Source organism: Pseudonocardia yuanmonensis (assembly GCF_039542425.1).
GTDB lineage: Bacteria > Actinomycetota > Actinomycetes > Mycobacteriales > Pseudonocardiaceae > Pseudonocardia > Pseudonocardia yuanmonensis.
The window spans coordinates 1-112,804 of the sequence record NZ_BAABIC010000016.1 but is presented as its reverse complement, the minus strand read 5'-3'; the positions used below and the strand labels follow the sequence as shown (position 1 = coordinate 112,804).

The 112,804-nt window shown below is 71.0% G+C and carries 113 protein-coding genes and 1 pseudogene (1 of these 114 cut by a window edge); 73 read left to right on the top strand and 41 right to left on the bottom strand.

The genetic code is table 11. From position 1 onward, the window contains the following. From istB to ABD990_RS22735, 4 genes are all read left to right on the top strand, one after another. A protein-coding gene (gene istB / locus ABD990_RS22750) for an IS21-like element helper ATPase IstB (protein ID WP_345382756.1) crosses the window boundary here: on the top strand, window positions 1-93 show its 3' portion. 420 nt of this gene lie to the left of the window's left edge; only the last 93 of its 513 coding nucleotides appear in the window; the start codon falls outside the window, past its left edge; the stop codon is at window positions 91-93. 600 nt (window positions 94-693) lie between these two features. Further along, window positions 694-2,151, top strand: a complete 1,458-nt coding sequence (locus tag ABD990_RS22745; protein WP_345382755.1) for an MFS transporter — start codon at window positions 694-696, stop codon at window positions 2,149-2,151. A 161-nt stretch (window positions 2,152-2,312) separates the two neighbouring features. Further along, the gene (locus ABD990_RS22740; RefSeq protein ID WP_345382754.1) at window positions 2,313-3,149 is read left to right on the top strand and encodes an oxidoreductase; all 837 of its coding nucleotides are present in this window, start codon (window positions 2,313-2,315) and stop codon (window positions 3,147-3,149) included. 84 nt (window positions 3,150-3,233) lie between these two features. Continuing rightward, window positions 3,234-4,112, top strand: a complete 879-nt coding sequence (locus ABD990_RS22735; RefSeq protein WP_345382753.1) for a helix-turn-helix domain-containing protein — start codon at window positions 3,234-3,236, stop codon at window positions 4,110-4,112. A gap of 70 nt (window positions 4,113-4,182) precedes the next feature. Here ABD990_RS22735 and ABD990_RS22730 read toward each other — a convergent pair whose 3' ends face one another. Together ABD990_RS22730 and ABD990_RS22725 are read right to left on the bottom strand one after the other, a co-directional pair. Then, the gene (locus tag ABD990_RS22730; protein WP_345382810.1) at window positions 4,183-4,707 is read right to left on the bottom strand and encodes an MFS transporter; all 525 of its coding nucleotides are present in this window, start codon (window positions 4,705-4,707) and stop codon (window positions 4,183-4,185) included. Next, window positions 4,704-5,000, bottom strand: a complete 297-nt coding sequence (locus tag ABD990_RS22725) for a TetR-type transcription factor C-terminal domain-containing protein (protein ID WP_345382752.1) — start codon at window positions 4,998-5,000, stop codon at window positions 4,704-4,706. Before ABD990_RS22725 ends, ABD990_RS22730 begins: the two co-directional genes overlap by 4 nt. Window positions 5,001-5,050: 50 nt before the next feature. Between ABD990_RS22725 and ABD990_RS22720 the strand changes: the two genes are divergently transcribed. Continuing rightward, the gene (locus ABD990_RS22720) at window positions 5,051-5,218 is read left to right on the top strand and encodes a hypothetical protein (RefSeq protein ID WP_345382751.1); all 168 of its coding nucleotides are present in this window, start codon (window positions 5,051-5,053) and stop codon (window positions 5,216-5,218) included. A 92-nt stretch (window positions 5,219-5,310) separates the two neighbouring features. Here ABD990_RS22720 and ABD990_RS22715 read toward each other — a convergent pair whose 3' ends face one another. The 3 genes from ABD990_RS22715 to ABD990_RS22705 all read right to left on the bottom strand — a co-directional run bounded on the left by ABD990_RS22715 (window position 5,311) and on the right by ABD990_RS22705 (window position 7,697). Next, entirely contained in the window at window positions 5,311-6,360 is a 1,050-nt protein-coding gene (locus tag ABD990_RS22715; RefSeq protein WP_345382750.1) for a ketopantoate reductase family protein, read from the bottom strand. A 100-nt stretch (window positions 6,361-6,460) separates the two neighbouring features. Beyond that, a complete protein-coding gene (locus tag ABD990_RS22710; RefSeq protein WP_345382749.1) occupies window positions 6,461-6,967 on the bottom strand; it encodes a DoxX family protein in 507 nt (168 codons plus the stop codon). A gap of 46 nt (window positions 6,968-7,013) precedes the next feature. Continuing rightward, window positions 7,014-7,697, bottom strand: coding sequence for a GntR family transcriptional regulator (locus ABD990_RS22705; RefSeq protein WP_345382809.1), 684 nt, complete (start codon window positions 7,695-7,697; stop codon window positions 7,014-7,016). Window positions 7,698-7,899: 202 nt separating this feature from the next. On the opposite strand from ABD990_RS22705, the gene ABD990_RS22700 reads away from it, so the two are divergent. The 9 genes from ABD990_RS22700 (at window position 7,900) to ABD990_RS22660 (ending at window position 16,757) form a co-directional block, all read left to right on the top strand. Further along, entirely contained in the window at window positions 7,900-8,745 is an 846-nt protein-coding gene (locus ABD990_RS22700; RefSeq protein WP_345382748.1) for a fumarylacetoacetate hydrolase family protein, read from the top strand. Between the two features lie 32 nt (window positions 8,746-8,777). Continuing rightward, on the top strand, window positions 8,778-9,701 hold the full coding sequence (locus ABD990_RS22695) for a VOC family protein (protein ID WP_345382747.1): 924 nt from the start codon (window positions 8,778-8,780) through the stop codon (window positions 9,699-9,701). Between the two features lie 93 nt (window positions 9,702-9,794). Then, window positions 9,795-10,976 carry a sugar ABC transporter substrate-binding protein gene (locus tag ABD990_RS22690; RefSeq protein ID WP_345382746.1) on the top strand — a complete coding sequence of 394 codons (1,182 nt, stop codon included), beginning with the start codon at window positions 9,795-9,797 and terminating at the stop codon, window positions 10,974-10,976. After that, window positions 10,973-12,487 carry a sugar ABC transporter ATP-binding protein gene (locus tag ABD990_RS22685; RefSeq protein WP_345382745.1) on the top strand — a complete coding sequence of 505 codons (1,515 nt, stop codon included), beginning with the start codon at window positions 10,973-10,975 and terminating at the stop codon, window positions 12,485-12,487. The genes ABD990_RS22690 and ABD990_RS22685 overlap by 4 nt, the downstream gene beginning before the upstream one ends. Beyond that, window positions 12,484-13,542: an ABC transporter permease gene (locus ABD990_RS22680; RefSeq protein WP_345382744.1), complete on the top strand. Its 1,059-nt coding sequence runs from the start codon at window positions 12,484-12,486 to the stop codon at window positions 13,540-13,542. The genes ABD990_RS22685 and ABD990_RS22680 overlap by 4 nt, the downstream gene beginning before the upstream one ends. A 22-nt stretch (window positions 13,543-13,564) precedes the next feature. Continuing rightward, window positions 13,565-15,007 (top strand): amidohydrolase family protein, encoded by a 1,443-nt coding sequence (locus ABD990_RS22675; RefSeq protein ID WP_345382743.1) that lies wholly within the window; start codon window positions 13,565-13,567, stop codon window positions 15,005-15,007. Continuing rightward, complete coding sequence (locus tag ABD990_RS22670) at window positions 15,004-15,465, top strand: cupin domain-containing protein (protein WP_345382742.1); 462 nt, start codon at window positions 15,004-15,006, stop codon at window positions 15,463-15,465. The genes ABD990_RS22675 and ABD990_RS22670 overlap by 4 nt, the downstream gene beginning before the upstream one ends. Window positions 15,466-15,478: 13 nt before the next feature. Next, complete coding sequence (locus tag ABD990_RS22665) at window positions 15,479-15,877, top strand: cupin domain-containing protein (protein WP_345382741.1); 399 nt, start codon at window positions 15,479-15,481, stop codon at window positions 15,875-15,877. Further along, a complete protein-coding gene (locus tag ABD990_RS22660; RefSeq protein WP_345382740.1) occupies window positions 15,861-16,757 on the top strand; it encodes an alpha/beta fold hydrolase in 897 nt (298 codons plus the stop codon). The genes ABD990_RS22665 and ABD990_RS22660 overlap by 17 nt, the downstream gene beginning before the upstream one ends. Before the next feature lie 115 nt (window positions 16,758-16,872). Here ABD990_RS22660 and ABD990_RS22655 read toward each other — a convergent pair whose 3' ends face one another. The 3 genes and pseudogenes from ABD990_RS22655 to ABD990_RS34485 form a co-directional block, all read right to left on the bottom strand. Continuing rightward, complete coding sequence (locus ABD990_RS22655; protein WP_345382739.1) at window positions 16,873-17,274, bottom strand: SDR family NAD(P)-dependent oxidoreductase; 402 nt, start codon at window positions 17,272-17,274, stop codon at window positions 16,873-16,875. A gap of 294 nt (window positions 17,275-17,568) precedes the next feature. Further along, on the bottom strand, window positions 17,569-18,318 hold the full coding sequence (locus ABD990_RS22650; protein WP_425569641.1) for a hypothetical protein: 750 nt from the start codon (window positions 18,316-18,318) through the stop codon (window positions 17,569-17,571). Further along, window positions 18,296-18,367: pseudogene (locus ABD990_RS34485) on the bottom strand (hypothetical protein); the annotation flags it as partial. The pseudogene ABD990_RS34485 and the gene ABD990_RS22650, both read right to left, overlap by 23 nt. Window positions 18,368-18,927: 560 nt before the next feature. On the opposite strand from ABD990_RS34485, the gene ABD990_RS22640 reads away from it, so the two are divergent. The 13 genes from ABD990_RS22640 to ABD990_RS22580 all read left to right on the top strand — a co-directional run bounded on the left by ABD990_RS22640 (window position 18,928) and on the right by ABD990_RS22580 (window position 34,663). Further along, on the top strand, window positions 18,928-19,566 hold the full coding sequence (locus tag ABD990_RS22640) for a TetR/AcrR family transcriptional regulator (RefSeq protein WP_345382738.1): 639 nt from the start codon (window positions 18,928-18,930) through the stop codon (window positions 19,564-19,566). Window positions 19,567-19,695: 129 nt separating this feature from the next. Further along, window positions 19,696-20,493 (top strand): CoA transferase subunit A, encoded by a 798-nt coding sequence (locus ABD990_RS22635; protein ID WP_345382737.1) that lies wholly within the window; start codon window positions 19,696-19,698, stop codon window positions 20,491-20,493. After that, window positions 20,490-21,317: a CoA-transferase gene (locus ABD990_RS22630; protein ID WP_345382736.1), complete on the top strand. Its 828-nt coding sequence runs from the start codon at window positions 20,490-20,492 to the stop codon at window positions 21,315-21,317. Before ABD990_RS22635 ends, ABD990_RS22630 begins: the two co-directional genes overlap by 4 nt. After that, window positions 21,314-22,624, top strand: coding sequence for an acyl-CoA dehydrogenase family protein (locus tag ABD990_RS22625; protein ID WP_345382735.1), 1,311 nt, complete (start codon window positions 21,314-21,316; stop codon window positions 22,622-22,624). The genes ABD990_RS22630 and ABD990_RS22625 overlap by 4 nt, the downstream gene beginning before the upstream one ends. After that, window positions 22,621-23,520, top strand: a complete 900-nt coding sequence (locus ABD990_RS22620) for an enoyl-CoA hydratase (RefSeq protein ID WP_345382734.1) — start codon at window positions 22,621-22,623, stop codon at window positions 23,518-23,520. The genes ABD990_RS22625 and ABD990_RS22620 overlap by 4 nt, the downstream gene beginning before the upstream one ends. A 43-nt stretch (window positions 23,521-23,563) precedes the next feature. Then, on the top strand, window positions 23,564-25,678 hold the full coding sequence (locus tag ABD990_RS22615) for a hydantoinase/oxoprolinase family protein (protein ID WP_345382733.1): 2,115 nt from the start codon (window positions 23,564-23,566) through the stop codon (window positions 25,676-25,678). Next, window positions 25,678-27,981 (top strand): hydantoinase B/oxoprolinase family protein, encoded by a 2,304-nt coding sequence (locus ABD990_RS22610; protein WP_345382732.1) that lies wholly within the window; start codon window positions 25,678-25,680, stop codon window positions 27,979-27,981. The genes ABD990_RS22615 and ABD990_RS22610 overlap by 1 nt, the downstream gene beginning before the upstream one ends. Continuing rightward, window positions 27,965-29,602, top strand: a complete 1,638-nt coding sequence (locus ABD990_RS22605; RefSeq protein ID WP_345382731.1) for a (2,3-dihydroxybenzoyl)adenylate synthase — start codon at window positions 27,965-27,967, stop codon at window positions 29,600-29,602. Before ABD990_RS22610 ends, ABD990_RS22605 begins: the two co-directional genes overlap by 17 nt. Further along, on the top strand, window positions 29,599-30,591 hold the full coding sequence (locus tag ABD990_RS22600; RefSeq protein WP_345382730.1) for a phosphotransferase family protein: 993 nt from the start codon (window positions 29,599-29,601) through the stop codon (window positions 30,589-30,591). Before ABD990_RS22605 ends, ABD990_RS22600 begins: the two co-directional genes overlap by 4 nt. Before the next feature lie 34 nt (window positions 30,592-30,625). After that, window positions 30,626-31,831, top strand: coding sequence for an acetyl-CoA C-acetyltransferase (locus tag ABD990_RS22595; RefSeq protein ID WP_345382729.1), 1,206 nt, complete (start codon window positions 30,626-30,628; stop codon window positions 31,829-31,831). Further along, window positions 31,828-32,958, top strand: coding sequence for an NADH:flavin oxidoreductase/NADH oxidase (locus ABD990_RS22590; protein WP_345382728.1), 1,131 nt, complete (start codon window positions 31,828-31,830; stop codon window positions 32,956-32,958). Before ABD990_RS22595 ends, ABD990_RS22590 begins: the two co-directional genes overlap by 4 nt. After that, window positions 32,955-33,539: a flavodoxin family protein gene (locus ABD990_RS22585; protein ID WP_345382727.1), complete on the top strand. Its 585-nt coding sequence runs from the start codon at window positions 32,955-32,957 to the stop codon at window positions 33,537-33,539. Before ABD990_RS22590 ends, ABD990_RS22585 begins: the two co-directional genes overlap by 4 nt. Beyond that, the gene (locus ABD990_RS22580) at window positions 33,536-34,663 is read left to right on the top strand and encodes an FAD-dependent monooxygenase (RefSeq protein WP_345382726.1); all 1,128 of its coding nucleotides are present in this window, start codon (window positions 33,536-33,538) and stop codon (window positions 34,661-34,663) included. The genes ABD990_RS22585 and ABD990_RS22580 overlap by 4 nt, the downstream gene beginning before the upstream one ends. A 9-nt stretch (window positions 34,664-34,672) precedes the next feature. On the opposite strand, the gene ABD990_RS22575 is transcribed toward ABD990_RS22580, so the two are convergent. Continuing rightward, window positions 34,673-35,272 (bottom strand): TetR/AcrR family transcriptional regulator, encoded by a 600-nt coding sequence (locus ABD990_RS22575; protein WP_345382725.1) that lies wholly within the window; start codon window positions 35,270-35,272, stop codon window positions 34,673-34,675. Window positions 35,273-35,383: 111 nt separating this feature from the next. On the opposite strand from ABD990_RS22575, the gene ABD990_RS22570 reads away from it, so the two are divergent. The 3 genes from ABD990_RS22570 to ABD990_RS22560 all read left to right on the top strand — a co-directional run bounded on the left by ABD990_RS22570 (window position 35,384) and on the right by ABD990_RS22560 (window position 37,818). Further along, complete coding sequence (locus tag ABD990_RS22570) at window positions 35,384-35,959, top strand: hypothetical protein (protein WP_345382724.1); 576 nt, start codon at window positions 35,384-35,386, stop codon at window positions 35,957-35,959. Window positions 35,960-35,972: 13 nt separating this feature from the next. Further along, a complete protein-coding gene (locus ABD990_RS22565) occupies window positions 35,973-37,457 on the top strand; it encodes a dihydrolipoyl dehydrogenase family protein (RefSeq protein ID WP_345382723.1) in 1,485 nt (494 codons plus the stop codon). 61 nt (window positions 37,458-37,518) lie between these two features. After that, window positions 37,519-37,818 carry an EthD domain-containing protein gene (locus ABD990_RS22560; protein ID WP_345382722.1) on the top strand — a complete coding sequence of 100 codons (300 nt, stop codon included), beginning with the start codon at window positions 37,519-37,521 and terminating at the stop codon, window positions 37,816-37,818. 1,465 nt (window positions 37,819-39,283) lie between these two features. On the opposite strand, the gene ABD990_RS22555 is transcribed toward ABD990_RS22560, so the two are convergent. Further along, entirely contained in the window at window positions 39,284-40,078 is a 795-nt protein-coding gene (locus tag ABD990_RS22555; protein ID WP_345382721.1) for a MerR family transcriptional regulator, read from the bottom strand. Between the two features lie 78 nt (window positions 40,079-40,156). Between ABD990_RS22555 and ABD990_RS22550 the strand changes: the two genes are divergently transcribed. Both ABD990_RS22550 and ABD990_RS22545 read left to right on the top strand, forming a co-directional pair. Continuing rightward, window positions 40,157-40,516: a nuclear transport factor 2 family protein gene (locus ABD990_RS22550; protein ID WP_345382720.1), complete on the top strand. Its 360-nt coding sequence runs from the start codon at window positions 40,157-40,159 to the stop codon at window positions 40,514-40,516. A 42-nt stretch (window positions 40,517-40,558) separates the two neighbouring features. After that, window positions 40,559-41,347: an SDR family oxidoreductase gene (locus tag ABD990_RS22545; protein ID WP_345382719.1), complete on the top strand. Its 789-nt coding sequence runs from the start codon at window positions 40,559-40,561 to the stop codon at window positions 41,345-41,347. A gap of 926 nt (window positions 41,348-42,273) precedes the next feature. Here ABD990_RS22545 and ABD990_RS22540 read toward each other — a convergent pair. Then, window positions 42,274-42,942, bottom strand: a complete 669-nt coding sequence (locus tag ABD990_RS22540; RefSeq protein ID WP_345382718.1) for a GntR family transcriptional regulator — start codon at window positions 42,940-42,942, stop codon at window positions 42,274-42,276. 373 nt (window positions 42,943-43,315) lie between these two features. Between ABD990_RS22540 and ABD990_RS22535 the strand changes: the two genes are divergently transcribed. The 14 genes from ABD990_RS22535 (at window position 43,316) to ABD990_RS22470 (ending at window position 55,789) form a co-directional block, all read left to right on the top strand. Beyond that, entirely contained in the window at window positions 43,316-44,671 is a 1,356-nt protein-coding gene (locus tag ABD990_RS22535) for an MFS transporter (protein WP_345382717.1), read from the top strand. Window positions 44,672-44,700: 29 nt separating this feature from the next. After that, window positions 44,701-45,780, top strand: coding sequence for a Rieske 2Fe-2S domain-containing protein (locus ABD990_RS22530; protein ID WP_345382716.1), 1,080 nt, complete (start codon window positions 44,701-44,703; stop codon window positions 45,778-45,780). A 23-nt stretch (window positions 45,781-45,803) separates the two neighbouring features. Then, the gene (locus ABD990_RS22525) at window positions 45,804-46,850 is read left to right on the top strand and encodes a Rieske 2Fe-2S domain-containing protein (RefSeq protein WP_345382715.1); all 1,047 of its coding nucleotides are present in this window, start codon (window positions 45,804-45,806) and stop codon (window positions 46,848-46,850) included. Beyond that, window positions 46,847-47,050 carry a hypothetical protein gene (locus ABD990_RS22520; RefSeq protein WP_345382714.1) on the top strand — a complete coding sequence of 68 codons (204 nt, stop codon included), beginning with the start codon at window positions 46,847-46,849 and terminating at the stop codon, window positions 47,048-47,050. The genes ABD990_RS22525 and ABD990_RS22520 overlap by 4 nt, the downstream gene beginning before the upstream one ends. Beyond that, the gene (locus ABD990_RS22515; protein WP_345382713.1) at window positions 47,047-47,997 is read left to right on the top strand and encodes a PDR/VanB family oxidoreductase; all 951 of its coding nucleotides are present in this window, start codon (window positions 47,047-47,049) and stop codon (window positions 47,995-47,997) included. The genes ABD990_RS22520 and ABD990_RS22515 overlap by 4 nt, the downstream gene beginning before the upstream one ends. Window positions 47,998-48,012: 15 nt before the next feature. Further along, window positions 48,013-49,224, top strand: coding sequence for a cytochrome P450 (locus tag ABD990_RS22510; RefSeq protein WP_345382712.1), 1,212 nt, complete (start codon window positions 48,013-48,015; stop codon window positions 49,222-49,224). A gap of 91 nt (window positions 49,225-49,315) precedes the next feature. Next, complete coding sequence (locus ABD990_RS22505) at window positions 49,316-51,193, top strand: FAD-dependent monooxygenase (RefSeq protein WP_345382711.1); 1,878 nt, start codon at window positions 49,316-49,318, stop codon at window positions 51,191-51,193. 41 nt (window positions 51,194-51,234) lie between these two features. Further along, window positions 51,235-52,215 (top strand): DODA-type extradiol aromatic ring-opening family dioxygenase, encoded by a 981-nt coding sequence (locus ABD990_RS22500; RefSeq protein WP_345382710.1) that lies wholly within the window; start codon window positions 51,235-51,237, stop codon window positions 52,213-52,215. A gap of 14 nt (window positions 52,216-52,229) precedes the next feature. After that, a complete protein-coding gene (locus tag ABD990_RS22495) occupies window positions 52,230-52,619 on the top strand; it encodes a RidA family protein (protein ID WP_345382709.1) in 390 nt (129 codons plus the stop codon). A 5-nt stretch (window positions 52,620-52,624) separates the two neighbouring features. Beyond that, window positions 52,625-53,626 (top strand): amidohydrolase family protein, encoded by a 1,002-nt coding sequence (locus ABD990_RS22490; protein WP_345382708.1) that lies wholly within the window; start codon window positions 52,625-52,627, stop codon window positions 53,624-53,626. After that, window positions 53,623-54,282 carry an RraA family protein gene (locus tag ABD990_RS22485; RefSeq protein ID WP_345382707.1) on the top strand — a complete coding sequence of 220 codons (660 nt, stop codon included), beginning with the start codon at window positions 53,623-53,625 and terminating at the stop codon, window positions 54,280-54,282. Before ABD990_RS22490 ends, ABD990_RS22485 begins: the two co-directional genes overlap by 4 nt. Further along, a complete protein-coding gene (locus ABD990_RS22480) occupies window positions 54,269-54,934 on the top strand; it encodes an RraA family protein (RefSeq protein WP_345382706.1) in 666 nt (221 codons plus the stop codon). The genes ABD990_RS22485 and ABD990_RS22480 overlap by 14 nt, the downstream gene beginning before the upstream one ends. Further along, entirely contained in the window at window positions 54,931-55,533 is a 603-nt protein-coding gene (locus ABD990_RS22475) for an RraA family protein (protein WP_345382705.1), read from the top strand. Before ABD990_RS22480 ends, ABD990_RS22475 begins: the two co-directional genes overlap by 4 nt. Window positions 55,534-55,555: 22 nt before the next feature. Then, window positions 55,556-55,789 carry a hypothetical protein gene (locus ABD990_RS22470; protein ID WP_345382704.1) on the top strand — a complete coding sequence of 78 codons (234 nt, stop codon included), beginning with the start codon at window positions 55,556-55,558 and terminating at the stop codon, window positions 55,787-55,789. An 849-nt stretch (window positions 55,790-56,638) separates the two neighbouring features. Here the strand turns inward: ABD990_RS22470 and ABD990_RS22465 are convergent. The 3 genes from ABD990_RS22465 to ABD990_RS22455 all read right to left on the bottom strand — a co-directional run bounded on the left by ABD990_RS22465 (window position 56,639) and on the right by ABD990_RS22455 (window position 58,834). Beyond that, the gene (locus tag ABD990_RS22465; RefSeq protein ID WP_345382703.1) at window positions 56,639-56,992 is read right to left on the bottom strand and encodes a hypothetical protein; all 354 of its coding nucleotides are present in this window, start codon (window positions 56,990-56,992) and stop codon (window positions 56,639-56,641) included. Between the two features lie 438 nt (window positions 56,993-57,430). Continuing rightward, window positions 57,431-58,609, bottom strand: coding sequence for a cytochrome P450 (locus ABD990_RS22460; RefSeq protein ID WP_345382702.1), 1,179 nt, complete (start codon window positions 58,607-58,609; stop codon window positions 57,431-57,433). Between the two features lie 36 nt (window positions 58,610-58,645). Beyond that, on the bottom strand, window positions 58,646-58,834 hold the full coding sequence (locus ABD990_RS22455) for a ferredoxin (protein WP_345382701.1): 189 nt from the start codon (window positions 58,832-58,834) through the stop codon (window positions 58,646-58,648). An 82-nt stretch (window positions 58,835-58,916) separates the two neighbouring features. On the opposite strand from ABD990_RS22455, the gene ABD990_RS22450 reads away from it, so the two are divergent. The 3 genes from ABD990_RS22450 to ABD990_RS22440 are packed head-to-tail and all read left to right on the top strand — an operon-like array spanning window position 58,917 to window position 61,770. Further along, window positions 58,917-60,218, top strand: a complete 1,302-nt coding sequence (locus ABD990_RS22450) for a cytochrome P450 (RefSeq protein WP_345382700.1) — start codon at window positions 58,917-58,919, stop codon at window positions 60,216-60,218. 5 nt (window positions 60,219-60,223) lie between these two features. Further along, the gene (locus ABD990_RS22445; protein ID WP_345382699.1) at window positions 60,224-60,541 is read left to right on the top strand and encodes a 2Fe-2S iron-sulfur cluster-binding protein; all 318 of its coding nucleotides are present in this window, start codon (window positions 60,224-60,226) and stop codon (window positions 60,539-60,541) included. Further along, window positions 60,538-61,770, top strand: coding sequence for an NAD(P)/FAD-dependent oxidoreductase (locus ABD990_RS22440; RefSeq protein ID WP_345382698.1), 1,233 nt, complete (start codon window positions 60,538-60,540; stop codon window positions 61,768-61,770). The genes ABD990_RS22445 and ABD990_RS22440 overlap by 4 nt, the downstream gene beginning before the upstream one ends. Window positions 61,771-61,779: 9 nt before the next feature. Here ABD990_RS22440 and ABD990_RS22435 read toward each other — a convergent pair whose 3' ends face one another. Beyond that, a complete protein-coding gene (locus ABD990_RS22435; protein ID WP_345382697.1) occupies window positions 61,780-62,484 on the bottom strand; it encodes a FadR/GntR family transcriptional regulator in 705 nt (234 codons plus the stop codon). A 121-nt stretch (window positions 62,485-62,605) separates the two neighbouring features. Here ABD990_RS22435 and ABD990_RS22430 point away from each other — a divergent pair, with 121 nt between their 5' ends. The 8 genes from ABD990_RS22430 to ABD990_RS22395 all read left to right on the top strand — a co-directional run bounded on the left by ABD990_RS22430 (window position 62,606) and on the right by ABD990_RS22395 (window position 70,323). Beyond that, window positions 62,606-64,150, top strand: coding sequence for an FAD-dependent monooxygenase (locus ABD990_RS22430; protein WP_345382696.1), 1,545 nt, complete (start codon window positions 62,606-62,608; stop codon window positions 64,148-64,150). Continuing rightward, a complete protein-coding gene (locus ABD990_RS22425; RefSeq protein WP_345382695.1) occupies window positions 64,147-64,935 on the top strand; it encodes an alpha/beta hydrolase fold domain-containing protein in 789 nt (262 codons plus the stop codon). The genes ABD990_RS22430 and ABD990_RS22425 overlap by 4 nt, the downstream gene beginning before the upstream one ends. Beyond that, on the top strand, window positions 64,932-65,372 hold the full coding sequence (locus tag ABD990_RS22420; RefSeq protein WP_345382694.1) for a nuclear transport factor 2 family protein: 441 nt from the start codon (window positions 64,932-64,934) through the stop codon (window positions 65,370-65,372). Before ABD990_RS22425 ends, ABD990_RS22420 begins: the two co-directional genes overlap by 4 nt. Window positions 65,373-65,374: 2 nt before the next feature. Continuing rightward, window positions 65,375-66,205, top strand: a complete 831-nt coding sequence (locus ABD990_RS22415; protein WP_345382693.1) for a fumarylacetoacetate hydrolase family protein — start codon at window positions 65,375-65,377, stop codon at window positions 66,203-66,205. A gap of 11 nt (window positions 66,206-66,216) precedes the next feature. After that, window positions 66,217-66,552 carry a cupin domain-containing protein gene (locus tag ABD990_RS22410; RefSeq protein WP_345382692.1) on the top strand — a complete coding sequence of 112 codons (336 nt, stop codon included), beginning with the start codon at window positions 66,217-66,219 and terminating at the stop codon, window positions 66,550-66,552. After that, entirely contained in the window at window positions 66,549-67,700 is a 1,152-nt protein-coding gene (locus tag ABD990_RS22405) for a DUF3500 domain-containing protein (RefSeq protein WP_345382691.1), read from the top strand. Before ABD990_RS22410 ends, ABD990_RS22405 begins: the two co-directional genes overlap by 4 nt. Continuing rightward, entirely contained in the window at window positions 67,693-68,913 is a 1,221-nt protein-coding gene (locus ABD990_RS22400) for a CaiB/BaiF CoA transferase family protein (protein WP_345382690.1), read from the top strand. Before ABD990_RS22405 ends, ABD990_RS22400 begins: the two co-directional genes overlap by 8 nt. Window positions 68,914-70,131: 1,218 nt before the next feature. Further along, window positions 70,132-70,323 carry a hypothetical protein gene (locus ABD990_RS22395; RefSeq protein ID WP_345382689.1) on the top strand — a complete coding sequence of 64 codons (192 nt, stop codon included), beginning with the start codon at window positions 70,132-70,134 and terminating at the stop codon, window positions 70,321-70,323. A gap of 530 nt (window positions 70,324-70,853) precedes the next feature. On the opposite strand, the gene ABD990_RS22390 is transcribed toward ABD990_RS22395, so the two are convergent. The 7 genes from ABD990_RS22390 to ABD990_RS22360 form a co-directional block, all read right to left on the bottom strand. Beyond that, the gene (locus tag ABD990_RS22390; protein WP_345382688.1) at window positions 70,854-72,407 is read right to left on the bottom strand and encodes a class I adenylate-forming enzyme family protein; all 1,554 of its coding nucleotides are present in this window, start codon (window positions 72,405-72,407) and stop codon (window positions 70,854-70,856) included. Between the two features lie 2 nt (window positions 72,408-72,409). Then, window positions 72,410-73,738 carry an MFS transporter gene (locus tag ABD990_RS22385; RefSeq protein WP_345382687.1) on the bottom strand — a complete coding sequence of 443 codons (1,329 nt, stop codon included), beginning with the start codon at window positions 73,736-73,738 and terminating at the stop codon, window positions 72,410-72,412. A gap of 212 nt (window positions 73,739-73,950) precedes the next feature. Further along, window positions 73,951-75,054: an LLM class flavin-dependent oxidoreductase gene (locus ABD990_RS22380; RefSeq protein ID WP_345382686.1), complete on the bottom strand. Its 1,104-nt coding sequence runs from the start codon at window positions 75,052-75,054 to the stop codon at window positions 73,951-73,953. 57 nt (window positions 75,055-75,111) lie between these two features. Continuing rightward, complete coding sequence (locus tag ABD990_RS22375) at window positions 75,112-75,516, bottom strand: nuclear transport factor 2 family protein (protein ID WP_345382685.1); 405 nt, start codon at window positions 75,514-75,516, stop codon at window positions 75,112-75,114. 28 nt (window positions 75,517-75,544) lie between these two features. Continuing rightward, complete coding sequence (locus tag ABD990_RS22370; protein ID WP_345382684.1) at window positions 75,545-76,699, bottom strand: LLM class flavin-dependent oxidoreductase; 1,155 nt, start codon at window positions 76,697-76,699, stop codon at window positions 75,545-75,547. 38 nt (window positions 76,700-76,737) lie between these two features. Beyond that, window positions 76,738-77,850, bottom strand: a complete 1,113-nt coding sequence (gene ribB / locus ABD990_RS22365) for a 3,4-dihydroxy-2-butanone-4-phosphate synthase (protein ID WP_345382683.1) — start codon at window positions 77,848-77,850, stop codon at window positions 76,738-76,740. Between the two features lies 1 nt (window position 77,851). Further along, entirely contained in the window at window positions 77,852-78,349 is a 498-nt protein-coding gene (locus ABD990_RS22360; protein WP_345382682.1) for a flavin reductase family protein, read from the bottom strand. Window positions 78,350-78,610: 261 nt separating this feature from the next. On the opposite strand from ABD990_RS22360, the gene ABD990_RS22355 reads away from it, so the two are divergent. The 3 genes from ABD990_RS22355 to ABD990_RS22345 are packed head-to-tail and all read left to right on the top strand — an operon-like array spanning window position 78,611 to window position 80,699. Then, a complete protein-coding gene (locus ABD990_RS22355) occupies window positions 78,611-79,087 on the top strand; it encodes a nuclear transport factor 2 family protein (RefSeq protein ID WP_345382681.1) in 477 nt (158 codons plus the stop codon). Further along, window positions 79,084-79,935 carry an enoyl-CoA hydratase-related protein gene (locus tag ABD990_RS22350; protein ID WP_233303424.1) on the top strand — a complete coding sequence of 284 codons (852 nt, stop codon included), beginning with the start codon at window positions 79,084-79,086 and terminating at the stop codon, window positions 79,933-79,935. The genes ABD990_RS22355 and ABD990_RS22350 overlap by 4 nt, the downstream gene beginning before the upstream one ends. Next, window positions 79,932-80,699: an enoyl-CoA hydratase-related protein gene (locus ABD990_RS22345; protein WP_233303423.1), complete on the top strand. Its 768-nt coding sequence runs from the start codon at window positions 79,932-79,934 to the stop codon at window positions 80,697-80,699. Before ABD990_RS22350 ends, ABD990_RS22345 begins: the two co-directional genes overlap by 4 nt. A gap of 31 nt (window positions 80,700-80,730) precedes the next feature. On the opposite strand, the gene ABD990_RS22340 is transcribed toward ABD990_RS22345, so the two are convergent. Beyond that, a complete protein-coding gene (locus ABD990_RS22340) occupies window positions 80,731-81,426 on the bottom strand; it encodes a TetR/AcrR family transcriptional regulator (protein ID WP_233303422.1) in 696 nt (231 codons plus the stop codon). Window positions 81,427-81,541: 115 nt separating this feature from the next. On the opposite strand from ABD990_RS22340, the gene ABD990_RS22335 reads away from it, so the two are divergent. Next, entirely contained in the window at window positions 81,542-83,224 is a 1,683-nt protein-coding gene (locus tag ABD990_RS22335; protein ID WP_345382680.1) for a class I adenylate-forming enzyme family protein, read from the top strand. Further along, a complete protein-coding gene (locus ABD990_RS22330) occupies window positions 83,221-83,901 on the top strand; it encodes a carboxymuconolactone decarboxylase family protein (RefSeq protein WP_345382679.1) in 681 nt (226 codons plus the stop codon). The genes ABD990_RS22335 and ABD990_RS22330 overlap by 4 nt, the downstream gene beginning before the upstream one ends. A gap of 40 nt (window positions 83,902-83,941) precedes the next feature. Here ABD990_RS22330 and ABD990_RS22325 read toward each other — a convergent pair whose 3' ends face one another. The 12 genes from ABD990_RS22325 to ABD990_RS22270 form a co-directional block, all read right to left on the bottom strand. Beyond that, window positions 83,942-84,832 (bottom strand): mycofactocin-coupled SDR family oxidoreductase, encoded by an 891-nt coding sequence (locus ABD990_RS22325; protein ID WP_345382678.1) that lies wholly within the window; start codon window positions 84,830-84,832, stop codon window positions 83,942-83,944. Window positions 84,833-85,068: 236 nt separating this feature from the next. Next, the gene (locus ABD990_RS22320) at window positions 85,069-86,013 is read right to left on the bottom strand and encodes a PDR/VanB family oxidoreductase (protein ID WP_345382677.1); all 945 of its coding nucleotides are present in this window, start codon (window positions 86,011-86,013) and stop codon (window positions 85,069-85,071) included. Further along, window positions 86,010-87,038 (bottom strand): phosphotriesterase family protein, encoded by a 1,029-nt coding sequence (locus tag ABD990_RS22315; protein WP_345382676.1) that lies wholly within the window; start codon window positions 87,036-87,038, stop codon window positions 86,010-86,012. The genes ABD990_RS22320 and ABD990_RS22315 overlap by 4 nt, the downstream gene beginning before the upstream one ends. Next, a complete protein-coding gene (locus tag ABD990_RS22310; protein ID WP_345382675.1) occupies window positions 87,035-87,844 on the bottom strand; it encodes an HpcH/HpaI aldolase family protein in 810 nt (269 codons plus the stop codon). Before ABD990_RS22310 ends, ABD990_RS22315 begins: the two co-directional genes overlap by 4 nt. Continuing rightward, window positions 87,841-88,944 carry an amidohydrolase family protein gene (locus tag ABD990_RS22305; RefSeq protein WP_345382674.1) on the bottom strand — a complete coding sequence of 368 codons (1,104 nt, stop codon included), beginning with the start codon at window positions 88,942-88,944 and terminating at the stop codon, window positions 87,841-87,843. The genes ABD990_RS22310 and ABD990_RS22305 overlap by 4 nt, the downstream gene beginning before the upstream one ends. Beyond that, window positions 88,941-89,435: a Rieske (2Fe-2S) protein gene (locus ABD990_RS22300; protein WP_345382673.1), complete on the bottom strand. Its 495-nt coding sequence runs from the start codon at window positions 89,433-89,435 to the stop codon at window positions 88,941-88,943. The genes ABD990_RS22305 and ABD990_RS22300 overlap by 4 nt, the downstream gene beginning before the upstream one ends. Continuing rightward, complete coding sequence (locus ABD990_RS22295) at window positions 89,432-90,619, bottom strand: alpha-hydroxy acid oxidase (RefSeq protein ID WP_345382672.1); 1,188 nt, start codon at window positions 90,617-90,619, stop codon at window positions 89,432-89,434. The genes ABD990_RS22300 and ABD990_RS22295 overlap by 4 nt, the downstream gene beginning before the upstream one ends. Continuing rightward, on the bottom strand, window positions 90,616-91,764 hold the full coding sequence (locus ABD990_RS22290) for an amidohydrolase family protein (RefSeq protein WP_345382671.1): 1,149 nt from the start codon (window positions 91,762-91,764) through the stop codon (window positions 90,616-90,618). Before ABD990_RS22290 ends, ABD990_RS22295 begins: the two co-directional genes overlap by 4 nt. A gap of 10 nt (window positions 91,765-91,774) precedes the next feature. Then, a complete protein-coding gene (locus tag ABD990_RS22285) occupies window positions 91,775-93,028 on the bottom strand; it encodes an MFS transporter (protein WP_345382670.1) in 1,254 nt (417 codons plus the stop codon). A 457-nt stretch (window positions 93,029-93,485) separates the two neighbouring features. Beyond that, on the bottom strand, window positions 93,486-94,199 hold the full coding sequence (locus ABD990_RS22280) for a GntR family transcriptional regulator (RefSeq protein ID WP_345382669.1): 714 nt from the start codon (window positions 94,197-94,199) through the stop codon (window positions 93,486-93,488). 192 nt (window positions 94,200-94,391) lie between these two features. Next, window positions 94,392-94,853 carry an aldehyde dehydrogenase family protein gene (locus ABD990_RS22275; RefSeq protein WP_345382668.1) on the bottom strand — a complete coding sequence of 154 codons (462 nt, stop codon included), beginning with the start codon at window positions 94,851-94,853 and terminating at the stop codon, window positions 94,392-94,394. Between the two features lie 755 nt (window positions 94,854-95,608). Beyond that, entirely contained in the window at window positions 95,609-97,465 is a 1,857-nt protein-coding gene (locus tag ABD990_RS22270; protein ID WP_345382667.1) for an FAD-dependent oxidoreductase, read from the bottom strand. A gap of 337 nt (window positions 97,466-97,802) precedes the next feature. Here ABD990_RS22270 and ABD990_RS22265 point away from each other — a divergent pair, with 337 nt between their 5' ends. From ABD990_RS22265 to ABD990_RS22255, 3 genes are all read left to right on the top strand, one after another. Next, window positions 97,803-98,282, top strand: a complete 480-nt coding sequence (locus tag ABD990_RS22265) for a MarR family winged helix-turn-helix transcriptional regulator (protein ID WP_345382666.1) — start codon at window positions 97,803-97,805, stop codon at window positions 98,280-98,282. A gap of 344 nt (window positions 98,283-98,626) precedes the next feature. Next, on the top strand, window positions 98,627-98,854 hold the full coding sequence (locus ABD990_RS22260; protein ID WP_345382665.1) for a hypothetical protein: 228 nt from the start codon (window positions 98,627-98,629) through the stop codon (window positions 98,852-98,854). A 5-nt stretch (window positions 98,855-98,859) separates the two neighbouring features. Continuing rightward, window positions 98,860-99,447: an IS110 family transposase gene (locus tag ABD990_RS22255; protein WP_345382664.1), complete on the top strand. Its 588-nt coding sequence runs from the start codon at window positions 98,860-98,862 to the stop codon at window positions 99,445-99,447. Here ABD990_RS22255 and ABD990_RS22250 read toward each other — a convergent pair. Further along, on the bottom strand, window positions 99,371-99,901 hold the full coding sequence (locus tag ABD990_RS22250) for a MarR family winged helix-turn-helix transcriptional regulator (protein ID WP_345382663.1): 531 nt from the start codon (window positions 99,899-99,901) through the stop codon (window positions 99,371-99,373). The genes ABD990_RS22255 and ABD990_RS22250 overlap by 77 nt on opposite strands. A gap of 95 nt (window positions 99,902-99,996) precedes the next feature. Here ABD990_RS22250 and ABD990_RS22245 point away from each other — a divergent pair, with 95 nt between their 5' ends. From ABD990_RS22245 to ABD990_RS22235, 3 genes are all read left to right on the top strand, one after another. Beyond that, on the top strand, window positions 99,997-100,476 hold the full coding sequence (locus ABD990_RS22245) for a general stress protein (protein WP_345382662.1): 480 nt from the start codon (window positions 99,997-99,999) through the stop codon (window positions 100,474-100,476). Window positions 100,477-100,692: 216 nt separating this feature from the next. Continuing rightward, the gene (locus tag ABD990_RS22240) at window positions 100,693-101,871 is read left to right on the top strand and encodes a TerC family protein (protein ID WP_345382661.1); all 1,179 of its coding nucleotides are present in this window, start codon (window positions 100,693-100,695) and stop codon (window positions 101,869-101,871) included. 153 nt (window positions 101,872-102,024) lie between these two features. Next, window positions 102,025-102,477: a hypothetical protein gene (locus ABD990_RS22235; protein ID WP_345382660.1), complete on the top strand. Its 453-nt coding sequence runs from the start codon at window positions 102,025-102,027 to the stop codon at window positions 102,475-102,477. Between the two features lie 224 nt (window positions 102,478-102,701). Here the strand turns inward: ABD990_RS22235 and ABD990_RS22230 are convergent, their stop codons facing one another. After that, on the bottom strand, window positions 102,702-103,379 hold the full coding sequence (locus tag ABD990_RS22230) for a TetR/AcrR family transcriptional regulator (protein WP_345382659.1): 678 nt from the start codon (window positions 103,377-103,379) through the stop codon (window positions 102,702-102,704). Window positions 103,380-103,513: 134 nt separating this feature from the next. Between ABD990_RS22230 and ctaD the strand changes: the two genes are divergently transcribed. Both ctaD and ABD990_RS22220 read left to right on the top strand, forming a co-directional pair. Further along, on the top strand, window positions 103,514-105,268 hold the full coding sequence (ctaD, locus tag ABD990_RS22225) for an aa3-type cytochrome oxidase subunit I (protein ID WP_345382658.1): 1,755 nt from the start codon (window positions 103,514-103,516) through the stop codon (window positions 105,266-105,268). A 1,019-nt stretch (window positions 105,269-106,287) separates the two neighbouring features. Continuing rightward, on the top strand, window positions 106,288-107,541 hold the full coding sequence (locus tag ABD990_RS22220; RefSeq protein WP_345382657.1) for an amidohydrolase: 1,254 nt from the start codon (window positions 106,288-106,290) through the stop codon (window positions 107,539-107,541). A 1-nt stretch (window position 107,542) separates the two neighbouring features. On the opposite strand, the gene ABD990_RS22215 is transcribed toward ABD990_RS22220, so the two are convergent. Next, window positions 107,543-108,223, bottom strand: a complete 681-nt coding sequence (locus ABD990_RS22215) for a trimeric intracellular cation channel family protein (protein WP_345382656.1) — start codon at window positions 108,221-108,223, stop codon at window positions 107,543-107,545. A 312-nt stretch (window positions 108,224-108,535) separates the two neighbouring features. Here ABD990_RS22215 and ABD990_RS22210 point away from each other — a divergent pair, with 312 nt between their 5' ends. Then, a complete protein-coding gene (locus ABD990_RS22210; RefSeq protein WP_345382655.1) occupies window positions 108,536-108,769 on the top strand; it encodes a hypothetical protein in 234 nt (77 codons plus the stop codon). Between the two features lie 242 nt (window positions 108,770-109,011). Here the strand turns inward: ABD990_RS22210 and ABD990_RS22205 are convergent, their stop codons facing one another. Both ABD990_RS22205 and ABD990_RS22200 read right to left on the bottom strand, forming a co-directional pair. Then, window positions 109,012-109,836 carry a slipin family protein gene (locus ABD990_RS22205; protein ID WP_345382654.1) on the bottom strand — a complete coding sequence of 275 codons (825 nt, stop codon included), beginning with the start codon at window positions 109,834-109,836 and terminating at the stop codon, window positions 109,012-109,014. Beyond that, window positions 109,833-110,108, bottom strand: coding sequence for a DUF3040 domain-containing protein (locus ABD990_RS22200; protein WP_345382653.1), 276 nt, complete (start codon window positions 110,106-110,108; stop codon window positions 109,833-109,835). The genes ABD990_RS22205 and ABD990_RS22200 overlap by 4 nt, the downstream gene beginning before the upstream one ends. Before the next feature lie 83 nt (window positions 110,109-110,191). Here ABD990_RS22200 and ABD990_RS22195 point away from each other — a divergent pair, with 83 nt between their 5' ends. Further along, window positions 110,192-110,662, top strand: a complete 471-nt coding sequence (locus ABD990_RS22195) for a MarR family winged helix-turn-helix transcriptional regulator (RefSeq protein WP_345382652.1) — start codon at window positions 110,192-110,194, stop codon at window positions 110,660-110,662. A 117-nt stretch (window positions 110,663-110,779) separates the two neighbouring features. After that, window positions 110,780-112,117, top strand: a complete 1,338-nt coding sequence (gdhA, locus tag ABD990_RS22190) for an NADP-specific glutamate dehydrogenase (protein WP_345382651.1) — start codon at window positions 110,780-110,782, stop codon at window positions 112,115-112,117. A gap of 16 nt (window positions 112,118-112,133) precedes the next feature. Here the strand turns inward: gdhA and ABD990_RS22185 are convergent. After that, a partial coding sequence (locus ABD990_RS22185) for a hydroxymethylbilane synthase (protein WP_425569638.1) occupies window positions 112,134-112,804 on the bottom strand: 671 nt, incomplete at its 5' end.

Genomic DNA, 112,804 nt, shown 5'->3' with positions numbered 1-112,804 from the left:
CACGCCGAGGTCATCTCCCTCAAAGGTGACAGCTACCGACTCAAGGACAGAGACCTCGGCCGCGTCCCCGCAGCCACCAAGACCAACGACTGACCACAACCAAAGGGATCCGTTTTCGCCCGCCGCCAGGGGGTCCAGATTCAGCCGCCGTTGGCAGGCCGGTGGTTTCTCGACGGAGCCACCGACCTTCGTCGTTTCCACCTGCGGAACACGCTGTGCAAACCGTGTGATTCGGCGACGACCTCGTCCCAGTGGGTCGCGTCCGCAGAATGGCCGTGGTGACACGACCTCCCCGTGGATCGACGAACAAGCGACCATCCGGACGGTCCGTGGCCAAGGCGAGACGTCGCACCAGCATCGGTCGGATCTCCTCGATCAAGGGCTGCCTCGCAGACAGTTCGTCACCGAGCGTAGGAGCGATCTTCGCGGAGGGGGTGGGTGCAGCGCACCCTCCCGACCCGGCTGACACCCTGCGAATCTTGGTCGTCAAGCCCAGCCACGGGCCGCCGGCATGACGGTGGTCAACGAGCACGACCCGACACCTGATGGCCGAGAACGACCGGCTCGCAGCCGAACTGGCGTGCGAATGCCCCACGACGGAAGCATCACGATGACCATGAGATCGGCCGCGACCATGCCCCACAGTGCGCCGGACGCGACCGCGTCCTCGCTCCGGACGGCGGGGGCGGCGAAGTGAGCGGAAACGAGTCCGGCTCGGCAGGGCGCACCTGGCTCGGGGTCGCCACTCTGCTGGTGGGCACGCTGCTGCCCCCGCTGGACTTCTTCATCGTCAACCTCGCCATCCCGTCCATCCAGGACGAGCTCGGCGGTGGGGACCTGCTGGGCCAGCAGGTCGTGGCCGCCTACGCGGCCACCTATGCCGTCACCCTGATCCTGGGCGGCCGGGTCGGCGACCTCTACGGTCGCCAGCGCGTGTTCCTCGTCGGCCTGATCGGGTTCGCGCTGGCATCTCTCCTGTGCGGCATCGCGCCCGCACCCGCCGTGCTCGTCGTGGGGCGCATCCTGCAGGGCATCACCGCGGCGTTGATGGCGCCGCAGTCGCTGGCGCTGATCCGGGCCAGTCTCACCGGACGGCAGCAGAGCATCGCCCTCGGCTTCCACGGCGCCGTGTTCGGCCTCGCCGCCGTGCTGGGTCAGTCCCTGGGCGGGCTGCTGGTCGCCGCCGACGTGTTCGGCCTCGGCTGGCGCACCATCTTCCTGATCAACCTGCCCTTCGCGGCGATCGCGGTCGCGGGGAGCCTGGTGCTCCGTGCGCCGCGGCCGGAACGCACCGAGTTGCTCGACGTCATCGGCGCGGTCCTGCTGTTCGTCGGCCTCGCCGGGATCGTGGTTCCGCTGGTGGAGGCGGAGTCCCTGGGCTGGCCGTGGTGGTGCTGGGTCGTCCTCGTCGCCGGTGCGGTGACGCTGGTCGGGTTCTGGCGCCGCCAGCACCGCCTCGCGCACGACACCGTCGACGGCCCCGCCCTGCGGGTGAGGCCGCTGGTTCCCCCGGCCTCGATCACCGCTCCGGGGGTTCGCGGCGGGCTCGTGGCGCTGCTGCTGTTCTACTCGATCGCGGCGTTCTTCCTCGCCTTCTCGACCTACCAGCAGGCGGCAGGTCGGAGTCCCTTCCAGGCCGGTCTGGACATCCTCCCGCTGGGCGTCGGCTTCCTCATCGGCCCACTGACCGTCCACCGCCTGACCGGCCTGCTCCCCCGAGGCGTCGCTCCGCTCGGCCTGGGCCTGGAAGCCGCGGGTTTCGTGACCTTCGCCGCCCTGACCGTCGCCCTCGGGCAGACGGCATGGACCGCGGTGCCGCTGGCGGTCATCGGCTTCGGGCAGGGGCTGGCCCTCCCGTCGCTGATCCGTCTCACGGTCGCCCGCGTTCCCGGCCGGTACGCCGGTCTCGCCAGCGGCCTCGTCAGCGCCACCCTCCAGATCAGCGCGGCCCTCTCGGTGGCGATCATCGGGACGATCTACTTCGCCGTCGCAGGCGCAGGCGGCCAGACCATCGCGATCACCACCACCGCTCTGATCATCGCGGCGCTGCTGCTCTCCGCGGCAGTGCTGGCGCGTTCGGTCGCGGCCGTCCCCGCCGTGGACAGCAGCGTGCGCGCCGGCACACCGGCCACCGTGGTCCCCGAGAGATGATGCTCACCATGAGCGCGTCGGTCCGCCACTGCGCCGCCCTTCTGCGTCCCCCAAGGTGGGTGCAGCACAGCCTGGGATGAGAGGACCCCGGGCTTTAGCGTCGACACCATCGCAAGGGCGGGCACCCACGCCCTCAACGCAGTGGATAGGCGGTCGGCATCATGTCTCGCAGGTGGCTCATCACAGGATGTTCGGGCGGGCTCGGAAGGGTCCTCGCGGAGGCAGCCCTGAATCGCGGAGACCAGGTCCTGGCCACGGCCCGTGACGCGCGGTCGCTGGAGAACCTCGTCGCCCGATACCCGCAGACATGCCGCGCGACGACCCTCGACGTCACGAAGGAGGGCGACGCGGCCGCGGCGGTCGCCCTCGCCGAGCAGGAGTTCGGCGGCCTCGACGTCCTGGTCAACAACGCAGGCCACGGCATGCTCGGGGCGATCGAGGAGGGGACGCCCGAGGAGTACCGCCCCCTGTTCGAGACCAACGTGTTCGGCGTGATCGAGACGACCCGGGCCGCCCTGCCCGCGCTGCGCAAGAGCGGCGGCGGCCGGATCGTCATGATGTCGTCCGGTGCCGGGATCGCCGGCATAGCGGGCGACGGTTACTACAACGCCACGAAGTTCGCGGTGGAGGGCCTGTCGGAGGCGCTAGCGCAGGAGGTGGCGCCCTTCGGGATCGCGCCGACGATCGTGGAGCCCGGCCCGTTCCGGACCGAGTTCCTCGGCCGGTCCATGCGGATGGCCGCGGCCGAGATGCCGGAGTACGCCGAGACCGCCGGGGTCCGCCGCCGGTATCGCGCCGACCACGACGGGCAGCAGGCAGGCGACCCACAGAAGGCGATCGACGTCGTACTCCGGGCGATCGACGCCGAGCGCCCGCCGCTGCACCTCCCACTCGGCGATCGGGCCTACACGCTCGCCCGGACGAAGTTCGCGGCCTTCCTCGAGTCGATGGACGAGTGGGAGCCGCTGGCCCTGAACACCTCCTTCGACACGGCCTGAGCCTGCTCCGCCAGCCCGACAGGGAGTGATACACCCTCCCTGTCGGCAGGCCGGCGGGGTTACCGTCGAGGTATGAACCGGGGTATGGGTCGAGGCACGGACCGCGCCGCCGAGCGGGGCGCTGGGCGGGGTCCCGTACTGGGCGAGTTCCTGGCCGCCCGCCGGGCCCTGGTGTCCCCGGCAACCGTCGGGCTCCCGGACGACGGCGCCCGGCGGGTGCCGGGACTGCGCCGTGAGGAGGTCGCCCTCCTCGCCGGCGTCAGCACCGACTACTACATCCGCCTCGAGCAGGGCCGCGAACGGCACCCCTCGCGTCAGGTGCTCGAAGCCCTGGCCGGCGCGCTGCGCCTGGATGAGGACGCGGCCCGCCACCTCTACCAGATCGGCCTGCCCACCTTGCAGGCCCTCGCCACGGAGACGACCACCACGGTCGCCGCACCGTTGCAGCAGTTGCTCGACCAGATGCACACTGTGCCCGCCTTCGTCGTCGGCCCCGGCCAGGACGTCCTCGCCGCCAACGCCCTCGCGGAGGTTCTCTACCGCGGGTTCGCGCGCTTCGACAACCTCCTGCGCATGATCTTCCTCGACCCCCACGCGCGCGAGTTCTACGCCGACTGGGACGGCTGCGCGAGCGTCGCGGTGCGCAACCTGCGCGCCACCACCGCGGTACCCGACCAGCGCACCGAACAGATCATCGGCGCCCTCACCGTGCGCAGCCCCGCCTTCGCCGCCCTCTGGGCCCGCTACGAGGTCGGTCCACGCATCCAGGAGGACAAGCATTTCCACCACCCCGACATCGGGGAGATCCGGCTGCACTTCGAGAAGCTCACCATCGACAGCGCGCCCGGCCAGCACCTCTCGGTCTACACCGCCGAACCCGGCACCGCAGCCGCCGACGGTCTCGCCCTGCTCACCAGCCTGGCCGCCGACCGGGCCACGGTGGACCAGCCCTCGGGCCGCTGACCGGGCGCTCCCGGTCACTCGAGGACGCGGCCCTTCGTCTCCGGGCTGAGGAGGGTGGTGACCACGCCGATCAACACCAGCACGACCGAGTAGAGGGAGAAGACCCACACGAGGTCGTGGCTGCTGAGCCAGGCAGGATGTACGGCGCCGTGCCGCCGAAGATCGCGGCGATGAACGAGTAGGGCACCCCGATCCCGGAGGCGCGCACCGCGGTCGGGAACAGTTCGGCGAAGTAGGCAGGCTTCTTCCCGACGAACGCGCCGAGGAAGAACAGCGCCACGACCATGATCCCGAACCTGCGCCACGCGGAATTGTTCAGCGCGGCCATCAGGGGGAAGGACAGCACGACGAACGCGACACCGTAGGTGAGGAAGATCGGCTTGCGGCCGAAGCGGTCGGAGAGCTTGCCCCACAACGGGAGCGTGGCCATGAAGACGAGGTTGGCCGCGACCGTGGCCCACAACGCCCCCGACGCGGGAACACCCTTGGTGGTGATCGCGAACCCGGACAGGCCGATGGCCCAGGTGTAGTAGACGATCGTGCTGGCGAGGCTGAACCCGACGATCAGCGCAAGGCTCCGCTTGTTCTCGGTCAGACCGCGCAGCAGGTCTCGGGCAGGGTACTGATCACGGAGATCCTCTTCGCCGGCCTCCGCGCCGGCGCCTGAGGACCCCGGTCACCCGCGCCGATCCGCCCGCGACCGTCGCTACGGCCGGACCCCACCATCCGCAGGGCCAGCCGGCAGTAGTGGTCGGCGATCTGCTCGGGCCCGAACTCACCCTCGGGGTCGTACCAGCGCGGCACGTCCGTGCCGAGCGAGGAGAGCGCGAGGCCGGTCAACCGCACGCTGTCGGCGTCGAACACCCCGCCCGCCGGGCCACCCGTCACCCGGCCAGTACGGCAATCAGCTGGGCGATCCCGCGAAGGCCGCCGAGGCCGTGCTCTTGATCGCCGGCCGACCCGACGCGCCCGTCCACCTCGTGCTCGGCTCGGACGCCCTGCGGCTCGTCGGCGGCGCCCGCAAGGTCGTCGACGAGGAGATCGAGAACTGGGCCGAGCTGAGTCGCAGCACGGACATCCCCGACGGAGCTCAGATCACCACCTGATCCCGAGTGGCGACCGGGGCGTGCGAGCGGGTCGGGTCCACGTGTCAGGAGATGCGGTCCTCCATGTCAGGCGAGCCGCACCCCGACCTCACTCACATCCCACGACCGGGGCGGACCGGCAAGGCGACGTCGTCGAGGAGCAGGGCCGCGACGTGCGGACCCGCGTGCAGCGACCCCTCCTCGATGCGCACGGCAAGGTCCAGAATCCGGCGGTTGACCGGAGCCGCCAGGCCCAGGCGCTCCGCCTCGGCCGCCACGTACCCGTTGAGCTGGTGCACCTCGCTCCGCCGGCCCTTGAGCCAGTCCTGCAGCACCGTGGTCTTCTGCCCGTCGATGCTGAACGTGTCGTGCACGACGTCGAGCAGGACGGTCGCGACCCGCTCGGGATCGGCGACGGCGGCGGCGTCCAGCCCCAGGACCGGTCGGATCGTCCGGCCGGCGGCGATGCCCGTGCGGACGGCCTCGTTCCCGGCCTCGATCATCAGCTCCCGCATGCCCGGGATCTCCGCCGCCGCACGCACCGTCGTGTTCAGCACGGCGGAGGTGACCAGCTCGGTGGCGTTGGCGACGAGCTTCATCCACTTCGAGGAGAGGATGTCGTCGGAGACCTCGACCGTCCCGGAGTGCTTCAGCAGGCCCGCCACCTCCGCGGCCCGCTCCTGGGCCGCCGGGGTCAGGCCACCGACCGCGAACCACGACTGCGAGCGGGGGGTGTCCCGCTGTACCACACCGGGATCGAACATCGTGGAGGCGACCTCGATGACCGCGCCCAGGGCGCGTTCCACGCCGACCACGTCGGCGATCGTCTCCAGGGTCATGCCGTTCTGGATCCCCACCACGACCCCGTCGGGGGCCAGGACGGACGAGATCAGCTCGCACGCCCACCGGGTGTCGTAGGCCTTCACCATCACCAGCACGACGTCGAAGCGCTCGCGCAGCGTGGCCACCTCGCACAGGTCGATCGCCCGGACCCGGGTGACCTCGCTGGCGTCGGGCATCTCGATGCGGATCCCGTGCTCGCGGATCGCGCGCACGTGCTCGGGCCACTGCTCGACGAACGTGACGTCCAGTCCGGCCCGGGCCAGGTCGGCGCCGATCGAGCCGCCGTTGGCGCCGGTGCCGAGGACCGCGATCCGGGTCATCGGCCCGCCCCCACGATGCCGGCGGTGCTGCGGACTGCGTGCATGGACGTGCTCCCTGTGTCTCGTCGACGAGGTACGGAAGAGGTGGTCGGACGGCTGGTCAGACGGCAGCGGCGCGGGTGCGCGTCCGGTGCGCGCGGAGGGCGACGGGCACCGCGGCCATGATCCCGAGGGCCAGCGCGAGCCCGCCCCACGCCGGACCGGCGAATCCCCCGAGCCCGACCGCCGCGTCCAGCGACAGCGCACCCGGCCCGGTGAAGCCGAGCGCCGCGGCGACGATCCCGTAGAGCAGCGGCACCTCGCAGCCGCCCTTGACGGCCCAGAGGCCCTTGTCCGCCAACGCCAGTGCGGCGACGGTCATCGTGCCCACGACGGCGGCCGACCCCAGCGGGGTGAGCAGGCCCAGCACCATCGACGCCGCGCCGGCCAGCTCGGACAGGCCGGCCACGGCGGCCATCGCCTTCCCGGGCCGGTGTCCCCAGGCGTCGAACATCGTCCCGGTGCCCGCGAGTCCGGCACCGCCGAACGAGCCGGTGAGCTTCTGGGAAGCGTGGCCGGCCAGCAGCACGCCGACGAGCAGTCGCAGGATGAGCAGGCCGACGTCCATCGGGTCGGGGTCCTCCCGGGGTGGGGCGGTCGGGATGCGGGAGGCGTCAGCCGGCGCGCTTGTCGGCGGGAGCCGGCGGGGTGGCCCGGATCGGCTCGTCGGTGGCCACGCTGATGAGCAGGGACGCGGTGTGCGCGATGTGGTCGCGCAGCAGCTGCCCGGCGAGATCGGCCTGTCGACCCACCGAGGCCTCGAGCAGCGCGCGGTGCTCCCCGGCGAGGTCGCGGTCGGGCTCCTGGCCGAACGACACCGACCACTGCCGGTAGAGCTCGGCCTCCTCGCGCAGGGCGCGGGCGACGTCGAGCAGGCGCCGGTTCGTGCAGCCGTCGATCAGCGCCAGGTGGAACTTCGCGTGCGCGGCCGTCCACTCGTCCGTGGGGTGGTCGGGATCGTCGTCGCTCATGAACACCGCGCGCTCGAGCACGTGGTGGGCGGCGACGGCGCGGGACTCCCACTCCACGTCGCCCTCCTGCACCGACAGGCGCAGGACCAGCGACTCGATCTCGATCCGGGCGCGGGTCAGGTCCGCCAGGTCCTCATACGACAGCGGCGTGACCACGTAGCCCTGGTGGGGCTGGGTCTTGACCAGGCCCTCCGCGGTGAGCCGGGTCAGCGCCTCGCGCGCCGCGCCGACGCTGACCCCGTAGTGCTCGCAGAGCTCGGGGAACTTCAGGCGGGATCCCGGGACCAGCCGACCGGCGAGGATGTCGCTGCGCAACCTGCGATGCACCTCGTCGGTCCGGGTTCCGGACACTCCTTGTCTGGCCACAGCTCGCACCTTACACGCCGATGCGAACGAGGCAATGACTTTCGAAAGATGCTTGACGCTTCGAGCTGCCGCCGCGTAGACATGTGCCACCGACACCGAAGCCGGTGTGGTCGTCGGCCCCGGAACAGGGGGGCCACGGCCCTCATTCCCGAGGAGCAGTCGCGTGCGATTCGCCAGCATCTCCGGTCGGCTCCACCAGGTCGTCAGCCCTGGTCGAGTCGTGGACCTGAACGCCGCCAGCGGTGGTCGGCTGCCCGCCGACCTGCAGGAGGCATACGAGCACTGGGACTCGGTCCTCGAGTTCGCCGCCACCGGTAGCGGTGACGTGCGGGAGGTCGCCGAGGAGGAGTTCGGCAACCCGGTGCCGACCCCGCGGCAGGTCTTCGCGATCGGCCTCAACTACGCCGAGCACGCCGCCGAGTCGGACTTCGCCGTGCCCGACCACCCGCCCGTCTTCACCAAGTTCGTCAGCTCCCTGACCGGCCCGTTCGGCGAGATCACCCGCCCGCCGGGCAATGTCGACTGGGAGGTCGAGCTCGTCGTCGTCATCGGCCGGCCCGCGCACCGGGTCGCCGCGGCCGACGCGTGGTCCCACATCGCCGGCGTCACGGTCGGCCAGGACATCTCCGAGCGCATCCTGCAGGCGTCCGGGCCCGCTCCCCAGTTCAGCATGGGCAAGTCCCACCCCGGGTTCGGCCCGATCGGCCCGGTGCTGGTCACCCCCGACGAGCTCCCCGACCGGGACGATCTCGAGCTCGGCTGCCTCGTCAACGGGGAGCAGATGCAGAAGGGCCGGACCCGGGACATGGTCTTCCCGGTGCCCGAGCTGATCGCCCGGCTCTCCGCGGTGACCCCGCTGCTGCCCGGCGACGTCATCTTCACGGGCACCCCTTCTGGCGTCGGCCTCGGCCGCACCCCGCAGCGCTGGCTCGAGATCGGCGACGAGCTCGTGACCTACATCCGCGGGATCGGCGAGATGCGCCACCGCCTGGTCGCCCCCGCGGCCTGAGAGCCCGGCTCACCGGACGAGAGGGAGGGTCGATGCCGCTCCACCGACTGAACTCGATCACCATCGGGGTGCCCGACGTCGCCGCGACGACCGCCTACTACACCGACTTCGGCCTCACGCCGGAGGCGGACGGCTGGCTGTCCAGCACCGACGGCGGCCGGCAGCTGCAGATCGTGCCCGCGCCCACCCGCCGTCTGGTCGAGGTGTCGATCGGCGCCGAACACCTGGACGACATCGCCGGTGTGACCCACCGGCTGCGGGGCGCGGGCATCCCGGTCGAGGAGGACGGGACCGGCGTGCGCACCGTCGAACCCGTGACAGGGACACGGGTGGTGGTACGGATCGCCGATCCGATCCGGCAACCCCCGACCCCGGCGACCCCGTACAACGCGCCGGGCCGCATCGACCGCGGCACCGGCCGGGCCCCGGGGGTCCTGCGGGACACCCCGGTCCACCCGCGCAAGCTCGGCCACGTGGTCCTCGGGTCCACCGACTACGAGGCCACCGTCCGGTTCTTCACCGACCTCGTCGGGTTCAGGGTGAGCGACCGGATCGGCGGGCACGGCGCCTTCCTGCGGTGCTCGACGGACCACCACAACCTGCTGGTCCTCAACGCGCCGGTCGCCTTCCTGCACCACAGCTCCTGGCAGGTCGACGACGTCGACGAGGTCGGCCGTGGTGCGTTCGCGATGCTGGAGGGCAACCCCGAGCGCCACGTCTGGGGCCTCGGTCGCCACCACGCGGGATCGAACTTCTTCTGGTATCTGAAGGACCCGGCCGGGAACTTCTCCGAGTACTACTCCGACATGGACAGCATCCTCGACGACCAGCTCTGGTCGCCGGAGACGCTCGAGGGCGCGCGCGGGCTCTTCAACTGGGGCCCGCCACCGCCGCCGTCCTTCCTCGCGCCGGACGATCTCGCCGAGATCATGACCGGCGCCCACCAGTCGCGCTGACCCCACTCCTCGCGTGCCCTGCGGGCGGCCCCGGTACCTCCGGTGCCAGCTCCCCGACAGCCGCGGACTCAACGATGATCCGTAGGAGACCCGATGCCCACGAAGGCCCGACGGCTGCCGTCCTGGCTGGCCGGCACACTCGTCCTGCTCGGTGCCGTGCTGCTGGCCGCCTGCAGCACCACGACGACCACCACCTCCGGGGCGAGCGGTACCGGGACCGTCACACCGCAGCAGCAGAAGGTTCTCGACGACGGCTTCGCCGGCGTCTTCCAGCAGCCCCCGACGAGCGGGCCCGCCGCGGTCCGCGGCAAGACCGTCTGGTTCATCTCCTGCGGTGAGAACTTCGAGGCCTGCCACACCATGTCGGCCTCGTTCACCGAGGCCGCGCAGAAGCTGGGCTGGAACGTGCAGGTCGTCGACACCAAGTACTCGGCGGCCAGCGCCAACACCGCCATCGGCCAGGCCATCGCCGCGCGGGCCGACGGCATCGTGACCGCCGCGTTCGACTGCCCGCAGATCAAGAGCGGGCTGATGGCGGCCAAGGCGGCGAACGTGCCGGTGGTCAACTACGCCGCGCTGGACTGCGACGACCCGAGCTTCGGCGGTGGCGAGAAGCTGTTCGCCGCGACGCTGAACACGATGGGATCGACCAACACCGGGGACTACTACGCCGCGCGTGGCAAGTACAACGCCGACTTCCTCGCCGCGACGCTGGCCCAGCGCGGGGTGGAGAACCCGAAGGTGCTGGTCGTGAAGAACGTCGACCAGGTCATCCACGCGACCGGGTGGGAGGCGTTCGCCACGGAGATGGCGGTCGCCTGCCCGAAGTGCCAGCTCGTCGACGTCGTCTGGAACATCACCGGGTTCCCGAACCCGGCCGGGCAGATCTTCAAGACGGCGCTCACCGCGAACCCGGACGCCGCCGCTGTCGCCTACGACTCCGACTCGTTCATGTCCGGTGCCTTCGCCTCCGCCGTCCGCCAGTCCGGGCGCACCGACATGGTCGTCTGCTGCGGTGACGGGCAGCTGTCCGGCAGCCAGCTGATCCGGGACGGCGTGGTCACCGCGACCAGCCTGATCCCCTACGAGTACGACGTCTGGGCCACGGCCGACACGCTCAACCGCATCTTCGCGGGGGCCGACCAGCCGAACCAGGGCGGTGGCTTCGTCTACGTCGACAAGGAGCACGGTCTGCCTGCCGAGGGGCAGCCGATCACGACCCCGGTCGACTTCAAGCGCCTGCGGGAGCAGGTCTGGACCGGGGGGGCCTCGTGACCGCGCTGGCCGTACGGGGGGTCACCAAGACCTTCGGCGCCACCCGCGCGCTCGACAACGTGTCCTTCGAGGTCCGAACCGGACAGATCCACGGCTTGCTGGGCGGCAACGGTTCCGGCAAGTCCACCCTGATCAAGATCATGGCCGGGGTCTACACGGCCGACGCCGGCGAGCTGCAGGTCGGCGACCGGTCGGTCGCGGCCGACGCCACTTCGCCGGCCCGGGCCCGGCAGAGCGGCCTGCGGTTCGTGCACCAGAGCACCAGCACCTTCCCCGAGCTCACGCTGGCCGAGAACATCGCCATCGGCGACCGGTTCCCGACCAGCGCGGGCCGGGTGCGGTGGTCCGAGCTGCGCCGCTACACCGCGCAGCTGCTCGAGCGCTTCGAGATCGACGCCCACCCGCGGGACCGCCTCGGCGACCTGCGGCCGGCGGACCAGACGATGGTCGCGATCGCACGGGCGCTGCAGGACGACACCGCGGGGCTGTCGGTCCTCGTCCTCGACGAGCCGACCGCCTCGCTGCCCGAGCACGAGGTCTCGGTCCTGCTCGACGCCCTGCGGCGCTACGCCGCGGCGGGACAGACGATCCTCTACGTCAGCCACCGCATGGACGAGGTGCTCTCGCTGACCGACGCGATGACGGTGCTGCGCGACGGGCAACACGTGATCACCTGCTCGACCGAGGGCATGACCGAGGCGGAGATGGTCTCGCACATCGTGGGACGCCCGGTCGAGCGGGTCTTCGCCGAGCCGGCGGCCGACCCCGACACCGTCGGTGAGCCGGTACTCGAGGTCGACGGCCTGGCCGGCGGCCCGCTGCGCGGGATCGACCTGAACGTGCGCGCCGGCGAGATCGTCGGCATCGCGGGCCTGCTCGGCACCGGGCGCACCGAGCTGCTGCGGATGATCTTCGGTGACCATCCCGTCGAGGCCGGCACCATCCGGCTGGAGGGGAGCACGGTCCGTCCGCGCACCCCCGGCGAGGCCATGAGGCTCGGCATCGCCCACGTGCCAGAGCACCGCGAGGCCGAGGCGGCGTTCCTCGACATGTCGGTGCGGGAGAACCTCTCCGCCGCCGAGGTCGTGAAGTACTGGGTCGGCGGCCGGCTCGACCGGCGCCGCGAGCGCCGGGACGCGGATCGGGCCATCGCGGACTTCGCGGTCCGCACCGCCGGCCAGGACGCGCTGATGTCGTCGCTGTCCGGCGGCAACCAGCAGAAGGTGGTCCTGGCCCGCTGGCTGCGCCGCAACCCGCGGCTGCTGCTGCTCGACGAGCCCACCCAGGGGGTGGACGTCGGCGCCCGTGCCGACGTGTACGCCGCGATCCGGGCGGCCGTGAACGACGGCATGGCCGCGGTGGTCGTCAGCTCGGACTTCGACGAGCTGGCCCACGCTTGCGACCGCGTGCTCGTGCTGCGCGACGGCCGCGTCACCGCCGAGGTGCGCGGCGACGACCTGCACCGCCACCGACTGACCGAGCTGGTCTACACCAAGGAGGGCACTCCGTGACCACCTCACGGACCGCGGAGGGACCGACGGCCCCGTCCGCGGCGACCCCGCCGCCCGCTCCGCGGACGCCGCGCCGCCGGACCACGTCAGGCCCGGGCGTCCTGCTCGAACGGTTCGGCCTGCTGATCCTGTTCGTCGCGCTGATCGTGCTGTTCGTGGCGCTGCGCCCCGGCACCTTCGCCACTGGGGCGAACTTCCGCGCCATCGCCATCTCGCAGTCCGTGCTGGCGGTGGCGGCGCTGGCCCTGATGCTCCCCCTGGTGGGCGGCCGGTTCGACGTCTCGGTCGGGGCGAACCTGGGGCTCTGCTCGATCGTGACCGCCTCGCTCATGAGCCGGTTCGGGCTGCCCCTACCGCTCGCGATACTGGGCGCCCTCGTCGTCGGCGGCCTGATCGGCGCGCTCAACGGCGCGGTGGTCGCCTACCTCGGCGTCAACTCGATCATCGCGACGCTCGGGGTCGGGACGGTCATCGGCGGCCTCGTCACGGCCTACACCCAGGGCGTGCCGATCAGCTCCGGGCTCTCGCCAGCGCTGGCCCGGATCAGCACCCAGCTCGTCGCCGGGCTGCCCGTGCTGTTCGTCATCATGATCGTGATCGCGGTGGTCACGTGGTTCGTGCTCACCCAGACCCCCTTCGGCAGGCACCTGGCGGCGGTCGGCTCCAACGCCGCGGCGTCCCGGCTGACCGGGCTGCGGGTCAGCCGCCTGGTGCTGCTCAGCTTCGTCGGCTCGGGCCTGCTGGCCGGCCTCGCCGGCGTGCTGCAGGTCGGCGCGCAGGGCAACGGCGACCCGACGATCGGCGGCCTGCCCTTCATCCTGCCCGCGCTGGCCGCCGTGTTCCTGGGCGCGACCACCTGGCACCCGGGGACGTACAACGTGCCCGGCACCGTCCTGGGACTGTTCTTCCTGGGGACCACGATCAGCGGCCTGACGCTGCTGGGCGTGCAACCCTGGGTGACCGATGTGTTCAACGGTGGCGCCGTCGTCCTGGCGATCGTGTTCTCGGCGCAGCTCAAACGCCGCCGGACCGGTTTCCTGGACATCGGCAGCTGACCGACGGGCGAAGGAGCCTCTCATGACCAAGTTGCTCATCACGGGCGCGGACGTGATCACCATGGATCCCGCCGCCGGCGAGCTGCGCGACGCCGACATCCTCGTCGAGGAGGGCCGGATCGTCTCCGTCGGGCCCGGCCTGGCCGACACCGGGATCGACGCCGAGGTGGTCGACGCCAAGGGCATGATCGCCATGCCCGGCATGGTGGACACCCACCGTCACCTCTGGCAGACCCCGCTGCGCGGTGTCGGTGCTGACTGGCTCGTGCCCGACTACATCCGGGGCGTCCGCCTGCAGTTCTCCGAGCTCTACCGCCCGGAGGACATGTACGCCGGGAACTACCTCGGCGCCCTCGACGCGCTGAACTGCGGCGTCACCACGGTCGTCGACTACTGCCACAACATCGTGACCGCCGACCACGCCCACGGCGCCGTGACCGGCCTGCGCGACGCGGGCATCCGCGCGCTCTACGGCCACGCGCTGACCCCGGTCACCACCAACGGCTGGGACGAGACCCCGCCGGACGGCATGCCCACCGGCGAGCTCGGGCAGTACAAGGAGCGGCTGGCGCTGGCCACGGAGATCCGCGACGAGTACTTCGCAGGCTCGGACCAGCTGCTCACCTTCGGCATCTGCCCGCAGGAGCTGCCGATCGCGCCGATGGACGAGATCGCCCAGGAGGTCCGGGACTCCCGCGACCTCGGCGCGCGGATCGTGGTGCACGCCAACCAGCACTGCGTGCGGCAGATGTACGCCGACGTCGCGCACTTCGGCAAGGCGGGCATCCTCGGCCACGACATGCTCTTCGTGCACTGCAGCTTCATGAGCCAGTACGAGTGGCAGCTGCTGCGCGAGGCGGGCGCCTCGGTCTCGATCTGCACCCAGACGGAGATGCAGATGGGCATGGGCTTCCCGCAGATCGCGGAGGCCACCCGCTTCACCCACGGCCCGAGCATCGCCAACGACTGCGTGATCGGCATCGGCGGCGACATGATCGACATCGCCCGGACCACGCTGCAGGTCAGCCGCTGGAAGTCCGACGAGCCCGGCTACCAGCGTTGGCTCGCCCCGCAGACGATGTCGTGGACCGCCCGGGACGCGATGTCCTGGCTGACCGTGAACGGCGCGCGCGCCGCCGGGCTCGGCGACCGCGTCGGCTCGCTGACCCCGGGCATGCAGGCCGACATCGTGCTGGTGGACATGCGCGGGATCAGCCAGGCCGGCTGGTACCGCAAGGACCCCATCGGCGCGGTCATCGGCCAGTCGAACTCCGGCAACGTCGACACCGTGGTCGTGGCCGGGAAGGTGGTCAAGCGCGGCGGCCGGCTAGTGCACGTGGACGTGGACGCCGCGCTCGCCACCATGGCCCGCACCCACGACTACCTCTACGAGCAGGCGGAGGCCAACGGCGGCGTGCTGCCGCAGCCCCCCGTCGAGATCCCGATGTACAAGGACCGCGCATGAGCACTCCCCTCCCGGACCAGGAGATCGCCGTCGGCGGCCTCCCGACGATCTTCCGCGCCCTGGGCGCGGACACCACCGGCACCATCAGCGTGGTCGAGCAGGTCGTCTCCCCGGGCGCCCTGGTGTGGCCGCACGTGCACACCCACCACGACCAGGTCAACGTCGTGCTGTCCGGTGACCTGGGGGTCCGCATCGGCGACCGCGAGTGGACGGCGGTCCCGGGCGAGACGATCGCGAAGCCACGTCTCGTGCCGCACACGGTGTGGAACGCGACGGACCGCCCGGTGCGCATCCTCGAGATCAGCTCGCCCTCCGACTTCGAGGACTACTTCCTCGCCCTGTCCGCCCTGAGCCCCGACGACGTTGCCGCCCGCACCGAGATCCAGCAGCGCCACGGCGTGTCCGGAGTGCCCGGCTGGGCCGAGGAGCTGTCCGAACGCTACGGCGTCCACCTCTAGGAAGGATCGTCTCGTGAACGTCTGGTCCGTCGACATCGAGGCGGTGCCCGAGCACCTCGGCACCGCCAGCAGCAAGTACCTGATCCCGAAGGAGTCCCTGCAGGGCGAGACCGAGGGCACCTATCTCGCCCTCGTGTCGGTCTTCGAGGTCGCCGGCGGCAGCACCATGGCCGCCCACCACCACCCCACCCACGAATTCTGGTTCGTCGTCCACGGCGAGGCCGTGATGCAGGTGGCCGACGAGGCCCGGCGCATCAAGCCCGGCGACCTGATCTACACCGAGCCCGGCACCCCGCACCAGATCCGCGTGGAGTCCGAGGAGACCTTTCGCGCCCTGGCCTTCGCCCTGGGCTACCCCGGACAGGGCTCCCAGCACATCGACGTGGAGCTGGACAGTGTCGACGTCGACTGACGACCTGTTCCCCGGCTTCACCGCGCACCGGCTGCCGACCACGGGCGGGGACCTCTTCGCCCGTGTCGGCGGGCCGGAGCAGGCTCCCCCGCTCCTGCTGTTGCACGGCTACCCGCAGTCGCACCTGTGCTGGCACCCGGTCGCGGCCGACCTCGCCCGCGACTTCCGCGTCGTGGCCCTGGACCTGAAGGGCTACGGCGCGTCCGCCGCGCCCGCCGGTGACGGCGGGGCGCACGCGTACGCGAAGTTGACCTTGGCGGCGGAGGCCGTCGAGGCGATGGCCCGGCTCGGCCACGACCGCTTCGCCGTCGCCGGGCACGACCGCGGGGCCCAGGTCGCCTACCAGCTCGCCCTGGCCTCCCCGCAGCACGTGGACCGCCTCGCCGTGCTCGACAACCTGCCCGTGCACTCGGTGTGGGAGATCATCGAGGGCACGCCCGGGGCGCTGCCCCACTGGAGTGCCATGGCCGCCCCGGACGCCGAGGCCTCGCTCACGGTCGACTCGATCGAGCACCTCGTCCGTGTCCACACCGCGGACGGCACGCTCGACCCGTTCTCCCCGGCCGCCCTCGCGGAGTACCGCGAGATGTGGACGCGGCCGGAGAACGTGCACGCGTTCTGCGAGGACTACCGGGCCGGCGCCACCAGCGACCGGCGCGCCGACGAGCGGTTCCTCGCCGACGGCCGCACCGTCGACTGCCCCACCACCGTCATCTGGGGCAAGGCGTTCCTCGGCGCGGGCGCCGAGTCGCCTGTGGGTTGCTGGCGCCGCACCTTCACCCCCGACGCCGTGGGGGTCGAGGTCCCCAACGGGCACTTCGTGGTCGAGGAGAGCCCGCGCGAGACCCTCGCCGCGCTGCGCGACCTCATGGACCGATGACGTCGGGGCGCACGGACGAGTGCGCCCGCCGCCAGCGGGCCGTGTGTCGGAGGACGCTGCCGCGGACCTCGGTCGGGCACGCTGCTGAGAGGAGGTGCGCGGCACGCCGGCCGTCTCAGCCGCTCATGCCGCCGTCGATCGCGAAGATCGACGCGGTGATCCTCGCTGAGGCGTCGGAGGCGAGGTAGAGCGCGGCGCGGGCGGTCTCCTCCGGCGTGGTGTGGCTGCCGAGCGGGATCATCCCGTCGAATGTCATCGCGGCCGTGTCGCGGTCGAGCCCGGTGGCGCGCATCTCGATGTCGGCCTGGAAGACGGTGGAGGTCGGCCCGGGGTGCAGGGTGTCGACCCTGATCCGCCGGCCGGCCAGCTCCTTCGCCGCCGAGCGCATGAGCCCGACCTGGCCGTGCTTGGCGGCACCGTACGCGCAGAGGTCCCCGAACCCGATGAGCCCGACCACGCTCGAGGTGATCACGATGCTGCCGCCGTCACGGACGTGCGGGACGGCGTGCTGGAGCACGGTGGAACGCGCCGAGGACGTGGACCTGCAGGGTGTGGGCGAAGACGTCCGAGGGGTAGTCCTCGATCCTCGCGACCGCACCGCTGGTCCCCGCGTTGCTGAGGACGTCCCTCTCGATCGTGGGCGTCGACTGCGCTCTTGTGCCGGTGGAGGCCGTCGGCGATGAAGGCCGCGACGTGGGCCGTCCACGTCGCCGTCGTCACCCCCGCCGCCGCAGCAGCTGCGCGGATGAGATCGCGCTCCCCGGCGGTGAATCGCACCCGCACCGCCGCGGTTCGACGGGCCGGATCCGGACTACGCCGGCGACGAGGAGAGCACACGTTCACCAGCCTCGCTGCGGCCTGTGCCGAGTTCGTGCTCAGCCGTGCAGCACCACCACGGTGACCGCGAGGATGGCAGGTTCGCCACGGCCGTGAACGCCTCGAGCGGACAGTTGCCCGCGCCCGCGCCCGCGCCCTGACCGGCCAGCGACGCGTCCACCCGGGTGACCCCCTCCTCCACCGCGACCACCGAGTTCGCCACGGCCAGCGACAGGTTCTCGTGTGCGTGGATGCCGATCTGGGTCGACGGGTCGAGGATGTCGCGGTACGCCCGGATGCGGTCCCGGACGCCGTCCATGGTCAGCCTGCCCCCGGAGTCGGTGACGTAGTCGCAGTGAGCGCCTGCGTCTTGCATGATCTTCGCCTGCTTCGCCAGGTCCGCGTCGGATGCCATGTGGGACATCATGAGGAAGCCCGACACGTCCATGCCCAGATCACGGTCCTTGGCGATGTGCTGGACCGCGATGTCGGCCTCAGTCGCATGGGTGGCGACCCGCACGGAGCGCACGCCGAGGTCGAAGGCCTTCTGCAGCTCGTGCACGGTGGCGATCCCCGGCAGGAGCAGCGTCGTCAGCACCGCCTTCTCGACAGCGCCCGCGGCCGCGGAGATCCAGTCCCAGTCGGTGTTGCTGCCGGGCCCGTAGGTCAGGCTCGCGCCGGCGAGACTCGATGGCCTTCGACGTGGTCTCGGTGAACTCGTCGATGTTCGCCCGGGTGCCGACAGAACTCCGCGAAGACGAGCGACTCGATGCAGTCCACCGGTCCACAGACATGAGCGACGCGGCATCCACACACCCGTGCCCATGCGGCGCCCACGAGCCTCACGGGCGGCTGACCGAGTTCCAGGACGAGGGCCGAGACGGCCTCGCTGAACTCGCGTACGGTGCAGCCGGTCCGCGTGCTCGTGGCTTCCCGACAGGACAGGTCGAGGGTGGCACTCGAGAGGTCCTGGAAACTCCCGGCGAGCGGGAACCAGTCGACGCGAACAACACGATCCAGACACGAAGACGAACGCGGGCACCCCCGGCACCTCACGAATGGTGTCGCGGACGGTCGCGCCGTGCCGCACCGTCGCAGCCGACCGCGACCACGGCGTGGACACGAGACGGCCGCGCCAGCGGCCCCACGGCGCCGGGCGTGCTTACGGCTGGCTAGGCGCCGGGACGAGGTCGATCATGTGATATCAAGCAACGCCGCCGACCAGAGATCAGGGCCCGACCTGCACCGGCCTGTACGACCCCCGGCTAGCGTGGGCGCGGGCGACCGGGTCGCCCGTGACCGAGCAGAAGGGACGGGTGCTGCTATGACGGGGACCGGGTCACGACGTCGACTGATGGAGAACGAGCTGCTGGACCGGGCGGCCGGCCTGTTCGCCGAGCGCGGCTACGAGGGCACGACGTTGCAGGACATCGCCGAGGCGATCGGCATCACCCGACCCTCGCTCTACAACTACATCAAGAGCAAGGACGAGCTGCTGGGCATGCTCGTCTCCGGACTCACCGAGACCGCCGCCGCCGAGCTCGCCGAGCTGGAGGCGGACGAGGGTAGCGCGGCGGTCCGACTCACCCGCTCGGTGCGCTCGGTCGCACTGCGGGTGTGCGAGCACCCCGCCCGCTTCCGCCTCCTCGACCGCTCGGAGCACCTGCTGCCCGCCACCTTCCGGGACCGGCACGAGTCCGCGAAGCGGGCGATCCTCGCCCACATGCGGGCGATCATCGCCGACGGCGTGGCGCGCGGCGAGTTCTGGCCGCTCGACGAGCGCACCGCCGCACTGTCCATCGTGGGCTCCTGCAACTGGGTCGCCTGGTGGTACCGACCCGACGCGCCGAACGCCGATCCGCTGGCCCTGGCCGACCAGCTCGCCGAGATGGCCGTCCGGTCGGTCGCGCGGCCGGAGGCCCGGTCCAGCCCCGAGGCGGCGCTCGCGACCATCCGCGCGGACCTCACCTACCTGGAGAAACACCTCCGCTAGCCCTACGCGCCCCGACACGGCCGTCACCCCAGGAGGTGGCGGCCGTTCTTCGTGCCTTGACAGGTGTGACCGCGGCCTCTACGTTTCCGACTTATCAGTTGTTTTTGCAACTCCAGAGTCGGAGGTGCGATGAAGAAGGTCTCCTCGCTCGACGAGATGGTCGCCGCGGTCCCGCCGCACGCGCTGGTCTCCTTCGGGGGCGGCGGGATGGTCCGCAAGCCGATGGCCGCTGCGGCGGCGCTCGCCGCACGCGAGACGCCCGTCCGGCTGTCGGTCTTCCTCGCCGGCCCGGAGGTCGACCTGCTGCTCGGGGCCGGACGCGTCGAGCAGCTCGACTACGCCTACGTGGGCCTCGACACGCTCGGCCTGTCCCCCAACTTCCGGCACGCGCGGGAGAAGGCCGGGCTCCCCGCCGTCGAGTGGACCGAGGCGATGTACATCGCCGGGGTCGAGGCCGCGACGCGGCGGGTGCCGTTCGCCCCGACCCGCAGCGGGCTGGGGGTGGACATGATGGAGCTACCCGGGATCCCGTTCCGCCGCTTCGCGTGCCCGCTCACCGGCGAGGAGCTGACCGCGGTGCCCGCCATCGCACCGGACGTGCTGTTCCTGCACGCCAACGAGGCGGACACGCGCGGCAACGTGCGGATCACCGGCGACGGCTTCCTCGACGCGCAGCTCGCCCGGGCCGCGTCGACCGTGTACGTCACCGTGGAGCGGGTCGTGGACCGGTTGCAGGGCATGACCGAACGCGAGACCACGATCTCCCGGCTGTGGGTCACCGCGGTCGCCGAGCTCCCGGGCGGGGCCGGGTTCACCGCGCTCTACCCGGAGCACCCGCTGGACTATGCGCAGGCCGGCGACTACGTCGCGCACTGCGCCGACCGGGAGTGGGCCCGCGCCTACGCCGCGAAGGGAATTCCCGCATGACCGGTGAGTACACGGTCGAGGAGCAGGTGATCACCGTCCTCGCCGACATCTACCGCGGCGAGGTGATCGCCGTGAGCGCGACGGTCTCGGGCGACATCGCCGCCCGTCTCGCCAAGGCCCTTTACGCCCCCGAGATCGTCCTCATGGCCGGGGGCAGCATGGCCGGCTTCGACTGCGTCCCCACCCCGAAGGTGCTCAACGACGAGTGGATCACCTCGCCGACAGCGGCCCGCGGCTCGGACTGGACCGAGGCGTTCGACTTCATCTCCGCGGGCAAGTACGCGATCACCATGGGCCCGGTCCAGGTGGATCGCACCGGCTCCTGCAACATCTCGGTGCTCGGCGACTGGCGCAAGCCCAAGGTCGCCATGATCGGTTCCCGGGGCATCCCCGACGACATGGTCCGGCTAGCCGAGATGACCTTCCACGTGCGCAAGCACACCCCCCGCGCGCTGGTGGAGAGGGTGGACTTCCGGTGCGGGCTGGGCTTCGGGCCCGACCGCGACCGGCTCGGGCTCACCCTCGGCGTCCCGCGGATGCTGGTCACGAACCTGGGGGTCTTCGACTTCGACCGGACCGGTGCCGGCATGCGGGTGCGGTCGCTGCACAAGGGCGTGACGTTCGAGGACGTGCAGCAAGCCACCGGGTTCGAGCTGCTCCCGCCGGACGGGGCGATCCCGGCCACCCGGCCGCCGTCGGAGGAGGAGCTGCACTGGATCCGTGAGCGGCTCGACCCGCTCGGGGTGCGCCGGCTCGACAGTCCCTCCCCGCCCGCCGGGCTCCTGGCGGAGCTGGCCGAGCGGGAGCGGGAGCTGCTGCCGTGACCTGGGACTTCAGTACCGATCCGGAGACCGACCGCGAGCTGGCGTGGATCCGGGAGTTCATCGACACCGAGGCCGTGCCGCTGGAGGCGCTCGACCTGCCGCGCGAGGAGTTCGACCGGGTCGCCGCCCCGTTGATCGCGCAGGTCAAGGAGCGCGGGCTGTGGGCGGCGCATCTCGACACCGCCCACGGCGGCACCGGCCGCGGGCAGCTGCGGCTGGCGCTGATGAACGAGATCGTCGGCCGGTCGCGGGTCGGCCCGCTGCTGTTCGGGACGTCCCCGCCCGACTCCGGCAACCTGGAGCTGCTCGCCGCCCACGGCTCGCCCGAGCATCGGGTGCGCTACTTCGAGCCGTTGTTCGCCGGCACGGTCCGTTCGGCGGTCGCGATGACGGAGCCGGGCGCCGGGGCGGACCCGACCCTGCTCACCACCCGGCTGGTCCCCGACGGGGGCGGCTGGCTCCTCAACGGGCACAAGTGGTTCGCCACCAACGCCTCGCTCGCCGACTTCCTGCTGGTGATGGCGGTGTCGGATCCCGACGCGCCGCCGCGGGACCGGGCGAGCGTGGTGATCGTCGATCGGGAGACCCCGGGCGTCGAGATCCGCCGGGACATCGCCACGATGGAGAACCCGCACCCGCGGCCGGCGCAGATCGAGAATCACTGCGAGGTCGTGTTCACCGACGTCCGGCTCCCGGCGGGTGCGGTGCTCGGCGAGCCGGGCCGCGGGTTCGCGATCATGCAGGAGCGGCTCGGCCCCGCGCGGCTGCACCACTGCATGCGGTGGATCGGCCAGGCCCAACGCGCGTTCGAGATGCTCTGCGAGCGCGCCACCTACCGGTTCACCCACGGGTCCGTGCTGGCGGACAAGCAGACGATCCAGAGCTGGATCGCGGACTCGGCCGCCGAGATCGCCGCCGCGCGGCTGCTCACCCTGCACGCCGCGTGGAAGATCGATACTCTCGGCGCCAGGGCCGCCCGGACCGACATCGCCCTGATCAAGTTCCACGGCGCGAAGGTGCTGCACGACGTCGTGGACCGGGCCGTGCAGGCCCACGGCTCGCTCGGGTTCTCCGCCGACCTGCCGCTGGAGTCGATGTACCGCCGGGCCCGGGCCGCCCGGATCTACGACGGCCCCGACGAGGTCCACCGGCAGAGCGCGGCCCGGCTCCTGCTGCGCGACCGCAAGCCGCCCGCCGACGGCGTCCCCACCGAGCACCTGCCCACGGTGCGCCGGGCCGCTCGGCACCGGTTCGGCCTCGACACCCCGGACACCCCGGACAGCCCGGATACGGAAGGTTCCGCATGACCACCGAGATGGAGACCGTCCGCTACGAGATCCCCGAACCGGGGATCGCCGTGATCACCCTCGCCCGGCCGGAGAAGCGCAACGCGCAAGACGTCCGGATGACCTACGAGCTCAACACGGCCTTCGAGCAGGCCGCCCGGGACGACGCGGTGAAGGTGATCGTGCTGGCCGCCGATGGCCCGCACTTCTCCGCCGGGCACGACCTGCGCGACGTGGTGTGGCACCCGGAGTTCGACCAGGTGAGCACGTGGGGCGGCTACGGCGAGCCCGGCGCCGAGGGCTGGGTCGCCCGCGAGGAGGAGATCTACCTGGAGATGTGCGCCCGCTGGCGCAACATCCCCAAGCCGACGATCGCCTCGGTGCACGGCCGCGCGATCGGCGGCGGGCTGATGCTCGCCTGGGTCTGCGACCTCATCGTCGCGGCCGACGACGCGGTCTTCGCCGATCCCGTCGTCGCGATGGGGGTGTGCGGGGTGGAGTGGTTCGCCCACCCCTGGGAGCTCGGTGCCCGCAAGGCCAAGGAGCTGCTGTTCACCGCGGACTCGTGGAGCGCCGAGGAGGCGCACCGGCTCGGAATGGTCAACCAGGTCGTCCCGCGCGACACGCTCACCGAGTACACGATGGACCTGGCGCGGCGGATCGCCGACAAGCCGATGTTCGCGTTGCGCCTGACGAAGGAGGCGGTCAACCAGGCCGTCGACCTGCAGGGCCAGCCGTCCGCGATCCGGGCGGCCTTCTCCCTGCACCAGCTCGCCCACACCCACAACCTGGAGCGGTACGGGATCTGCCTGGACCCGTCCGGCATCCCGCCCGCGCTGCAGGACACCTTCCCCGCCGCCGAGCCCGGCGACGAGGTCCGCGAGAAGCGCCGCGCCGCCCGGGGCGGACGAGCATGATCGCTACTGACACCCACGCACCGACGCGCGGAGAGGCCACGACATGTCCTATGTGATCGGAATCGACGTCGGGGGCACGTTCACCGACGCCGTCGCGGCCCGCGACGACGGAACCATGATCTCGACGAAGACCCCGTCGACCCCGCCGGACTACGCCGAAGGTGTCGTCACCGTCCTGGAGGACCTGGCCGGGCGGATCGGCACGGACCTCGAGGGGCTGCTCTCGGACACGTCCTACGTGGCCCACGGCACCACCTCGACGCTGAACGCGCTGGTGATCGGCGACGTCGGCCGCGTCGGCTGGCTGACCACCGTCGGGCACCGGGACTCGATCTACATCATGAACGTGGTCGGCCGCTACGCCGGCCAGAGCCCCGAGCAGGTGCAGGACATCCTCGCCACCCGCAAGCCCGCCCCGCTCGTCCCCAAGCGGCGGGCGAAGGAGGTGATCGAGCGGATCGACTACAAGGGCTCGGTCATCGTGCCGCTCGACGAGGACCACGCCCGCGAGGCGATCCGCGAGCTGCTGGCCGAGGACGTCGAGGCCATCGCGGTGTCCACGCTCTGGTCCTTCCGCAACCCCGCGCACGAACGCCGGCTGCGCGAGCTCGTGCACGAGCAGGCCCCGGGCATGTACGTGACGCTCTCCGGCGAGCTCTCCCCGCGCATCCGCGAGTTCTCCCGCAACGCCACCACGATCATGAGCACCCAGGTCGGGCCGACGCTGTCGCGCTACCTGGAGCCGCTCACGGACCGGCTGCGCGGGCACGGCCTGCGCGGACCGCTGCTCGTCATGCAGGGCACCGGCGGCACCCTGGCCGCACACGAGGCCCCGAAGACGGCGATCACCACGGTGGGTTCGGTGCTCTCCGGCGGTGTCACCGGCGCGACCCGGCTCGCCGAGCAGCTCGGGCACCGCAACGTGATCTGCACGGACGTCGGCGGCACCACGTTCCTCGTCGGCCTCGTCGTCGACGGGGCGCCGCTGCAGACCACCACCACGGTCGTCAACCAGCACATCATCGACGTCCCGATGCTCAAGGTGCAGGCCATCGGCTCCGGCGGCGGCGCGATCGCCCACCTCGACGCAGGTGGCAACCTGCGGGTCGGCCCGCGCAGCGCCCAGGCCGTGCCCGGCCCCGCCTGCTACGACCAGGGCGGCACCGAGCCGACGGTCACCGACGCCGACCTGGTGCTCGGCATCCTCAACCCGGACAACTTCCTGGGCGGCCGCAAGAAGCTGTCCCTGGAGCGGGCCCGGGCGGCGATCAGGGAGCACGTCGCGGACCCGCTCGGGCTCGACGTCGAGGCAGCCGCCGCCGCGATCTTCGCGGTGCAGAACGCGCAGACCTCCGACCTGGTCCGCAAGGTCGTCGTGGAGTCCGGCGAGGACCCCCGCGACTTCGTGATGTACGCCTTCGGCGGCGCCGGGCCGGTGCACTGCTTCGCCTACGGCGCGGAGCTGGGCGTGCAGTCCACGGTGGTCCCGCTCGGCCCGTCGGCCGCCGCGTTCTCCGCGTACGGGCTCGCGGCCAGCAACGTCGGGGTGGTCAAGGAGGTCTCCGAGCCGGGGACGTTCCCGGTGCCTGCCCTGGCCGTGACCAAGACCTTCGAGGACCTCGAGGCCGAGGCCCGGACGGCCCTGGAACGCCAGGGCGTGGAGCTGGTCGACATCGAGCTCCGCCGCGAGGTCGACGTCCGGTACACCATGCAGCTCGCCGAGCTGCCCACGCCGGTCCCGTCGGGGACGCTGACCGACGCCGACCTCGCCGAGGTCGTGGCCGGGTTCGAGAGCCGCTACGCCCGCACCTTCGGCGAGGGCACCGGCTTCTCCGCCGCCGGGTTCCAGTTCATCACCTACCGCGTGCACGCCTCCGGCGTGCTGCCCTCGACCGTGACCCTGCCCGACGCCGACCCCGCCGACGGCAAGACCGTCGAGGACACGCTCACCGGCACCCGCCGCGCCCTGCTCGACCCGCAGCGCGGGTTCGAGGACACCCCGGTCTACGACTACCGCCGGCTCCGCCCCGGGCACCGGTTCACCGGGCCCGCGATCGTCGAGGTGCCCACGACCACCGTCGCCGTCTCGCACCGCGACACCGCCGAGATCGACCGCTTCGGCAACCTCGTCCTGACCCACACCACCGAGGAGGCCTGATGACCCACCCGGTTCCCGGCTCCGAGATCTTCAACAGCCGCCCCGTCGATCCCGACGTCCTGCGCGCGGGCGTGCCCGCGAGCCTGCGCCTGCACACCGTGGGCCAGGACGCGGTCGACAACCTGGACCCGCTGACGTACGAGGTCGTCCGGCACCGCCTCTGGTCGGTCACCGACGAGATGGGCGAGACGCTCAAGCGGATGTCCGGCTCGGTGGTCGTCACCGAGGCCAACGACTTCGACTTCGCCCTGTGCGACGAGGTGGGCCAGGAGGTGCAGATCGGCCTCTACAACACCTTCCTCTCCGCCTCGCTCGATCTCGCCGTCTACTGGACCCTGCAGAACCGCGCCGAGAACCCGGGCATCGACGAGGGCGACATGTTCCTCTGCAACGACCCGTGGGTCGGCGGGGGCCTGCACCAGAACGACGCCACCGTGTACGCGCCGTTCTTCTTCGAGGGGCAGCTCTTCGGCTGGTCCTCCGCCGTCGCCCACCAGCTCGACGTCGGCGGCGTCGCGCCCGGCTCGTGGACGCCGCGTGCCCAGGACGTGTTCTGGGAGTCCCTGCCCACGCCGCCGATCAAGGTGGTGCGCAACAACGTGCTCCAGCGCGACGTCGCCGAGATGTGGACCCGCCGCTCGCGCACCCCCATGCTGCTCTCCCTGGACCTGCGGGCCAAGGTGGGCGCGAACATCACGGCCCAGACCCGGCTGCGCCGGCTGCTGGAGACCTACGGCCCCGACACCGTCAAGGCCGTGATGAAGCGGATCATGGACGACGCCGAGCAACGGCTGCGGGCCAAGCTGCGCGAGCTGCCCGACGGCACCTGGCACGCCCAGGGCTACCAGGAGCACTCCGGGCAGGGCGACCGCGGGATCTACAAGATCGTGCTGGCCATGACGAAGACCGGCGACACGCTCACCTTCGACTTCCGCGGCACCGCCGAGCAGACCGGCATGATCAACTGCCCGTATTCCGGGGTCCGGGCCGGGATCATGTCCGCGCTGCTCCCGGTGCTCGCCGGGGACATCCCGTGGGCGGGCGGCGGGCTGATGCGCTGCTTCGACATCATCGCGGACGAGGGGACGATGATCAACGCGTCCTTCCCCGCCGCGGTGGGCAAGGGTCCCGTCGGGCCGGCGTGGGCGGCGGGGAACCTCGTCAACGAGTGCCTGGCCAAGATGCTCGACGCGCGCCCAGTGTCGCGGAAGTCCGTGCAGTCGGTGTGCGGCGGGACGTTCGACATGGTCGCGCTCGCGGGCGTGGACCAGCGGCAGTACCCGTTCGTCTCGCTGGTCATGGACACGATGGCGGGCGGCTACGGCGCCGGCGTCGACCGCGACGGCGTGGACACCGGCGGCATGTTCGTCATCCCGATGGGCCGCGCGCCCGACGCCGAGATGACCGAGTTCACCTCCCCCGTCCTGCTGCTGTGGCGGCGCGAGGAGACGGACTCGGGCGGCCCCGGTGCCCAGCGCGGCGGAGTGTCCGGCTCGGTGTGCATCGTCCCGCACGACACGCCTGCCCCGCTCGGCGGCGTGTTCTCCGGCTCCGGCAAGGCCACGACCATGAACGCGGGGCTGGCGGGCGGGTACCCGGGCAACACGCAGCTCGACATGATCCTGCGCGGTGCGGACGCCTGGGACCTGCTCGCCGCCGGCCGCGTCCCCCGGAACCTCGAGGAGGTCGGCGGGACCCGGGACATCATGGGCGGTGAGGTCGAGACCGGGATCGGGCTGGGCGACGCGATCTTCGTGCACTGGCAGAGCGGGGGCGGCTACGGCGACCCGCTGCGGCGCGACCCGGCCGCCGTGGCCGAGGACGTGCGGGAGGCCAAGGTCTCCGCGGAGGCTGCCGCCTCCGTCTACGGCGTCGTCCTCAACGCCGACGGCGCGGTGGACGCCGCGGCCACCGACGCCCGCCGCGATGCGCTGCGCGCCGACCGGCGCAGCGCGGCGGGGATCACCGGTTCCACCGAGAGGGCCACCACGGTGGAGGGTCAGGAGCTCGACGCGAACCAGACCCTCGACGGGGCGACGGTCCGCTGCCGGCACTGCGGGACCGGCCTGGGCACGTTCGGCGAGGCCTACCTGGCTGAGCTGCCCCGCGTCGAGACCGCGCCGTCGGGGGCGGGACCTCACGTCTGGGCCGACCCGACGACCTATGTGGACGAGCCGGTGGTGTTCCGCCAGGTGTTGTGCCCGGGCTGCGCGACCGCCCTGCTCAGCCAGGTGGTGCCGGCCGACCACCCGCTGCCTGCCGACACGTTCACGCAGATGGGCCAGCATGCCCACCAGCACTGACCGGTCCTTCCCGGCGTGGCCTGCCGAGCAGGCGGCTCGCTACCGCTCGGCCGGCGCCTGGGCCGACACCACGATCGGTGCTGAGCTGGCGGCCACCGCGCTCCGGTTCCCGGACCGGACCGCGGTGGCCGACGCCGACCGGCGCCTCACCTACGCCGCGCTGGACCGCCGGGCCACCGCCGTGGCCTGCGGTCTGCTCGACCACGGCCTCGCCCCGGGTGAGGTCGTGATCGTCCAGTCGGGCAACGTCGTCGAGACCATCGTCGCGTTCTACGGCCTGCTCCGCGCGGGCCTGGTCCCGGTCTGCGCGCTGCCCCAGCACGGCGAGCGCGACGTCGCCGACCTCGCCACGATCTCGGGCGCCCGCGCCCACCTGGTGCAGGCGGACTGGGCCCGCGCCGACCTGCCCGCCGCGGCGGGCAGGCTGCGGGAGAGCCACGGCACCCTCGTGCTGAGTGTGCGCGGCCGGGTGCCCGGCGGCCTCGCGCTGGAGGACCTGATCGACGGGCCGGTTCACCGGCCGCTGCCCGAACCCAGGGCCGAGGACCTCGCCGTGCTGCAGCTGTCGGGCGGCACGACGGGTACCCCGAAGCTGATCCCCCGGGTGCACTGCGACTACGTCTGCAACGCCCGGGCCTGGGCCGAGCGGTGGGGGTGGGACGAGACCGTCGCTTCGATCCACGCGCTGCCCGTCGTGCACAACGCGGGGGTCGCGCTGAGCGTGCTGCCCGCGATGCTCGCGGGCGGGACGCTTGTCCTCGCGCCGGGCGCGGACGCGGCCACGATCGCCGGCATGGTCGAGCGGGAGGGCGCCACCGACATGGTGGCGAACGCGACCGTCGCCTACCGGCTGCTGGAGTCGCCGCAGGCCGGGGCCGGGGCGCTGCGCACGTTGCGGCGCTTCAGCGTCGGGCCCCAGACGCCCGAGTACGCAGCGCGGCTGGAGTCCGAGCTGGGCATCCGGGCGCTCGGAGTGTTCGGCATGGGCGAGGGGCTGATCATGTGCACCCCGTGGGACGCCCCGTACGAGTCCCGGCTGTCCACCGTCGGCACCCCGATCCATCCCCTCGACGAGGTGCGGATCGTCGACGACCAGCTCGACGACGTCCCCCCGGGCGAGGTCGGGGAGCTGATCTGCCGCGGGCCGTACACGATCCCGGGCTACTACGCCGCGCCGGAGCACAACGCCACGGCCTTCACCGCGGACGGCTACTACCGCTCCGGCGACCTGGCGCGGGCGCACGACGTCGGCGGCACCACGTACTACTCGATCGAGGGGCGGATCAAGGACAACGTGAACCGCGGCGGGGAGAAGATCCACGCCGACGAGATCGAGCGGCTGCTGGTCACCCATCCCGCGATCGCCGAGGTGGCCGTGGTCGGCATGCCGGACCCGGAGCTGGGCGAACGCCTGTGCGCCTTCGTCGTGCCCCGCTCCGGCGCGGCCGCGCCGACGGTCCCCGACCTGGCCGAGTTCCTGCTCGGGCTGGGCATCGCGAAGTTCAAGCTGCCCGAACGCGTGGAGGTCCGGGACGCGCTGCCGGTGACGAACGTCCGGAAGATCGCCAAGAAGGCCCTGCGGGAGGACATCGCGGCGATCCTGGCCAAGGAGCGCGGATGACCGCGCTGCCCGTCGAGCGGCTCGGGCCGTGGCTACGAGAGAAGCTGGGCCTCGAGCCACCGTTCACCGCCGAGCTGATCGCCGGCGGCCGGTCCAACCTGACCTACCGCGTGACGGACGCGGCGGGCAGGCGAGTCGCGGTGCGTAGGCCACCGGCCACGGTGGAAGTGGCGGGCGCGCACGACATGGCCCGGGAGCACCGGATCCAGTCCGCCCTACACGGGACCGCCGTGCACGTCCCGACCCCGCTCGCCCTCTGCGAGGACCCCGGCCCGATCGGGGCCCCGTTCCTGGTGACGGAGTTCGTGGCGGGCCCGGTCGTCCGGGACAGGGCGGCGGCCGCGGCGCTGGGCCCGCAGGCCCGGCGCCGGATCGGGCTCGCGCTGGTGGACGAGCTCGTCGCCCTGCATCGCACCGAGCCCACCGCGATCGGGCTCGGCAACCTCGGCCGGCCGGACGGCTACCTCGCCCGGCAGCTACGCCGCTGGTCGGGAGCGATCACGGAGGACTCGAAGACCGCGGAGCTGCTGCGCGAGGGCCACCGGGCACTCCGGGCCGGGCTGCCCGACTCGGCCACGGCCCTGCTGCACGGCGACTTCCGGCTCGACAACGTGATCGTGTCCGAGACCGGCGACATCCGGGCCGTCCTCGACTGGGAGCTCTCGACCCGGGGCGACCCGCTCACCGACCTCGGCTGGCTGCTCCTGTACTGGCAGCCGGGGCCCGACCTGAACTTCCTCCCCGGCGGCAGCGAGCTCGACGGCTTTCCCACCGCCACCGAGCTGGCCGAGCGCTACGCCGCGGGCACCGGCGCCGACCTCGGGCGGATCGACTACTACCGGGGCTTCGCGGCCTGGCGGCTCGCGGCGATCACCCTGGGCGTGCGCGACCGCTACCGCAGCGGGGCCGGGGCGGGGTCCACCGTGGACGTCGACCGGCTGGACACCGAGGCCGAGCTCCTCGCCGCCGCCGCGCTGAGCCGTCTCTGAAACCACCATCCTGCTGACCGACGAGGAGAAACCCATGCCCGACGCCGTGATCGTCTCGGCCGCCCGGTCCCCCATCGGCCGCGCCGGCAAGGGATCGCTCGCCGGGATGCGCCCCGACGACCTCGCCGCCGCGATGGTCCGCGCCGCGCTCGACCAGGTGCCCGCCCTCGACCCGGAGCGCCTCGACGACCTGATGCTCGGCTGCGGCTGCCCGGGCGGCGAGCAGGGCTACAACATGGCCAGGGTCGTCGCCGTGCTGCTCGGGCTGGATACCGTGCCGGGCACCACGGTCACCCGCTACTGCGCCTCCAGCCTGCAGACGCTGCGCATGGCGTTCCACGCGATCCGCTCCGGCGAGGGATCGGCGTTCGTGGCGGCCGGCGTCGAGACCGTGAGCCGGTTCGACAAGGGCTCCAGCGACTTCCTCCCCGACACCACCAACCCGCTGTTCGACGCGGCCCGGGCCCGCACCGAGCAGGCCGGCCCCTGGTCCGACCCGCGGGAGTCCGGCGGGCTGCCGGACATCTACATCACCATGGGCCAGACCGCGGAGAACGTGGCCCACCGGTACGGGGTGAGCCGCGCGGACCAGGACGAGTTCGCGGCCCGCAGCCAGAACCTGGCCGAGAAGGCGATCGCCGACGGGTTCTGGGCGGCCGAGATCAGCCCGGTCACCACCCCCGACGGGACCGTCGTGAGCGCCGACGACGGGCCGCGCGCCGGCGTCACGGTCGAGAAGCTCGCCGGGCTGCAGCCCGTCTTCCGGCCCGACGGCACGGTGACCGCGGGCAACTGCTGCCCGCTCAACGACGGCGCCGCCGCCCTGGTCGTCACCAGCGACGCCGAGGCCCAACGGCTCGGCCTGACCCCGCTCGCCCGGATCGTCGCCACCGGGGTGTCGGGGCTGAGCCCGGAGATCATGGGCGTCGGGCCGGTGCAGGCCACCCGCAACGCGCTGGCGACCGCCGGCATGGACCTGGACGACGTGGACCTCGTCGAGATCAACGAGGCCTTCGCGGCGCAGGTCCTGGCCTCGCAGCGGGAGCTGGGGATCGACCTGGAGAAGCTGAACGTCAACGGCGGCGCGATCGCCGTCGGGCACCCGTTCGGGATGACGGGCGCGCGGCTGACGGCCACGATGCTGAACTCGCTGCGCCACCACGACAAGGAGACCGGGCTGGTCACCATGTGCGTGGGGGGCGGGCAGGGCATGGCCGTGCTCCTGAAGCGGCTCTCGTGACCCCGCTGCTCTTCACCCCGATCCGCCTGCGCGACCTGACCGTCCGCAACCGGATGTGGCTGTCCCCCATGTGTCAGTACAGCGTCGAGGCCCGCGACGGCGTACCCACCGACTGGCACCTCGTCCACCTGGGCGGGCGTGCGGCAGGCGGGTTCGGGCTGGTCATGACCGAGGGCACGGCCGTGACGCCCGAGGGCCGGATCAGCCAACAGGACACCGGACTGTGGGACGACGCGCAGGCCGAGGCGTGGGCCCGGGCCGTCGCCTTCGTGCACGGGCAGGGCGCCGCGGCCGGGATCCAGCTCGCCCACGCCGGCCGCAAGGCGTCGACCTGGGCGATGGCGCTCAAGCAGGACGGGACCATTCCCGCGGCTGACGGCGGCTGGACGCCGGTGGCGCCCTCCCCCGTCGCGTACCCCGGGCTCGACGTCCCCCACAAGCTGACGCCCGCGGAGATCGCCGAGATCGTCGCGGCCTTCGGCGCGGCGGCCGCCCGGGCGGACCGGGCCGGCTTCGACCTCGTGGAGCTGCACGGCGCCCACGGCTACCTCATCCACCAGTTCCTCTCCCCGCTGGCGAACCTCCGCACCGACGGCTACGGCGGCTCCTTCGAGAACCGCACGCGCTTCCTCCGGGAGGTCGTCGTGGCGGTGCGGGAGTCCTGGCCGGCGGCCAAGCCGCTGTCCGTCCGGTTCTCCGGCAGCGAATGGGCCGCCGGCGCCGGGTGGACGCTGGAGGAGACCGGGGAGCTGGCGCGGGAGCTCGGGCCGCTCGGCGTGGACCTGGTCGACGTCTCTTCGGGCGGGGTCCTGGCACCGCAGGAGCGGGTCACGGTCGGCCCCGGCTACCAGGTCGGCTTCGCGCAGGAGGTCCGGAAGCGCTCCGGGCTCCCCACCGCGGCGGTCGGGATGATCACCGAGCCGGCGCAGGCCGAGCAGGTCCTGGCCGACGGCGCGGCCGACGTCGTGCTGTTCGGCCGGGTCGCGCTGCGCGAGCCCGCCTGGCCGCTGCGCGCCGCCGCCGAGCTCGGGGTACCGCGGGACTCCGCGCCCTACCCCACGCAGTACCTGAAGGGCGCCTGGCCGCGCACCGGGCGGGCTCGAGAACGAAGGAACGCGGACCGATGACATCTGTAGGAATCGTGTACCACAGCGGGTTCGGGCACACCGCCGCGCTCGCGCGGGCGGTCGGTGAGGGCGCGCTCACGGTCCCGGACACGACCGCGCGGCTGGTCTTCGCGGAGGACGCGGCCCGCGACCCGAACGGGCTGGACGGCTACGACGCCCTCGTCCTGGGCTGCCCGACCTACATGGCCGGCCCCTCGGCCCCCTTCAAGGAGTTCCTCGACGCCACGTCGGCGATCTGGCTGAAGCAGGGGTGGAAGGACAAGCTGGCCGCCGGGTTCACCAACTCCGGCGGGTACAGCGGCGACAAGCTCAGCACCCTGACCCAGCTGATGCTGTTCGCGATGCAGCACGGCATGGTCTGGGTGGGTCTGGGCCTGCCCGACGGCGGCGGCTCCGGCTCGGCGCCCCCGGACAGCCTCAACCGGCTGGGCGGGTACGCGGGCGCGATGGCGAAGTCCGACACCGACCTGGGCCTGGAAGGGATTCCCGACAGCGACCTGGCGACGGCGGCGGCGCTCGGGCGGCGGGTGGCGGTGTGCGCGCAGCGCTGGCAGCGGGTGCCGGAAGGGGTGGCGCAATGAGGATCCTGGTGGTGGGCGGGGGCCCGGGCGGGCTGTTCCTCGGCATCCTGCTCAAGCGCGCCCGGCCGGAGCTGACGGTCCACGTGGTCGAGCAGAACCCCGAGGGGGCGAGCTACGGCTGGGGCATCGGGCTGACCGACTCCGCCCTCGACGCGCTGCGCCCCTCGGCGCCCGACGTCGTCGACGACCTCGCCGCGGACATCGACGTCACCGACCAGATGGAGGTCGGCCTCGACGGCGAGACGCTGCGGGTCACGGCGTCCACCTTCTCCCGCACCGGCCGGATCCAGCTGCTGGCGACCCTGCAGCGCTGGGCCCGGGCCGGGGGCGTGACGTTCGCCTTCGAGCAGCGCGTCGAGGACGCCGCGGAGCTCGCCGGCTGGGACCTCGTCGTGGGGGCGGACGGCGTCAACAGCCGGGTCCGCGACATCTACGCCGACGTGTTCAAGCCGGAGATCAGCTTCGGCCACAACTGGTTCGCCTGGTACGGCACCTCGCGGCTGTTCACCGCGCCGTCGATCATCGTGCTGCGGCGCCCGGACGGGGTGGCCGTCAGCCACGCGTCCCAGTACGCGGCGGACCGCAGCAACTTCGTGGTCGAGCTGACCCCGCGGGTCTTCCGGTCCGGCGGCTTCGAGAACCTCGACGAGGAGGAGTCCCGGCGGCGCTGCGAGGCGATGTTCGCGGGCTCGCTCGACGGGCACCCGCTCTACACGAACAAGTCGCTGTGGTTCCAGCCGAAGTTCGTGCGGTGCACGGGATCCTGGAGCCACGAGAACGTCACCCTGCTGGGCGACGCGCTGCACACCGTCCATCCCTCGCTGGGCTCGGGCACCCGGTTCGCGATGCGCGACGCCGTGTACCTGGTGGACGCCCTCGCGGCCGCCGACTGGGACGTGGCCCGGGGGCTGCGCGGCTACGAGGAGAGCCGCCGCAGCAACGCCGAGGCGTTCCAACGCGCGGCGGTGCGCAGCATCGGCTGGTACGAGGGCCTGCAGACCCGCCCGCCCCGCGACCTCACGACGATGGCGCTGGAGTACATCATGCGGACGGGGCGGGTGCGCTACGAGGAGTTCCGCCGCAACAACCCGGAGATGATGCGGGCGTTCGAGGAGCTCCGCTAGCCGGCCCGATCAGGGCCGGTGGGTGCCGGGCACGGAGCGGGACCAGAGCAGACCCTCGACGCCCTCGAGGAAGGTCTCGCTCACGGCCTCCGGATCGGCGAGGCATCCCGCCGCCATGGCGCCGTCTCGCAGCATCACGAAATGACGGCCCGCGTTGTCCGCCGGGCCCTCACCCACCTGGGCCAGAACGCCCGTCACGGCGCCGAGGAACCAGTCGCGATGATCGGCCACCCGCCGGCGCACCGGGTGCTCGGGATCGGGGTACTCGGCGGCGGCGTTGAGGAACGCGCACCCCCGGAAGCCCTCTCGCGTGATGTCCCCGGCGATGTCCGCGGCGACCGCACGCAGCACTTCGGCGGGCGCCTCGCCTGCCTCCGCGGTCCTCGCGAACCGGGCTCGCAGTGCGTGGTCGGCCTCCTCCAGGTAGCTGACGACCAGGTCCTCCTTGCTCTCGAAGTGGCGGTAGAACGTCGATCGGGTCGTGTCCGCCTCCGTGAGGATGTGGTCGACCCCGACAGAGTGCACACCCTCGGCGTAGAAGATCCGACTCGCCGTACCCAGGAGCCGTGCCCGCGCCTCGGACGGCCGCCCGCTCGCCCTGCCCTTCATGGTCACATGATAGCAGACAGAACGTTCGGTCCGATGTCTTGACTTCGGCTACCGACGCTGGCACGCTGCGAAACAGAACGTTCGTTCCTTCTCTCGCCGAAAGAGGCTTTCGTGTCCACTGTCGCCTCCCCCGCCGTCGCCGGGTTCGCACCCGCGCTGCGAAGGCTGTACTTCGTCCGGTTCGGCTTCGCCCTCGTCTGGGCGGCCCTGGTGGTCGTGGCCGGGCAGCAGCTCGGGCCCGTCGCCGCCGTCCTCCTCGTGCTGTACCCGCTGTTCGATGTGGCCGCTGCGGTCGTCGACGCGCGGGCGTCCAAGACCGACCCGTCCTCCCGCGGTCTGTACCTGAACATCGCGATGAGCCTGCTCGCCGCGATCGGGCTGGGTATCGCCGCGACCTCCGGCGTCCCCGCGGTCCTGCGGGTCTGGGGTGCATGGGCCATCGTCGCCGGGCTCATCCAGCTGGTCGTCGCCCTCCGCAGGCGCACGATGGGCGGGCAGTGGCCCATGATCCTCAGCGGCGGCATCTCCGTACTCGCCGGCGCCTCGTTCGCCCTGATGGCGGGCCAGCCGGCGCCCTCGCTGGTGGGCATCGCCGGCTACGCCACTCTCGGCGGCATCTTCTTCCTCGCCTCGGCGCTGCGTCTCGGCCGCGCCGCCCGCACCACCACCACCACACCGGAGCACTGACATGAGCACTGACATGAGCACCACCAGGGACACGGTCGACGTCATCGTGATCGGCGCGGGCCCCGTCGGGGAGAACGTCGCCGACCGGATCGTCCGCAACGGCCTGACCGCCGCCATCATCGAGCGCGAGCTCGTGGGCGGTGAGTGCTCCTATTGGGCGTGCATGCCGACGAAAGCGCTGCTGCGCAGCGCCTCGGCCCTGCGCGCCGCCCAGCGGCTCCCCGGCGCCCGCGAGGCGGTCACCGGTGGCATCGACGTCGCGGCCGTGCTCCGCCGGCGCGACGGGTTCGCCTCGAACTGGAGCGACGACGGTCAGGTCTCCTGGCTGCGCAGCGCCGGGATCCCGCTCTACCGCGGTCACGGGCGGCTGACCGGCCCCCGGGTCGTCGAGGTGACCGACGCAGGAGGCGGGACCGTCACCCTCACGGCCAGGCACGCGGTGGTCATCGCCACCGGGAGCAGCGCATTGCTGCCGAACCTCCCCGGGCGCGAGGCTGCCGCATGGTCCAGCCGCGAGGCCGTCTCCGCCGCGTCGGTCCCCCGCCGTCTCGGCATCGTCGGCGGTGGCGTCGTCGCGAGCGAGATGGCCACGGCTTTCGCCGCACTGGGCAGCACCGTCACCGTGCTCGCCCGCGACGGGGTACTACCGACCCACGAACCCTTCGCCGGTGAGCAGGTCGTCGAGGCGCTGCGCGAGGCGGGAGTCACCGTGCAGCTGGGCGCCGAGGTCACCGAGGTCCACCGCGACGGACAGGGCGAGGTCAGCCTCACCCTGGCCGACGGCGGGGTCGTCGTGGTCGACGAGGTACTCGTCGCGATCGGTCGTGCGCCGAACACCCAGGACATCGGACTGGACACGGTCGGCCTGAAGCCCGGTTCGTGGCTTGAGGTCGACGGGACCCTGCGGGTTCTGGACGAGTCCGGCTCGCCGGTCGGCGACGGCTGGCTCTACGCCGCGGGCGACACCAACCGACGCGCCATGGTCACCCACCAGGGCAAGTACCAAGCTCGCGTCGTGGGTGACATCATCGCGGCCCGCGCCCGCGGCCTCGATATCGACAACCGCCCATGGGGCAGGCAGGCGCTCACCGCGGACGAGCGGGCCGTGCCGCAGGTCGTCTTCACGGAGCCGGAGGTCGCCGCGGTCGGGCTGACCGCGAGCGCCGCCGCAGCCGCGGGTCTGCGCACGCACGTCATCGATTACGACCTCGGCGCCGTTGCCGGCTCCGCGCTGCACGCAGACGGTTACCGCGGCCGGGCCCGGATGGTCGTCGACGAGGACCGCGGCGTGGTGGTCGGCATGACCTTCGTCGGCCAGGACGTCGCCGAGTTGCTGCACGCCGCCACGATCGCCGTCGCAGCCGAGGTCCCCGTGGACCGTCTGTGGCACGCGGTCCCCGCGTTCCCGACCGTCAGCGAAATCTGGCTGCGACTGCTCGAGACCTACGAGAGCCAGACCCGCAGCCGGCTCGGGAGCCAGCAGGCCGAAGCGGCCTGAGCCGACCACCGCTGCCGGTCGCGGTGGTCGCGAGAGCCCGACATTCCCGAGGAGACACGTCATGCCCACCAAGATCACACTGATCATCGACAACCCTGCGGACCCCGAGGCGTTCGAACCGGTCCATGAGACCGTGCGGGCCGAGGCGTCCACGCTCCCGAAGCTGCAGCGCCTGGAGTCCGCCAAGGTGTGGCCGAAGGAGGACGGCACCCCGACCCCCGCCTACCGGACCCTCGACCTGTACTTCGAGAGCTATGACGACGCCTCGCAGGCCGTTGCGACCCCCGCCGCCGCCCGGCTCTTCGGCGCCCTCATCGACAGCGCGGTGACATTCACCGGGCTGTTCTCCGACGTCGACTAAGTCATCGGGTCGAACCTCTGCGTCGGCGGCGGAGAGAACCAGATCCGGACCTCGCCGCCAGCCACGTCGTCGAGCACTGAGCAGCAGGCGATCGCCGCGGAGGCGGCCTCCTCGTCGCCGTGCCGGGACCGTGGTACCCACGACGACGGCAAATTCGGCCTCCAGGCCGCCGCCTCCGCGGCGTGGGGGCAGCACGATGGGGTCGTACGGTCCGATCAGCGCCTCGGGGTACCTGGACGAACTCGGACAGCTCGCGCCCCATCTCCAGGACGTGGTTGCGCTGGTGTCCTGCGCCTGAGGTTCCTCGAATATCTGAAGGGTGCCGGTCGTCGGGCCGAACAACGACCGGCAGGCGCAGGACACCAGAGGACTCGGGCCAGGAAGGCCTTGGTGCGTTCCTGCTGGGGCCGTGACAGCAGGTCGTCGGGCCTGCCGTGCTCGACGATCTGTCCGTCGGACATGAAGACGATCGCGTCGGAGACGACCTTGGCGAACTCCATCTCGTGGGTCACCACGATCATCGTCATGCCTGACCGGGCGAGGTCATGGTCCTGCTCGATGGCGGCGGGATGGCCCTCGTCTCATCCGTGATCCGAGGCCGGCTTCGCCCTCGAGGACTGCCGACACCTCACCAGCCGCCTCGAGGGCGACGTGCTCTGCGCGGGGCCCGGGTGGTGCGGGTGCCGATCCGGCTGATGGCCGGGGCCCGCCACGGCGGGAGGGGCCTCCGTCCGACTCTGGACTTCCAAACCCACCATCACCCCGTCACGCTCGGCGAGAGAGTTCATGACGCAGAAGCGGCGCAGCCCGCGGCTGGGCACCGCCAGAGTCGGGCGGTCAGGCCGTCTCACGGCGCCGTAGCCTGGCCTTCGCCGTCCTCGCTCGGCAGGAAGACCGGGAGCCCGGCCTCGGCCGCGGTCACGGCACAGGGTCGGCCCGCATACATAGCGACCTGCACGACGAGGCCACGCAGCTCGTCGGGTGTGACGCCGTTCTCGACCCCGAACCATGTGGATCCGGAGCTCCTCGGTCTTGTCGTCGCCTTGACCTGCCCCGAACGCCTGTTTCCCTACGTGCCCTGACGACTTGTTGAACGACGTACATAGAGATCTGGCCGGCTGGAGCTCGCTCGCGAACACGGTCGAACAAGGACTGAGCGCAGCGGAGCAACCGTCCCTGACGCAACCTCGCCGTCAGGAGATCGCTCATGTCCTCTGCTCAGCCCGCTGTGCAGCGCCCGAATATCGCGGGCGTGGCCGGTGGTGTCGGAGTCACCACCATCGCCCACGCGCTGCGTGGGCACGACGCCGGTATCCACCGCGACCAGAGTCGGCGGGACCGTAGAACGGCGGGTGCACGGACCCCGAGCCGCTCCCGCCGACCTCACGGGGTTCGCCAACAGCTCCATCGGCGCGCACCCCGGCAACATAGCGTGCGTCCGGCGCCGCCCACTGTGCAGCGATCTTCACGTCACGCGGAACACCGGCCAACCGATCTCGGTGCGCCAGGCGGCCGGATCGCTCTCGTCCCGCGGCCCGACGCGGTAGACCTCCCGCACCGGGCCCGCCACCGACATGGCGTTCTGCACGACCCAGGTGCCGAGCTCGCCGTAGGTGACCTCGACGCCGTCGTGCTCGCCGACGTGGGTGGTCACCGCCAGCTCCGCCGCTGGGAGGGTCACGGCGTGCACCCGCCCGGTGCGCGGCGGGGTGGCGGTCGGCAGGTAGACGAGCACGCGGCCGCGGCCCTCCTCGAAGAGCGCGTTGTCGTAGGTGCCGCCCGGCGGTCCGGTCACGCCGTCACCCACCGCCGCCTCCAGCTCGGCCATCGCGCCGGCGAACCACGCCTCCACGTCGCCGTCACCGATCACGGCCTCCACGGCCGCGACCGTGCGAGCGGGTTCGGCGCGCAGCTCGACCGCGATCGGCGCCGGGTCGGGCTGGAGGAGCCGGCGCAGCGAGGTGACCGCCGCCCGGGTTCGGTCCAGCTGCTCCTCCAGGCGCTGGAGGTGACCCGCCACGAGGGCCGAGCGGACACCGGGGTCCGGCGTCCGCAGGATCCGTTGCACGTCGCTCAGGGGGACGTCGAGTTCGCGGAGGCGGTTGATGACCTGTGCGATCGGGATCTGCTCGACGGAGTAGTAGCGGTAGCCCGTGGCCTCGTCCACCACGGCCGGCTCGAGTAGCTGTCCCTCGTGGTAGCGGCGCAGGGTGCGCACGCTCAGGTGGGTCAGACGCGAGAACTCCCCGATGGTCAGCACCCCGCCAGTGTGAAGGCTCCCCCTGGGGGAGGGTCCAACGCTTGCCCCTCCCGCGCCACGAGGCCGCACGGTGACGACATGACACACACCGACCTCCGGTCCGACGCCCTCCCGACGACCGTCCGCGACTTCCTCGCGGCCAGCACTGTCCACGACGCCGACACGGCCTCCTCGTTCCTCGTCGAGGACGTCGTGGTCGTCGACCAGAACGAGACCTTCAGGGGCCGCGACGAGGTGTACGCGTTCGTGCGCGACGCCGGCGCCGAGTTCGAGTACACCACCGAGCAGATCGGCGCCCGCCGCGTCGACGACGAGCACTGGGTGGTGACTCTGCGCATCGAGGGCACCTTCCCGGGCGGCGTCGCCGACCTGGACTACCGCTTCACCCTCCGCGGCGACCTCATCACCGAACTCGTCATCGCCAACCACGACGCCTGAGCACGTCCGGGAACCACCGAACTGTCAGAGGAAAGAGAAAGTATGTCCAGCAAGGAACGTGACCGCCTCGACGGCCGCCGCGCGCTCGTCACGGGCGGGTCGAAGGGGGCGGGGAAGGCCGTCGTCGCCCGCCTGCGGGAGATGGGTGCGGACGTGTGGACCACGGCCCGGACGATGCCCGACGCGTACGACCGCCCCGACCGGTTCATCGCGGCGGACACCGCAACCGTCGAGGGCGCGCAGCTCGTCGCGGACCGCATCGCCGAAGGCGGCGGCCCGCTCGACGTCCTCGTGCACGTCGTCGGGGGCACCTCGACGCCGGCCGGCGGGTTCGAGGTCATCACCGAGGAGCAGTGGCTGACCGAGATCAACCTGAACTTCCTGGGCGCCGTGCGCCTGGACCGGGCGCTGCTGCGGGCGATGGTGGAGACGGGATCTGGCGTGGTGCTGCACTTCACCTCGATCCAGCGGGAACTGCCGCAGCACGACGCCTCCTTGGCGTACGCGGCGGCCAAGGCGGCGCTGCGCACGTACAGCAAGGGCCTGGCCAACGAACTCGCGCCCCGCGGGGTGCGGGTCAACGCCATCAGCCCCGGCGGGATCGAGACCGAGGCGTACGAGCGGTTCGTAGACCGTATTGCCGAGGGCAACGGGCTCACCCGCGAGGCCGCCAAACAGACCATCTTCGACTCCCTCGGCGGGGTCCCGCTGGGACGGTTCGCGCAACCCGATGAGATCGCCGACCTGGTCGGGTTCCTCGTGTCCGACCGCGCATCGGCCATCGTGGGCGCCGAGTACGTCATCGACGGCGGCACGGTCCCGACCGTCTGAGCCGACGACGGGGCGGCGTCGAGACCATCGTCGCCGCCCCGGCCGAACTCCCCGCAGACACACAGACGACGAGGAACTCCATGGCCAGGAACGTCACCGAACCGTCCACCGCCCAGCCGGTCGGACCGCCACCCTTCGACCCCGAGCTCGCTCCCGTCGTGGACGCGCTGACCAGCATCCGCCCCCCGGACGCGTACCGCCCGGACACCATCGTCGAGATGCGCCGGCCCGTCCCCGGCGTACCGACCCCGACCGACGACGTCCTGTCGCGCGACGGCGCCTACCGCGTGCACGAGAGGACCGTGCCCGGTCCGGACGGAGACCCCGGACGTCTCACTGCTCGTCTGCCTCCCGCGGCACGTGAGCACGCCGGTCCCGGCGATCTACTTCATCCACGGCGGCGGGATGATCGTCGGCGACAACCGGTTCGGCCTCCCGGAGGTGCTGGACTTGGCTATCAACGGCAGCGTAAATCATCAACGCTGGCGTAAACGGCGGGACGCGGTGGCGGCCCTCGTCGAACGAAGACCCCAACCAAGGCGCGAGCAGCGGCGTGGAGCCCGACGTAGGTGAACCCGCAGGTCGCCGTCGGCCCGGTCGCGTGGGCCAGGTCGCGCCGTCAAGGAAAGGCGCCGGGCCCAGAGGCTCGGAGGAGAGGGCATCGGCGGAACCAGGGTTCAGACCGCGATCGACTTGCTCGCCGCCCTACCGACGACCGCATTCATCGCGTCGGCGAGCTTCCGGTCGGCAGCATTTTCCACGACGGGGCCATCGGGACAGAGGCGTTCGCCGCGGATCCTGTCGAACAGTCACCGTCCCGGTACCCCTGCCGACCGATCACGACCTCTGTGGTTGACATCAGCAGAGATCGCGGCGGCTGCGGCTCTTCTCCCGACCACCCAGGCCGTGCCCCAACGACGGCTGGGTCAGCCGCGCCAGGGTGCGGTGCGGCGATCACCCCGGGAGCGCCGGCGGTGCTGCCTCATCGAAGCGTGAAGCGCCTCGTGGTTGCGAGCCTCCAGGCCGGCGATGATGTCGAGGTGTTCTTCGTAGCGCTGCCGACGCGCTTCGGCCATGAGCATCTCGGCGATGATGTAAGGCTGGGCCAGCCGCCAGAGCCGGTCGAGCTCATCCACGATCAGCGACAGCGACGACAGCCGGAAGATCGCGAAATGGAAGGCGCGGTTGAGGGCGTAGGTCCCGGCCGGGTCCACGTCGTCCACGGCCGCGAGCAGTTGCTCGTTGAGCTGGCGGATCTCCTGCAGCGCAACCGGGTCGGGCCAGGCGATGGCACTCATGACCTCGTCCTCGAGGAGCTCCAGCATCCGCGCGAGCTGCGCCAGCTCCCCCGGACTCCGCTTCGTCACAAAGAAGCCTCGATGCTTCTGATGGGCGAGCACTCCCTGCTCAGCCAGTGCGTGCAGCGCTTCCCGCACCGGAACGCGGCTGGTCCCCAGCGCCTTCGCCAGCTCCTCCTGCCGTAGCTGCTCACCGGGACTGAGCTCGCCCGACGCGATCTGCCCAAGGATCTCACTGACAACCCGGTCGACGGCGGCGCCGGTCTTCACCAGAGGCGCCTGATCACTGACGGACATCGGGCCACCCTCCTGTCGATCGTCGCGTCCGGAGCCTACAGGATCGAATGCAACATTGGACAAGCTCACCTGGACACTCTCTGTTACTTGACAAGCACTCGCAGTATTGCCTGCAATCCTGTCTTCCGCTTCGCCTGCACAGTGGTTATGGTCACTGTCGCGGTTCGCGGCACTCCCGAACCCGGCCACTCAGACCACGGGACGAGGAGGTCCACTGTGTTCTGGACTCGCAGCACCTCACGAAGGGGTGCGTCGGGGCGTCCGTCCCCCTGGTAAATCGATCGCACCTCCCCACCACCACGGCACGACTCCGCTCCTCGGCGTCGTGGCACCGATCTGCGCACGTGAACCCCCCACAGGCCCCGGAGGCACCATGGCAACGACGCCTACCTTGAAGGCGCAGCAGCGCCGGGTATGGATCTCGAGCTATCTCGGCACGACCATCGAGTACTACGACTTCCTGCTGTACGGCTCGGCCGCCGCGCTCGTCTTCGGCCCGGTCTTCTTCTCCCAGCTCAGCCCCCTCCTCGGGACGATCGTGGCGCTCGCGACCCTCGCGGCCGGCTACGTCGCCCGGTTCGCCGGTGCGGTGATCTTCGGTCACTACGGCGACCGGCTCGGCCGCAAGAAGGTCATGCTGGTCACAATGGTCACGATGGGCCTGTGCAGTGGGTTCATCGGACTGATCCCCTCGTACGCGGCGATCGGCGTGGCCGCACCTCTGGTGCTGGTCGTTCTGCGCCTGATCCAGGGTCTCGCGGTCGGTGGCGAGTACGGCGGCGCCGTCCTGATGGCCAGTGAGCACGCCGGCGTCCGGCGGCGGGGGTTGGCCGCGAGCGCGGCGACGATGGGCGCGCCGTCCGGTGCCGTGATCGCCACCGGCGCGATGACGCTCGTCGCGACGATGGACCGCGAGGCCCTGCTGAGCTGGGGGTGGCGGGTCCCGTTCATCGCCAGCTTCCTGCTGCTGGCGCTCGGCCTCTGGTTCCGCGCCCGGATCGAGGAGAGCCCGGTGTTCCTCGCCGACGTGGCCCGCGAGACCGCGCCGGTGCAGCGCCGGAGCCCGATCGTGGAGCTCCTGCGCGACCACGGCGGGACCGTGACCAAGGCGGTCGTCGTCCAGCTCGCCTCCTACACCGGACAGGGCGTGTTCGGCGTCTTCCTGGTGTCCTACGCACCCCCGCTCGGCTACGCCCCGCCATTGGTCCTGCTGACGATCATGATCGGTACATTGGGGTCGGTCTTCACCACGCCGGTCTACGCGGCGCTCTCCGACCGGATCGGCCGCAAGGCCGTGCTGATCTTCGGCACGGTGGCGAACGGCCTCGTCGCCTACCCGCTGTTCCTGCTGATCAACAGCGGCGTCACCGCGGTCTTCGTGATCTCGGTGATCGTCTACCTCTGCTTCTTCATGACGCCGGTGACCTCGGTCTCCGCGGTCATGCTCAGCGAGCTGTTCCCGACCGAGGTCCGCTACACCGGCGTCTCCGCCAGCTACCAGCTCGCCCAGACCGTCGGGTCCGGCCTCGGCCCGCTGATCGCCGCGTCGCTGCTGGCCGCGGCCGGCGGCACCGACACCACGCTGATCGCCGTCTACATCGGGGTCCTCGCGATCCTCAGCCTGGCCGTGCTGCTCCGGATGAAGGAGACCGCGGGCACGTCGCTGCGCAGCACCGCGGCCGACCCGACCCCGGACGTCGACTCCGCTCAGCCGCCGGTCGGCGCCTGACCGTCACTCGCCCGTCCCGAAGGAGCGCCATGACCACCACCGAGAACGCCCCCACGACCGCACGCCCCCTTCGTCGTTCACCCGGCGCCGTCGCTCCGCTCGTGCGTGAGGCCTGGTACGTCGTGGCCGCCCGCTCGGAGTTCGGCCACGAGCTCAAGCAGCGGTGGATACTCGGTGAGCCGGTCTGCTTCTTCGAGGCGGAGGACGGGTCCTTGATCGTCCTCGACGACCGCTGCGCCCACCGGCGCTTCCCGTTGTCGCGGAGCGTTCGTGAGGGCGACACGATCCGCTGTCGCTATCACGGCTTCACCTACGGCACGGACGGTCGGTGCCTCGCAGTGCCGGGTGCGACCCCCGGGGACATCAAGGTCCGTAGCTACCCCACGGTGGAGCGCGGACCGTGGGTGTGGATCTGGACCGGTGCGGACGCCGAGGCCGCCGATCCCGGCCTGATCCCCTGGCCGAAGGAGATCGACGGCGGGGACGGTGTCACCGGCTACACGAACAACCCGTGCAACTACTCGATGGTGCACGAGAACCTTCTGGACCTCACCCATCTCGAGTTCCTGCACGGCATCGGCGGCCACGACTTCACGGTCACCGAGCCCAGACTGCTCTCTGCGGATGAGCTGCCCGCGGGCTTCGCCGACCTCTCGGTCGGCTATGGCAAGGACCTGCACACGGTGCTGAGCCACTTCGCGATCTCAGCGGGCGACGACCCCACGACGCCGGTCTTCCGCACCGGCCGCATGATGTCGGTGACCCCGGCCATCAACTACGCGGTCGAGCGGTTCGAGCCCACCGACCCCGCTGCCACCGCGAAGCTGCGCACCGTGGTCATCGCCCACTGCGTCACCCCCGCGGACGACTCGTCCACCCACCAGTTCTGGATGTACTGGCAGGACGTGCCGTTCGTGGTGGACCGGGACGAGCGCGCCGCCCTGGTGAAGACGGTGTTCAACGAGGACGTCGAGGCGCTGACGTGGATCCAGGAGTACATGGACCACGACGAGCGCGCAGGCGTCGTCGAGCACAGCGTGCCCGCCGACGTCCCCGGGCTGCGGCTGCGACGGCTGCTGCACCGACTTGCCGCCTCCGAGCGCGCCTGAACACGACCACCAGAGGAGCAGACATGGCGGTCCCCCCACGCTTCCCCCGCGACCAGTGGTACGTCGCGGCCCTGTCCGACGAGGTCGGCCCGACCCTGCTGGCCCGGACCGTCCTCAACGAACCCCTCGTCCTGCACCGCACGGCGGAGGGCACGGTGTCCGTCCTGGCCGACCGCTGCGTGCACCGCCGCTACCCGCTCAGCAAGGGCACGCTGACCGAGCGCGGGATCGTCTGCGGCTACCACGGCTTCACCTACGACGACTCCGGGCTGTGCACGGCCGTGCCCGGCCAGAGCCGGGTCCCCCGCACCGCGCGGGTGTCGACCTACCCCGTCGTGGAGCAGGACACGATGGTCTGGGTGTTCATCGGCGATCCCGACCTGGCCGACCCGGCCGCGATCCCTCGGGTCGAGTGGCTCAGCGACCCCGCGTGGACCTCCGTACGCAGCATGGCCCCGCTTGCGGCACGTGCGGGCCTGCTGCTGGACAACCTGATGGATCTCTCGCACGAGACCTTCCTGCACGCGGCCTACATCGGTAGCCCCGAGGTCGCCGAGACGCCCATCGTGACCACGGTGGACGACACCACCGGCGTCGTCCGAGTCGAGCGGCGGATGTCCGACGCCGAGTGCCCGCCCGCCTACCAGGCACTGTCCGGGCTCGACCGGATCAGCCGGTGGCAGGACATCGAGTACCACCCGCCGGGGCTCTACCTGCTGCACATCAGGATCGCCCCGCCACACACCCTTCCCGCCGCGGACGGCAGCGACCCGGGCGGGTTCCGCACGGAGGTGCTCTACGCCATCACCCCCGAGACCGACCGTTCCACGCACGACTTCTGGATCGTGGGACGCTCCTTCGAGCTGGAGAACCCCGAGCTCGACCGCCGCTCGATCGCGGCGCAGTCCGCCGTCGTGCAACAGGACGTCGACGCGCTGAACCTGCTGGAGGAGATCCTGGTCGCGGACGGATCGGACTACCAGGAGCTCAGCGTCAACCTCGACACCGGCGGGCTGGCCGCCCGCCGCCAGATCGAGCGGCTCTCGGCTCGGCAGAGCGTGCCGCGATGAGTGCCGGGGTGTGCCGGGTCGCGTGGGTCCCGGGCACGGACACGCTGCACGGGACCTGCCACTGCTCCGCCGAGTTCCTCGCCGAGGACCCGGTGGACCTGTGGACGTGGATGTACGAGCACCGCCACGATGACCCGTCGCCCCCGCTCGACTCCCCCGACGACCCCGCCGCCCTCCTCACCACCGGAGCCCACCGATGACGCCCGTCCGGACGGCCGAGCTGCGCCTGCGCGTCGCCGCGAAACGCACGATCGCCGAGGGCGTGGTCGCCCTCGACCTCGTCGCCGCAGACGGCGCGGATCTCCCGCCCTGGGCGCCCGGCGCGCACATCGACCTGCGGTGCGGGGAGCACATCCGGCAGTACTCGCTGTGCGGGGACCCGGCGGACCGGCGCTACCGGGTGGCGGTGCGCCGCGACGACCCCGGTCGGGGCGGATCCCGCTTCGTACACGACACGCTGGCCGAGGGCGATGAGATCGTCGGGGGCGGCCCACGAAACAACTTCCCGCTGGTAGAGGCGAAGCGGTACCTCTTCATCGCGGGTGGCATCGGGATCACCCCGCTGCTGCCGATGATGGCGGCTGCCCGGCGAGGCGGCGTGGAGTTCCGGCTGGCCTACGGCGGACGCGACCGTGCGTCGATGCCCTTCCTCGACGCCCTGCCCGGGCAGGTCTCCGTGCACCCGCAGGACGAGGTCGGCCTGTTGGACCTCGACGCCCTCGTCGGGGAGCCCGAGGTGGGCACCGCCGTCTACTGCTGTGGTCCCGAGCCGCTCCTGCGGGCGATCGAGGACCGGGCCGCGGGCTGGCGGGACGCGACCCTGCACGTGGAGCGGTTCAGCCCACGCGAGGGGGCCCTGGAGGGCGCGGCCGGCCCGGACGAGGGCTTCGAGGTCGAGCTCGCGAGTACGGGTGAGGTGTTGGCGGTGCCCGCCGAGCGTTCCCTGCTCGCGGTGCTCGGCGACGCCGGGGTGCCGGTTCTGTCCTCGTGCGAGGAGGGCACCTGCGGGACCTGCGAGACCGGGGTGCTCGCCGGCGAGATCGACCACCGCGACTCGCTGCTCACCCCGGACGAGCAGGCGGCGAACGACGTCATGTTCCCGTGCGTCTCGCGCGCCCGCTCGCCCCGCCTCGTCCTGGACCTCTGAACCCGCGGAGTCACCATGACCACGAGCCTGCCCGACGTCGACGTACCCGTCGTCGACCTCGACCCCTACGACGAGGCGGTCCTCGCCGATCCGCGCGGTTTCCAGGAGACACTTCGCGAGGCGGGACCGCTGGTCTGGCTCTCGCGCTACGAGGTCTACGCCGCGGGCCGCTACGACGAGGTTCGTGCCGGGCTGGCGAACCACCGGGACCTGGTCTCGGGCTACGGCGTCGGCATCACCGACCGCCGCAAGGAGAAGGTCTTCCGCACGCCCAGTCTGCTCATCGAAGCCGACCCGCCGGATCACACACCGCGACGGGCGTTGATGGACGCGCTGCTGTCGGCCCGCGCCCTGCGCCACCTCAGGGACGAGTTCGCCCGCATCGCCGACGGGCTCGTTGACGAGCTGCTGGACCGCGGCGAGGTCGACGCAGTCGCAGACGTGGCGGAGACCTATCCGTTACGGGTCTTCCCTGAGGTCATCGGCCTGTCCCACGAGGTCCGCCCGCACCTGCTCACCTACGGCAACGTCGTGTTCAACGCTGGTGGGCCTCCCAACGCCGTGCTCACCAGGGCGATGTCCGCACCCGGCGCCGAGGCCGCGCTGGCCGCGATCGCCGACCAGACCCGGCGCGAACACATCGCACCGGGCGGCATCGGGGCTGCGATCTGGGAGGCCGTGGACCGCGGCGAGCTCCCCGAGGACGAGGCCCCCCTGCTCGTGCGCTCCCTGCTCACCGCCGGCGTCGACACCACAGTGGCGGCCATCGCGGCCACGCTGCACTGCCTCGCGGCGGCCCCGGACCAGTGGGCCCTGGTACGGGCGGATCCCCGCCGCGCGCGCTTCGCGTTCGAGGAGGCGATCCGCCACGAGTCCCCCGTCCAGACCTTCTACCGGACCGCGGTGCGGGACGTGCCGTTCGGCGACGCCGTCCTGCCCGCCGACGGCCGGGTGTACCTGAGCCTGGGCGCCGCCAACCACGATCCGCGCCGCTTCCCGGACCCGGACCGGTTCGACCTGGAGCGGTCGATGTCCGGGCACGTCGGGTTCGGGATGGGCGTGCACCAGTGCGTCGGGCAGCACTTCGGCCGGCTCGAGGGCGAGGCGCTGCTCGGCGCCCTCGCCCGCCGCGTCGAGCGCCTCGAGCCCGCAGGCCCACCCGTCCGCCGACTGAACAACACCCTGCGGGCCTGGGGCTCGATCCCGCTGCGGCTCACCGCCGCCTGATCGCGAGCGCCTCTCTTACATGCCCTTCCCTCCGGGCAGATTGAATGCAATTATGACTACAGCTAAACGGATCGACGGCGAGGAGGCCGCAGTGACCGACCCCGAGGAGACCCCCGTCCTGATCGTCGGGGGTGGTCCGGCGGGCCTGACCACGGCCCTGGAGCTCGCCCGGCGCGGCATCGACGGCATCGTGATCGACCGTCGCGACTTCACCACCCACTTTCCCCGTGCCCATCTGCTCAACGTGCGGACCATGGAGACCTTCACCGACGTCGGGATCGCCGACCGGATCTACGCCGAGGGCCCGCCGGAGGACCAGTGGCACCGGGTGGCCTGGTACACCTCGCTGGCCGGTCCGACCCCGCTGCACGGTCGCCGGATCGGTTACCTGCCGGCGTGGGGCGGCGGCGCGGTCGACCGCGAGCGGTACGCCCAGGCCAGCCCCCGGCGCTTCGGCAACCTCCCCCAGCTCCGTGTGGACACCCTGCTCTGGGAGCAGGCGGACAAGGCGTGGCCGGGCAAGGTGCGGCCGAAGACCGAGCTGGTCGACCTGGCCGTCACCGACGACGGAGTCACGGCGACGGTGCGGGATCTGGTGGCGGACCGCACCTACCGCATCCGGGCCCGCTACCTCGTCGGCGCCGACGGCGGGCGCACCTGCCCCGGCCTGCTCAGTGTGCAGGTCTCCGGGCCGCGGGCACTGGTGGACATCGTCAGCGTGTTCTTCTCCGCGGACCTCAGCGCGCACGCCGACCCGGAGGCGCTGCTGACCTACCTGATCCAGCCCCAGGGCGAGGGCGGCCCGGTCGGCGGGCTGCTCGCGCTCGGCCCCGGCCGCTGGGGCGCGCAGTCGCCGCAGTGGTCGATGGGCATGCACCTGCACCCGGAGGACCCGATCGGGCGCGACCCCGAGGCCCTGACCCAGCGCGTGCGGGACCTGCTCGGGCTGCCGGAACTGGAGCTGACCGTCCACGCGATCAGTCACTGGCAGTACGAGGGCGTGGTCGCCGACCGCTTCCGGGTCGGCCCGGTCTTCCTCGCAGGCGATGCCGCGCACCGCCACCCGCCGACCGGGGGCCTCGGGCTCAACACCGCCGTCGGGGACGCCGCCAACCTCGGCTGGAAGCTCGCCGCCGTCCTCAAGGGACAGGCCGGGGACGAGCTGCTGGACAGCTACGAGCCCGAGCGGCGGCAGATCGCGATCCGCAACGTGGAGCACTCGCTGCGCAACGCGGGTCGGCACGCGCCGATCGGGTTCGCGATGGGCCTCGGCAAGGGCAAGTCCGTCGAGGAGGGGTGGGCCGAGATCGGGGTGTGGGCGAGCGACACCGAGGAGGGCGCGCGCCGGCGCGCCGCCGTGGACGCCGCCGTCGCGCACAACGCCGAGGACTACAGCCAGCTCGGGATCGAGGCGGGCTTCTTCTACGAGGTCGGCGCCCTGATCGGCGACGGCACCGTCCCGCCTGCCGGCCACGACACCGCCACCGGGTTCACCCCCTCCGCCCGGCCGGGCCACCACGTCCCGCACGTCTGGCTGCGCACCGCGACCGGCGAGCAGGTGTCCAGCTCCGACCTCGTGGCGGCCGAGGGGCTGACCCTGTTCACCGACGCGGGGGCCGCCGAGGATTGGCGTGCCGCCGCGGCCGGGACGACCGGCTGCCCGGTCACCGTCGTCGCCGTCGGCGGGTCCGAGCTCGCCGACCCAGCGAACGAGTGGGCCGAGGTCGCGGGCCTCGCCGCCGGCGGGGCGCTGCTGGTCCGGCCGGACCGGCACGTCGCCTGGCGGGCCCCGCAGGCCCCGGCCGACCGGGAGGCCGAACTGGGCCGCGTCCTGTGGACGCTGCTGCACGAGTCCCCCACCCTTCCCGACGGCGACCCCCTCGCCGGCCTGAAGGGCATCGCCGAGGCCGGCGAGGCCCTGCGCGTCGGACGGGCCCGCGAGGCCCGGCTGTTCACCGTCGCCGACTGACACCCGCCCCACCACGACACCCCGTCGAGAGAGGAACAACCATGGCCGAGATCGTCTTCGGGGCCGGGACCTCCCACAGCCCGCTGCTCGCCGCGCCGCCGAACCTGTGGGCCGAGCGCGCCGACCAGGACCGGCACAATCCCGAGCTCTACGACAACACCGGCGTCGTCCGCAGCTTCGACGACCTCGCCGCCGAAGCGGGCGACCGCTTCGACGGCCACCGCACGATGCAGTCCTGGCAGGACAGCTGGGACCGCTCACAGGCCGCGCTGGACCGGCTGCGAGAGGACTTCCACCGCGTCGCACCGGACGTCGTGCTCGTGATCGGCGACGACCAGCGCGAGCTGTTCGACTCCACCAACCAGCCCGCCATGTCGATCTCCGCGGCGGCGCAGATGAAGACCGGCGTGATCGACGACCACGACTCGGAGTTCCTCAAGGAGGCCGCCATGGCCTACCTGATGAACGAGGAGTTCACCTTCTCCGGCCACGCCCAGCTGGCCGAGGACCTCGTCCGCGGACTGATGGAGGAGGGCATCGACATCGGGTGGATGACCGACGCCCCCGCCGGCAAGGGTTTCGGGCACGCCTACGGCTTCCCCATCTACCGGTTCCTGAAGCCGAACCCGGTGCCGGTGATCCCGTTCATGCTCAACACCTACTACCCGCCCAACCAGCCCAGCCCCAAGCGCTGCTTCGAGCTCGGTCAGGCGCTGCGGGCCGCGGCCGCCGCCTCCCCCATCAACGCACGGATCGCGATCCTCGCCTCGGGCGGCCTGTCGCACTTCGTGGTCGACGAGGGCCTGGACCGCAAGGTCCTCGACGCGATCCACGCCAAGGACTCGGATGCTCTGAAGGCGCTGCCGTCGGAGCTGCTCAACAGCGGCTCGTCGGAGATCCGCAACTGGATCACCGCGGCCGGAGCGATGGACGGGCACGCGGTGGCCTGGTCCGAGTATGTGCCGATCGTCCGCTCCGCCGCCGGGACCGGCTGCGGCATGGGCTTCCTGGCCTGGCAGTAGAGAGGAGATCCGACATGCCCCGACGTTCCATCGAGGTCCCCGGCCTGCACCACGGCGGCTTGCCCATCCCGCAGGCCAGCGTGGTCGGGAACCTGCTGGTCTCCAGCGGGATCTCGCCGATCGACCCGGTGTCAGGCATCGTGCCCGCCGAGGTGGAGGACCAGGTCGAGACGGTGTTCGCCAACGTCCGCCGTGTCCTCGACGCGGCAGGCGGCAGCACCGCCGACATCGCCAAGTGCACCGTCTTCGTCCGCGACAAGTCCATCCGGCCGATCATCGACAAGCAGTGGCTGGAGATGTTCCCCGACGAGCACAGCCGCCCCGCGCGGCACACCCTGCGCATCGACCTCGCCGACCCGTTGCAGATCCAGCTCGAGATCACCGCCGTGCTGGGAGAGGGCTGAAACCCATGATCATCGACGCACACGCCCACCTCGTCGCCCCCGACTCGCTCTACGCCTTCCGCGCCCTGCTGCTCGCCGACGGCGGCTACCACGGAGGCAAGCCGAAGATCTCCGACGACGCCCTGGCCCAGTCCGCCGCAGGCAACGTGGCGATCATGGACTCGGTCGGCACCGACCTGCAGCTGCTGTCCCCGCGGCCGTTCCACCTCGGCAACTCCATGCAGCCCAGCCGGATGTTGGAGCACTGGATCCGGGCGAACAACGACACCATCGCTCGCACCGTGGCCCTGCACCCCACCCGGTTGGCCGGGGTCGGGGCGCTGCCGCTGTCCCCCGATGAGCCTGTCTCGGCCGGGTTCGCCGAGCTCGACCGGCTCGTCGACGAGGGCTTCGTCGGCGTCCTGATCAACCCCGACCTGCACGAGGGCCGCGGCGCCACCCCCACCCTCGGCGACCGCTACTGGTACCCGCTCTACGAGCGCCTGGTCGAACGGGACCTGCCGATCCATGTGCACTCAGCGGGGTGCTACTCCGACCGCGAGACCTACTCCGAGCACTTCGTCACCGAGGAGTCCATCGCCATCCTCGCGATGCTGCGCAGCGAGGTCTTCACCGACTTCCCATCGCTGCGGGTGATGATCTCCCATGGCGGCGGATCCGTGCCGTACCAGGTCGGCCGCTGGCAGGCCGAGGTGCTGCACCCGGGCCTGGGCGGCTCGGCGGACACCGAGCGGTTCGAGCAGTCGCTGCGGCACTTCTGGTTCGACTCCGTGCTGCACTACCCGCCCGCCCTCGAGCTCCTCATCAAGCTGGTGGGCTCGGACCGGGTGCTGTTCGGCACCGAGAAGCCCGGTTCCGGCAGCGCCCCCAACCCCGAGACGGGCCGGGACTTCGACGACCTCAAGCCGGTCATCGAGGGATTCGACTTCCTCGGTGACGCCGAGCGCCAGGCGATCTTCGAGGACAACGCCCGCACCGTGTTCCCCTCCTTGAAGAACCACTCATGAGCCTGCTGGAACGACTCCGCGGCCTGGATACCTGCGCGGTGTCCGACGCTCTGGACCGTCACGGCCTGAGCGGGGTCGTCCCCGGCCTGCGCCCACTGGCCGCGGACCGTTCGTTCGCCGGGCACTGCGTCACCGTCCGACTCGGCCCACCCGTCGAGGGAGACGCGCTACCCAAGCGTCACCTCGGCACCGCCGCGGTCGACGCCTCCGGGCCCGATCAGGTCATCGTCGTCGCCCATCAGGGCCGCACCGACTGCGCAGGTTGGGGCGGACTGCTCTCCCGCGCCGCCGCGGCCCGCGGGGTCGAGGGCGTGATCGTGCACGGCGCGGCGCGAGACCTGGCGGAGGCCGCCACCGCGGGTCTGCCGGTGCACGCCCTCACCTCGACGCCGGTCACCGCCCGAAGCCGAGCCGTCGAGCACGCCTGGGGTGAGCCCGTCGAGCTGGGCGAGATCGTCGTGACGCCCGGGGACCTCGTCCTCGCCGACGCCGGTGGAATCGCCGTGATCCCGGCTGCACACGCCGAGGAAGTGCTCGCCACCGCCGAACGCATCGCCGCCACCGAAGCCGCGATGGCCGAGGCGATCACGGCGGGCACCCCGGTCTCGGACGTCATGGGGAAGTCCTACGAGGAGCTCACCGATGGTCACCACTGAACCCGACACCCTCACCCGGCTGCGCGCGCTGTCGACCTCCGGGGTCTCCGACGGCCTCGACAAGGTGGGCATTCCCGGCCAGGCCCTCGGCATCGCCCCGCTGGACCGGAGCTTCCGGCTGGTCGGGCGGGCGTGGACCCTGCGCTACGGGCCCGTCGGACAAGACCGCGGGACCGTCGGTGACTACATCGACGACCTCGGTCCCGACGACGTCGTCGTGCTGGACAACCAGGGTCGGGTCGACGCCACCGTGTGGGGCGACATCCTGACCACCGTCGCCCACCGCCGCGGCGTGGCCGGCACCGTGATCGACGGCGTCTGCCGCGACCTCGACCGATCCCTCGAGCTGAGCTATCCCGTCTTCTCCCGCGGCAACTGGATGCGCACCGGCAAGGACCGTGTCCGAGTCGAGGCCACTCAGGTGCCCGTCTCGATCGGCGGGATCAGAGTCGAGCCCGGCGACCTGCTGCTCGGCGACGGCGACGGGCTCGTCGTCGTCCCCGCCGCGCGGGCTCCGGAGGTGCTCGCCGCCGCCGAGGAGATCGAGCGCGCGGAGCAGGCCATCCGGGACGCTGTCGAGGCCGGGTCCTCGCTGCGGGAGGCCCGCGTCCGACACCGCTATCACGACCTCCAGCACGGAGCCGGATCATGAGCGCACCGACCACTGTGCTGAGCTCGGCCACCGTGCACGAGGCCGCCGGCCGCACCGGTGCGCTGCCCTCGGCGATCAAGCCCCTGCACCCGTCCATGCACCTGGAGGCCGCTGCCTTCCCGGTGAAAGCCCCACCCGGGGACAACCTCTGGCTGCACCGGGCGGTCTACGCCGCCTCCCCCGGCGAGGTCCTCGTCGTCGACACCGGGGAAGGCTTCGAGTACGGCTACTGGGGCGAGATCTTGGCCGAGGCCGCGATCGCCCGCGGGCTGGCGGGGCTCGTCATCCACGGTGGGGTCCGCGACTCGGCCAGGCTGGTGGAGATGGGCTGGCCGGTCTTCGCCGAACGTGTGTGCATCCGCGGGACCGGCAAGGACCCCCACGGCGGCGGCGAACTCGGCGAACCCGTCGTCATCGGCGAGCAGACCGTGCGCCTCGGCGATCTGGTCGTGGCTGACGCCGACGGCGTGGTCGTCGTCCCCGTCGAGCGCATTGCCGAGGTCCAGCGGCTCTCCGCCGAGCGCGAAGCCGCCGAGGCCGACTACCTGCGCCGCATCCGGGCCGGCGAGTCCACGATCGACATCTACCGCCTGCCCTGACCGGCCGTCTTCCAGGAGCACGATGACCACGCCACGCCTGCCCGGCAGCGGCCAGAACTGGGTGGGTCAGATCGATCGGCACGCCCACCTCACCCCGGACCGGCTCGCGCTCGTCTTTGAGGACGAGCCGCTGTCCTGGGCGGACCTGCGGTCGAGGTCTCCGCTGTTTCCGCGGCGCGGTGTGGGTGTGGTCCACCGCGGCGAAGCGCGGCGGCCCGGAACCCGGCCTGGCCGCCTGCCTCGTCGGGTCACATGAAGTCGTGGTCTTCGCGCTACTGCAGGAACGTGTCGAGGTCGGCAACAACGGGTGCTTGTGCACGTCGAAATGGCAGACCAGCGGCGAGCTACTTCGAGGCGTTCGAGGCCGCGGTGCAGGACGTCGAGGAGTTCGTGCTGAAGGTGGTCAAGCAGACACCTCGGGGGTTCGGTGTCCTAAGCCCCCCGGTCGTTCCATCGTCGCGCCCCGGACGCGGTCACCGACTTCGTGAGCGCGCGCCCTGCGCCGCCTGCACCGCATCGACGACGCCCTGTTAGCCCGTACACGGCAGATGCTTCCCGACAGCTCCTCGCGGCCATGGCAGCACAGGCTGGTACATGCGCGCTATTCCCCTCCCGAGCCTCCGACAGCCTCCAACGCTGACACGAGATCCCTCTCCAGCCCCCCTTCGACGGCACCGTTGAACGACATTTCGTGTCATGCCCGTGTCATGACAAGCCCGAGTTGAGCGTGTCGGCTAGACGTTTGACCTGGTCAGAGGGTGGGCGCGGCAGAGATCGAACCTGCGACCGCTCGGGTGTAAAGCGCGCGGCACTTCCCTCTGAGGCCTTCTACCAGCGCCATCGCTGGCACGAGATCCCTCTTCAACCCCTCCGGCCGCGCCCTTCAACGGGATTTCGTGTCATGAGTGGTGTCATGAGGGCCGGTCCGAAAATGCTCCATCGCGGGCTTCACGTAGATGGCGTCGACCTGTACTCAAACACCGGAGCGGGCCTCGGACATCCCGGCTGATGACCGGGGCTCGAGGCCCGCTTCGCGGCGAGCAGCGTCCCTAGCTGGTCGGCAGGACCACTGCCAGGAAGGCCAGGACCGGGGCGATCACGACGGTCAGACCGCAGAAGCGCAGGAGCCGGCGCTGGAAGGCTTGCGGTCGTCGACCTGGACGCTGGCCAGCACCATGACGCCGTTGCTGGAGAACGGGCTGACGTCGACGATGACAGTGCAGAAGGCGAGAGCAGCGACGAAGCCGATCACGCCGAGCTCGCCGCCAGCCAGCATGGGAGCGGCGAGCGGGAGCACGATGCCGAGGGTGCCGATCGAGGAGCCGATGGCGGCGACGGCGAAGCAGAGGATGAACGCGGTGAGCAGCGGCGAGCCGAGGCTCGCGGCGGCGGCAGACGTCTCAGCGCTCGACGCCCTGAAGGCGAACCGCCGCTGGGAGGCACGGTACGTCGCCCGCACGACGGTGAGCTGTCGGAGTGGCGGGGGCGGTCTACTACGCCGACCTGTCAGACCCGCTGGGAGAGCAGCCCACCGTCTACGGCCGCCCGTCGAAGGGTGGCCGGTTTCGGGTGAGTCGCTGGTCGTCGACCAGCTTGCCGGACGCCGAATCCCTGCCGCCTCGCTCGACGGCTTCGTGTAGCTGTACCCACCGAGCGTCCGCAGTCGGTCTTGGCTGCCGAGCCGGGCTGGACGGTGGACTCGACACCCACCACGAGCCGACCACCGTCCCAGTGGTCGCCTTAGTTCGCCATGTTCGCCGACGCTGCCGCGATCGCCGCACCACCCCGCAAGAGCCCCGCGATGCCGCCCGGTCCACGGCGACTCTTGGCCGGTCACCCGATGGGTCGCCTGGTGGCGGCCGACTGGGCAGCGGGCCAGAGGTTCGGTGCCCCCCAGTCAACGGAGCACGAGTCCGTCGACCGGGAGCCGTTCCAGGCCGCGGACGATGTTGTTCAGGTGACGCACGGGCTCGCCGACCCGGAACCGGCGGACCCGCGTGGCCAGTGCCGTGAGCACCGCGTGCGCCTCGAGGCGGGCGAGGGCCTGGCCGGCGCAGGCGTGGGTGCCGTAGCCGAAGGCGAGGTGGTCGACGGGGTTTCTGGTCACGTCGAACCGGTCCGGCTCGGGGTAGCGGCGCTCGTCGCGGTTGCCCGACCCGTAGAGCAGCAGGACCTGGGCGCCGGAACGAACGGGGACGCCGTCGATCTCGACGTCCTCGGTGACCGTGCGCCCGAAGCCCTGGACGGGGGCGTCGTAGCGGAGCACCTCGTTGAGTGCGCTCGGCACGAGGCCGGGGTTTGCGGTGACGAGGTCCCACTGGTCCGGGTGGGTGCCGAGCAGGTGGACCGCGTTCGCGATGGCGTTGATGGTGGTGTCGAGCCCGGCGGAGGTGTAGGCGGCCAGCAGCGGGATGCACGACTCGCGCCCGATGCGGCCCTCGTCGGCGGCACGGAAGATGTCCCGCCCCATGCTGCCCTCCTTCAGGTCCGTGGCTTGCACTGTGCCCAGCCAGCCGAACATCTCCCCGATCGCGTCCAGCCCCCCGAGGGTGCGCTCGTTCAGCGGGCCGAAGACGGTGAAGGTCGCGTCAGCCCAGCCGAGCATCTTCGGACGCGCCTCGTCCGGGATGCCGATGAGGTCGAACACCACCGAGAAGGGGAAGGCCACGGCAAGGTCGGTGACCGCGTCGAACGAGCCCTGCTCGACCAGCTCGTCGACGAGCCGTTCGGCCCGGCCGGCGATCTCGGCCTGCAGCGGCCGAACGGCGCGCGGACCGAGCCGTGCAGAGAGCACAGCCCGCAGGGTGTCGTGAAACGGGGGATCGCTGGCCAGCACCGACCCGACGAGCATCCGGTTCACCGGCTCGTTGAGGGCGATCCCGCGGGAGGAGAAGCCCGCCCAGTCGGCGAGCGCGCGCCGGACGTCGGCGTAGCGCGGGATCGCCCAGACATCGAGGGCGCTCAGATGGACGGCGCCGCCCCGGTCGCGCAGGTCGCGGTAGACGGGATAGGGATCGACGAGGACCTCGTCGCTGAACAGGTCGACCTGCGAGTGGGAAGTGCGGGTGAGCGTCATCGCTGTGCCTCCGGTCGAGGGGGTGGGCGCCGGCCGTCAGTCCATCGTCAGAGCGGCGACCGGGCACACCCGGACCGCGGCCTCGGCGACACCGGACAGCTCCGGTTCGACCTCCTCGGCGTCGAGGACGAGTTCCCCGTCGTCGTCGAGGTGCAGCAGCGACGACGCCTCGTCGACGCACAGGCCGTAGCCCTCGCAGCGGTCCCGGTCCACGGACAACTTCACGGCAGCTCCTTCGCCGACATAAACAACCCGAATCTTTCGGGTTGTATCACGGCATGCTGACGAGGGCGGCGGGCGGTGTCAAGTGCGACTCGAGCCGCTTGACACCTCCGACGGGCGCCAGCAGAATCCGCCGAAGCACACAAAATATTCGGGTATTTTAGGCACTAACCGTCGAGGAGGACGAGTGGCCGTCACGGCATCGGGGATCCGTTGGATCGACGACATCGACATCGCCGCGCTCGAAGCCGATCCGTATCCGCTCTACGCCCGGCTGCGTGCCGAGGCGCCGTGCGTGTTCGTCCCGGCGTTGAACGCCTACCTGCTGACGACCTACGACGAGGTGCGCGCCTTCCTCGCCGACACCGATCTCGGCCGCGCACCGAGCGTCCAGCCGGTGCTCGAACGGACCTTCGGCCCGGAGAACATCCTCATCGCCGACGGCGCGGTCCATCGTGACCGCCGCGCGTCCGTCGACCCGCCGCTCCGGCGAGGTGCGGTGTCGGGCTACATCGAGGACCTGGTCCGTCCGATCGCCGCGCAGGAGGCGGCGCGGCTGCCCGTCTCAGGCACCTACGACGTCGTCGCGGAGTACCTGGAGCCGGTCAGCACGAGAGGCCTCGCTGCCATGCTCGGCATCGGCGACGTGCCGTCGGAGACGCTGCGCCGCTGGTTCCACACCATCATCGGTGCGGCGGGCAACTACACCTTCCAGGAGGAACCCTTCCGCAGGAGCGACGAGGTCGTCGCGGAGATCAAGGACGTCCTCGAGCCGATTCTCACCCGGCTCGAGACCGATCCCGACGGCTCGGGCCTGTCGCACCTGCTGCACGCCGGCATGCCACCCGGCCGGATCCGGTCGCGCGAGGACATCTACTCCGCGTTCCTGATCGAGCTCACCGGCGGGATGCAGGAACCGGGACACGCTGCGGCCACCACCCTGCTGGGCCTCCTCCGGGAAGGCACCTACGGCGAGATCGTCGCCGACCCCGATCTGATTCCCACGGCCCTCGCCGAGGGCCTCCGCTGGATCGCGCCGATCGGTGGCGTCTTCCGCGAGACGACCCGTGCGGTCACGATCCACGGCCAGGAGCTACCGCCAGGATCCGTCGTGTGGTGCATGGTCGCCTCGGCGAACCACGATGAGCGCCGGTTCAGCGACGGGGGTCGCTACCAGCTCCGACGCTCCGGCCCCACCCATCTATCCTTCGGCGGGGGCCGACACTTCTGCGCCGGGAACGTATTCGGCCGTGAGCTCGCCCGGATCGCGCTGGAAGAGCTCGTCGCGGTGGCGCCCGCCCTGCGCCTGGCGGAGGCGGGCTGGGCGATGAAGGGGTGGCTCTTCCGCTCGCCCCAGCAGCTCCACGTGACCACTGTGGAGGCCTGAGCGCGATGCCCACCCTGACCTTCGTGCTGCCCGACGGGACGCGTCGCACCGTCGAGGGGAAGGCCGGCCTCTCCGTCATGGAGGTGGCAATGGCCGAGGACCTGCCGGGCATCGTCGCCGAGTGCGGCGGGAACGCCATGTGCGCCACCTGCCACGTGTACGCCGACGCAGCCGACCGGCTACCGCCGGTGTCGGACGTCGAGGACGAGATGCTCGGTTCCACGGCCGCACCGCGTACACCGGCGAGCCGGCTGTCCTGCCAGGTGGAGATCGCCGACGACTGGGACGAGATGACCTTCGACGTCCCGGAGACGCAGCTGTGACCGTCGTCGTGATCGGCGCGGGGCACGGCGGCGTGCAGGTCGCCGCGTCGTTGCGGGCGGAGGGGCACCTCGGTCCCGTGGTCCTGCTGGACGGGCAGGACCACCTCCCCTACCACCGCCCGCAGCTGTCGAAGGAGTTCCTCGGACCCGGTGCCGGGGAGCCGCAACTGCTGCGCAGCGCGTCGTTCTTCGCCGACCAGGACATCGACCTGCGCCTGGGCACCGCCGTTGCCGCGCTGCACCCGGCGCGACGCCGGGTCGAGCTGCGCAATGGCGGCACGGTCGACTACACGCACGTCGTCCTGGCGCTCGGATCGTCGCTGCGGCGGCTGCAGGTGCCGGGCCACGAGCTGGACGGGATCGCGCAGCTGGGGTCGCTCACCGACGCCGCCGCGTTGCGGGCGCGACTGGGTGCGGCCCGGGACGTCGTCGTGGTCGGGGGCGGGTTCCTGGGCCTCGAGATCGCCGCGGCCTGCGCCGAGGTCGGGCGCGCGGTCACCGTCGTCGAGCCGCAGGCCCGGCTTCTGGCCCGGGCCGTGACGCCCCCGGTCTCCGACGCGGTCCGGCGGGCCCATGAGGCCGCGGGCACCGTCCTGCGTGTGGGCACCGGCGTGCAGCGGTTCCTCGGACGCGACGGACGGGTCCGACGCGTCGTGCTCTCGGACGGCTCGGAGCTCCCGGCGGACCTGGTGGTGATCGCGGTGGGGGTCGTGGCGAACAGCGGCATCGCCGAGGCTGCCGGTCTCGCCGTGGACGACGGCGTGCTGGTCGATCCGTGGCTGCGGACCTCCGTCCCCGACGTCTTCGCCGTGGGGGACTGCGTGGCGCGCCCGGACCGCGAACTCGGCGCCCCACGGCGGATCGAGTGCGTGCAGAACGCGATCGACCAGGCCCGCCACGTCGCGTCGTCGATCGCGCACGGCCTCGGTGAGCCGTACGGCCGGGTCCCCTGGTTCTGGACCCACCAGTTCGCGCTGCGGGTGCAGACCGTCGGGCTCGGCTTCCCCGACGACGACTGCGTGCTCGTGGGCGATCCGGACGGCGACGGGTTCTCCGTCTGCCGCTTCCGCCGGGGACGGCTCGTCGCCGTCGAGTCGGTGAACCGCACGCGCGACCACATGGCCGCGCGCCGGCTGCTGTCCGGCGGGGTGCTGCCCAGCCCGGCCGAGGTCGGGTCCGCCGGGTTCGACCTGAAGGACCACGAGCTCGCGACCCGCGGGGCCGCGTAGCCGGTCCCCTCAGTCCTGCGGCGCGCCGACCTCGGCGTTCGGCGAGGTCAACGCCCGATGCGCGACGACGGCCCGCGAGGTCCGCTCCGGGTCGCCCGCGGCGATCGCCGCGACGAGCTCGACGTGCACGTCCACCCGCCTGGCCAGATAGGCCTCGTCCTCGTCCGCGGTGTCGGCGTCGGGCCTGCTGGGCAGGCCCTCGACCTGGGCCATGGTGCTCAGGTAGACGCTGCGGGCGATCTCGTTCGGGGTGATCTCGGCGATGCGCCGGTGCAGGGCCCAGTTGGCCTGCAGGAAGTCCGCCCGGCTGGCGGCATGGGTCCGCATCGTCGCCACGATCGCCTCGAGCTCGCGGACGTCCCGCCGGGTGCGGTGCAGGGCCGCGTCGACGTCGATCAGCTCCTCGAGGGCGTCCCGGACCGCGAGCGCGTCCGTGATCCGCGCCGGGTCCTGGGACACCGACAGCAACGTGTGCCGCAGGCGGACCACCGCGGCCGGCTGGGCGACGAAGAGGCCGCCGCTGCGGCCGAGCCTGACGTCCACGGCCCCGCGCTCGGCGAGCAGCCGGGCCGCCTCGCTGATGGTCGCGCGACCGAGACCGGTCTGCTCGCGTAGCTCGTCCATTGTGGCGATGCGGCTGCCCGGGGCCAGCTCACGCTCGACGATCCACCGCTCGATCTCGGTGGCCAGCGACTGGGCGCGCGTCTGCGGCACGGAAAACACCCGACCACTTTACGACGCGGGCTTGACATCCGGCGCGAGGCGCCGAAGGATCCGTCAAACACCCGAAGGATTCGTGAGTTTCAGCGCGAGGGCGCGTGAGATGGAGCAACGGATGAGTGACACCGTCGACGTCGTCATCGTCGGGTTCGGCCCGGCCGGGGAGATGCTGGCCTCGCTGCTCGGGCAGCGCGGCCATCGCATCGTCGTGTGCGAGAAGTTCCCGGAGCCCTACGGGCTCCCCAGGATGAGCACCCTCGACGGCGAGGTCGCGCGGCTGCTCCAGCACGCGGCGGACCCCGCGGAGGCGCTCGCCGAGTCGCTGCCGATGCGGACCGTCGAGATCTGGGGTTCCGACGGCGAGCAGAAGGGCCGGTTCGACTGGGACTACAAGCGGGGCGGTCACTGGTCGCACCTGACCCTGCACCAGCCGAACATCGAGGCGGCGATGGAGCGGCGCATCGCGACGCTGCCCGGCGTCGAGGTCCGGTGGGGTACGAGCGTCGTGGGCCTGCGCGCCGAGGGCGACGGGTACGCCGTCACCACGTCCGCCGGCGACACGGTGACCGCCCGGTACGTGGTGGGCATGGACGGCGCGAGCGGTTTCGTGCGCGACACCGTGGGGATCGACGTCGAGGTGATCCACCGCCATCATGACCGCTGGATCCTCACGGACTACGACGTGCTCCAGCCCCTGCCCCACGACCTGGAGAACAGGTGCTACTTCGATCTCGACTTCGACCAGCCGTACTTCTGGGGGCCGAACGGGGCCGGCCGGGTCCGGTCGGACGTGCGGATGCTCCCGGGTGAGGACGAGGAGGTCGAGGCCGCCGAGGAGCGCGGCCTGGAGTTCCTGGAGCGGCGGGTGGGCATCCCGCGCGCCCACGTCCGCCAGACCCGTCGCAAGATCTACACCTTCCGCAGCCAGATCGCCGGCGCGATGCGGAGGGGCAATGTGTTCATCGGCGGCGACTCCGCCCACGCGATGACCCCGTACATGGCCCAGGGTGCCTGCACCGCCATGCGCGACGCGGCCAACCTGGCGTGGAAGCTGGATCTCGTGCTGCGCGGCCTCGCCCGCGACGCGCTCCTCGACACCTACGAGGCGGAGCGGCTCTCGCACGCCCGCTTCTTCGTGGAGGGGTCGCTGGCCGCCTACAAGATGGTCAATCCCGCCACCCCCGAGGAGGCCGCGGCTCGGGACGGCTACCTGGCCGCCACCGGCGGGGACGTCACGCCCCCGATCCCGCCGCTGCGCAACGGCGTCCAGCACCGCGCGGCGGACGGCGAGTACGGGGACCAGGCCGGCGAGGTCGCGATCCAGGGCGTGGTCCGCATCGGTGAGCGGGAGGGGCTGCTGGACGATCTCGTCGGCTACGGGTTCCAGCTGATCTCCACACTGCCGCTCGCGGAGATCCTGGGCGCCGAGCGCCTCGCCCGCCTCGCCCAGCTCGGCGTGCAGGTGCTCCACCTCGGCGACGGCGGGGTCGTGGACGTCGAGGGCACTTACCGGGACTACCTCGCCGAGCACGGCGCCACCACCCTGCTCTCCCGGCCCGACGTGTACCTGTTCGGCCTAGCCGCGGGCGCGGACGACTCGCTGGCCCTGGTCGACGATCTGCTCGCCCAGACCCCCGCCCCGGCCCCGGTGCCCGCGTGAGTGAACTCGTGGAGGCGGTGCGCACCCACGAGTTCGCGCCCGGTCTGCGGCTGGACGTGTACCCGGCACCGGCGCGCAGCTGCGGCACCGTCATCCACCTGCACGGCGGCGGGTTCGTGGCGGGTGATCGCACGATGCACCGGGAACGGATGCGGGCGCTGGCCGGGCACGGCATCACCGTCGTGGCACCGGACTACCGGCTCGCCCCCGCGGCACGATTCCCCGACCAGGTCGACGACGTGCGCTCGGCGCTCGCGTGGGTTCGCGGGCATCTCGACGAGCTCGGGGCGGGCACCGACGCGGTGGGGCTATGGGGCGCCTCGGCGGGCGCGGTGCTCGCCGCCCTCGTCGGCCTGTCCGGCCCGGCCGACGTGCAGGCCGTGGTGTCCTGGTTCGGGTTCAGCGACATCGCGGCCTGCTGCTCCCGCAGCCCGCTGGAGCAGGCCCTGCTCCCGCCGACAAGCCCGGCGCACGCGCTGCTCGGCGTCGACGACCTGGCCGCCGTGCCGGACCTGGTCCGCGCGGCGAGCCCGGTCCACCACGTGCACGCCGCGGCGCCGCCGTTCCTCATCGCGCACGGGGACCGCGACCACCTCGTCGACATCGGCGAGAGCAGGCGGCTCCACGAGGAGCTGACCAGGGCGGGCGCGCGGAGCACGCTGATGGTCCTCGGCGGTGCAGGCCACGAAGACCCGGCGTTCGACGAGCCGCCGACGATCGCCGTCACCGCAGCGTTCCTGGGCAGCCACCTCCAGACCGCGACGAAGCAAGGAGACGGGTCATGAACGACACCAGCCTGAGCGAGGCCCGCGTCGAGGACCGGGCACTGATCGCCGCGGTCATGCACCGCTACTGCACCATGGCGAAGGAGCAGGCGGACTTCGCCGGGATGGCCGTCCTCTACACCGAGGACGCCACGATCCGCTTCCCCGACGGGCTCGAGGTCGGCCCGCACGAGATGGCGAAGGTCGTCAAGGGCTCCGAGCCGACCATGATCCAACACCACGCCACCACGATGGACATCGAGTTCGTCGGCGCGGACGAGGCCGACGTCCGGACCATGTACATCGCGATCACCGATGAGGCCGCACCCGACCACTGGGGCCGCTGGGAGGACCACTTCGTGCGCCGACCCGACGGACGCTGGCTGATCAGCGACCGGTCGATCGTCGTCACCGGTGCGGCCCCCGGCGGGTGGCTCGCCCGCCAGTACGGGAGCTGAGGATGCGGATCATCGGATACGAGCGGGCGGGCGCGGTCCACGTGGCCGCGCGGGACGGCGAGGCGCTCATCCCACTGGGCCCGGTCGCGGACTTCTGGCAGGACCCCGACGCGGCGCTCGAGGCGGGTCTGCGGGCGGGCACCCGGATCCCCGGGTCGAGCGTGCGGCTCGCGCCCCCGGTCAAGCCGTCGGCCCGCATCCTCTGCGTCGGGCTGAACTACCGCGAGCACGCGGCGGAGGGGCCGTTCGAGGTCCCCGAACACCCGACGATCTTCGGGCGCTGGACGCCGTCGCTCGCCGTCGGCGACACCCCGGTCCGCGTCCCCGTCGACGAGGAGGGACTGGACTGGGAGGCGGAACTGCTGGTCGCGGTGGGTCGTCCGCTCAGCTGCGCCGAACCGCACGAAGCCGCGACGGCCGTCTTCGGCTACGCCGCGTTCAACGACATCACCGCCCGACGCGCCCAGAAGCTCACCACCCAGTGGACGCTGGGCAAGAACGCCGACCGCAGTGGGCCGATGTCGGAGCTGGTGACCCGGGACGAGGTCGGCGAGCTCGGCCGCCGCAAGGTGATCAGCCGGGTGAACGGCCAGGTCATGCAGGAGTCCACCACCGACCAGATGATCTTCGGGGTCCCGGACGTGCTCGCCTTCATCAGCCGGACCTTCACCCTCACCCCGGGAGACCTGATCGCCACCGGTACCCCGGCAGGCGTCGGGTACGCCCGCAACCCCCCGCGGCTCCTGCAGCCCGGCGACGTCGTCGAGGTCGAGGTCGAGGGAATCGGCGCCGTGAGCACGCCGGTCGAGGACCCCACCATCACTGGAACGTGAGGTACGAGCCCATGCGAGTCGTCAGCCTGTCCGACGCCGAGGCATTCGAGTCCCCCGGTCACAGCGGGGTCGCACCGCGCTGGGTGCAAGGCGGGCCGGGCACGCCCGTCGAGCGGTTCACGGTCGTCCTCTCGCGCTACGACCCCGGCGGCCGGGCTGAGCCGACCGTCCAACCGGCGGAGACGGTCTACGTGATTCTCTCCGGCCGGCTCACCTTCGAGAGTGGGGGCGACCGGGTCCTGGCCGGCCCCGAAGACACCGTGCACTTCGCCAAGGGCGAGGCCCGCAGCGTGACGAACGAGGGCGACGTCCCGGCAGGCATGCTCGTGATCAGGGCGACCTCATGACCGCCGACGACCAGCTGCACCACGCCCACCCGCCGCGCAACCGGCCGATCGACGGTGACTTCGACCCGACCGCGGTCACCTTTGCCGCGATGGCGCTCTTCGACCATCTCGACGCCGCCCAGCGCGCCCGGATCGTGGTGCCGTTGAGCGATGAGAACCGGATGCACTGGAACTTCCTGCCCGAGTCCGGGCGCGCCGGGCTCCCGCTGCGCGACATGACCGACACCCAGCGCTACCTGACCCACCGGTTGGTCGCCCAGAGCACCTCGCTCACCGGCTACGCCAAGGCCATCCAGGTGATGAGCCTGGAGAACGTGCTGCGCGAGCTCAACGTCGGGGCCTTCGGCCACGTCGCGGCGCATTTCCGCGACCCGAACGGCTACTACCTCACGTTCTTCGACCAGCCCCAGCCTGACGCCAGCTGGGGGTGGCGGCTGGTCGGCCACCATCTCTCGCTGAACGTCACGGTCGTCGGCCAGGATCGGATGGCCGTGACGCCCTTCCTGCTCGGGGCGGAGCCGGCCCGCATCGGCCCCTTCCGGATCCTCGGCGAGGAGGAGGACCGGGCGTTCGCACTGCTCGACGCGCTCGACCCGGCCCAGCGCGCGACCGCCACGATTCATCCGGTACCGCCGCCGGACTTCGCCACCCGCTGTGTCCCGGTGATCGGGGCCGAGGAATGGCCCGACGTCCACGGGGTCGGCCGCCGCGACGCGATGATCACCGACGCGGATCGCGCCGCACTGCGGTACGTCCGCGGCGCCCCGCGCGGCCTGGCCCGGGCGGCGATGTCCGCGACCCAGGCCGCGGCGTTCGACGAGCTGCTCGGCTCCTTCCTGGGCAACGTGCGACCCGCGCAGCTGGGTCGTGAGATGGACCGGATCCGGTCGGCGGGACTGGACGAGCTGCACTTCGTCTGGGCGGGCGGACACGCGATCGACACCCCGCACTACTTCCGCATCGAGGGCCCGGTCACCCTCGTCGAGTTCGACAACACCGAGGACGGCGCCAACCATGTCCACGCGGTGTGGCGGGACCCGACCAACGACTTTGGCATCGACGTCCTGGCCGAGCACCGGGCGGCCCAGCACCGCGGCCCCTCGGGATCCGAGGAATCCACGCCTCACGAGGGCGGCCGCGATGGGTGAGCCGGGTCCCGGCCCTCTGGCCGGGATGCTCGTCCTCGATCTGTCCCGCGCGCTTGCCGGGCCGCACGCCGCCATGGTCATGGGCGATCTCGGCGCCCGCGTGATCAAGGTCGAGGTGCCCGGCCGTGGGGACGACAGCAGGGAGTGGGGTCCACCGTTCGTCGGGGGTGAGGACTCTGCGGAGCGGGTTGCCACCTACTTCCTCGCGGCGAACCGCAACAAGGAGTCGATCGCGCTCGACCTCAAGGACGCGGGCGACCGCGCGGTCCTCGAGGCGCTCGTGCCGGAGGCCGACGTCCTGGTGGAGAACTTCCGGCCCGGCGTCCTCGACCGGCTCGGTCTGGCTCCGGAGACCCTGCTCAGGCGCAACCCTGGGCTGGTCGTGCTCTCCATCACCGGTTTCGGGCACGACGGGCCGGACGCCCACCGGCCGGGCTACGACCAGATCGCCCAGGGCGAGACCGGGCTGATGTCGTTGACCGGCTCCGGCCCGGACGATCCCCAACGGGTCGGGGTCCCGATCTGCGACCTCGCCGCGGGCCTCAACGGGGCGACGGGTGTCCTCGCCGCCCTGCTCGAACGGACCCGGACCGGCCGCGGCCAGATCGTCCGGACCTCCCTGCTCGCCGCCGGCGTCGGGTTGCACGCCTTCCAGGGCACCCGCTGGACGGTGGGCGCCGAACTCGGTCGGGCCAGCGGCAACCACCACCCGACGATCGCGCCGTACGGACTGTTCGCCTGCAAGGACGGCGCCATCCAGATAGCGGTGGGCAGCGAGGCACTCTGGCGACGGCTCTCGGACGGCTTCGGCATCCCCGGCGACGACCCGCGCTTCGACCGCAACGCGCACCGGGTCGCCCACCGGGAGGAACTCATCGGCGTGATCGAGGCGGCGTTCGCCGACCGGACGAAGGCGGAGCTCCTCGACGAGCTCGACCGGCTCGGGGTTCCCGCGGGCGCCGTCCGCACCCTGGACGAGGTCTACGCGTGGGACCAGGTGGCCAGCCAACGCCTCGTGGTGACGGTCGACCACCCCGTCGCCGGGCCGATCACGCTCCCGGGCCCGGCCGTCCGGTTCTTCGGCGCCGACGGCAGCGAGCGCACCCGGATCCGGCACACGCCGCCACCCGCGCTCGACCAGGATCGCCTGCTCGTCCTTGCCGAGAGCGGCGGCAGGGGGCAGGAGGACGATCCGTCGGGCCAGCCGCCCTGAACACGGCCTTGCCGCGTCGCCCCCGGTGCACCTCCCTCCGTATTTGTCGGCACGACAGCGTTAGCTTCTCGACCTAGCGATGTCCCGCTTTACGGACGTTGGTGACGCGGCGGGTGCGGACACGCCAGGACGGATGATGTGATGTAGGGAGGACCTCCGGGCGAGGTGTGAAGCTGTCGAGAAACCGCACCACTCCTTGCGCCCACACCACTCGCCGCGGCGCACCCCACCGCAGCTGCAGGCCCGGATCGAGCGGCTGCGCCGCGACCGCAAGCTCGGCCCGCCGCATCGCCTACGAATTGCGCCGCGAGGACGGCACTCGCATCTCCGCGGCCGGGGTGCACAACGTGCTGGTCCGGCTCGGCGTCTTTCGGTTGCGCGACCTCCACCCGCCGACCGGCGAGCAGCTGCGGGCCTTCGATCTGGCGACCGATGTGAGTCGCCCTGGGTCCTGTGGAGGCTCCGGGCCTTGGAAACGAGGATGGAGCCATGCCGAGAGAGCAGTCGCCGGTCAAGCCGAGCACGCGTCGGTATTCCGAGGAGGAGAAGGCCGCTGCGATGCTCCGCTCCCTGCGCGCGGAGCTGGGCAGTGTCCCGATACATCGCCACCCGGTCCATCGTCTCCGAGTCGTACTTCCTCGGAGCAGCCAGCTCGCCAGTCTCCTTGCGAGATCAGCGCCTCCGCCAGATGCAGGCCGGTTCTGGGTGCCCGCGCTCTGAAACCACGCTTCGGGCGGTTCCGGCCTCTCGGCTCCTCTCCCTCGCCCGCGTCCAGACACCGGGCGAGGAGGGATCGGGCTCCCCACTGGCCCGACGACACTGTGGTATGGCCTCGTCGGTCGATGCGTGGAACCAGACGCCGACGACCCACCGACTCCACTGCCGCAGAAATCGCAGAATCCGCAGAAATCGTCAGCCGGGCTTTTCTGCGATTTCTGCGGTTTTTGCGGCATGGGGGTGCACCGCCCAGGTCGGGGGAGGCTCGACGGCCTCGTCCCGGCCTCGGAGCCTGCTCGTCGGTCTGGATGAAGCCGTGGTCCTCGAGCAGGGCGAGCGCCGGGTCCAGATCGGAGACGCTCTTGAAGCGGAATCTGGAGAGGGCGGAGAAGGCGTCGCGGCGGCTGAAGCGCTCAGTGGCCGTGCGGGCGACCAGTCCAGCACGGCGCGCGCGTCGTCGATCGTCGGGTCCGCGCCCACGCGGTCGAAGACGGCGAGGGCGTGGGCGAGGAAGTACTGGCCGAGGCGGGCGGCGCCGTCGACGTGACGGGCGCCGACGGGCTGGAGCTACGCGGTCGGGAGGGTCTCGGCGAGGTGGAGCAGGCCCGCAATGCGGGCAGTGGCGCCGGTGAGTTTGGATACCCGGTCGGTGACGTGCCGAGCCCGGTGGATTCGCCAGACACAGTGCCGTGAGGTCGTCCCACGATATCTCGCAACGCCTGTCCGCAGAGAGAGCGCGACCAGCGCGAGCGCGCCTCTGCTGCTGATCAGATGGACGTAACAGGTCTATCGGCCCGAGCCCGAGCAACGAACGCTGCCGGCGCCGAACCGGGCATCATCACCACCCCGCGACACGCCGTCGGCGTGTCGTGACTCAACTCCACCCCGGGTCCGCCACACACTGGAGCGCGACCGAAGGAGTTGGGGTCACAACTGGTGTCATGAGGCCGGTGTGTCGTGACAGAACTGAACAGCTCTGCCGTGCTGAACTGGGTGGGCGCGGCAGGGATCGAACCTGCGACCGCTCGGGTGTAAAGCGCGCAGCACTCCCCTCTCAGGCCTCCTAGCAGCGACAACGCTGGCGCGAACTCCCTCTCCAACCCCTCCGGCAGCACCTTTGGACGGACTTTCGTGTCACGGGTGGTGTCATGCCGACAGCTCGTATCACCCGCTGGAAATCGTGCGTCGCCTGACGCTCGTAGGAGCTTCGCACAGACGAGCGGTCAAAGCTCTCGCACGATCACTCGCCCACTTCCGGTCCTCGGGAACGAGGCATGCTCCCGGATCTCGTCCGGGACACCACGGCGGCCCAGGTGCTCGTGACACCAGGCGCGGAAGCTTCTCTCCTCGTAGCCGGCAGCCGGGATCACGTGCGCGACGACGACGGCGTCGAGGGTCTCGTCGGGACGGGCCGTGACGGCGACGTCGCGGACGAGCGGGCAGGCCTGGAGATCGATCTCCAGCGCGTAGGTCGAGATGTTCTCCCCGCCACGTCGGATGATGTGCATGCCGCGGCCGCGGAACTCGAAGCGGCCGTTCGGGTGCCGGACCATGATGTCGCCCGTCCGCAGCCATTCGCCGTCGACGAGGGTCGCGGCGGTGGCATCGGAAGCGTCGAGGTAGCCGAGCATGAGCGTGTTGCCCGGGCTCCCGCGGACCCACAGCTCCCCCGGCTCGCCGTCCGGAGCGTCGGAACCGTCGTCGCGGACCAGGCGGACGCCGTCGACGCCGAGAAACGGGCGCCCGATCGTTGCGCGGTCATCCAGTTCCCACGGCGACCCGCCGAGGACGCCGGTCACGGACTCGGTCTGTCCGTAGATCTGGCGCATGTGGATTCCGGGAACCAGCCGGTCCCACTCCTGCCAGTCCGCGCTGCTGAGCGTCATTCCGTAGTGGACGGCACGGAGCGGGCCCGGGTCGACCGGTCGTCCCGAGCCGACGGCGCGGTGCAGCGCCATCCGCATGGGCGGGGCGACCATCGAGGCGATCGTGGCGCCGGTGCGGCGGGCGGCCTCGAACCAGGTGCTCGCGCTGAACCGGGGCACGATCGCGATCGAGCCGCCCGTGACGAAGGGCGGGGCGCACAGGTAGAGCTGCGCGTTGGTGTGGAAGAACGGCGAGCAGAGGTAGTGCCGGTCGGTGCCCAGATAGCCGCCGTTGCGCGCGAGTCGTTCGGCGGACATGACGTAATTGCGGTGCGTGAGCTGCACCAACTTCGGGGCGCCGCTGGTGCCGGAGGTCGGCAGCAGCCCCGCGACGAGGTCGGGCGTGGCGGACGGGGGCTCGCTGCCGGCTGTGCCGAGGTCGGCTGGACAGGCGGTGGTCCACAGCTCCTCGTCGGTCGGGACCAGTAGCCGCGTCGGCACCTCTGCCCGGGCGATGGCGTCGGCGACGAGGCCGGCGTTGGACACGGCCGCGACGACGGCGACCGGCTCGGTTGCCCGGAAGGCCCTCTCGACGGCGAGCAGCCCGGAGTCCGGGTCGATCACCTGCACGATCGCGCCGTTGGCCGGGATCGCCAGCCACAACGCCACGGTGAGTGGGCTGTTGGGCAGGGCCAACACCACGCTTCGCCCGTCCTGCACGCCGATCCCCGCAAGTCGGTGCCGAAGGCCGTGGACATCGGTGGCGAGGCGCTCCCAGGTCACCGTGCCCGGCTTCGCGGGTCCAGCAGGGTCGCGGAGGTGGACCAGGGCGGGCTCTCCGGGCCGCAGGGCCGCCCACTGGTCGAGCAACCCGCGCAGGGTGCGGTCCGAGTTGACGTCGTGTCCGGCCATTCTCAGTCCCGCAGGGCCTCTCGGTGGGCCGCTGTTCCCCGCAGCGCCAGCAGGGTCGCGAGCGTGATGAGGCTGCAGGCGATCGTGTACCAGGCCGCGGCCAGCGAGTTGCCCGTCGCCGAGACGACCGCGGTGATGATGAACGGGGCCGTCCCGCCGAACAGCGCCACCGACACCGCGTAGGCCAAGGAGACTCCGGTGACCCGGGTGCGCGTCGGGAACCGCTCGGACAGCAGCGCCGGTAGCGGTCCGCCGACCAGGCCGATCAGCACGCCGGCCACGACGAGGGCGACCAGAGCGGCACCGAAGCCGCCGCGGAGCATGAGGAACAGCGGGTAGGACAGCACGAGGGTGCCGACGGTGCCGACGAGCATCACGGCGCGACGGCCGACGCGGTCCGACCACGCACCCGCGAACGGGACGACCAGACCCGCGACCGTGCCGTTGATCAGGGTGAGCACGTAGGACTGCTCCAGTGACATCCCCAGGGTCTTCGACAGGTAGGTCGGCATCAACACCATGAACGTGTAGCCGGTGCAGGAGTAGACGACGACGATCCCGACCGTGGTCGACACCTGCCGCAGCAGCCCCGGTTCCCGCGCGCTCACTGTCGCGGGCGTCGACGTGACGGGTGACGCGCCAGTCGCGGCGCGGAACGACGGTGTCTCGTCGACCCGCATCCGCAGGTAGAGCGCGATGAGGCCCATCGGGGCGGCGACGAGGAAGCCGATGCGCCAGCCCCAGGAGGCCAGGGCGTCGTCGGGGAGGACGGCGATCAGCACGGTGGCCATCCCGGCCCCGAACACGAACCCGATCACCGTGGTGAAGAACGACCACGAGCCGTAGAGCCCACGCCGGCCTGGCGGCGCGTACTCGGCCATCAGCGACACCGCACCACCGAACTCCCCGCCCGCCGCGAGTCCCTGCACCACCCGCAGCACGGTGAGCAGCAGCGGCGCCCAGACGCCGATCGTCGCGTAGGTGGGCAGGACACCGATCAACGCCGTGGCCCCGGACATCAGGGTGATGATGAGGACGAGCACCGGACGACGGCCCGCCCGGTCGGCGAAGCGGCCGAACACCGCCGCTCCGACGGGCCTGAGGAAGAACGCCAGGGCGAACAGCGAGAAGGTGGCCAGCAGGCCCGCCACGCCGTCGCCGGTCGGGAAGAAGAGCCCGGCGATGACGGGCGCCATGTAGCCGTAGAGCGCGTACTCGTACCACTCGACGAGATTGCCGATGGAGCCCGCGACGAGCGCACGCCGCGAGGCGCGTACATCGATGACCTGGCTCGTGGGTGTGGCGTCGTTGGTGGCCGCCATCTCGGTCATGGTGTTCTCCGCTGTCGGGCGCCGTCAGGCGGCGGTGCTGTCGGTGACAGGGTCGAGGACACGCCCCTTCGGTGGTCCGGGTCGGCGTAGCCCTGGTCGACGTGCTCGGGAGTGGAGGGGCTCGGTGTCGATCTCGTCGAACTCGACGTGGCGATGGGAGGAGCGGGTGGGGGCGGGCCTGACCTGGGACCCGCCCCCGCACCCGCTCGTACTCAGCGGCCCGAGGAGCTGAAGGGCAGCTGGATCTTCGGAGCGACCTCCTGCGCGATGAGCTGCAGGGACTGGAACCACGGGGACGGATCGTCCATGTAGTCGTGGGACTCGACCTGCAGGGTGCCCCACCCACCGGTGAACTCGTAGAGCGTGTTGAGCTTGTCGATCACCGTCTCCGGGGAGCCGACGACCCACACGTTGTCGCAGATCCACTCGAGGTCGACGTCGCCCGGCTCGGCGCCGGCGTCCTTGATGTAGCCCTCGAGCATGCCGAAGCGCTCCCAGATGGGCCACAGGTACCGCTCGAAGGCGTACCCGATGCCGCCCTCCATGGCGAGCTTCTTGGCCTCCTTGTCGGTGTCTGCGACGAACACCGTCTGGGAGACGTGGTACTTCGACCGATCCGGGGTGTGGCCGTTCTCCAGGGCGGCCTTCTCGTAGGTCTCCCAGTGGGTCTTGAGGATCGAGGACCCGGAGTAGATCGAGACCGGCATGAATCCGCGCTCACCGGCGAACCGGATCGACGGCGAGTTCACCGACAGCCCGGTCACGGCGATGTCGAGCTTGCCGCCCCAGGGGCTGAAGTCGGCGAGCTTGTGGTCGTCGTGGCCGAGGCCGTCGTCGACCTCCTCCGGGTAGCCGGCGTTCCAGAACTCGCCCTCGTGGAAGAACGGCTCGCGCTTCCAGATCTTCTCCATGATCTCGAGCGACTCGCGGACCCGCTTCGGGTTGTTCTGCAGGTCGGTGATTCCGTGCAGGTACGACGCCTGCGGGTACGCCCCCGCGCCCACACCGAGGAAGTAGCGGCCCTCGAGGATCTGGGACAGCCAGCCCACCTGGATCGCCAGGTCGGCAGGGTGGTGGTGCGGAAGCAGATGGGCCATCGGAGCGAACTTGATCCGCTCCGTCTGCGTGGCCGCCGCTGCGATGACCAGCTCCGGGGTGGGGATGCACTCCCACTTCTGGGTCGCGTGTTCGGCCACCATGAACTCGGTCAGCCCGGCCTGGTCCGCCTGACGAGCGTTCTCCAGCGCCCACTCGAAGGTCTGCCGGCTGGTGCGCTCCGGGCGCATGTACGGGATGTGGATGAGACCGGAATCCATCTGTTCTGTGCTCCTCGTTGCTGGACGTCGTCGTTCAGGTGCGGGGTTTCCGGAGGGTCAGCCGCCGAAGAAGATGTCCTTGGCGTGCTGGGTGTCGAGGTACTCGTGCACCTCGGCGATGCGCCCGTCGGGCGCGACGCGGAACAGGAAGTGGCAGCGCGGGTCGTAGACCCGCCCGTCCTTCAGCTCCGCGTACGAGTCGGCCTCGACGGCCACGGAGTCGCCCTCGGCGACCATCGAGCGCGGAGCGATGCGCAGGGGCGCCTTGTAGACGTCCGCCACGCCACCGATCAGCTGTCCGAACCCGGCCTTGTCGTAGGAGCCGGACATGCCCTCGAGCTTCCCCGAGACCCACCAGGTGACGTCGTCGGTGAGGGCGGCGAGGGTCTTCTCGGGGTTCCCCTCGGAGAAGATCTCCAGGAACCGGGTGACGGCGGCCTTGTTGTCCTCGGTGCTCGGCATCGTTGCCTCCTCGGATGAGCGGGACGGATCAGACGAGGGTTCCGTCTGGGGCCTTGCTGGAGAAGCGGGGGGCGACCTCCTCGGCGAACCGGACCAGCTCGGCGTTCTGTCGCTCCGGCTCGAGGTGCCCCTGGCCGAACATGAGGAAGCACTCGTCGAACCCGAGCCGCTCGTGGGCCTGCTCGATCTGCCGCGAGATGTCGTCCGGGGTCCCGATCAGGACGTTGGGGAACTGCTGGCCGTGCGGGATGAACCACTTGTCCCAGAACCAGCGGTGCTCCGCCTCGAGCTCCTGCGCCTCCTCCTTCGAGTCGGTCAGGATCAGGAACCCGCCCCAGGCACCGACGTCCTCCCGCTTCACGTCCCGCCCCGCCTTCTTGGCGGTCTCGATGTAGCGGTTCCACAGGGCGTCGCAGAAGTCGAGGTCGTTGGCGAACACGATCTGCTTGCCGCCCTCGCGAGCCCACATGTCCACCGTGCGCATGGAGTAGGCGAACGCGCCGTAGAGCTTGGGGTGCGGGTCGGTGTAGGGACGCGGCGCGATGCCGATCTCCCGGACGACACCGTTCTCGTCCTGCCCGGCGCCGAACTCCGCGTAACCGGGGTGACCGGCCGAACCGCCCTCGGGCGGGTACTCCCAGTACTTGCCCTTGTGCGAGAACATCGAGTTCTCCCAGGCCTTCTTCACGATCTGGACGGACTCCTCGAAGATCTCGCGGTTGATCGCGTCCTGCTCGTTCTTGGCCTTGGCGTGGGTGACATTGGTGGCCCCGATGCCCCGGACCGCGGCGTAGGCGTCGACCCAGCGGGCGTGATAGCCGCGGGTGAACCCGACGATCAGCCGGCCCCGCAGCATGTGGTCCAGCGTCGCGATCTCCTCGGCGACCCGGACCGGATTGTGGGTCGGGAGGACGTAGCCGAGGATCCCCGCCTTGAGCCGCTGGGCGTGCAGGCCGACATAGGCGGCCAGGATGCCCGGGTGGTTCGTGATCTCGAAGCCCTCGACCTGGAGGTGGTGCTCCGGCGAGCAGTAGGCGTCGTAGCCCAGTTCGTCGGCGAGCTTGATGTAGCCGACCATCTCCTCGAGGAACCGCTGGTAGAGGTCACCGCGCTGGCCGGCCATGCCGGCCTCGAGCTCGTGCCGGCGTCCGATCACGCCGGTCTGCATCAAACTGAATCTCACAAGAGCCGTCTCCTCGGTGGTCTTCTCCGGTGCAGGTGTCAGGCGACCTCGCCGGACGGCGTACCCGGACGGGCGATCCGGACCGTCTCGCCGAGCAGGCCTCCCAGGGCCGCTCGGACCGGTGCGGGATTGTGCAGGTGCCGGATCGACCGGACACCCAGGTCGTCGAGGACCGCCGCCACCAGTGCGGGGTCCAGGGGGCCGCAGAGCGCCTCCAACCTGCCGATACAGGCGCCCTGTTCGCGTAGCGCGCGGTGCGGGTCCGCACCGGAGCGCAGGTAGACGATCACTCCGCAGCGCGTCACCGCCACCTCGCGCATCGCGGCGTCGAGCCTGCGCGCGCAGCCGCAGCGCACGGACCCGAACACATCGCCCGGCAGGCATTCGACGTGAACGTGCACGGGGACGTCCGCCGCCGCGGCGACCTCCCCTGCGACCAGTGCGAGGTGCTCGCCACCGTCCGGGACACCGCGGTACCCCACCGCGTGGACCGTCCCGCTCACGGTCGGCAGGCGAGCCGCGGTGACCCGCTCGACCCGGGTCTCCCGGCGCCTGCGGTACGCCACGAGGTCCTCGATCGTGATCATGACGAGGCCGTGCTCGGCGGCGAAGTCCAGCAGTTCGGGACGCCGCGCCATGCGACCCGGCTCCCGGGTGCTGACGATCTCGCAGAGCACGCCCGCGGGACGCAGCCCCGCGAGGCGGGCGAGGTCCACCGCGGCCTCGGTGTGCCCGGTCCGCTCGAGCACTCCACCCGGCCGGGCCGCAAGGGGCACGACATGCCCCGGCCGGACGAGGTCGCGGGACGTCGAAGCCCGCGAGGCGACAACCCGAGCGGTGCGGGCCCGGTCGCGCGCCGAGATCCCGGTCGAGACCCCGTCCGCCGCGTCGACCGTGACCCGGTACGCGGTGCCGAAACCGTCGGCGTTGGTGTGGTGCAGGGGCGGCAGGTCCAGCCGCTCGCAGTCCTGCTCGGGCAGCGCGACGCACACGAATCCCGAAGTGTGGCGCACCACGAACGCCATGGTCGCGGTGTCGACCAGGTCCGCGGCGACGATCAGGTCGCCCTCGTTCTCCCGGTCCTCGCCGTCCACGACGACGACCGGGCGACCCGCGGCGATCTCGGCCAGGGCCTGCTCGATGGTGTCCATCTCACACCGCCACGAGCTGCCGGAACCGGCTGCCGTGGAACACCAGCGGTGCGGCGCCCGGCTCGGCGTGCATCCCGTGCACGGCGAGCAGCACCACGGCGTGGTCGCCCGCCGGGACCTCCGCGTACACGGAACAGTCCAGCCACGCGACGGCGCCGTGCATGAGCAGGCCCCCCTCCGGGGTCTCGGTCCACTCGAGGCCCGCGAAGCGGTCCCCGTCCTTGGCCGCGAGCTGCCCGGCGGTGCCGTGCTGGTCCTGGCCCAGCACGCTGATCCCCAACCGCGGGAGGTCACGCAGCCGTGGCCAGGTGGTCGAGGTGTTCTGCACGCACACCGACACCAGGGCCGGGTCCAACGACACGCACGTGAAGGAACTGGCGGCCATGCCCACGGGCAGGCCGTCGTCCAACGCACAGACGGCGGTGACACCGCTGGGGAAACACCCGTAGACCTGCCGCAGCCGGGCGGGGTCCCCGGTCACCTTCTCGAGCTCGATCATGCGGCTCCTCCCCTTCGAGGTGATGCCTCGTCGCTCGACGACGGGACCGAAGCTATCTACACCGACGTAAACTGTCAACGCTCTCGTAACTCTCGATCGTCCGGCCGGGTCGTCAGCCCGAGATCAGCCGCCCGACACTCATTGCGCGTTTACATCGATGTAGATACGGTGGCTGCCGACCGCGCACAGGGAGGTGGCGGCCAGGAGGCGTCCGGGGACGCCCACGCATGCCCCTCCCGCACGAGATCCGGAGGGTCCCCTGTGACGACCACGCAGAAGTCCAGCGAAGCGCTCGTCGCCGAGCTGGTCGAGACCGAGAAGGTCCACCGCCTGCTGTTCGACTACGCGTTCCACCTCGACATGAACCATCCCGACGAGATCGCGGCGCTGTTCACCGAGGACTGCTACGTGGCGTACGGGCCGAACTTCGGCGCCGAGGGCCGCGCCGCCTACCGGGAGACGCTCTCGGGGATCGGCAGCTTCTTCGCCGCCACCAGCCACCACGTCTCGAACATCGTCGTGGACTTCGGCGACGACTTGAGCACGGCCACGGTGCGTTCGGTGCTCTACGCCTGGCACAAGTACACGAAGGACCGCCCGGACGGACACTTCTTCGGCCAGTACCACGACGAGCTGGTCAAGGTCGACGGCGAGTGGCGGTTCGCCCGTCGCGAGCTGCGCGCCTCCGGTGTCGTGGACTTCCACGTCAAGCAGCAGATCCCGATCGGCCGCGGGTGAGCCAGCTCGCGAGCGAACCCTCGGCTCAGCGCGACCTACCCACGTACCGCGACATCCGCGTCGAGCACGCGGGCCCGATCTCCTGGATCGTGCTCGCCCGGCCGGACAAGGCCAACGCCCTGTCCAACGCCATGCTCGACGAGTTCTCCGACGCGCTGGCCCGACTGACCGACGCCGGCGGGCCTGTCGTCGGGATCCGCGGCGAGGGCAGGGGGTTCTGCGCCGGCTACGACGTCGACCAGGTCGGCAAGCCGAAGGCCGCCGACCCCGTCGCCGACCGGGAGCGGCTGGCCCGCAACATCGACCGCTACCTGGCGATCTGGGACCACCCGAAGCCGGTGATCGCGGCCGTGCACGGGTACTGCATCGCCGGCGCGACGCAACTATGCGTGTTCTGCGACCTCACGATCGTCGCCGAGGACGCCCGCATCGGCGAACCCGCACTTCCCCTCGGCGGCGGCTACATCGCGCCGCTGTGGGCCCCGCTGGTCGGGCCGAAGCGTGCCAAGGAGCTCGCCTTCCTGCCGGGCAACGCGATCGACGGCCGCACCGCCGTCGAGTGGGGCTGGGCCAACCAGGCGGTGCCCGCGGACCGCGTGCAGGCCACCGTCGAGGGACTGGCCGCGCGGATGGCGAAGATCCCGTCCGACGTCCTGCGCATCAAGAAGCTCTCGATCAACCGCACGATGGACGCCATGGGCGTGCGCACCGCCGCCGCCCAGGTGCCCGAGATGGACGCGCTGCTGCACCTGTCCCCGTCGGTGCTGCAGCTGCGCGAATGGATCGGCGAGGTCGGCCTCAAGACGGCCATCGCCGAGTTCCGCACACCACCGGAGGAACGCACATGAGCATCGGGTTCACCAAGGACGGCCACGTCGCCCGGGTCACGCTCGACAACCCCAAGGCGCTCAACGCCATCTCCCCCGCCATGGACGACGAGTTGCTCGCCGCCTGGACCGAGATCGACGCGGACCCCGACATCTGGGTGGCCGTCCTCGACGCCACCCCCGGGAAGGCATTCTGCGCGGGGGCGGACGTCTCCGGCGGCACCGACCGCGACGGGCGGATGGCCCTGGGCGGCGGCCTGACCGGTGTCGGCGGGCCCCGCTACGTCCTGCGCAAGCCGCTGATCGCCGCCGTGCACGGCTACGTCATCGGCGGCGGCTTCGAGCTGGCGATGTGCGCGGACGTGATCGTCGCGGCCGACGACGCCCAGTTCTTCATCCCGGAGGTCAAGGCCGGGATCATCGGCGAGTCCGGGATCCTGCACCGCGCCGTGCGCAGGCTGCCCCACCACGTCGCCATGGGCATGATCCTCACCGGCGACCGGCTCCCCGTCACCAAGGCCGAGCAGTACGGCCTGGTCAACGAGGTCGTCCCGGTCGACGAGCTCGCCGCCACGGCGGACCGCTGGGCCGCGAAGATCATGGCCTGCGCGCCGCTGGCCGTCCAGGCCGCGAAGGACGCCGCGCTGCGGGGCCTCGACATGTCGTTGGAGCAGGCGCTCGGCACCCGCTACGAGCCCATCGAGGCCTACGCGGGCACGAAGGACCAGCTCGAAGGCCTCGCCGCGTTCGCCGAGAAGCGCAAGCCGGTGTGGACCGGACGGTGAGTCCGCGATGACCCCGGCCGGGCTGCGCCGCTCAGTCCTGGTGGCGCAGCCCGTCGAAGAAGATCGCCGAGAACGTCTCGACGGTCTGCTCGGCGGTGTATTTCCGGTCCCCCGGCTTGAACCAGCGATGCGTCCAGTTCACCATTCCGAAAAGGGTGCGAACCACCAGAGGAACGGACAGGTCCGACCGGAACTCGCCATTCTTGATGCCCTCCGCGATGATGTCCGTGACGATTCCCTCGAAACGACGGGTCTTACGGACCATCTCCTTCGCCCACGGCGTGGACTGGAAGGCGACCTTGCCCATGTCCTCCTGGATGTAGACGTAGACGTACGGGTAGTTCGCCTCGTACGACGTGATCTGCAGCCTGATCAACATGCGGAGCTTCTCGTGCGCGCTGATCTCCAGCCCGGAGATCCGGACGGCCTCGGCGAGGTTCTCGTCGAGGACCTTCTTCGCCGTGGCCTGGAAGACCTCCTGGAAGATCTCCTCCTTGCCCGCGAAGTAGTAGTAGATCGCGGCGCGGTCGGTGCCGAAGCGGGCGGCGATGTCGTTCAGGGTGGCCGCCTCGAAGCCCTTCTCCTTGAAGACGTCCCCGGCGATCTGCAGCAGCTCGTTGCGCTTGGCCTGGTAGGTGGCGCTGCCCTCGATCTGTGCGCTGCGCCTGCGCTTCGACAACCCGCTGCCCGCCGCGGACTCCGGTGGACGCCGGGTGGGAGAAGCCATGTGGCGGACGATACCACCGCGTTTGCCGGAAATGTTCCCCGGCTGCCGCAGTAATGGAAGAATGACCACAATTCGTGCAGCCGTACGACGGCGTCTGAGAAGTTCAGGAGGACCCATGAGAGCGTCGCCCGACCGCACCGCGCGGTGGACGGAGGCATCCCCCATCGCCGACCTGCTCGTCCGCGCCGCCACCGAACACCCCGACCGGGCCGCCCTCGTCTTCCCGACCGCGCGGGTCAGCTACGCCGGCCTGCTCGCCGGGGCGCACCGCGTCGCCCGTGGCCTGCTCGGTCTCGGGGTCCGGCCCGGCGAGCACGTCGCGCTGCTGGCCCCCAACGGGGTCGAGTACGTCGAGGCGTTCTTCGGGGTGAGCCTGATCGGCGCGGTGGTCGTGCCGCTCAACGCCCGCCACCGCGCCGCGGAGCTCGGTCACGTGATCGACGACGCGGACGTCGTCGTGCTGCTGACCACGGCGGCCGAGGGTCAACACAGCGACCTCGCGGGGGCCCTGCGCGAGGGGCTGCCGTCGCTGACCGCCGCCGCGGACCCCACCGCCCTCGACCTTCCCGAGGCACGACGGCTGCGCGCCGCCGCCCTGCTCGCCGGCGAGTCCAGCCCCGGTTTCCTCCCCCGGTCGCGGTTCGACGCCCTCGCCGACGGCGTGGATCCCGCGCAGGTCGACGTGCTGCGCGCCCGGGTCCGGCTCCGCGATGTCGGCGCCATCATGTACACCTCCGGCACCACCGCCAACCCCAAGGGCTGCGTGCTCACCCACGAGGCCATGACCCGCGGCCCCGTCGACCGGGCGCGCCACCGCTTCGGCACCGGCGACCACGACGTGACCTGGTCCCCCGGCCCGCTGTTCCACATCGGCACCCTCTCCCCGTTCCTCGGTGTCATCGGGTCCGCCGGCACCTTCGTGACCGACGTCCACTTCGACCCCACGCGCGCGCTCGAACTGCTCGTCCGTGAGCGCGTGACGGTCGCGTTCCCCTGGTTCCCCGCCCTCGTCCAGCCGCTGCTCGACCACCCGGAGTTCGACCCGGCAGCCCTGTCGGCACTGCGCTCGCTGCTCCTCATCGGCCCCAGCGTGCTGCTCGAACGCGTACAGACGCTGCTACCCGGGTGCGAGCTCGTCGCCGCCTGCGGGATGACCGAAGCCGCCGGAATCTACGCGGTCAGCGACCGGGAGGACGACGTCGACCTGAGGTCCCGCGCGCAGGGCAAGGCCTGCCCCGGCATGGAGATCCGGATCATCGACGTGGAATCCGGAGCCGACGTCGGACCGGGGGTGATCGGCGAGATCCTGCTGCGCGGCTACTCGGTGATGGAGGGGTACTACCGCGCTCCGGAGAAGACCGCCGAGGCGCTCGACGCCGACGGCTGGCTGCACACCGGCGACCTCTACAGCTTCACCCCCGAAGGCCAGGTCGCCTTCCACGGCAGGCTCAAGGACATGCTCAAGGTCGGCGGGGAGAACGTCGCCGCCGTCGAGATCGAATCCTTCGTCGCGCGCCACCCCGCCGTGGAGTGGGTGGAGGTGGTGGGCCGCCCGGACCCCCGGCTCGACGAGGTCCCGGTGGCCTTTGTCGAGGTCAGGGCCGGGCACACCGTCACCGAAGCCGAGCTCCTGGACTTCTGCGCGGGCCGCATCGCCCGCTACAAGGTGCCCCGGGCCTTCCACTTCCTGACCGCGGACGAGTGGCCCCGATCCGCCACGAAGATCAACAAGAACGAGCTGCGGGCCCGCGTCGCCGCGCCGGCGGCACCGCTCGCCGAGGTGGGAAGCACCTCGTGACCACACGACTGCGACGCACCCTGGTCACCGTCGCCGAGGTGCGGGAGGCCGCCGAGACGCTCCTGGAACCGGTTCCCGACGGGCCCGACCTCGACGGCCTCTCGGCCGCGCTGATCCGACTCGCCGTCCATGCCTCGGTCTGCACCCTCGATCCCGCCGGCATCGACGACGCCACCTGCCGGGCGCTCGACGCGGGCGCAACGCCCGAGCAGGTCCAGGAGACCCTCGTCCTGGTGTCGGCCCTCGGCGTCCACACCCTGATGGAAGGCACCCGGCGCCTCTCGGCGATCCTGCGCGAGCGCGGGACGCCGGCCGCGCCGATCGACGAGGAGCGGGCCGGGCTGCGGTCCCGCCTGCAGGGCGACGACCCCTACTGGGCGGACTTCGACCGCGAGATACCAGGCTTCCTGCACGCCCTGCTCGAGCACTCCCCCGGCGCCTACCAGGCGTTCTTCGCCTACTGTGCCCTGCCCTGGCGGAGCGGGACCGTCCGCGGGCGGCTCAAGGAGCTGATCGCGATGGCCTGCGACGCCACACCCACCCACCGGTACCTGCCCGGCGTCCGACTGCACCTGGCCAACGCCGTCCGCCTCGGTGCGGGACGCATTGCGATCCGCCGGGCGCTCGACATCGCCGCCGCGGCCCCCTCCCACCCAGGAGTGCCCGCAGCGGAGTGAGACGGCCGGGTGCGGGCAGGCTGCCCGCACCCGGTCCCGCTCACTTGACCAGGAAGCCCGCGTCGACCGGCAGCTGGACACCGGTCACGTAGCGCCCGGCGTCCGAGGCCAGGTAGACGATCGCGTTGCTGATGTCGACCGGGTCGACGGCGTCGACCGGCAGCGAGTTCAGCACCAGCTTCGCGAAGCCGGAGTTCTCCGCCATGTACCGCTCGACCACCGCGTTCTCCACCATCGGCGTGTGCACGCCGGTCGGGTGCACCGTGTTCACCCGGATGCTGTGCGGCGCAAGATCCACCGCGAAGTTGCGCATCAGACCGACCACACCGTGCTTGGCCGCCGTGTAGGCGTCCATCGCCAGGCTGCGGTTCGCCGCCGACTTCGACGCCGCCGTGGAGGCGGTCAACACGATCGCCCCGCCGTTGCCCGCCTCGATCATGATCGGTGCCGCGGCATCGACGGTGTTCCACACCCCGGTCAGGTTTACGTCGATGGTGTCCTGCCAGAACTGCCGCCGCTGGACCGGATCGGTCGGCTCATCGAGCGTCAGCGCGTACACGCCGGCGTTGGCGCACACGATGTCGAGCCGACCCAGTTCGGCCACACCCGCGTTCACGGCCTCACGCAGCGCCACTCCGTCCCGCACGTCCGCCACGCTCGCGACGATCCGCCGGTCCAACGCCTCGACCAACCGGACGGTCTCGTCGAGGTCCTCCTTGGTCGCCATCGGGATCTCCACCGACGGGATCTGCGCGCAGATGTCGACCGCGATGACGTCCGCGCCCTCCTCGGCCAGCCGTACCGTATGGCTCCGTCCCTGGCCCCGCGCCGCCCCGGTGACCAGCGCGACCTTGCCTTCGAGCACTCCCACGGATTCCTCCTCCTCGTCGAGGTGATACCCGAGGACGCTATCAACGTGAGCGTAAATCATCAACGCTCTCGTAAACGCGGCGAACCGAGGCTGGTCCGAGGTCAACCGCACCCAGCACGGCCCCCTGATCGACACGCTCGCGGCCGAGCGTTGGGGCCTCCCGGAACGGGACGGCGGCGCACTTCCGCGCATGGGCGAGCTGCTGATGCGCCAGCTGGACTCGCTGGGTTCTGGGGGACCCGGACACGCCGAAGGCGCCCCGGGGTCCGGGGCGCCTGGCGGGGTGAGGCGGCTCGTCAGAGGTCGAGGACGAGCCGGGGCGATCGGGAACGGGAACAGCACGGCATCATCACCTCGCCGGATTCCTGCTCCTCGGCGCTGAGGTAGGAGTCGCGGTGATCCGGCTCCCCCTCGAGGACGTAGGTCTCGCAGGTCCCGCAGGTGCCCTCGCGGCAGGAGGTCGGCAGGTCCACCCCCGCCGCCTCGATCGCCTCGGCCAGGGTCTGGTCGGCCCCGACGGTCAAGGTGATGCCCGAGGCGTCGAGCTCGACCTCGAAGGGGATGTTGGCCCCCTCGAGCGCACCCTCCTTGGGCCGGAACCGCTCCAGGTGAAGTGATCCTGCGGGCCAGCTCGCGCAGTGCTGTTCGACGGCGTCGAGCAATACGCCGGGTCCACAGCAGTAGACCGCGGTGCCCGCGACGGGGGTGCCGAGGATCGTGGCCAGATCGAGGAGGCCGTGGGTGTCCTGCGGCCACACCATGACCCGCTCGCCGTAGGCTGCGAGCTCGCCGCGGAACGCCATCGTGGACTCGTGGCGGCCGCCGTAGAACAGCCGCCACGGCTTCCCGGCGTCCTCACAGGCCGCGATCATCGGCAGGATCGGGGTGATCCCGATGCCGCCTGCGATGAAGAGGTACTCGCTCGCGTCGACCAGGGCGAAGTTGTTCCGTGGACCTCGGCACAAGACCTGGTCGCCGATGGCCAGCCGCTCGTGGACGTGAGCCGAGCCGCCACGGCTTTCGGGCTCCCGCAGGACGCCCAGCCGCCAGTGGGACAGGTCGGTCGGGTCCCCGCACAGCGAGTACTGCCGCTCCAGGTCCGGGCCGAGGACGAGATCGACGTGCGCGCCGGGCTCCCAGGTCGGCATCTTCTCCCCCACCGCGGGCTCCAGGCGCAGCGAGACGATCCCGTCCGCCTCGGCCTCGATCGCCGCGACGACCGCGGTCAGGTCCTCCGTCACGGCCCGAGCACCTTCGCGGCCACGGCCTTGGTCGCCTCGACGTCGCCGGTGAGCACCTGTACGGGGTTGACGACCATCATCTGGGTGATCTGGTCCTCGGTGACCCCGCGCTTGCGCAGCTCGGGCAGCACGTAGTCGGAGATGCGGTGGTGGTGCCAGTTCGGGGTGTGCCTCGCGCGCCACGACGGCGGGGTGTTGATCGAGAAGAACCCGGCGTCGTGGGAGATCGTGATCTTCTCGGCGTAGCCCTGCTCGAGGAGCTTCGCGAGGGTGTCGACGCGGGACTCGTCGTCGAGCACGAACTCCATGCCGAAGCGGTCCATGCCGATGAAGGAGCCGTTGTCCATCAGCTCCCGGAGGTAGTCGAGGTCTGTCGAGTCGCCGCTGTGCCCGATGACCGTGCGCTCGAGGTCCACGCCGTTGGCCTTGAACCACTTCTGCTGGTCGCGGCCGTTGGCGAAGTGGACGTTGGTGTGCGTGGAGATCGGCACACCGGTCTCGGCCTGGGCGCGGGCGGCGGCACGGTAGACCCGGTCGAGGTCGGGGGTGATGCCGTGCTCGTCGGTGACGATCTTGATGATCCCGGCCTTGACGCCGTCCGTGCGCGGGATGCCCTTGGTGATGTCCTCGACGAACATCGTCTCCAGCACGTCCGGGCCGCCGAGGGTCTTCCCGACCAGCCCGTCCGGACCGTGGGTGTGGAAGTAGGTCGGCAGATCCTTGGCGGTGTAGTAGCCGGTGGCCACGACGATGTTCAACGGCACGCCCTCGGCGAGGCGCTGCACGGTCGGGATGTCCCGGCCGAGCCCGAGCACGGTCAGGTCGACGAAGGTGTCGATGCCCTTGTCCTCGTGCAGGGAGGTCAGGCTCTTCCGGGCCCGCTCGAAGATCGCGGCCTCGTCGTACTCCGGGTGCACGATGTTCTGCTCGAGCTCCGGGTTGCGGGCCATGATGTGCTCGTGCATCAGCGTGGTGCCGATCTGCGTGCTGTCGATCGGGCCGCGCAGGGTGTTGACGGTGCTCATGCGGTGGCATCTCCTTCGATGTCGCTGGTGGGGTGCCTCAGGGCGTCGCGGCGGGCGCGGGCGGCGGCCAGGCCGGCCTTGAGGAAGCCGACGTCGGAGCCCGCGGTAACCAGGCGGAAGCCCCGGTCCGCCTCCGTGGCGGGGTCGCCGGTGATCCCGGCGGCGATGCCGGCTGTGGCGCAGGCGGCGACGATCTCGGCGACGGCGGCGCGGTGCCGTTCGTCGCGGTGGCCGGTGACCGGGTCGAGGCCGAGGCTCACGGCGAGGTCACCGGGCCCGACGTACACGCCGTGCACGCCGGGGACCGCGGTGATCTCCTTCGCCCGGGCGACCCCCTCCGCGGTCTCGATCATGACCAGGCACAGCACCTGGCCGTTGACCGTGGCCGGGTCCGGCCCGAGGCCGTACGCCGAACGGGTCGGCCCCCAGCTGCGCACACCCAGCGGCGGGTAGTGCGCCGCGACCGCGGCTCGCCGCGCGTCCTCGGCCGACTCGACGTTCGGCACGATGATCCCCTCGGCGCCGGCGTCGAGCGCCCGGCCGATCAGCACCGGGTCGTTGGCCGCGACCCGGACCAGCGCGGTGGTGCCGGTCCGGGCGGTGGCCCGCAGCATCTCCACCGGGCTGGCGAGCCCGCCCACGCTGTGCTGCTGGTCGAGGTAGAGGTAGTCGAACCCGGCCAACGCCAGGGTCTCCGCGACGTGCGGGTCCCCGGTATGGCAGGCCAGGCCGACGGCCGTTCCTCCCGACTCCAGGATCCCGCGGAGCCGGTTGGGGTGTGCCGCGGTGGCGACGGCGTAGCTCACGACAGGACCTTGTCCAGCCGATACCAGTCCCGCGCGGACTCGTGCATCACCTTGGGCCGCATGGACTCCGGCATGACGCTCAGCACCCGGGCGAGGTCGTCGGTGTGCAGGTGCGGGTAGTCCGTGGCGAACATGAGGACGTCCTCGGACCCCAGCCACTCGATGATCCGGCGGGCGTGCGCGTCCGGGCCGAGGTCGGCCGGGGCGATCGAGAACCGGAAGTGATCCCGGATGATCTCGGTGGGCAGCCGGTCGACCCACGGGATCTCGCGGCGCAGGCCCTTCCACTTCTTGTTGATGCTCCAGCTCCAGGTGGGCACCCAGGCGAAGCCGCTCTCCAGCATCGTCACCCGCAGCCCGGGGAACTTCTGGAAGATCCCCTCGTAGATCAAGGTGGTCAGCTGCGCACCGTAGACCTGGATCTCCGCCGCGTACTCCTCCGCGTACCAGGAGGCGTATCCGGTCGGGGAAGGCGCGTCCTCCGAGGTCCCGCCCCAGGCCAGGCCCATGACCAGGTCGTGGCGGGTCATGGCCTCGTACACCGGCCAGAACACCCGCTGCCCGTAGAGCCGCTCCGAACGCACCGGCATGGTGACCTGCACGATCCGCGGGTGCGAGCCCACGCGCTCGATCTCCGCCGCGGCCGCGGCGGGGTCGCGCGCCGGGACGACCATGGACCCGACGAGCCGCGGGTCACGGTCCAGCCACTCGGCGATCAGCCAGTCGTTGACCGCACGGGCCAGCGCCGGAGCCCAGTCCGGGTGGCGCAGCGAGTCCACCCCGTAGGCGGTGTTGACCAGCGCGAACTCGGTCCGCCACGGGTCCAGCACGTGCTGCTGGAGGTCCTCCAGCCGCGACGCGGGCGGGCGGCCCGCCGGCCGCCACTCGTCCCGCGCGGTGGTGGGCGCGTTCGGCGGGTAGGCCAGGGCCTGGCCGTTCGGGCCCTTCCAGCCGCGCTCCTGCGCGCCCTGCACCCACACCGGGTCGGTGTAGGGGAACAGGGCCTCCAGCGACGGCGGGGTGGCGTGGACGTCGCAGTCGATCACGGGGCCGGTCCACACGGCGTCGCGCGTGGTGCCGTGGAGCAACGGAGCGGTCACTTCGCACCTCCTCGTGCGGGCCGCAGGGACAGCACGATGTAGTCGGACTCGACCGTCACGTCGACGGTCTCGGCGGTGTACGGGCCGGGGATCCGGTCCAGCTCGCCGCGCTCGAGCGCGGCCTGCACCTCGTCCGCGCCCTCGAGCGCGACGGGGAACGACCGGGCCCGCATCCGCGGGTTCCAGTAGGACCGGCCGTCCTCCACGTCGAACTCCCAGTTGTGGTACGGGCAGGTCACGAACGTCTGGCCGGTGTCGAGGCTAACCTCGCCGGGCACCGGCGAGTCGATCTGGTTGACCACGCCGCCCTCGCACAGCGGCGCGCCGAGGTGCGGGCAGCGGTTGAGCATCGCGTAGAAGCGGCCGTCGATGTTGAACACGCCGATCTCGCGGCCACCGGCCTGGACGATCCGACGCTCCCCCGGTGCGATCTCGTCCACCCGGCCGACCACGAAACGGGTCGTGCGCTGGGTCCTCTCCGTGGTGGTCATGCGGCCTCCAGCCAGCTCGGGTCGAGGTCCGCCACGGCGGGGCAGCCCAGCAGCCGCATCGTCCGGACCATCTCGGTGCGCAGGTTCTCCAGCACGCGCTCGACGCCCGCGGTGCCCGCCGCGGCGAGCCCCCAGGCGGGCAGCCTGCCGACGAGCACCGCGCGGGCGCCCAGGGCCAGTGCCTTCAGCACGTCGCTGCCGCGGCGGATCCCGCTGTCCAGCAACACCTCCGCGTGCTCGCCGATGGCCTCGACGACCTTCGGCAGGGCGGTGAGGGTGGCCGGGGAGCCGTCGAGCTGGCGGCCACCGTGGTTCGACACGATGACGGCGTCGGCGCCCGCGTCGACCGCCCGCCGCGCGTCCTCGGGCGTGATGATGCCCTTGACCACGAGCGGGCCGTGCCAGTTCTCGCGCAGCCAGCCGAAGTCGGCCCAGGTCGGCGAGTGCGAGCCGGCGCCGCCCTTGGTCATCTCGGTGAGCACCATCGGCTTGCCGTCGACGGTGACCTCGGCGGTGTTGGGGATCTCGAACGGCAGCCCGTCGAGCAGGTACCGGATCAGCCAGGCGGGCTTGGGCAGCAGCTGGGGCGCGAGCTTCACGGCGTTGCGGGCGTTGACCCGCATCGAGTAGCTGAAGCCGTTCTTGTAGTCCCGGGACCGGAAGCCCGCCACGGCGGTGTCCACGGTCACCACGAGCGCGGAGTAGCCCGCCGCCGCGGCCCGGCCGACCAGTTGCTCCATCGTCGACTGGGAGGAGAACCGGTAGAGCTGGAACCACTGGGGCCCGTCGACCGCGGCGATGTCCTCGAGGGTGTAGCCGGCCGCGGAGCTGGCCACGTGGATCGAGCCGGCGCGCGCGGCGCCCGTCGCCAGCCCGAGGTCGCCGTCCGGGTGGACCAGGCGCATCCCCCCGCACGGGGCGGTGAGCACCGGCAGGTCGATCGGCGTGCCCAGCACCTTCGTCGACAGGTCCGGCTCGTCGACCCAGGTGGCCATGCGCGGGGCGAACGCCACGTCCTCGAACGCGCGGGCGTTGCGGCGCAACGTCACCTCGCCCTCGGAACCGCCGTCGACGTACTCCCGGATGCCTCGCGGCAGGACCCGGGCCGCGGCGCGCTGAGCGTCCGCGGAGTCGAGCAGCCGGGCGGCCCGCCTGCGGCACGTGGCCTCGACCAGCGCGCTCACGCCGGGATCCCGTGCCCGGGCCGCAGCGGGATCTTGTAGAGGGCGCTCGCGTTCTCCCCCAGGATCCGACGGCGGCGCTCGATCGGCATGGTCTTCGGCACCGACTCGTGCGGGGAGTCGAAGTCCCAGTGCGGGTAGTCGGAGGAGAACATCAGCCGGTCCGCGAAGCCGGACTCCTCGAACATCGCGTAGACGTCCGGCACCCAGGCCGGCTTCTCGGGCTCCTCGATCGGCTGAGTGGAGAACCAGAAGTGCTCGCGCAGGTACTCCGAGGGTTTCCGGGTCAGGTGCGGCAGCTCGTCGCGCAGCTTGTCGAAGGTCGCGTCGAGCCGCCAGGAGAACGGCACGGCCCAGTCCCAGCCCAGCTCCAGCAGCGCGATCTTCAGCTTCGGGAACCGCTCGAACACACCCTCGAAGACCAGGCTGGACACCATCGAGATCGGCAGCACCGCGAACGCCGCGTGCATCTCGGCGTAGAAGTTCTGCCGCCCCGCGCCGGTGGGCTGGCGGCCCATGCCCGGCACGTGGAAGCCCAGCGGGATGTCGTAGTGCTCGCACGCCTCGAAGATCGGCCAGTAGCGCTGCTTGCCCAGCGGGTCCTGCCCGGCCGGCGACATCAGCACCTGCACGTAGGAGTCGCCGTTCGGGCCCTCCTTGCAGCGGACGATCTCGTCCGCGGCGCCCGCGAGGTCGCGGGGCAGGGTGATGCTCGCCTTGAACCGGTCGTCCGCGCCCGCCCAGGTGTGGGCCAGGGCGTCGTTGTAGGCACGATAGATCGCGAACGCGCACTCGTAGGGCATGTTCGCCCCGCCGTGGGTGATGATGTAGGTCTGCGGGCAGGTCAGCACCACAGCAGACATGTCGTACTTGTCCACCACCTGCTCCACGGCCAGGTGCGGGTCCACACCGACCCGCCCGTGCTCGTCCACTGCGTCGAGCCGGTGGGTGAACTCGCGCTGCGAGGGCGACACCCCGCCGCCGAAGCTGCCCAGGCCGTAGCGCGCGATGTAGTCGCGCCAGCGCTGCGGCAGGTGCTCGGCCACCTGCGGGTCCGTCGGCAGGGGCATCGGGTGGAAGTCGGTGTCGATGATGCCGAGCTTCTCCTCGACCGGGGTCTCGGCCGGGCGGACGTCGGTGAGGGTCATGGTTCGCTCCTTACAGGGCGCTGCGGCTGGTCTCGGCGGCGAAGAACACCGCGACGACCGTGAGCAGGCAGGTGGCGCCGATGAACAGGGAGATCCCGGTCGTCCCACCGGTCGCGGCCAGGATGGACGCGCAGATGAGTGGGGCGAAGCCGCCGCCGACGGTGCCGGCGATCTGATAGCCGAGGGAGGCTCCGGTGTAGCGCTGGGTCGTGGGGAACAGCTCGCCGAGCCACGCCCCGAGCGGGCTGTAGACGATGGCATGGGTGAACGCCGCCAGCGAGATGCCCAGATACATCGCCCCGACGCTGCCCGTGTCCATCAGAGCGAACATGACCGGGATGCTGAGCGCCTGCAGCACCGCGCCGACCCCGACGACGAGCCTGCGGCCCCACAGGTCGGACAGGTAGGCGAAGACCGGCTGGAACACCAGGCCGATCGCCGCGGAGATGAGCACGGCGTTGAGGATGTCCGCCCGGGGGAAGCCGTCCTGGATGCCGTAGCTGACGATCCAGGTGCCGTACACCGCGCTCGCCGCGAACGCACCCAGCACCAGCGCGATCGACAGCAGCAGGTTCTTCGGGTGGCGCAGCACCTCAACCAGGGGCACCTTCGGCGCCTCGGCCTGCTGCGCCTGCTCGCGGGCCTGCTTGAAGATCGGGCTTTCCTGGACGCCGAGCCGGATCCACAGGCCGATGACCACGAGCACGGCCGAGATCAGGAAGGGGATCCGCCAACCCCAGTCGAGGAAGGCGTCTCCGGTGAGCGCCGAGGCCAGCGCGAACACACCGTTGGCCAATAGGATGCCGCCGTAGAGACCCATCTGCGCCACCGAGCTGGACAGCCCGCGGCGCTTGGGCGCGTGCTCCATCGTCATCAGCACGGCGCCGCCCCACTCACCACCTGCGGAGACGCCCTGGATCAGGCGCATCAGCACCAGGAGCAGCGGCGCGGCGATGCCGATCGTCGCGTATGTGGGCAACAGACCCACGACCGTGGTGGACACGCCCATCAGCACGATGGACAGCACGAGCATGCCCTTGCGGCCCACACGGTCGCCGAAGTGGCCCCAGATGACGCCGCCGATAGGCCGGGCGATGAAGCCCGCGGCCAGGGTGGCGAACGAAGCCAGCGTGCCCGCAGTGGAGCTGAACTCCGGGAAGAACAGCTGGTTGAACACTGCCGCGGACGCGATGCCGAACAGATAGAAGTCGTACCACTCGATCACGGAACCGAAGAAGCTCGACAGGAGCACTCGGTTCCGCATGCGGCGGCTGGATTGCTGCGATGGATCGACTGCCGGAGTGCCGTCGGCACTGCGGGCAGCGATCTGCGAGTCGGTCACCGTCGACCTCCGTGGTGGGAGCACGATCGGGCGACTACCCGATCGTATATTCTTGTGCAGAAGAATATACGTTCAACCCGGCGCACTGTCCAGAGCCTGTGACCTGGGTGCCTACGTGACGATGTGGCAAGCTCGACGTCCGCCCATGCCCCTGCGCACGCGGCCCTCGCCTGCACGTGTGCTGACTGGTGGAAGCGCGGCCTCGCGATCTCGACAGTCATCGGGGCGAGCTCGTCGACTCAGCCGCGCATCAGGCCGTGTCATCGGCACACCCTGGGCGGCGGTGAGCGCCCCGCGACCCGAGGAGATGCACGCCTCGGCACCGATCGGACCCTCGGCGGGGCGCTCGGGCGCTCGATTCCGGTCTGCTCCCGGCGGGTCAGCCGGCGAGCCGGCCTGGACCCCGAGGGGTCTGCGGCGCGTCCGGCTCGCCCCAGAAGTCCAAAGAGTCCAGCCACTGCATGAGCAGATCGCCCGTGCCCATGAAGTGCTCCTTGGCCAGCAGGCGTGCCTGGTCGACGTCCCCGGCGGCGATGGCGTCGATCAGAGGGGTGTGCTGGGTGCGATTCACCTCGGACCAACCCGGCACGACGTGGAAGTTCTCCGGGAACTGCAGGGGGACGAGCCTGCTCGCCGCCTCGGCGAACCACTCCAGCTTGGGGGCGTCCGCGATCACCGACACGTAGTGGTGCAGCGCCGAGTTCAGCGAGGTGGCCAGGTGCCCGTCGGCCGGGTCTGCGCCGCGGATCTGCGCGTCCAGCTTTCGCAGCTCGTCCACGTCCCGGGCCGTGGCCCGGGTGGCGGCACGTGCCGCGAGCTCCCCTTCGGCGGTGCCCCACATCAGATAGGTGTCCTCGACGTCCTTACGGCGGACCGCCGACACCCGGAAGCCCCGGTTCGGCTCGTGGGTCACCCAACCGTCCTGGGTCAGCAGCAGCAGCGCCTCTCGAACCGGCGTCACACTCACTCCGAGCTGCTCCGCCAACTGCCCGAGTCGCAGGGGCTCGCCCGGCTGCACGGTGCGGGCCATGATCTGGTCCCGGATCGCGCTCGCGACGTTGCCGCGCAGCTGCTCCTTGCCCGTCCGACCCACGCGCCGATCCTACCGAGCCACCCAGTCGCCGACAGTGATGGTGCGATGACGCAAGGTCGACACTCCTCAAGGCCGTCGCCGCCAAGCTTTCGTACGAGAGGGACGTGGCGGCGTCCTCGGACGGGCACAGGGGTCTGCGCGTGCGCGATCCCCCGTCACGCAGACGACGGGGACCATGCCCGACTCAGCAGGTTAGGACGAGGCGTCGAGGTAGATCGTCTTAAGCACCTGGTAGCCGTGCAGGCCCTCCGGGCCGAGCTCGCGGCCGATTCCGCTGGTCTTGACCCCACCGAAGGGCGCGGTCGGGTCGTTGACGTAGCCGTTGATCCCGATCGTGCCGGACACGACGCGGCGGGCCAAGGCCTCGCCCCGCTCGCCGTCGCGGGTCCAGACCGAGCCGCCGAGGCCGAAGTCGAAGTCGCTGTCGTTGGCGAGCGCGACCGCCTGGTCCTCGTCGGCGTACGGAATCACCGATAGCACCGGACCGAAGATCTCTTCCTGGGCGATCGTGTGCTTGTTGTCCATATCGGCGAACACGGTCGGCTGCATGAACCAGCCGTGGTCGAGGCCGTCCGCGCGTCCGCCGCCGACGGTCAGCCGAGCACCCTCGGCCTTGCCCTTGGCGATGTAGCCCTCGACCCGGTCCCGCTGCACGCGGAGACCAGCGGACCGACCTGGGTCGTCTCCGCCAGCGGGTCCCCGGCGCCGGTCGCGGCGCTCGGGACGGACTCCCGGACGTTCACGCTCTGCCGTGCATGAACGGATCACGTCCCATCGGATGGTGGAGATCGTTTGCGACGATCAGCTCATCGCTTCGGAGCGAGCCAGGACGCATCCCGACATCACGTGCAGGTTGCGACGTCCGCCAACGGGAAGTACAGGGCGGTACACGCGCACTACTCCCCTCCCTGACCTCCTAGAAGCGGCAGTGCTGACGGGAGATCCCTCTCCAGCCCCTGAGGGCGGCACCGTTCGACGCCATTTCGTGTCACGCCCGTGTCATGACACACTCGAGTTGAGCGTGTCGGGTAGACGTTTCTCCTGGTCAAAGGGTGGGCGCGGCAGGGATCGAACCTGCGACCGCTCGGGTGTAAAGCGCGCACTACCTCCCTCTCGGGCCTTCTACCAGCAACAAGGCTGGCGCCGACAGCCTCTCCAGCCCCATTGGCAGCGCCCTTGAACGGAATTTCGTGTCATGAGTGGTGTCATGAGATCGCAGGCCTATGACGCAGTTCGGTCTCGATCGAGAGATCTGATCATTACCGCTGGCCACAGCAGTCGTAGCTCGGATGGAGATCGGTGCGTGCCGCCTGCTCCGTCGTCAGCAGAACACGCGCTCCCTGAACTGGGGAGGTGGGGTCTCCCCGACCTTGACCGCCGAGGTGGCGATCGAGGTCGGGGAGCGATGATCAGGCTGCCTTCTGCTGGGTCGCGTAGTTCTTGTGACGTGCCGCCTCCAGCCCAGCGAGGTGGCCGAAGACCAGCCCGAGGGAGATCGTTCCTCCGGCGCCACCGTAGAAGCCCTTGGTGGGGGCGCCTCCGGCGTTGCCCGCGGCGTAGAGGCCCGCGATGACGTTGCCGTCGGTGTCCAGTGCTCGCCCGTGCGCATCGGTCCTGGGACCGCCCACGGTGCCCAGGGCGCTGGCCTCGACCTTCAGGGCGTAGTAGGGCGCGGTGTCGACCGGCGCCAGGACGCTGGACCTCGGACTCTTGAGCACCGGGCGGATGATCCTGCCCAACGGCCCGACGACGACCGAACGGAGTTGTTCGGGCTTGTCCTTCCTCGCTGCCCATCCGGCGAGCTTGTTCACGACCGGGCCGATCGCCGCGGCGATCCGTTGCCGGGCCTTCGCGGTGGCAGCGGGGAACCGCGCGTCGGGAGAGTATCTGCCCAGCCGCGGGTAGAACGCGCCGAAGTAGCGGTCGAACAGGGTCTCGCCGCGGTGGAACTGCGGGTCGCGCGCCCGGCGGGCCTCGGGGTTGAACCGGTCGACGGTGCGGAGCAGTCCCATCTCGTCGACGCCGATGTCCGCCGCCAGCTCGGCGAGAGTGTCGGCACGGTGGAGGTAGTCGGGCACCTCGCCGCCCGGGGTGATGCCGAAGATGCCGAACTTGTTCCAGTAGTTCTGGTCGAAGATCAGCCACGCGGTCGCGTTGGGCATGGCCCCGGTTTCGGGGTCGACCTCGCGCATGATCGCGCCGAACTGGTCGTAGGCCAGCGCCTCGTTGGCGAAGCGCGCACCCTTGCTGTTGACCATGATGCTGTGGGGTAGCGCGCGCTCGCCGAGGAAGACGCGGCTGAGCGGTCGTCCCTCCAGCTCCTCGCCGGGCAGCTGCACCCCCGGCATCCACCAGGCGTCCTGCATACCGGTCAGGTCGGCACCCACTTCCTCGGCAAGCTGGACGGCGATGCCGTCGTGCCCCTTGGGGGAGACCTGGGTGCCGAAGGGTGCGTCGAGATGGGCCGTGGTCAGCTCGGTCGAGCTCTCGAAGCCACCGCTGGCCAGCAGGACGCCCCCGGTGGTGTGCACCGAGTGCTCGGTCCCGTGGGCGCGTACAACGACTCCGCGTACTCCCGACTCGTCGGTGATGAGCCGGACGGCGGGTGCCTCGACGCGGAAGTCTACACCGTTGCGCAGACCGGCTTCGAGCAGCGCTCCCACAAGCGCCGGGCCGGCCAGCCATGCTTCGTCGATGCCCATGCCGCCGAGGAGCCAGAACGGGAGTGGGTTCTTCGCCATGCCGGTGGTCAGGGCCGGCCGCACAAACTTCGCGGCCTCGCCCAGTCCCCGGGGGGAGTACGGGCCGGGGAACAGCGCCCTCCCGATGGAGGCGCCGTCGATGTCCGAGCGGTAGTCCGGCCAGATCGTCGGGATCCAGCCGAAGGCGGTGTGCTCCTCGATGTAGCGGGCGACATGGGGGCCGGTCTCCAGGAACTTCTCGATCATGGCGTGGTCGAGGACCTCGTCGCGGCCCTGGCCGAAGATGTAGCGCCGAGCCTGGTCCAGATCGTCCTCGATCTTCAGCTCCTTGGTCGAGAAGCCATGGTCAGGAATCCATGCAGCACCCGCGGAGATGCCAGTGGCGCCGCCGACGAGCTCGCGGGACTCCAGGACGAGGACGCGGGCGCCCTCCTTGGCGGCGGTGAGCGCCGCCATCAGGCCGGCGCCGCCGGACCCGACGATGACGACGTCCACCTCGGTCGGGATGCCCTCCTCTGGCACCCTGCCGATGGAGCCGGGGAACTGGTTGGAACTGTTGGTCATGTCTTCCTCCTCTGAGTTGGGTGCATTACGGCGGTCGCCGCGCTGGGTCGTCGGGCGCTACCAGTTGGCAGGCGCGTCGCTGGCCGGGAAGGAGTCGTGCCCCCAGATGTCGACGATGTCCGGCACAGTCGTCGCGGCGTCGACGCGGCGCTTCGGGTGCGCGGGAGAAGCCGGCAGCTCTGAACGCGGGCGTCCCTCTCCTGCCACACGTGGGGCGGTGCGTGAGGCAGTGAGTGTCACGGTCATCTCGCACTCCTTCGATTGGCGGGCTTCACTGTGTGCAACCAACAAGATGGTTGGACTAATCCAATCAAAGTAGTGACGGTAGTCTCGCCGCATGGATCGAGGAGCGCCCGGGCCCGCTGCTGACGCCGCCGGCGCGCTCGAACGAGCCGTGCCGATGTTGGTGCGGTGGTTCACGCGCAGCGACGTCAAGCGCTCGATGCTTGCGGACGCGGAACCGAACCTCTCCTGGACCGATGCCTGGTTGTTGGGCCGGATCACCGATACCGGACCCGTCCGGCTGTCCGAGCTGGCCGACTGGCAGGAGGTCGACCGCTCCACGATGACCACCCAAGTCCGGCGGCTGGAGATCTTGGGACTGGTCGACCGCGACGCCGACCCGCGGGACGGCCGGGCGGTCCTTGTCAGCGCCACGCGCGCAGGGGCTGCGCGCCATCGACGAACGAAGCAGACAGCCCGCTCGCTCTACGAGAAAGTCCTCGCCGATTGGACAGACGACGAGTTGAAGGCCGCCGCGCAGGTAGCGCGCCGACTCGTCGCGACCCTAGAACGCTCAGACCGCCGCCCTGCATGAGCGCTGGGACGACGCACATGACCCTGACCGGCGAGCGCCGCGGCGGAAAGACCCACCCTTGCCTGGTGGAAACGCCGATCGCCCGGTTTGCATGTCCGTGCGTTGTTCAACCAGCGGCGACGCTGGCCCTCCGATTCACAGTGACGTGGCTCGTGCCCTCCTTAGTTACAGCGCGGGGGTCTTCTCCACGCTGCCGTCGCAGAAGGCCGTGGCAGTGGACCGGGGAGGCCGGATGGCGCTGTTCGTGGGCGATGACTGGGTCGAGGACCACCACGACGTGGAGATCCTCGACCAAGACCGGGAAACGGTTGGGCCGGGCCCGGTTGCCCGAGGGCATGGCTGGGATGGCCCGGCTGCACGAGTTGATCGCCGAGCACCTCGACGACGACGCGGTCGACCCGGAGTCCGGGACGCTCGCCGCGGGGGCGGTGGTGGTCGGAATCGAGACCGACCGCGGCCCGTGGGTCACCGCGCTGGCCGCGGCCGGCTACCAGGTTCGCCATCAACCCGATGTCGGTAACCCGTTACTGGGAGCGCCACTCCACCGCGGGGGCGAAGTCCGACCCGGGTGACGCACGTGCTGGCCGAGATCGTGCGCCTTGACCTGGACCACCACCGGCCGGTCGCCGGGGACAGCGCGCAGGTGGAGCGGCTGAAGATGATCGCCCGAACCCGCCAGACGCTGGTCTGGGACCGGACCCGGCACGCCCAGCGGCTGCGGGCGGCGTTGCGCGAGTACTTCCCCGCGGCCCTGGACGCGCTCGCCGCGGAGAAGCTCGAGCTGACCGATCCGGACGCGTTGGAGTTGCTGGAGCGGGCCCCGGACCCGGATCGGGCGGCCCGGCTGTCCCAGTCGAAGATCGTCGGGATCTTGAAGCGGGCCCGTCGTCGTGATGTCGAGGCCCGCGCCGAACGGATCCAGTCGGTGTTGCGGGCTCCGGCGCTGCGCCAGCCGCCCGTGCTGGAGTCGGCCTATGCCACCGTCGCCACCACCCAGATCCGGCTGCTGGTCGGGATCATCGCCCAGCTCCCGGGTCGCGACCACCAGCCACCTTCACCGGACCGAGCGCCCAGCCAGCGCGCGGCGGTTAGAGGTCGAGCTCAGCGTCCGCTGAAGATGTGGCGGGGCTGCGCCCGGTCGGCCGTTCGGCCAGGTCCCGTGTGAAGCGTTCAAGAAGCGCCGCGAGGGTTCGGCGGTCCTCAGCCGGCCAACTGTGAAGGATCTCGTCGAAGACCGCGGCGCCCACCGCGTCCATGTCCCGCCGCACCCGGCGCCCACGGGCGGTGGCGACCAGAAGGACACCGCGCCGGTCGCGAGGATCGGGTCTGCGCTCGAGCACCCCACGCTCCTCAAGACGCTTGACCGGTGGGACGACGGTCGACTTGTCCACGCCCTTGGCCTCGGCGAGCTCCGAGACCCGCATCGGCCCGTGCGCCGCAACGGTGCGCAGCAGATCCACCTCCACCACTGACAGTTCCCGCCCGGACGCACCGAGCAGCCGGCGACGCACGTCGCCGCGGGTCGCCCACCGCACAATCTGTGTCACCCCGGCGAGCACCCGCTTCCCGACCTCTTCCGGCTCGTCCGGCTTCGCCCGCTGCGTCGTCTCCTCGACCATCCCGCGAGCCTACTCACAGTATATGGATGGAACAACCCAACTTTCCATCCCGTTGGGCCAGGTGAAAGGCAAGCGAGATGACGAGAGGACACCACATGAGCGCCACCTACAGCCACGACCAGCGCCCTGCGCGCACTGGCTCGCAGGTACTGCGGGAGTTCGACAGCTACGGGCAGGCTCAGGAGCTGGTCGACCGGCTCGCGGATCGAGGCTTCCCGGTCGGGGTGGTGCGGATCGTCGGTACCGGGATCAGGACCGTCGAGCAGGTCACCGGGCGGCTGACGAAGGGTCGCGCCGCTGCCGCCGGAGCTGCAGGCGGCGCCTGGTTCGGTCTACTGGTGGGCCTGCTGTTCGGCCTGCTCACGCTCGGATCGGAGACCGGGGTGGTGGCAGCTCTCTTCGGTGGCCTCGTGCTCGGTGGGCTCTGGGGCGCGGCATTCGGGTTCGTCGCGCAGTGGGCCAATCACGGGCAACGCGACTTCGCCAGCGTCGAGAACCTCGAGGCGGCCCGCTACGCCGTGGAGGTCGAGTCCGGCTGCCTCGACGAGGCCGCTCGCGTCGCCGGAATTGCCTGATATCCGACCGTCCTGGCGGCGGTCGATGCCGCTGACTGCGGTCGTCCGTTGATCACGGTGGGCTGGGGCGGTCGACGCTGGGCGAATGTCCAGGATGCATCTTCCCAGTCGGCTCAGCCTCCGGTTCCTACCTCCACCCATCGTGGCCGCCTCGTGTGTCAGCGGCGCGATGCCCCCGGCCTGACCTGGCCGGGCCCAAGCTGACGGGAGTACCTCATGGCCGTGCCGGGGTCCGTGTGGGCGGTGACGATCGTCGGGATTGTCGCCCTGCTCGCCTTCGACTACGTCTTCCACGTACGCAAGGCGCATGTCCCCAGCCTGCGCGAGGCGGCCGTCTGGTCGGCCCTCTACGTCGGGATCGCGATCCTGTTCGGTGTCGCCGTCACGGCCTTCGGCGGCGGCACGATGGGCGCCGAGTACTTCGCCGGCTACGTCACCGAGAAGGCGTTGTCGGTCGACAACCTCTTCGTGTTCCTGATCATTATGGCGAGCTTCAAGGTGCCGCGGGCCGACCAGCAGAAGGTCCTGCTGTTCGGCATCGTGTTCTCCCTGATCGCCCGGACCGGGTTCATCTTTCTCGGCGCCGCGCTGATCAACTCGTTCGCCTGGGCCTTCTACCTGTTCGGCCTGATCCTACTGGTCACAGCGATCAACCTGGTCAGGCCCGCCTCGCGGGACGACGGCGGCGAGAACGTCGTGGTCCGGGTCGCCCGGCGGGTCTTCCACACCTCCGAGCGCTACGACCGGGACAAGCTGTTCACCGTGGAGAACGGCAAGCGGGTCATGACCCCGATGCTGCTGGTCATGGTCGCGATCGGCGGGACCGACATCCTGTTCGCGCTCGACTCCATTCCGGCGATCTTCGGGCTGACGCAGAACGTCTACCTGGTCTTCACCGCCACCGCGTTCTCCCTGCTCGGGCTCCGCCAGCTCTACTTCCTCATCGACGGGCTCCTCGACCGGCTGATCTACCTCAGCTACGGCCTCGCCGCGATCCTGGGTTTCATCGGCGTCAAGCTGGTCCTGCATGCCTTGCACGAGAACAACGTTCCGTTCCTCAACGACGGTCAACCCGTCGACGTCGTCGAGATCAGCACCGGGCTGTCCCTCAGTGTGATCGTCGGAGTTCTTGCCATCACCGTGCTCGCCTCGCTGACCAGCGCCAGGGGCAAGGCGCAGAAGGCGGTGTCCGCCGCTCGCCGGCACGCGACCGACTATCTCGACGGGGCGGAGGACCCGGCCCGCCGGGAGGACACCTTCGGCAAGCTCCTCGCCGAGCAAGCGAAGATCCGCGCGCTGCCGGAGAAGTACCGCGCGCGGATCCGCGACGAGCGGGAGCTGATGTCCCTGCTTCACCGCGTTCACGCCGAACACGGCTCCACCTTCGCTCCGTGACGGGGCGGCAACGAAACCATCTTCAACACCGCATGAAGCGGTGCTTTGCAGGACCGAGAGCGAGAACGGGCAAGGCCAGCCGGAGAAGGGAGCATGTTCGTGCAGTCACCCCGAGGGGAGCTCGAGCTCCACGCAGTGCACAGCGTCGTGGGCGTGAGCGACGTCCTCGAGCTGGCCGATCAACTCGATCGGCTCATCAGGCCAACTGGCATGCTGTGGCGGATCGAGGCGATGACGGGACTGCGGCTTGGTGAGCTGGAGGCTTTGCTCGCGGTCTCCGAGGGTGCAGATCATGCACGCGCGGTCGCTCGCGCCACCCGCCAGCCGGAGGCTGCTGCGGCTGCCACCGTGCAGACACTGCTGCAGCGCGCTCTCGTGGGCCGCCATCACCATCCCGCGGCGAGCGGCGCGTCCACAGCGCGGATGCTGCACATCACCGAACGGGGGCGGATCGTCGTGCAACAGGTCGTAGCCATCCGCATCCGGCTGGCCGAGGCGCTGGTCCTGGCACTGGGCGAGCACCGCACACGAGCCATTCGCGTGAGCATCGAGCAACTCGCAGGCGTCCTGGAAGAGCCGGGCGCCACCCGATCTGCCCGGCCCTGAGCTCGAGCGATCGGCCGGGCGAGGAGGTCGATGACGACACACGCCGCCGCGAACACTGCCCTGCCTCGGACGAGGACGGGTCTCCCCTTAGCAGTCGAACACGGAATCCTCGGGCCAGGGCCAACCCGTGGCGAGGGCCGCGTGCGACCGTGTCGGCGGGCGTTGCTCGACCGGCGAAAGGCTGCGACCGACCAGGACCCGGAGCGGCGGTACGGCACACCTGCTCAGGGAGCTGGCCTAGCTGGCCCCTGCTGTGCGGCGGTTTCGATCGGAACCAGCAGCTGGTGGGCGAGGGTCTGGAGCAACTGGGCGCGGAAGGCCTCGGGCGACCAGCCGCGTTCCTCGACCAGGTGCTGCCATGCGGTGACGTGGCTGAGGGTCCAGGCCCAGTCCGCGGCGGCGTCGACGGTCCACGCCGCAGCGAGGGTGCCGTTGTCCTGAACACGGAAGAGGGCGGCGTGCAGGGCGGTGTGAAGCCCGCTGAGCCGCTCGGCGACGGCGTCGTTTTCGTCCCGTCCGGCGCGGAGTAAGTGGACTGCGACGGGGTAGATGCGCGGCAAGTGGTCGCACCAGGCGTGCAGGAGCGCGGTGAACGCCTCCACTGGAGGCAGTCGGCGCGCCTGCTCGACCGCAGCGGTGAAGCCGAGGGAGTCATCGAGGTGTCGCACCAGGGCCGAGAGCAAACTGGCACGGGACGGGAAGTGGAGATACACGCCCTGCCGAGAGACTCCGCTGGCCCGCGCCACCCCGGAGACCGTGACATGCGCGGCACCGCTGGCGGTGAGCAGTTCGACCGCCGAGTAGAGGATCCGCTCACGGGTGGACGACAGGGACGACGTCCCGGAGGCGACCTCTGCCCCGGAGGCGTCTTCTTCAGCGGTTCCGATGGGCGCCTCGCTCATGCGACTCACACTATGCCCCAGTTGACGCCCGTCAATAGCAAGGTTGACAGATGTCTAGTCCCCGGTGACGCTAGACCCGCTTACCTGAAACCCTTGCTTGCTTGCCTGCAACCCCCACTAGACGGAGCGAAGGCATGACTGCTGTCGAGCCGAAACCGACCGCCACCCGCCCGTACCCGACACGTCGGACCGGTAAGGGGTCCACGTTCCTGAAGATGCTGCGCACGACGGACCCCAAGGACATCGCGATCCTCTACCTGGTCACGTCGTTCGGCTTCTTCATGGCCGGCGGGGCGATGGCGCTGCTGATCCGCGCGGAGCTGGCCCGGCCCGGGCAGCAGTTCCTGTCGAGCGAGCAGTACAACCAGCTGTTCACCATGCACGGCACGATCATGCTGCTGCTCTACGCAACACCCATCATCTTCGGCTTCGCGAACTACATCGTCCCGCTGCAGATCGGCGCCCCGGACGTCGCGTTCCCGCGATTGAACGCCTTCTCCTACTGGCTGTTCCTGTTTGGCGGGCTGATCGTGCTGTCCGGGTTCCTCACCCCCGGCGGCGCCGCGGACTTCGGCTGGTTCGCCTACACCCCGCTGTCCGACGCGGTCCGTTCGCCGGGCGCGGGTGCGGATGTATGGATCATGGGCCTGGCGGTCGCCGGTCTGGGCACGATCCTCGGCGCCGTCAACTTCATCACCACGATCGTCTGCATGCGGGCTCCGGGCATGACGATGTTCCGGATGCCGATCTTCACCTGGAACATCTTCATCACCGCGCTGCTGATCCTGATCGCTTTTCCGATCTTGACCGCTGGCCTGTTGGGGCTTGCGGTCGACCGCCACCTCGGCGGGCATGTGTTCGACCCGGCCAACGGCGGGGCGATCCTGTGGCAGCACATGTTCTGGTTCTTCGGCCATCCCGAGGTCTACATCGTGCTGCTGCCGTTCTTCGGGATCATGTCGGAGATCATCCCGGTGTTCGCGCGCAAGCCGATCTTCGGCTACAAGACCCTCGTGTTCGCCACGATCGCCATCGCGATGCTCTCCAGCGCCGTGTGGGCACACCACATGTACGCGACCGGGGCGGTCCTGCTCGCCTTCTTCTCCTTCACGACCTTCCTGATCGCGATCCCGACGGGAATCAAGTTCGTCAACTGGATCGGCACGATGTGGAAGGGCAAGCTCACGTTCGAGACGCCGATGCTGTTCTCGATCGGCTTCCTCGCGACATTCCTCTTCGGCGGCCTGACCGGCGTGCTGCTGGCCTCCCCACCGATCGACTTCCACGTCTCCGACACGTACTTCGTGGTGGCGCACTTCCACTACGTGCTGTTCGGTTCGATCGTGTTCGGCGTCTACGGAGGCATCTACTTCTGGTTCCCGAAGATGACCGGCCGGATGCTCGACGAGCGGCTCGGTAGGCTGCACTTCTGGCTGACCTTCATCGGCTTCCACACCACCTTCCTGGTCCAGCACTGGCTGGGAAACGAGGGCATGCCACGCAGGTACGTCGACTACCTCGACACCGACGGTTTCACCACGCTCAACATGATCAGCTCGGTCGGATCGTTCGTGCTCGGCGCGTCCGTGCTGCCGTTCATCTGGAACGTGTTCCGCAGCTACCGCTACGGCCGCGTGGTCACGGTCGACGACCCGTGGGGCCACGGCAACTCGCTCGAGTGGGCCACCAGCTGCCCGCCGCCGCGGCACAACTTCACCGAGCTGCCCCGGATCCGCTCCGAGCGCCCGGCCTTCGAGCTGCACTACCCGCACCTGGTGGAGCGGGCCCGCGCCGAGGCGCACGTCGGCGGGCACCCGGCGCCGTCCGAGGTCGCGGCCCAGGGCGTCTCGCGGGAGACCCAGCCCGACGACGACCCCCGTTCGCGATGACCCGGCACACCGGGCGGCGGCCAGGGCGCGACACAGCCCTCGATGCCCACAGGGCGCGTCCACTGACCCGACGGGAACGATCCATACTCGCCCACCTCGAGCATCAACTGCACGGCCCGGACTGATGTCTGCCATCGGACCCGGCCCACCACGGAAACACCGGAGAACGGCAGGTTGCCGCCCCCGAGCCGGGCGAGCGCCGGCTGGCCCGGATCGCCGGGGGGCTCGGCGTCCTGATCTTGTGTGGAATCGTCGCCGAGGCCACGCTGGTGGGCGGGGTGGCTCTGGGCTTTGGTGTCGCCCTCGCCTTCTTGTGCTTTCGATCGCCTTCGTCACCGTCGTCCGGCGCTCCCGGCGTCCCACCGGATAGGCCGACACGCCCAGCCGCAGGTCCGCTGGGCGCCGAAGGAGAGCAGCCGGGCTCGGGGAACTCCTGCGCCGGGCGTGGCCCCGTCCCTGAGAAAGCGTCGAATGGTCGAAGGCACCATTTGTACTGAAGTAGCGATCCTCGTGGCGCTCGTGAGCATCATCGGTACGGGCAACATGGGACAGGCCATCGCTGGCGTCGTCGCCAAGGGGGCAATGCCGTCGAGCAGCTCGGCAGGCCCGACACCGACAAGCCATCAGCGGCGAGATCGTCGTCCTCGCCGTGCCCTACGGCGCGATCGCCGAGATCGTTGTAGACCAACTGGACGGACAAGGGACTGTCCCGATCGAACTCCGCCCACCGCGCCCGCAGGATCGTCGGGGCCTCGGCGAGCATCGCAGGATTCCCGCCCAGCTCCCACGACCGGTCTCGCTCGGCATGCTCCTCATCCATACCCTCAGCCTTCTGCGAGCTTCACCGGGTTCTCCTGCCCGCGGCCGCACACGTCGGGAGCTCAACGGAAGTCCGCCTCCCGCTGCCCCCTTCGACAGCACCTGGTGACGCATGCCGGAGGCGTTAGGCAAGGTCGTCCCAAGGTCGTCCCGAGCCGTCATGTCGGGCGCTCGCGGCCGACGAGGGCCACGATGCCGCCATGACGACGTCGACGGTGCTGTCCGGGCTGGATCAGGTGCACGTCTGGCAGGAGGAGTTCTACAAGAACCTGCACGCCCATCCGGAGTTGTCATATCAGGAACGGCGCACAGCGGAGCGGGTGAGCAAGCGGCTGCGGCAGGCCTGCTACGAGGTACACGACGGTCTGGGCGGCACCGGCGTGGTGGGTGTGTTGGGCAACGGCACCACCGGGCCGACGGTGCTGTTGCGCGCCGACATGGACGCGCTCCCGGTGCGGGAGGACACCTCGCTGCCCTACGCCAGCACCGTCACCACGACCGACGCTGCGGGCGACCAGGTGCCCGTGGCCCACGCGTGCGGTCACGACGTGCACGTAAGCTGCCTGCTCGGCGCCGCCCAGCTGCTCGCCGACGGTCGCGAGTCCTGGCACGGAACGCTGGTGGCGTTGTTCCAGCCGGCCGAGGAGACCGGCGACGGAGCCCGCAGCATGCTCGACGACGGGCTCGCCTCGCGGATCCCGACCCCGGACGTGGCGCTGGCCCAGCACGTGCTGCCACTACCGGCCGGGCAGGTGGGCACCCTGGCCGGCCCGGTGCTCTCCGCCGCGGACAGCATGCGGATCACCGTTCACAGACGCGGCGCGCACGGGTCGATGCCCCACGCCGCGGTCGATCCCGTGGTGCTCGCGGCCATGATCGTGATCCGGCTGCAGACGATCGTCTCGCGGGAGACCCCGCCCGGGGAGACTGCGGTGCTGACCGTGGGCTCCCTGCGGGCAGGCAGCAAGAGCAACGTCATCCCGGACCGTGCCGTGATCAAGCTCAACGTCCGCACCTACAGCGACGCCACCCGGGCCACGATTCTGGACGCGATACTCCGCATCGTGGCCGCCGAATGCCAGGCCTCGGACTGCCCACGCGAACCGGAGTTCGAGCTGTTCGACCGGTTCCCGCTCACCACGAACGACGCGGCCGTGACAGACCGGGCGGCCGCCGCGTTCGCCGAGTTCTTCGGCGACCGCGCCGGACCTCTGGAGCAGCAGACTGCCAGCGAGGACTTCAGCGACATTCCTGCGGCCCTGGGCGTTCCCTATACCTACTGGGGCATCGGGGGTGTCGACCCGCAGACCTACCGGCGGGCGCAGGAGGCGGGCCGGGTGGCCCAGGACATCCCGGTGAACCACTCCCCCGGCTTCGCCCCGGTCATCCAGCCCACCCTCGACACCGGCACCCAAGCCCTCGTCGTCGCCGCAATGGCTTGGCTGGGGCGCTGACTCACCCATCGTCCTGGTCGTCGTCCCGGGGGCTGGCGGGGTGGTCGTCGGGGTGGTCGCCGCCGGGCGGGCCGGGCGCGTTGAGCCGGAACCGGACTCCGATCATCCGGACGGCGAAGCAAATCGCGGCGGCGCCGAGCGCCGTGGGCAGCCCGTAGGTCCCGGTACGCACGGCAGCGGCGGTCAGCGCGGCCGCGAGGAGCGCCGGGATCGCGTACAGGTCCGAGTGCAGCACCGAGGGGATCTGCCGGACCAGGGTGTCGCGGATCGTGCCGCCGCCCACCGCGGTGATCACCCCGAGCAGGATCGCCGGCCCGATCCCGAGGCCAAACTCGAATGCCTTGGCGGCGCCGATCACCGCGAACACGCTCAACCCGACCGCGTCCAACACGACGATCGGCGTCTCCAGCCGTTCCAGCCGCCGACTCAGCGCGAATGCGACGAGCCCGCCGCCCAGGGCCAGGGCCAGGTAGCGCCAGTCGCTGAAGGCGGCCGGCGGGACCGCTCCGATCAGTACGTCACGCGTGATTCCCCCGCCCAGTGCCGTAATCACTGCGAGCGCGAGGACACCGACGATGTCGAGCCGGGCCGCCCGCACGGCGGTCAGCGCGCCGTTCAGGCCGAACACGAACGTGCCGGTCAGATCCAGCGCGAGCAACAGCGGTGGCTCCGGCGGCGTCACGCCGTCTTCCTAACAGCACCTCCGCGCCCTCGCTGACCCGTGCGCGACCGCCCGAGCGTGGCCCCGGCTCGCGCTGCGATGCGGAAGTAGGCACGGCCGCGGGTCCTGTGGGGGTGGGCCTGGGACAGGAGACCTGTCCCGTCCATCGAGCACCTCGATGGTGAAGCTGATGTCCGCCGTTTCGCAGCCGTTCTCGCCTGCCTGACGTTCCTGCCCGCCGCCCTGCTGCTATCCGGGCGGCCGCGTTCTGGTCCGTCCGTCCACGCCTGGGCACCGGGGAGGCGTCGGGCGGGCTGTGGGCACGAGTCTCGGATGCCGTCGGCCGTCGACCTGGGCGACTGTGGATCACTACTGCCGTCGCGCTCGGCGCACTTCCCGCGTTCGCCGCAGTTCCAGGCTTCCGGGGTCGCGCAGTCAGACTTCTACTTCGTGGACAAGTCCGCGGTCGACTTCGTGCAGGGCCAGGCCACGCTGAGCCGGCGCTTCCCCGGCGGCACTGGCTCGTCGGCCATCGTCCTCATCGACGCGGGCTCCAGGATCGCGTGATCGACACCGCGCCGTACCAGGGATCGTATCCGTCGAACGCGAGTCGGGGCAGGTCATGGACGGGCGGGTGCAGCTCGACGCCGTACTCGCCGATCCGGCCGACAGCGAGGCCGCCGTTGCGACGGTCGCTGGGCTGCGCCAGGCTCTCGCCGCCATTCCTGACGGGGGCGCGCTGGTCGGGCCCCGCTCGACAGCGACCGGTTCGCCGCAGCGGACACGGGGCCAGCTCGGACCGCTGCGCTTCACCCTGCGTGCTCGGGATGTCCGTCGACGGGTTCAGAGCTGCCGTTCTGCGTCGTGAGCGGCCCGCCCGAGGGGGTCGAGCGCTCCAGGAACCGCAGCAGCTCGACGGGGAAGGGCAGGACCAGCGTGGAGTTCTTCTCCGCGGCCACCTCGACGACGGTCTGCAGCAGCCGCAGCTGCAGCGCGGCGGGATTGGCGGCCATCACCTGGGCCGCCTCGGCGAGCTGCTGCGACGCCTGCAGCTCGCCCTCGGCCGTGATCACCCGGGACCGGCGCTCGCGCTCGGCCTCGGCCTGCCGCGACATCGACCGCTTCATCGACTCCGGCAGCACCACGTCCTTGATCTCCACGCGGTCGATGTGCACGCCCCAGCCGACCGCCGGGTTGTCGATCATCAGCTCGAGGCCCTGGTTGAGCCGCTCGCGGTTGGACAGCAGGTCGTCGAGCTCGCTCTTGCCGATGATCGAGCGCAGCGAGGCCTGCGCCACCTGCAGGATCGCCGAGCCGTAGTCCTGGACGTCGACGGCCACCCGCACCGGGTCGACCACCCGGTAGTAGACGACGGCGTCGACCCGGACGGTGACGTTGTCGCTGGTGATCCCGTCCTGGGCCGGGATGGGCAGGGTCACGACCTGCATGCTGACCTTCTGCATGCGGTCCGCGACCGGCGCTAGCAGGGCAAGCCCCGGCCCCGTCGTTCCCGGTCGGACACGGCCGAACCGGAAGACGACCCCGCGCTCGTACTCCTGTACGACGCGGAGGCTGGTGCCGGCGACGAGCAGGACAAGGCCAGCTGCCGCGATCAGTATCCACAGCAGAGTCATCGCTGGTCCCAGCTCGTGCTGTCCGGGTAACGCCAGGCCAACCAGATCAGGCCGGACGTGGCCATGGCGGCCACTGCACCGATCGGCGTACCGAGGGCGACGAGCAGCAACCCGACGGACAGGGCGCTCAGCAAGGCGATTCGCGCCCCACGACGGTATGGCTGTGTGCGCTGGGCACGCTCGTGTTGCTCGAACGCCCGAGCCAGCTTCGCATCCTGGGCGAGCTCGCGCTCGACATCACGCAGGACCCGCCAGTCGTCGTCGTCGACCATGTCCCCACCTCCCGGAACGGACATTTTGTATCGTAACACGATAGAATCACCGTGTGGGAGCCGTCGCGTGGTCTGATTCTGGGGTGACGACCGACGCCGAGGGTTCCGCTCCGGCCGAGCTGCCGCAGGCAGCGGGGCAGGGGCCGGCGAGCGGACTGACGAAGCAGGACTTCGAAGCCCTGGCCCGCTTCCGCTTCGGCATCCGCCGGTACCTGCGCTTCAGCGAGGAGACCGTGCGCGATCATGGACTGACGCCCCAGCAGTACCAACTGCTACTCGCCCTCAAGGGCTTTCCCGGGCGGGAGTGGGCCACGGTCGGCGAGCTGGCGGAGCGGCTGCAGCTGCGCCATCACAGCACGGTCGAGTTGATCAATCGCGCTCAGGCCCAGCGGCTGGTGACCCGTAGCCAGGATCCCGAGGACGCGCGCGTGGTGCGGGTGGAACTGACCGGCGTCGGTCAGGAGGTCCTCGGTCGGCTCAGCTGGCTGCACCGGCTCGAGCTCGACCGGATGGGCACTGTGCTCTCGGTGCCGAACTGGCAGAACCAGCAGTAGCGCGGATCGCCGGGCAGTCGGTTCCCACCCCGGTGCGCAGCCCAGGCCGGGTCACCGGTCAGGATGCAGGGGCCGGCAAACGCGGCATAGCGGGTGGAAGGGTACGGACGGTACGGCATGCACGAGGCACTGGAATCGATCTACGAGCGGGTGTTGTCCCGCAACCCCGGCGAGACGGAGTTCCACCAGGCCGTCCGTGAGGTGCTCGACAGCATCGGCCCGGCGGTGGACAAGCACCCCGAGTACGCCGACGCCAGGATCGTCGAGCGAATCTGCGAGCCGGAGCGGCAGATCATCTTCCGGGTGCCGTGGGAGGACGACGACGGCCGAATCCACATCAACCGCGGGTTCCGGGTCGAGTTCAACAGCGCGCTGGGCCCGTACAAGGGCGGGCTGCGGTTTCATCCGTCCGTGCTGCTGGGCACGGTGAAGTTCCTCGGCTTCGAGCAGGTGTTCAAGAACGCGCTGACCGGGCTGCCGATCGGCGGCGGGAAGGGCGGCTCGGACTTCGACCCGCGCGGCCGCTCGGACCGCGAGGTCATGCGGTTCTGCCAGAGCTTCATGCTCGAGCTCTACCGCCACATCGGCGAGTACACCGACGTGCCGGCCGGTGACATGGGCGTGGGCGGGCGCGAGCTCGGCTACCTGTTCGGTCAGTACAAGCGCATCACCAACCGCTACGAGTCCGGGGTACTGACGGGCAAGGGCCTGATCTACGGCGGCGCCCAGGTGCGCCGGGAGGCCACCGGATACGGCAGCGCGTTCTTCGTCGAGCAGATGCTGCGGGTTCGCGGCCAGTCCTTCGAGGGCAAGGACGTCGTGGTCTCCGGCTCGGGCAACGTCGCGATCTACACCATCGAGAAGGTCCACGAGCTCGGCGGGCGGGTCGTGGCCTGTTCCGACTCGTGCGGGTTCGTCCACGACCGGAACGGCGTCGACCTGGAGCTGCTCAAGGACGTCAAGGAGGTGCGCCGGGAGCGGATCAGCGCCTACGCCGACAAGGCGTCGAGCGCCACCTTCGTCGGGGGCGGCTCGATCTGGGAGGTGCCGTGTCAGGTGGCGCTGCCCTCGGCCACCCAGAACGAGCTCGACGCCACCGGGGCGGCCGCGCTGGTGCGCAACGGCTGCCTGGCCGTCGGCGAGGGCGCCAACATGCCCACCACGCCCGACGCGGTGCGGGTGCTTCAGGAGGCCGGGGTCGCGTTCGGCCCGGGCAAAGCCGCCAACGCGGGCGGGGTGGCCGCCTCGGCACTGGAGATGCAGCAGAACGCCTCCCGGGACTCCTGGACCTTCGAGCACTCCGAGGCCCGGCTGCGCGACATCATGATCGATATTCATGCGCGGTGCCATCGGACCGCGGAGGAGTACGGAGCCCCCGGGAACTACGTCGCCGGGGCGAACATCGCCGGCTACGCCCGGGTGGCCGAGGCGATGCTCGCCCTGGGCCTGATCTGAGCGCCGACTCCTCCGATCACCGCTCCCGTGGCGGGCTGGCGGGGACGGGCTCGAGGAGCTCGCGGGCGACAGCAGCCCCGAGCGCGTTGGCCGTATCCATCGCGCCATCGGCCAGGGGTGCGGTGGCGGACGCACGCAGCAGTGCGCCGTCGCTCACCTCCCCGATCCCCACGACCGCGCGCAGCGACAGCCGCTCCACCACGCGGCCGGCGTCGTCGAGGTCCTCGACGACGTCCGCGTGCGCGGCCACCGGTGCGCTGCAGCCGGCCTCGAGGGCGGCGAGCACCGCGCGCTCGGCGGTGACCGCGGCGCGCACGCCCGCGTCGTCGAGCGTCGCGGCGAGGAACCGGGCCAGCTCCTCGTCCTCCGCCCGGCACTCGATCGCCAGTGCGCCCTGTGCGGGGGCGGGCAGCATCTGCAGGGGGTCGAGTAGCTCGCTGGCCTCCCCCACGCGACCGAGCCTGCGCAACCCCGCGGCGGCGACGACGACGCCGTCGAGCTCACCCGAGGCCACCTTGCCGATCCGGGTGTCCACGTTGCCCCGGATCGGGACGACCTCGAGCCCCAGCCCGAGCGCGTGCAGCTGCACGGCCCGCCGCGGCGAGCCGGTGCCGATCCGCGACCCGGCGGACAGCTCGCCGAGCACCCGGCCCTCCCGGGCCACCAGCGCGTCGCGCGGGTCCTCGC

Coding starts and splice junctions, on each gene's coding strand:
- ABD990_RS22740 (WP_345382754.1), top strand. CDS start 2,313: ATGTCTCGCAGGTGGCTCATCACAGGATGTTCGGGCGGGCTCGGAAGG.
- ABD990_RS22735 (WP_345382753.1), top strand. CDS start 3,234: ATGGGTCGAGGCACGGACCGCGCCGCCGAGCGGGGCGCTGGGCGGGGT.
- ABD990_RS22715 (WP_345382750.1), bottom strand. CDS start 6,360: ATGACCCGGATCGCGGTCCTCGGCACCGGCGCCAACGGCGGCTCGATC.
- ABD990_RS22710 (WP_345382749.1), bottom strand. CDS start 6,967: ATGGACGTCGGCCTGCTCATCCTGCGACTGCTCGTCGGCGTGCTGCTG.
- ABD990_RS22695 (WP_345382747.1), top strand. CDS start 8,778: ATGCCGCTCCACCGACTGAACTCGATCACCATCGGGGTGCCCGACGTC.
- ABD990_RS22690 (WP_345382746.1), top strand. CDS start 9,795: ATGCCCACGAAGGCCCGACGGCTGCCGTCCTGGCTGGCCGGCACACTC.
- ABD990_RS22675 (WP_345382743.1), top strand. CDS start 13,565: ATGACCAAGTTGCTCATCACGGGCGCGGACGTGATCACCATGGATCCC.
- ABD990_RS22670 (WP_345382742.1), top strand. CDS start 15,004: ATGAGCACTCCCCTCCCGGACCAGGAGATCGCCGTCGGCGGCCTCCCG.
- ABD990_RS22640 (WP_345382738.1), top strand. CDS start 18,928: ATGGAGAACGAGCTGCTGGACCGGGCGGCCGGCCTGTTCGCCGAGCGC.
- ABD990_RS22635 (WP_345382737.1), top strand. CDS start 19,696: ATGAAGAAGGTCTCCTCGCTCGACGAGATGGTCGCCGCGGTCCCGCCG.
- ABD990_RS22630 (WP_345382736.1), top strand. CDS start 20,490: ATGACCGGTGAGTACACGGTCGAGGAGCAGGTGATCACCGTCCTCGCC.
- ABD990_RS22620 (WP_345382734.1), top strand. CDS start 22,621: ATGACCACCGAGATGGAGACCGTCCGCTACGAGATCCCCGAACCGGGG.
- ABD990_RS22615 (WP_345382733.1), top strand. CDS start 23,564: ATGTCCTATGTGATCGGAATCGACGTCGGGGGCACGTTCACCGACGCC.
- ABD990_RS22610 (WP_345382732.1), top strand. CDS start 25,678: ATGACCCACCCGGTTCCCGGCTCCGAGATCTTCAACAGCCGCCCCGTC.
- ABD990_RS22605 (WP_345382731.1), top strand. CDS start 27,965: ATGCCCACCAGCACTGACCGGTCCTTCCCGGCGTGGCCTGCCGAGCAG.
- ABD990_RS22600 (WP_345382730.1), top strand. CDS start 29,599: ATGACCGCGCTGCCCGTCGAGCGGCTCGGGCCGTGGCTACGAGAGAAG.
- ABD990_RS22595 (WP_345382729.1), top strand. CDS start 30,626: ATGCCCGACGCCGTGATCGTCTCGGCCGCCCGGTCCCCCATCGGCCGC.
- ABD990_RS22585 (WP_345382727.1), top strand. CDS start 32,955: ATGACATCTGTAGGAATCGTGTACCACAGCGGGTTCGGGCACACCGCC.
- ABD990_RS22580 (WP_345382726.1), top strand. CDS start 33,536: ATGAGGATCCTGGTGGTGGGCGGGGGCCCGGGCGGGCTGTTCCTCGGC.
- ABD990_RS22575 (WP_345382725.1), bottom strand. CDS start 35,272: ATGAAGGGCAGGGCGAGCGGGCGGCCGTCCGAGGCGCGGGCACGGCTC.
- ABD990_RS22565 (WP_345382723.1), top strand. CDS start 35,973: ATGAGCACCACCAGGGACACGGTCGACGTCATCGTGATCGGCGCGGGC.
- ABD990_RS22560 (WP_345382722.1), top strand. CDS start 37,519: ATGCCCACCAAGATCACACTGATCATCGACAACCCTGCGGACCCCGAG.
- ABD990_RS22550 (WP_345382720.1), top strand. CDS start 40,157: ATGACACACACCGACCTCCGGTCCGACGCCCTCCCGACGACCGTCCGC.
- ABD990_RS22545 (WP_345382719.1), top strand. CDS start 40,559: ATGTCCAGCAAGGAACGTGACCGCCTCGACGGCCGCCGCGCGCTCGTC.
- ABD990_RS22540 (WP_345382718.1), bottom strand. CDS start 42,942: ATGTCCGTCAGTGATCAGGCGCCTCTGGTGAAGACCGGCGCCGCCGTC.
- ABD990_RS22535 (WP_345382717.1), top strand. CDS start 43,316: ATGGCAACGACGCCTACCTTGAAGGCGCAGCAGCGCCGGGTATGGATC.
- ABD990_RS22530 (WP_345382716.1), top strand. CDS start 44,701: ATGACCACCACCGAGAACGCCCCCACGACCGCACGCCCCCTTCGTCGT.
- ABD990_RS22525 (WP_345382715.1), top strand. CDS start 45,804: ATGGCGGTCCCCCCACGCTTCCCCCGCGACCAGTGGTACGTCGCGGCC.
- ABD990_RS22520 (WP_345382714.1), top strand. CDS start 46,847: ATGAGTGCCGGGGTGTGCCGGGTCGCGTGGGTCCCGGGCACGGACACG.
- ABD990_RS22515 (WP_345382713.1), top strand. CDS start 47,047: ATGACGCCCGTCCGGACGGCCGAGCTGCGCCTGCGCGTCGCCGCGAAA.
- ABD990_RS22510 (WP_345382712.1), top strand. CDS start 48,013: ATGACCACGAGCCTGCCCGACGTCGACGTACCCGTCGTCGACCTCGAC.
- ABD990_RS22500 (WP_345382710.1), top strand. CDS start 51,235: ATGGCCGAGATCGTCTTCGGGGCCGGGACCTCCCACAGCCCGCTGCTC.
- ABD990_RS22495 (WP_345382709.1), top strand. CDS start 52,230: ATGCCCCGACGTTCCATCGAGGTCCCCGGCCTGCACCACGGCGGCTTG.
- ABD990_RS22490 (WP_345382708.1), top strand. CDS start 52,625: ATGATCATCGACGCACACGCCCACCTCGTCGCCCCCGACTCGCTCTAC.
- ABD990_RS22485 (WP_345382707.1), top strand. CDS start 53,623: ATGAGCCTGCTGGAACGACTCCGCGGCCTGGATACCTGCGCGGTGTCC.
- ABD990_RS22480 (WP_345382706.1), top strand. CDS start 54,269: ATGGTCACCACTGAACCCGACACCCTCACCCGGCTGCGCGCGCTGTCG.
- ABD990_RS22475 (WP_345382705.1), top strand. CDS start 54,931: ATGAGCGCACCGACCACTGTGCTGAGCTCGGCCACCGTGCACGAGGCC.
- ABD990_RS22470 (WP_345382704.1), top strand. CDS start 55,556: ATGACCACGCCACGCCTGCCCGGCAGCGGCCAGAACTGGGTGGGTCAG.
- ABD990_RS22460 (WP_345382702.1), bottom strand. CDS start 58,609: ATGACGCTCACCCGCACTTCCCACTCGCAGGTCGACCTGTTCAGCGAC.
- ABD990_RS22445 (WP_345382699.1), top strand. CDS start 60,224: ATGCCCACCCTGACCTTCGTGCTGCCCGACGGGACGCGTCGCACCGTC.
- ABD990_RS22430 (WP_345382696.1), top strand. CDS start 62,606: ATGAGTGACACCGTCGACGTCGTCATCGTCGGGTTCGGCCCGGCCGGG.
- ABD990_RS22420 (WP_345382694.1), top strand. CDS start 64,932: ATGAACGACACCAGCCTGAGCGAGGCCCGCGTCGAGGACCGGGCACTG.
- ABD990_RS22415 (WP_345382693.1), top strand. CDS start 65,375: ATGCGGATCATCGGATACGAGCGGGCGGGCGCGGTCCACGTGGCCGCG.
- ABD990_RS22410 (WP_345382692.1), top strand. CDS start 66,217: ATGCGAGTCGTCAGCCTGTCCGACGCCGAGGCATTCGAGTCCCCCGGT.
- ABD990_RS22405 (WP_345382691.1), top strand. CDS start 66,549: ATGACCGCCGACGACCAGCTGCACCACGCCCACCCGCCGCGCAACCGG.
- ABD990_RS22400 (WP_345382690.1), top strand. CDS start 67,693: ATGGGTGAGCCGGGTCCCGGCCCTCTGGCCGGGATGCTCGTCCTCGAT.
- ABD990_RS22390 (WP_345382688.1), bottom strand. CDS start 72,407: ATGGCCGGACACGACGTCAACTCGGACCGCACCCTGCGCGGGTTGCTC.
- ABD990_RS22385 (WP_345382687.1), bottom strand. CDS start 73,738: ATGACCGAGATGGCGGCCACCAACGACGCCACACCCACGAGCCAGGTC.
- ABD990_RS22380 (WP_345382686.1), bottom strand. CDS start 75,054: ATGGATTCCGGTCTCATCCACATCCCGTACATGCGCCCGGAGCGCACC.
- ABD990_RS22375 (WP_345382685.1), bottom strand. CDS start 75,516: ATGCCGAGCACCGAGGACAACAAGGCCGCCGTCACCCGGTTCCTGGAG.
- ribB (WP_345382683.1), bottom strand. CDS start 77,850: ATGGACACCATCGAGCAGGCCCTGGCCGAGATCGCCGCGGGTCGCCCG.
- ABD990_RS22360 (WP_345382682.1), bottom strand. CDS start 78,349: ATGATCGAGCTCGAGAAGGTGACCGGGGACCCCGCCCGGCTGCGGCAG.
- ABD990_RS22345 (WP_233303423.1), top strand. CDS start 79,932: ATGAGCATCGGGTTCACCAAGGACGGCCACGTCGCCCGGGTCACGCTC.
- ABD990_RS22340 (WP_233303422.1), bottom strand. CDS start 81,426: ATGGCTTCTCCCACCCGGCGTCCACCGGAGTCCGCGGCGGGCAGCGGG.
- ABD990_RS22335 (WP_345382680.1), top strand. CDS start 81,542: ATGAGAGCGTCGCCCGACCGCACCGCGCGGTGGACGGAGGCATCCCCC.
- ABD990_RS22325 (WP_345382678.1), bottom strand. CDS start 84,832: ATGATTTACGCTCACGTTGATAGCGTCCTCGGGTATCACCTCGACGAG.
- ABD990_RS22315 (WP_345382676.1), bottom strand. CDS start 87,038: ATGAGCACCGTCAACACCCTGCGCGGCCCGATCGACAGCACGCAGATC.
- ABD990_RS22300 (WP_345382673.1), bottom strand. CDS start 89,435: ATGACCACCACGGAGAGGACCCAGCGCACGACCCGTTTCGTGGTCGGC.
- ABD990_RS22290 (WP_345382671.1), bottom strand. CDS start 91,764: ATGACCCTCACCGACGTCCGCCCGGCCGAGACCCCGGTCGAGGAGAAG.
- ABD990_RS22285 (WP_345382670.1), bottom strand. CDS start 93,028: ATGCGGAACCGAGTGCTCCTGTCGAGCTTCTTCGGTTCCGTGATCGAG.
- ABD990_RS22270 (WP_345382667.1), bottom strand. CDS start 97,465: ATGACCAACAGTTCCAACCAGTTCCCCGGCTCCATCGGCAGGGTGCCA.
- ABD990_RS22265 (WP_345382666.1), top strand. CDS start 97,803: ATGGATCGAGGAGCGCCCGGGCCCGCTGCTGACGCCGCCGGCGCGCTC.
- ABD990_RS22260 (WP_345382665.1), top strand. CDS start 98,627: ATGGCCCGGCTGCACGAGTTGATCGCCGAGCACCTCGACGACGACGCG.
- ABD990_RS22250 (WP_345382663.1), bottom strand. CDS start 99,901: ATGGTCGAGGAGACGACGCAGCGGGCGAAGCCGGACGAGCCGGAAGAG.
- ABD990_RS22245 (WP_345382662.1), top strand. CDS start 99,997: ATGAGCGCCACCTACAGCCACGACCAGCGCCCTGCGCGCACTGGCTCG.
- ABD990_RS22240 (WP_345382661.1), top strand. CDS start 100,693: ATGGCCGTGCCGGGGTCCGTGTGGGCGGTGACGATCGTCGGGATTGTC.
- ABD990_RS22230 (WP_345382659.1), bottom strand. CDS start 103,379: ATGAGCGAGGCGCCCATCGGAACCGCTGAAGAAGACGCCTCCGGGGCA.
- ctaD (WP_345382658.1), top strand. CDS start 103,514: ATGACTGCTGTCGAGCCGAAACCGACCGCCACCCGCCCGTACCCGACA.
- ABD990_RS22220 (WP_345382657.1), top strand. CDS start 106,288: ATGACGACGTCGACGGTGCTGTCCGGGCTGGATCAGGTGCACGTCTGG.
- ABD990_RS22210 (WP_345382655.1), top strand. CDS start 108,536: ATGCCGTCGGCCGTCGACCTGGGCGACTGTGGATCACTACTGCCGTCG.
- ABD990_RS22205 (WP_345382654.1), bottom strand. CDS start 109,836: ATGACTCTGCTGTGGATACTGATCGCGGCAGCTGGCCTTGTCCTGCTC.
- ABD990_RS22200 (WP_345382653.1), bottom strand. CDS start 110,108: ATGGTCGACGACGACGACTGGCGGGTCCTGCGTGATGTCGAGCGCGAG.
- gdhA (WP_345382651.1), top strand. CDS start 110,780: ATGCACGAGGCACTGGAATCGATCTACGAGCGGGTGTTGTCCCGCAAC.